General features: G+C 50.3%; 91 protein-coding genes and 1 pseudogene (1 of these 92 running past the window's edge). 66 read left to right on the forward strand and 26 right to left on the reverse strand.

Going from position 1 to position 115,343, the window contains the following annotated elements; translation table 11 throughout:
* From B0I18_RS02920 to lpxB, 38 genes and pseudogenes are all read left to right on the forward strand, one after another.
* Positions 1-622: the 3' end of an SLBB domain-containing protein gene (locus B0I18_RS02920; protein WP_106521139.1), read on the forward strand. Its footprint begins 1,844 nt before the window's first position; the window shows 622 of its 2,466 coding nt (coding positions 1,845-2,466); the start codon falls outside the window, past its left edge; the stop codon is at positions 620-622.
* Between the two features lie 41 nt (positions 623-663).
* Positions 664-1,947, forward strand: a complete 1,284-nt coding sequence (locus B0I18_RS02925) for a nucleotide sugar dehydrogenase (RefSeq protein ID WP_106521140.1) — start codon at positions 664-666, stop codon at positions 1,945-1,947.
* Between the two features lie 78 nt (positions 1,948-2,025).
* A complete protein-coding gene (gene rfbB, locus B0I18_RS02930; RefSeq protein WP_106521141.1) occupies positions 2,026-3,081 on the forward strand; it encodes a dTDP-glucose 4,6-dehydratase in 1,056 nt (351 codons plus the stop codon).
* Between the two features lie 45 nt (positions 3,082-3,126).
* Positions 3,127-3,675: a dTDP-4-dehydrorhamnose 3,5-epimerase gene (gene rfbC / locus B0I18_RS02935; RefSeq protein ID WP_106521142.1), complete on the forward strand. Its 549-nt coding sequence runs from the start codon at positions 3,127-3,129 to the stop codon at positions 3,673-3,675.
* Positions 3,676-3,707: 32 nt separating this feature from the next.
* Positions 3,708-4,568, forward strand: coding sequence for a glucose-1-phosphate thymidylyltransferase RfbA (rfbA, locus tag B0I18_RS02940; RefSeq protein WP_106521143.1), 861 nt, complete (start codon positions 3,708-3,710; stop codon positions 4,566-4,568).
* 39 nt (positions 4,569-4,607) lie between these two features.
* Positions 4,608-5,732, forward strand: coding sequence for a GumC domain-containing protein (locus B0I18_RS02945; RefSeq protein WP_146146641.1), 1,125 nt, complete (start codon positions 4,608-4,610; stop codon positions 5,730-5,732).
* 18 nt (positions 5,733-5,750) lie between these two features.
* Positions 5,751-6,749 (forward strand): NAD-dependent 4,6-dehydratase LegB, encoded by a 999-nt coding sequence (locus B0I18_RS02950; protein ID WP_106521145.1) that lies wholly within the window; start codon positions 5,751-5,753, stop codon positions 6,747-6,749.
* A gap of 1 nt (position 6,750) precedes the next feature.
* Positions 6,751-7,923 carry a LegC family aminotransferase gene (locus B0I18_RS02955; RefSeq protein WP_106521146.1) on the forward strand — a complete coding sequence of 391 codons (1,173 nt, stop codon included), beginning with the start codon at positions 6,751-6,753 and terminating at the stop codon, positions 7,921-7,923.
* The gene (locus tag B0I18_RS02960; protein WP_106521147.1) at positions 7,923-8,561 is read left to right on the forward strand and encodes an acetyltransferase; all 639 of its coding nucleotides are present in this window, start codon (positions 7,923-7,925) and stop codon (positions 8,559-8,561) included. Before B0I18_RS02955 ends, B0I18_RS02960 begins: the two co-directional genes overlap by 1 nt.
* Positions 8,561-9,577 (forward strand): N-acetylneuraminate synthase, encoded by a 1,017-nt coding sequence (gene neuB, locus B0I18_RS02965; RefSeq protein WP_106521148.1) that lies wholly within the window; start codon positions 8,561-8,563, stop codon positions 9,575-9,577. Before B0I18_RS02960 ends, neuB begins: the two co-directional genes overlap by 1 nt.
* Before the next feature lie 2 nt (positions 9,578-9,579).
* Positions 9,580-10,740, forward strand: coding sequence for a UDP-N-acetylglucosamine 2-epimerase (neuC, locus tag B0I18_RS02970; RefSeq protein WP_106521149.1), 1,161 nt, complete (start codon positions 9,580-9,582; stop codon positions 10,738-10,740).
* The gene (locus B0I18_RS02975) at positions 10,733-11,785 is read left to right on the forward strand and encodes a nucleotidyltransferase family protein (protein ID WP_106521150.1); all 1,053 of its coding nucleotides are present in this window, start codon (positions 10,733-10,735) and stop codon (positions 11,783-11,785) included. Before neuC ends, B0I18_RS02975 begins: the two co-directional genes overlap by 8 nt.
* 2 nt (positions 11,786-11,787) lie before the next feature.
* A complete protein-coding gene (locus tag B0I18_RS02980) occupies positions 11,788-12,483 on the forward strand; it encodes an acylneuraminate cytidylyltransferase family protein (RefSeq protein WP_106521151.1) in 696 nt (231 codons plus the stop codon).
* Entirely contained in the window at positions 12,476-13,330 is an 855-nt protein-coding gene (gene hisF / locus B0I18_RS02985; RefSeq protein ID WP_106521152.1) for an imidazole glycerol phosphate synthase subunit HisF, read from the forward strand. The genes B0I18_RS02980 and hisF overlap by 8 nt, the downstream gene beginning before the upstream one ends.
* On the forward strand, positions 13,315-13,965 hold the full coding sequence (gene hisH, locus B0I18_RS02990; RefSeq protein ID WP_106521153.1) for an imidazole glycerol phosphate synthase subunit HisH: 651 nt from the start codon (positions 13,315-13,317) through the stop codon (positions 13,963-13,965). Before hisF ends, hisH begins: the two co-directional genes overlap by 16 nt.
* 3 nt (positions 13,966-13,968) lie before the next feature.
* The gene (locus B0I18_RS02995; protein WP_106521154.1) at positions 13,969-15,189 is read left to right on the forward strand and encodes an N-acetyl sugar amidotransferase; all 1,221 of its coding nucleotides are present in this window, start codon (positions 13,969-13,971) and stop codon (positions 15,187-15,189) included.
* Positions 15,190-15,365: 176 nt separating this feature from the next.
* Complete coding sequence (locus B0I18_RS03000; protein ID WP_106521155.1) at positions 15,366-16,859, forward strand: capsular polysaccharide export protein, LipB/KpsS family; 1,494 nt, start codon at positions 15,366-15,368, stop codon at positions 16,857-16,859.
* Positions 16,856-18,130 (forward strand): lipopolysaccharide biosynthesis protein, encoded by a 1,275-nt coding sequence (locus tag B0I18_RS03005; RefSeq protein ID WP_106521156.1) that lies wholly within the window; start codon positions 16,856-16,858, stop codon positions 18,128-18,130. The genes B0I18_RS03000 and B0I18_RS03005 overlap by 4 nt, the downstream gene beginning before the upstream one ends.
* An 11-nt stretch (positions 18,131-18,141) precedes the next feature.
* Entirely contained in the window at positions 18,142-19,029 is an 888-nt protein-coding gene (locus B0I18_RS03010; protein WP_106521157.1) for a phytanoyl-CoA dioxygenase family protein, read from the forward strand.
* A gap of 22 nt (positions 19,030-19,051) precedes the next feature.
* Positions 19,052-19,660 carry an acyltransferase gene (locus B0I18_RS03015; protein ID WP_106521158.1) on the forward strand — a complete coding sequence of 203 codons (609 nt, stop codon included), beginning with the start codon at positions 19,052-19,054 and terminating at the stop codon, positions 19,658-19,660.
* 419 nt (positions 19,661-20,079) lie between these two features.
* Positions 20,080-20,361 (forward strand): annotated as a pseudogene (locus B0I18_RS25480) (CatB-related O-acetyltransferase); the annotation flags it as partial.
* Positions 20,362-20,450: 89 nt separating this feature from the next.
* Positions 20,451-21,854, forward strand: coding sequence for an MBOAT family O-acyltransferase (locus B0I18_RS03025; protein ID WP_245882039.1), 1,404 nt, complete (start codon positions 20,451-20,453; stop codon positions 21,852-21,854).
* Positions 21,855-21,856: 2 nt separating this feature from the next.
* Positions 21,857-22,981 (forward strand): hypothetical protein, encoded by a 1,125-nt coding sequence (locus tag B0I18_RS03030; protein ID WP_106521161.1) that lies wholly within the window; start codon positions 21,857-21,859, stop codon positions 22,979-22,981.
* A gap of 57 nt (positions 22,982-23,038) precedes the next feature.
* Complete coding sequence (locus B0I18_RS03035) at positions 23,039-24,187, forward strand: NAD-dependent epimerase/dehydratase family protein (RefSeq protein ID WP_106521162.1); 1,149 nt, start codon at positions 23,039-23,041, stop codon at positions 24,185-24,187.
* Positions 24,188-24,191: 4 nt separating this feature from the next.
* The gene (locus B0I18_RS03040; RefSeq protein WP_106521163.1) at positions 24,192-25,208 is read left to right on the forward strand and encodes a WaaS/CpsH family glycosyltransferase; all 1,017 of its coding nucleotides are present in this window, start codon (positions 24,192-24,194) and stop codon (positions 25,206-25,208) included.
* A gap of 27 nt (positions 25,209-25,235) precedes the next feature.
* Positions 25,236-26,654, forward strand: a complete 1,419-nt coding sequence (locus tag B0I18_RS03045) for a hypothetical protein (protein ID WP_106521164.1) — start codon at positions 25,236-25,238, stop codon at positions 26,652-26,654.
* Between the two features lie 23 nt (positions 26,655-26,677).
* A complete protein-coding gene (locus B0I18_RS03050; RefSeq protein ID WP_106521165.1) occupies positions 26,678-28,303 on the forward strand; it encodes a right-handed parallel beta-helix repeat-containing protein in 1,626 nt (541 codons plus the stop codon).
* A gap of 105 nt (positions 28,304-28,408) precedes the next feature.
* Entirely contained in the window at positions 28,409-29,416 is a 1,008-nt protein-coding gene (locus tag B0I18_RS03055) for a glycosyltransferase family 2 protein (RefSeq protein ID WP_106521166.1), read from the forward strand.
* A gap of 36 nt (positions 29,417-29,452) precedes the next feature.
* Positions 29,453-30,595 carry a glycosyltransferase gene (locus B0I18_RS03060; protein ID WP_106521167.1) on the forward strand — a complete coding sequence of 381 codons (1,143 nt, stop codon included), beginning with the start codon at positions 29,453-29,455 and terminating at the stop codon, positions 30,593-30,595.
* A 9-nt stretch (positions 30,596-30,604) separates the two neighbouring features.
* Positions 30,605-31,648 carry a polysaccharide biosynthesis protein gene (locus B0I18_RS03065; protein ID WP_181358317.1) on the forward strand — a complete coding sequence of 348 codons (1,044 nt, stop codon included), beginning with the start codon at positions 30,605-30,607 and terminating at the stop codon, positions 31,646-31,648.
* Between the two features lie 28 nt (positions 31,649-31,676).
* Positions 31,677-32,096, forward strand: coding sequence for a cupin domain-containing protein (locus tag B0I18_RS03070; protein WP_106521169.1), 420 nt, complete (start codon positions 31,677-31,679; stop codon positions 32,094-32,096).
* A 44-nt stretch (positions 32,097-32,140) separates the two neighbouring features.
* On the forward strand, positions 32,141-33,265 hold the full coding sequence (wecB, locus tag B0I18_RS03075; protein WP_106521170.1) for a non-hydrolyzing UDP-N-acetylglucosamine 2-epimerase: 1,125 nt from the start codon (positions 32,141-32,143) through the stop codon (positions 33,263-33,265).
* Positions 33,266-33,268: 3 nt separating this feature from the next.
* On the forward strand, positions 33,269-34,135 hold the full coding sequence (locus tag B0I18_RS03080) for an SDR family oxidoreductase (protein WP_106521171.1): 867 nt from the start codon (positions 33,269-33,271) through the stop codon (positions 34,133-34,135).
* Complete coding sequence (locus tag B0I18_RS03085) at positions 34,132-35,349, forward strand: glycosyltransferase family 4 protein (protein WP_106521172.1); 1,218 nt, start codon at positions 34,132-34,134, stop codon at positions 35,347-35,349. The genes B0I18_RS03080 and B0I18_RS03085 overlap by 4 nt, the downstream gene beginning before the upstream one ends.
* Before the next feature lie 25 nt (positions 35,350-35,374).
* Positions 35,375-36,277: an NAD-dependent epimerase/dehydratase family protein gene (locus B0I18_RS03090; RefSeq protein WP_106521173.1), complete on the forward strand. Its 903-nt coding sequence runs from the start codon at positions 35,375-35,377 to the stop codon at positions 36,275-36,277.
* Positions 36,278-36,295: 18 nt separating this feature from the next.
* Positions 36,296-37,258 (forward strand): MraY family glycosyltransferase, encoded by a 963-nt coding sequence (locus B0I18_RS03095; RefSeq protein ID WP_106521174.1) that lies wholly within the window; start codon positions 36,296-36,298, stop codon positions 37,256-37,258.
* Positions 37,259-37,270: 12 nt separating this feature from the next.
* Complete coding sequence (locus B0I18_RS03100) at positions 37,271-37,792, forward strand: PglD-related sugar-binding protein (protein ID WP_106521175.1); 522 nt, start codon at positions 37,271-37,273, stop codon at positions 37,790-37,792.
* Positions 37,793-37,891: 99 nt separating this feature from the next.
* Positions 37,892-38,986: a lipid-A-disaccharide synthase gene (lpxB, locus tag B0I18_RS03105; protein ID WP_106521176.1), complete on the forward strand. Its 1,095-nt coding sequence runs from the start codon at positions 37,892-37,894 to the stop codon at positions 38,984-38,986.
* Between the two features lie 88 nt (positions 38,987-39,074).
* Here lpxB and B0I18_RS03110 read toward each other — a convergent pair whose 3' ends face one another.
* Positions 39,075-40,019, reverse strand: coding sequence for a UDP-3-O-(3-hydroxymyristoyl)glucosamine N-acyltransferase (locus tag B0I18_RS03110; RefSeq protein ID WP_106521177.1), 945 nt, complete (start codon positions 40,017-40,019; stop codon positions 39,075-39,077).
* 334 nt (positions 40,020-40,353) lie between these two features.
* Between B0I18_RS03110 and B0I18_RS03115 the strand changes: the two genes are divergently transcribed.
* The 5 genes from B0I18_RS03115 (at position 40,354) to B0I18_RS03135 (ending at position 43,969) form a co-directional block, all read left to right on the forward strand.
* Positions 40,354-40,959, forward strand: coding sequence for a pseudouridine synthase (locus tag B0I18_RS03115; RefSeq protein ID WP_106521178.1), 606 nt, complete (start codon positions 40,354-40,356; stop codon positions 40,957-40,959).
* A 51-nt stretch (positions 40,960-41,010) separates the two neighbouring features.
* Positions 41,011-41,604, forward strand: coding sequence for a thioredoxin family protein (locus tag B0I18_RS03120; RefSeq protein ID WP_106521179.1), 594 nt, complete (start codon positions 41,011-41,013; stop codon positions 41,602-41,604).
* Positions 41,605-41,676: 72 nt separating this feature from the next.
* Positions 41,677-42,258 (forward strand): adenylate kinase, encoded by a 582-nt coding sequence (locus B0I18_RS03125; protein ID WP_106521180.1) that lies wholly within the window; start codon positions 41,677-41,679, stop codon positions 42,256-42,258.
* A gap of 233 nt (positions 42,259-42,491) precedes the next feature.
* Positions 42,492-43,514: a GTPase ObgE gene (obgE, locus tag B0I18_RS03130; RefSeq protein ID WP_106522034.1), complete on the forward strand. Its 1,023-nt coding sequence runs from the start codon at positions 42,492-42,494 to the stop codon at positions 43,512-43,514.
* 65 nt (positions 43,515-43,579) lie between these two features.
* Positions 43,580-43,969, forward strand: coding sequence for a hypothetical protein (locus B0I18_RS03135; RefSeq protein ID WP_106521181.1), 390 nt, complete (start codon positions 43,580-43,582; stop codon positions 43,967-43,969).
* Here the strand turns inward: B0I18_RS03135 and recO are convergent.
* Positions 43,956-44,690, reverse strand: coding sequence for a DNA repair protein RecO (gene recO / locus B0I18_RS03140; RefSeq protein ID WP_106521182.1), 735 nt, complete (start codon positions 44,688-44,690; stop codon positions 43,956-43,958). The genes B0I18_RS03135 and recO overlap by 14 nt on opposite strands.
* Positions 44,691-44,938: 248 nt before the next feature.
* Here recO and B0I18_RS03145 point away from each other — a divergent pair, with 248 nt between their 5' ends.
* Entirely contained in the window at positions 44,939-46,561 is a 1,623-nt protein-coding gene (locus tag B0I18_RS03145; RefSeq protein ID WP_106521183.1) for a DUF4139 domain-containing protein, read from the forward strand.
* A 69-nt stretch (positions 46,562-46,630) separates the two neighbouring features.
* On the opposite strand, the gene truB is transcribed toward B0I18_RS03145, so the two are convergent.
* Positions 46,631-47,434 (reverse strand): tRNA pseudouridine(55) synthase TruB, encoded by an 804-nt coding sequence (gene truB / locus B0I18_RS03150; protein ID WP_106522035.1) that lies wholly within the window; start codon positions 47,432-47,434, stop codon positions 46,631-46,633.
* A 60-nt stretch (positions 47,435-47,494) separates the two neighbouring features.
* Positions 47,495-47,953, reverse strand: coding sequence for a rhodanese-like domain-containing protein (locus tag B0I18_RS03155; protein ID WP_106521184.1), 459 nt, complete (start codon positions 47,951-47,953; stop codon positions 47,495-47,497).
* A gap of 155 nt (positions 47,954-48,108) precedes the next feature.
* On the opposite strand from B0I18_RS03155, the gene dxs reads away from it, so the two are divergent.
* Both dxs and B0I18_RS03165 read left to right on the forward strand, forming a co-directional pair.
* Positions 48,109-50,043, forward strand: a complete 1,935-nt coding sequence (dxs, locus tag B0I18_RS03160) for a 1-deoxy-D-xylulose-5-phosphate synthase (protein WP_219905900.1) — start codon at positions 48,109-48,111, stop codon at positions 50,041-50,043.
* A 27-nt stretch (positions 50,044-50,070) separates the two neighbouring features.
* Complete coding sequence (locus B0I18_RS03165; protein ID WP_106521186.1) at positions 50,071-50,628, forward strand: GNAT family N-acetyltransferase; 558 nt, start codon at positions 50,071-50,073, stop codon at positions 50,626-50,628.
* 49 nt (positions 50,629-50,677) lie between these two features.
* Here the strand turns inward: B0I18_RS03165 and blaOXA are convergent, their stop codons facing one another.
* Both blaOXA and B0I18_RS03175 read right to left on the reverse strand, forming a co-directional pair.
* Positions 50,678-51,523 carry a class D beta-lactamase gene (gene blaOXA / locus B0I18_RS03170; protein WP_106521187.1) on the reverse strand — a complete coding sequence of 282 codons (846 nt, stop codon included), beginning with the start codon at positions 51,521-51,523 and terminating at the stop codon, positions 50,678-50,680.
* 101 nt (positions 51,524-51,624) lie between these two features.
* Entirely contained in the window at positions 51,625-54,699 is a 3,075-nt protein-coding gene (locus B0I18_RS03175) for a glycosyltransferase family 117 protein (protein ID WP_106521188.1), read from the reverse strand.
* Positions 54,700-54,878: 179 nt separating this feature from the next.
* Between B0I18_RS03175 and B0I18_RS03180 the strand changes: the two genes are divergently transcribed.
* From B0I18_RS03180 to B0I18_RS03195, 4 genes are all read left to right on the forward strand, one after another.
* Positions 54,879-55,523, forward strand: a complete 645-nt coding sequence (locus tag B0I18_RS03180; protein WP_106521189.1) for an outer membrane beta-barrel protein — start codon at positions 54,879-54,881, stop codon at positions 55,521-55,523.
* A 217-nt stretch (positions 55,524-55,740) separates the two neighbouring features.
* Positions 55,741-57,561, forward strand: a complete 1,821-nt coding sequence (gene yidC / locus B0I18_RS03185; RefSeq protein WP_106521190.1) for a membrane protein insertase YidC — start codon at positions 55,741-55,743, stop codon at positions 57,559-57,561.
* Positions 57,562-57,731: 170 nt separating this feature from the next.
* Positions 57,732-58,187, forward strand: a complete 456-nt coding sequence (locus B0I18_RS03190) for a nucleoside deaminase (RefSeq protein ID WP_106521191.1) — start codon at positions 57,732-57,734, stop codon at positions 58,185-58,187.
* 36 nt (positions 58,188-58,223) lie between these two features.
* On the forward strand, positions 58,224-58,532 hold the full coding sequence (locus B0I18_RS03195; RefSeq protein WP_106521192.1) for a hypothetical protein: 309 nt from the start codon (positions 58,224-58,226) through the stop codon (positions 58,530-58,532).
* A gap of 5 nt (positions 58,533-58,537) precedes the next feature.
* Here the strand turns inward: B0I18_RS03195 and B0I18_RS03200 are convergent, their stop codons facing one another.
* From B0I18_RS03200 to B0I18_RS03210, 3 genes are all read right to left on the reverse strand, one after another.
* Positions 58,538-59,560, reverse strand: a complete 1,023-nt coding sequence (locus tag B0I18_RS03200) for a GHMP family kinase ATP-binding protein (RefSeq protein ID WP_106521193.1) — start codon at positions 59,558-59,560, stop codon at positions 58,538-58,540.
* 62 nt (positions 59,561-59,622) lie between these two features.
* Positions 59,623-60,534, reverse strand: a complete 912-nt coding sequence (locus B0I18_RS03205) for a DUF4349 domain-containing protein (protein ID WP_106521194.1) — start codon at positions 60,532-60,534, stop codon at positions 59,623-59,625.
* Between the two features lie 156 nt (positions 60,535-60,690).
* Entirely contained in the window at positions 60,691-60,948 is a 258-nt protein-coding gene (locus tag B0I18_RS03210) for a hypothetical protein (RefSeq protein WP_106521195.1), read from the reverse strand.
* Positions 60,949-61,042: 94 nt separating this feature from the next.
* Here B0I18_RS03210 and B0I18_RS03215 point away from each other — a divergent pair, with 94 nt between their 5' ends.
* Both B0I18_RS03215 and B0I18_RS03220 read left to right on the forward strand, forming a co-directional pair.
* Entirely contained in the window at positions 61,043-61,630 is a 588-nt protein-coding gene (locus B0I18_RS03215) for an RNA polymerase sigma factor (protein WP_106521196.1), read from the forward strand.
* A 41-nt stretch (positions 61,631-61,671) separates the two neighbouring features.
* Positions 61,672-62,772, forward strand: coding sequence for a S1 family peptidase (locus B0I18_RS03220; protein WP_106521197.1), 1,101 nt, complete (start codon positions 61,672-61,674; stop codon positions 62,770-62,772).
* 203 nt (positions 62,773-62,975) lie between these two features.
* Here B0I18_RS03220 and B0I18_RS03225 read toward each other — a convergent pair whose 3' ends face one another.
* Both B0I18_RS03225 and B0I18_RS03230 read right to left on the reverse strand, forming a co-directional pair.
* Positions 62,976-64,397: a tetratricopeptide repeat protein gene (locus tag B0I18_RS03225; RefSeq protein ID WP_106521198.1), complete on the reverse strand. Its 1,422-nt coding sequence runs from the start codon at positions 64,395-64,397 to the stop codon at positions 62,976-62,978.
* A gap of 173 nt (positions 64,398-64,570) precedes the next feature.
* On the reverse strand, positions 64,571-67,108 hold the full coding sequence (locus tag B0I18_RS03230) for a YfhO family protein (RefSeq protein ID WP_106521199.1): 2,538 nt from the start codon (positions 67,106-67,108) through the stop codon (positions 64,571-64,573).
* Between the two features lie 121 nt (positions 67,109-67,229).
* Here B0I18_RS03230 and B0I18_RS03235 point away from each other — a divergent pair, with 121 nt between their 5' ends.
* The 8 genes from B0I18_RS03235 (at position 67,230) to B0I18_RS03270 (ending at position 90,721) form a co-directional block, all read left to right on the forward strand.
* A complete protein-coding gene (locus tag B0I18_RS03235) occupies positions 67,230-67,541 on the forward strand; it encodes a tetratricopeptide repeat protein (protein ID WP_106521200.1) in 312 nt (103 codons plus the stop codon).
* Positions 67,542-67,785: 244 nt separating this feature from the next.
* Positions 67,786-71,802 (forward strand): Ig-like domain-containing protein, encoded by a 4,017-nt coding sequence (locus B0I18_RS03240; protein WP_106521201.1) that lies wholly within the window; start codon positions 67,786-67,788, stop codon positions 71,800-71,802.
* A 75-nt stretch (positions 71,803-71,877) separates the two neighbouring features.
* Positions 71,878-73,698: a T9SS type A sorting domain-containing protein gene (locus B0I18_RS03245; RefSeq protein WP_106521202.1), complete on the forward strand. Its 1,821-nt coding sequence runs from the start codon at positions 71,878-71,880 to the stop codon at positions 73,696-73,698.
* 239 nt (positions 73,699-73,937) lie between these two features.
* Complete coding sequence (locus tag B0I18_RS03250) at positions 73,938-78,107, forward strand: Ig-like domain-containing protein (RefSeq protein ID WP_106521203.1); 4,170 nt, start codon at positions 73,938-73,940, stop codon at positions 78,105-78,107.
* A 95-nt stretch (positions 78,108-78,202) separates the two neighbouring features.
* Positions 78,203-79,936 (forward strand): T9SS type A sorting domain-containing protein, encoded by a 1,734-nt coding sequence (locus B0I18_RS03255; RefSeq protein WP_181358318.1) that lies wholly within the window; start codon positions 78,203-78,205, stop codon positions 79,934-79,936.
* A gap of 418 nt (positions 79,937-80,354) precedes the next feature.
* Positions 80,355-84,395, forward strand: coding sequence for an Ig-like domain-containing protein (locus tag B0I18_RS03260; protein ID WP_106521205.1), 4,041 nt, complete (start codon positions 80,355-80,357; stop codon positions 84,393-84,395).
* 117 nt (positions 84,396-84,512) lie between these two features.
* The gene (locus B0I18_RS03265) at positions 84,513-86,348 is read left to right on the forward strand and encodes a T9SS type A sorting domain-containing protein (protein ID WP_106521206.1); all 1,836 of its coding nucleotides are present in this window, start codon (positions 84,513-84,515) and stop codon (positions 86,346-86,348) included.
* Positions 86,349-86,602: 254 nt separating this feature from the next.
* A complete protein-coding gene (locus B0I18_RS03270) occupies positions 86,603-90,721 on the forward strand; it encodes an Ig-like domain-containing protein (protein WP_106521207.1) in 4,119 nt (1,372 codons plus the stop codon).
* An 87-nt stretch (positions 90,722-90,808) separates the two neighbouring features.
* On the opposite strand, the gene ispE is transcribed toward B0I18_RS03270, so the two are convergent.
* Complete coding sequence (gene ispE, locus B0I18_RS03275) at positions 90,809-91,627, reverse strand: 4-(cytidine 5'-diphospho)-2-C-methyl-D-erythritol kinase (protein WP_106521208.1); 819 nt, start codon at positions 91,625-91,627, stop codon at positions 90,809-90,811.
* A gap of 138 nt (positions 91,628-91,765) precedes the next feature.
* On the opposite strand from ispE, the gene B0I18_RS03280 reads away from it, so the two are divergent.
* Positions 91,766-92,473 carry an ABC transporter ATP-binding protein gene (locus B0I18_RS03280; RefSeq protein ID WP_106521209.1) on the forward strand — a complete coding sequence of 236 codons (708 nt, stop codon included), beginning with the start codon at positions 91,766-91,768 and terminating at the stop codon, positions 92,471-92,473.
* A gap of 7 nt (positions 92,474-92,480) precedes the next feature.
* Positions 92,481-93,044: a cob(I)yrinic acid a,c-diamide adenosyltransferase gene (locus tag B0I18_RS03285; RefSeq protein ID WP_106521210.1), complete on the forward strand. Its 564-nt coding sequence runs from the start codon at positions 92,481-92,483 to the stop codon at positions 93,042-93,044.
* 84 nt (positions 93,045-93,128) lie between these two features.
* On the opposite strand, the gene B0I18_RS03290 is transcribed toward B0I18_RS03285, so the two are convergent.
* On the reverse strand, positions 93,129-93,782 hold the full coding sequence (locus tag B0I18_RS03290) for an outer membrane beta-barrel protein (protein ID WP_106521211.1): 654 nt from the start codon (positions 93,780-93,782) through the stop codon (positions 93,129-93,131).
* A 221-nt stretch (positions 93,783-94,003) separates the two neighbouring features.
* Positions 94,004-95,128 (reverse strand): histidine decarboxylase, encoded by a 1,125-nt coding sequence (locus B0I18_RS03295; RefSeq protein ID WP_106522036.1) that lies wholly within the window; start codon positions 95,126-95,128, stop codon positions 94,004-94,006.
* Positions 95,129-95,300: 172 nt separating this feature from the next.
* Here B0I18_RS03295 and B0I18_RS03300 point away from each other — a divergent pair, with 172 nt between their 5' ends.
* Positions 95,301-95,768, forward strand: coding sequence for an Lrp/AsnC family transcriptional regulator (locus B0I18_RS03300; RefSeq protein WP_106521212.1), 468 nt, complete (start codon positions 95,301-95,303; stop codon positions 95,766-95,768).
* Between the two features lie 52 nt (positions 95,769-95,820).
* Positions 95,821-96,744 (forward strand): carboxypeptidase-like regulatory domain-containing protein, encoded by a 924-nt coding sequence (locus B0I18_RS03305; RefSeq protein WP_106521213.1) that lies wholly within the window; start codon positions 95,821-95,823, stop codon positions 96,742-96,744.
* A 53-nt stretch (positions 96,745-96,797) separates the two neighbouring features.
* Here B0I18_RS03305 and metH read toward each other — a convergent pair whose 3' ends face one another.
* The 4 genes from metH to glmM all read right to left on the reverse strand — a co-directional run bounded on the left by metH (position 96,798) and on the right by glmM (position 102,544).
* Positions 96,798-99,491: a methionine synthase gene (gene metH / locus B0I18_RS03310; protein WP_106521214.1), complete on the reverse strand. Its 2,694-nt coding sequence runs from the start codon at positions 99,489-99,491 to the stop codon at positions 96,798-96,800.
* A gap of 183 nt (positions 99,492-99,674) precedes the next feature.
* Positions 99,675-100,019, reverse strand: coding sequence for a VOC family protein (locus B0I18_RS03315; protein ID WP_106521215.1), 345 nt, complete (start codon positions 100,017-100,019; stop codon positions 99,675-99,677).
* Positions 100,020-100,045: 26 nt separating this feature from the next.
* Complete coding sequence (locus B0I18_RS03320) at positions 100,046-101,038, reverse strand: aspartate-semialdehyde dehydrogenase (protein WP_106521216.1); 993 nt, start codon at positions 101,036-101,038, stop codon at positions 100,046-100,048.
* 114 nt (positions 101,039-101,152) lie between these two features.
* Positions 101,153-102,544 (reverse strand): phosphoglucosamine mutase, encoded by a 1,392-nt coding sequence (glmM, locus tag B0I18_RS03325; RefSeq protein ID WP_106521217.1) that lies wholly within the window; start codon positions 102,542-102,544, stop codon positions 101,153-101,155.
* 182 nt (positions 102,545-102,726) lie between these two features.
* Between glmM and B0I18_RS03330 the strand changes: the two genes are divergently transcribed.
* A complete protein-coding gene (locus B0I18_RS03330; protein ID WP_106521218.1) occupies positions 102,727-103,464 on the forward strand; it encodes a class I SAM-dependent methyltransferase in 738 nt (245 codons plus the stop codon).
* Between the two features lie 156 nt (positions 103,465-103,620).
* On the opposite strand, the gene B0I18_RS03335 is transcribed toward B0I18_RS03330, so the two are convergent.
* From B0I18_RS03335 to B0I18_RS03355, 5 genes are all read right to left on the reverse strand, one after another.
* Positions 103,621-104,820 carry a zinc-dependent metalloprotease gene (locus tag B0I18_RS03335; RefSeq protein ID WP_106521219.1) on the reverse strand — a complete coding sequence of 400 codons (1,200 nt, stop codon included), beginning with the start codon at positions 104,818-104,820 and terminating at the stop codon, positions 103,621-103,623.
* Between the two features lie 153 nt (positions 104,821-104,973).
* A complete protein-coding gene (locus tag B0I18_RS03340; protein WP_106521220.1) occupies positions 104,974-106,080 on the reverse strand; it encodes a T9SS type A sorting domain-containing protein in 1,107 nt (368 codons plus the stop codon).
* 344 nt (positions 106,081-106,424) lie between these two features.
* Positions 106,425-107,240: a hypothetical protein gene (locus B0I18_RS03345; protein WP_106521221.1), complete on the reverse strand. Its 816-nt coding sequence runs from the start codon at positions 107,238-107,240 to the stop codon at positions 106,425-106,427.
* 66 nt (positions 107,241-107,306) lie between these two features.
* On the reverse strand, positions 107,307-108,029 hold the full coding sequence (locus B0I18_RS03350; protein ID WP_106521222.1) for a hypothetical protein: 723 nt from the start codon (positions 108,027-108,029) through the stop codon (positions 107,307-107,309).
* Positions 108,030-108,099: 70 nt separating this feature from the next.
* Complete coding sequence (locus B0I18_RS03355) at positions 108,100-108,750, reverse strand: phosphatase PAP2 family protein (protein WP_106521223.1); 651 nt, start codon at positions 108,748-108,750, stop codon at positions 108,100-108,102.
* Between the two features lie 74 nt (positions 108,751-108,824).
* On the opposite strand from B0I18_RS03355, the gene B0I18_RS03360 reads away from it, so the two are divergent.
* Positions 108,825-110,813: an LTA synthase family protein gene (locus B0I18_RS03360; RefSeq protein ID WP_106521224.1), complete on the forward strand. Its 1,989-nt coding sequence runs from the start codon at positions 108,825-108,827 to the stop codon at positions 110,811-110,813.
* Positions 110,814-110,835: 22 nt separating this feature from the next.
* Here the strand turns inward: B0I18_RS03360 and B0I18_RS03365 are convergent, their stop codons facing one another.
* The 3 genes from B0I18_RS03365 to B0I18_RS03375 all read right to left on the reverse strand — a co-directional run bounded on the left by B0I18_RS03365 (position 110,836) and on the right by B0I18_RS03375 (position 115,134).
* Positions 110,836-112,512, reverse strand: coding sequence for an ArnT family glycosyltransferase (locus B0I18_RS03365; protein WP_106521225.1), 1,677 nt, complete (start codon positions 112,510-112,512; stop codon positions 110,836-110,838).
* Between the two features lie 126 nt (positions 112,513-112,638).
* On the reverse strand, positions 112,639-113,409 hold the full coding sequence (locus B0I18_RS03370; RefSeq protein WP_106521226.1) for a proline and serine-rich protein 1 family protein: 771 nt from the start codon (positions 113,407-113,409) through the stop codon (positions 112,639-112,641).
* Positions 113,410-113,538: 129 nt separating this feature from the next.
* A complete protein-coding gene (locus B0I18_RS03375) occupies positions 113,539-115,134 on the reverse strand; it encodes a DUF6029 family protein (protein WP_106521227.1) in 1,596 nt (531 codons plus the stop codon).
* Positions 115,135-115,343 lie beyond the last annotated feature (209 nt).

Raw genomic sequence — 115,343 nt, forward strand, 5'->3', positions numbered from 1 at the left:
GTTTACGGCCTATGCCTATCTTAAAGGCGCGTCGCTGAAGCGGGGCGATGTGATCGAAACGCAGAGCGATGCGGAAAAAAGAGATCTGAAGCTGGCACAGTTCCGCCAGAAACAAACAGAGGCGACAAAAGGTGCGGTAGACGCCAACCTGGAGAACCCTACAAAGCGGAACAACTTCGTAGGCATCGACCTCGAATATATCATACAGCACCCGAAAGGAAGAAAGGATGCGATCCTGCTTAACGGCGACGTGATCAATGTACCACGGGTGCTGCAAACGGTGAAGATCAGTGGTGAAGTGTTTTCTCCCATCACTACCATGTACACGCCCAACCAGGGGCTTAACGAATACGTGCTCAACAGTGGCGGTTTTACGGAAGATGCGTTCAAGCGTAAATCCTATGTAGTATACGCCAACGGGAGCATTAAGGGCACCCGGCATTTCCTGTTCTTCAGGAACTATCCCAATATCGAGCCGGGAGCCGAGATCTTTATCCCGAAAAGAAAACAAAGAGAGAAAGCTGCAAATACCGCGCAGATGTGGATCGGCCTTGGCACCAGCATGGCCTCCCTCGCTGCCGTTATCTTTGGTATTATTACGGTAGCCAATAACAATAAATAGTAACAGGGCTTCCGCAACCGATTTCCTTTTATAACACTTGTATGATGCAGTTTAATTCCATAGCGGTTATTGGTTTGGGTTATGTAGGCCTGCCCCTCGCGGTGGAATTTGCAAAGCAATACGAGGTTAAGGGCTTTGATATCAGCGAAAAAAGAATTGCCGGTCTGGCGTCTTTTATCGACAGCACGGGCGAGATACCGGGCCCTGTCCTGGAATCCGTGCTCAGGCAATCTCCCGGTATAGGACTACAGGTTACAGCTTCGCCCGATGCGCTGGAAGGCGCTTCGGTGTATATTGTAACTGTACCCACACCGATCAACGAACAGAAGCAACCCGATCTTAATGCCTTATTGGAAGCTACCGCACTTGTAGGCCGTGTTATGCGTCCGGGAGCTGTGGTTATCTTCGAATCTACGGTGTATCCCGGTTGTACCGAAGAGGATTGTGTGCCGGTGCTGGAGCAGGTTTCCGGGCTGCGTTATAATATCGACTTCTTTTGTGGTTATTCGCCGGAGCGTATCAATACCGGAGATAAGATCAATACCCTTACCCGGATCATTAAAGTAACCTCGGGATCGACACCCGAGGTAGCGCTTGCCGTAGACGACCTGTACCGGTCGATCATTACAGCAGGCACGCACAGGGCGCCCAGTATAAAAGTGGCCGAAGCGGCCAAGGCTATCGAAAATGCACAGCGCGATCTCAATATTTCCTTCGTCAATGAACTGGCGCTTATTTTCGATCGCATTGGTATCGATACCCACGACGTGCTTGAAGCTGCCGGAACTAAATGGAACTTTCTTAAATACAAACCAGGCCTGGTAGGCGGCCATTGCATCGGTGTAGATCCTTACTACCTGGTACATAAAGCAGAAGCGCTGGGTTATGTGCCGGAGGTTATCCTCTCCGGGCGCAAGGTAAATGAAGAGATGGGTGCTTTTGTTGCCGATAAGGTTACCCGGCTGCTGGAAGGCAGGGGTAAAACCACGGCAGGAGCGCATATTTTAATATTGGGCTTTACTTTTAAGGAAAACTGCCCGGACACCCGTAATTCACGGGTAATCGACCTGCTGAGGCATCTCGACGCCCAGGGGGCATCGGTGTACGTATACGATCCCTGGGCCGCACCCGATATAGTACAAAAAGAATATAATGTATCTTTGCTGCCGGAAATTGCAGCAGATGCCAGGTACGACGCGGTTGTACTGGCAGTAGCGCACACGCAATTCGCCGGTCTTGATTTTGACCGTTTCAAATCAGGCGGAGCAATAATTTATGATGTAAAGGCCTTTATCGACCGCAGCCTGGTTGATGGAAGGCTATAGTTGCAGATTATATACAGGCCCGTGGCGGATATTACAGATTTTGAACCTTCGGCTATAAAATAGTTGTAATTTTTAAAAATGGACTTTAAAAAAACGATAGTTATTACGGGAGGTGCGGGCTTTATCGGTTCGCATGTAGTAAGACGCTTTGTACTTAACTACCCCGAATACCGGATCATAAACCTGGATAAACTCACCTATGCCGGTAACCTCGCCAACCTGAAAGATATCGATCAGCGTGCGAACTACACCTTTGTAAAAGGCGATATTGTAGATAGCGGGTTTATCGACCAGTTGTTTGCCGATTTCCGGCCGGATGCCGTAATTCATCTTGCCGCCGAATCGCATGTTGACCGTTCGATTACGAATCCTACAGAATTTGTAATGACCAATGTAGTAGGCACCGTAAACCTGCTGAACGCGGCCCGCAAGCAATGGAAAGGCGCATATGATACCCACCGTTTTTACCATGTCTCTACCGACGAGGTGTATGGCGCATTGGGGGAGAGCGGCATGTTTACAGAAGCAACGGCTTACGATCCGCATAGTCCCTATTCCGCATCGAAGGCGAGCTCCGACCATTTTGTACGCGCCTATCACGATACCTATGGCCTGGATACGGTTATATCCAACTGTTCCAATAACTACGGTTCTTTCCATTTCCCGGAAAAGCTGATCCCCCTTGCGATCAACAATATCAAAAACAACAAACCCGTACCGGTATATGGCAAGGGCGAGAATGTAAGGGACTGGCTTTGGGTGGAAGACCATGCCCGCGCTATCGATGTTATATTCCACAAAGCTGCGGCAGGTACCACCTACAATATCGGCGGGCATAACGAATGGAAAAACATAGACCTGATCCAATTGCTTTGCCGCATCATGGACGGGAAGCTGAACCGGGCAGAAGGCGAATCGGCTAAGCTCATTACGTTTGTTACCGATCGCGCCGGGCACGACCTGCGTTACGCCATCGACTCTGCCAAACTGCAACAGGAACTGGGCTGGGTGCCAAGTCTACAGTTTGAAGAAGGCCTGGAAAAAACGGTAGCATGGTACCTGGATAATGAAGAATGGCTGGAAAATGTGACCAGCGGCGATTACCAGAATTATTACAAACAACAATATACTTAAATTATTTTCCGGGAACAGATCCAGGTCTGGCCCGCAGGCTTTATTATGCAAGTACAGGAAACCAAGCTTAAAGGCTGCTTTATTATAGAGCCGCAGATTTTTAAGGACAACAGGGGCTATTTTTTCGAAAGCTTTAATGAGCAGAAATTCGAAGCTGCCACCGGTCATAACGGCCATTTCGTACAGGACAACCAATCGGCCTCGTCCTATGGTGTGATCCGCGGCCTGCACCTGCAGAAGGGCGAACATGCACAGGCCAAGCTGGTACGCGTGCTGGAAGGTAAAGTGCTGGATGTGGCTGTGGATCTGAGACCGGGGTCGCCTACCTACGGCGAATGGGTGGCGGTAGAGCTGAGTGCGGAGAACAACAGGCAACTGTACGTTCCCAGGGGCTTTGGTCATGGCTTTTCGGTGCTTAGCGAAACGGCTGTGTTTGCTTACAAATGCGATAATGGTTATAATAAGGAAGCAGAAGGTGGTGTACAATACAATGACCCGACGTTAAAGATCGACTGGCAGATTCCTGCCGGTAAAGAGGTGATATCCGAAAAGGATGCGCTGCTGCGGCCTTTTTCCGAATTCAATCCCGAATAAACCCAGATAATTATCCTATTACTCTTATCCCAATGAAAGGAATCGTTTTAGCCGGAGGCTCTGGAACACGGTTGTACCCCATTACCATGGCGATCAGCAAGCAGCTGATGCCTATATATGATAAGCCGATGATCTATTATCCGCTCTCAGTGCTGATGATGGCCGGCATCAAGGAAATTCTCATTATTACGACACCGGAAGACCAATCCGGGTTCAAACGCCTGCTGGGCGACGGCAGCCAATGGGGCTGCGTATTCGAATACGTGGTACAGGAAGTGCCCAACGGCCTCGCACAGGCTTTTGTTTTAGGCGCCGACTTTATAGGCGACGATAAGGTAGCCCTGGTATTAGGCGATAACATTTTCTACGGCAGCGGCCTCGCTAAACTGCTGCAAGCCAATAACGATCCGGAAGGCGGTGTGATCTATGCTTACCAGGTAAGCGATCCCGAGCGTTACGGCGTAGTCGAGTTCGACGATAACTTACAGGCTATATCCATCGAAGAGAAGCCGGTACAACCCAAGTCGCACTATGCAGTTCCGGGCCTTTATTTCTACGACAACTCGGTAGTGGAGATTGCTAAAAACATTAAACCATCGGCCCGTGGCGAGTATGAAATAACAGATGTAAACCGTGTTTACCTCGAGCAGGGCCGGCTCAAAGTAGGCGTGCTGAGCCGCGGTACGGCATGGCTGGACACCGGTACCCACGATTCGCTGATGCAGGCGAGCCAGTTTGTACAGGTTATCGAAAACAGGCAGGGTTTAAAAATAGGCTGTCCCGAAGAGATTGCCTACCGTATGGGTTTTATCGATAAAGAAAGGCTGGCCGAACTGGCCGAACCTTTGAAGAAAAGTGGTTATGGCGCCTACCTGCTTAACCTGATTGCCTAGCAGTGCCGACAACAGAATATTAAAACTAAAATAACTAACGTGAAGCAGAGTTTAGTTAATGCAACCTTACCTCCGGGAGAGAAGGAAATGACCATGAAGGAGCTGATCCTTAACCTGAAGGACTGGCTGGCCTACCTTCTGAGGAAATGGTTCATCATTTTACCGGTAATCATCATCGGGGCCATATGCGGCTTTTTCTACAGCAAGAACGCTACCATAAAGTACCAGGCCAACTGTACGTTTGTACTGGATCTGGGCAATAACGGCGGCGGTTCTGCAGGAGGCCTGGCTTCGCTTGTGGGTATGGGCGATAAGACCGCCGACCTTTTTAACGATGTCAAAAATATCGTATGGCTGTATACCACGAGGCGTATGATCGAGAACACCTTGTTCACCGCGGTTAAAGACGGTAAGGGCAAGAACCGTTTGCTGATCGACTGGTTTATGGAAGAAAGTAAGATCCTCAAGACTACGTTTAAGAAATATCCTGAATTTGCCAACATCAAGTTTGTACCGGGTGTAAACTACGACTCGCTCAACCTGGTGCAAAGCACCCTGGTAGGAGCCTGCGTTGGTACCGTAAGCGGCGCCAAGTATCTGCAGGTATCCGAAACCAAAAAGACGCAGAACATTGTAAGTGTTTCGTTCACCTCGAAGGATGAGCTCTTTTCCAAAGCATTTACCGAAACCCTGGTTGCTACGGTTAATAAGTTTTATATCGAAACCAAAACAAAAAAGGCCCGGGAAGAGCTTGCTGTACTGCAGGCTAAAGCCGATAGCTTCCGTAACCAAATGGATGCTTCTATCTACCAGACAGCATCGGCGGTGGATTATACCCCCAATCCCAACCCGATGCATTCGGTATTACGGGTAGAACCCCAAAAGAAGCAGATCGACGTCCAGGTGTCGTCGACGATCTATACCCAGTTGATGCAAAACCTGGAACTGAGTAAGGTTTCCCTGGCTAAAGCCACACCGCTGATCCAGGTGGTAGACAGTCCGAGCCTGCCGCTTAATATTATAACCATAGGCCTGGTAAAGGGCCTGGCATTGGGCATCCTGATCTCCGCATTTTTGGTTATCGGCACATTGGTTGCCATGCGGTATTACAAAATAATCATGACTGAGGCTGCGCTTAAAGCGCAGGACAAACCGGCAGCATAAGAAAAATCCTATTTAGCAATGAACCTGGAAAATAAAAAAGTATTAGTAACCGGGGCCGACGGATTTATCGGCAGTCACCTTGTAGAACGCTTACTGGACGAAGGCTGCCAGGTAAAAGCTTTTTGCTATTACAACTCCTTCAACAGCTGGGGCTGGCTGGATAGCCTGCCAGCTGAAAAATTAAAACAGATAGAAGTCTTTACCGGCGATATCAGGGATCCGAATGGTGTGGCTACGGCAATGAAAGGTGTGGATGTTGTATTCCACCTGGCAGCTTTGATCGCGATCCCATTCAGTTACCACTCGCCCGATTCTTATATCGATACCAATGTGAAAGGCACGCTTAACATTGTACAGGCCGCCAAGAACCTGGATATCGAAAGGGTACTGGTTACCTCTACCTCCGAGGTATACGGTACTGCACAATATGTACCCATAGACGAACTGCATCCAAGGCAGCCGCAATCGCCTTATTCTGCATCTAAAATAGGCGCCGACTGTATTGCCGATTCCTTCTACCGGAGTTTTGACCTGCCGCTTACTATCGTAAGGCCATTCAATACCTATGGCCCGCGGCAGTCGGCCAGGGCGGTTATTCCCACCATTATTACCCAATTGCTCAACGGGAAAACGGAAATCAAGCTGGGCGATATCACACCTACACGCGATTTGCTGTTTGTAAAAGATACGGTGAATGGTTTTGTGGAAATCGCCAAAAGCGAAAAGCTGATCGGGCACGATTGTAATATCGCCACCCAGTCTGAAATAGCAGTGGGCGAGCTGGCAGCAGAACTGATCCGCCAGATCAACCCGGAAGCCAGGATCATAGCGGAAGAGCAGAGGATGCGCCCCGAAAAATCGGAAGTGTTCCGCTTGTTCGGCTCTAACCAGAAAATTAAAGAAAATACCAACTGGCAGTTGAAATATACGCTGCAGGAAGGCCTGGCCGAAACCATCGAATGGTTCCGCCAGAAAGAAAACCTGAAACAATACAAAGCGGACATATACAATATTTAAAATGGAACAGAGCTTCGAAGCGGTCACCGGTTTTATTAAAGAGCAATTTCCCGGGCAGGATTTTATCCCATTGCATGCGCCGCATTTTATCGGTAATGAAAAGAAATACCTGCTCGATACCATCGACTCTACCTTCGTATCGTCTGTAGGGGCTTATGTGAACAGGTTTGAAGAGATGATGGCGGAGATAACCGGCGCTAAACACGCAATTGCTATCGTAAATGGTACCAATGCCCTGCATATGGCCATGATCGTTTGCGGTGTTGCAGCCGGCGACGAGGTGCTTACCCAGGCGCTCACCTTTATCGCAACGGCCAATGCCATAAGTTATATCGGCGCTCAATCTGTATTTATCGATGTGGACCGGGATACGATGGGCATGTCGCCGGTTGCGCTTGCCGCATTCCTGGAGCAGTATGCGGAAAAACGTGCGGATGGCTTTACCTATAATAAAACTACCGGCAAAAAGATCGCGGCCTGTATACCCATGCATACCTTCGGCTTTCCCCTGCGTATCGGGGAGATTGCAGCCCTCTGTGCCCAATGGAACATTGTCCTGATCGAAGATGCGGCAGAATCGCTGGGAAGTTATATCGGCGACAAACATACCGGCACCACGGGCAGAGTAGGCACCTTCAGTTTTAACGGCAACAAAACTGTTACCTGTGGCGGTGGCGGAGCCCTGGTTACCGACGACGATGCCCTGGCCAAAAAAGCCAAACACCTGACTACCCAGGCCAAAGTACCGCATCGCTGGGAGTTTGTGCACGACGATATCGGTTATAACTACCGTATGCCCAACCTCAATGCGGCCCTGGCCTGTGCACAATTGGAGCAACTGCCTGCTTTCCTCGACAATAAACGGGAGCTTGCCGAAAACTATAAGACTTTCTTTGCAGGTATTGGCATGTCTTTTGTGGTAGAGACCCCGGGTACAAAAGCGAACTACTGGCTCAATGCCATCCTGCTGGATGACCTGGAACAGAGAAATGCTTTCCTGGAATACAGCAACGGCAATGGCGTAATGACAAGGCCGGTATGGGAACTGATGAACCGGCTGCCGATGTTCCGCCATTACCAGCACGATAGCCTCGAAAACAGTATCTGGCTGGCCGACAGGCTGGTAAATATACCGAGCAGCGTAAGGCTGCCACTCAAAAACAACAAGGATTAATGGCCGGTAAACGCATTATACTCATTGGCGGAGGCGGTCACTGCAAATCGGTAATCGATATTATCGAAGCGGGCGGCGTATATGAAGTAGCGGGTATACTGGATGTGCCGGAAAATAAAGGCAAAACCCTACTGGGATATCCCGTTACCGGTACAGATGAGGATATAGAAAGCCTGGCTGCTGCCGGGCACACTTTTATCATAACACTTGGCCAGATCAGGAGCAGTGTGCTGCGGACTAAAATCTATGAGCGGCTCAAAGCCTGCGGGGCCACCCTCGCTACCCTGGCCGCACCAACGGCTTATGTGTCGAAACATGCAACGGTAGGTGCGGGTACGGTCATCATGCACCATGCAACCGTAAATGCGGGCGCAGTAATCGGGTTGAACAACATTATCAATACGGGCGCTAATATAGAACACGATGCCCATACCGGTAGCCATTGCCATATCGCCACGCATGCGGTCCTCAACGGGGATTGCCATTTGGGCGAAGGCGTTTTTATCGGCAGCAACAGTGTGCTGGCACAAGGTGTACATGTACCCGACCAGGTCGTGGTAGGCGCCGGCGCAGTCGTTTATAAAAATATACAGGAACAAGGAACCTATGCAGGCAACCCTGCCAAAAAAATAGCCTGATGCACAGAACTATTATCATAGCCGAAGCCGGAGTAAATCATAACGGAAGCCTGGAAAATGCTTTCCGGCTTGTAGATGCGGCCAGTGAAGCCGGGGTGGACTATGTAAAATTTCAAACCTTTAAAGCCGAAAACCTGGTATCGAAGTCTGCAAAAAAAGCAGAATACCAGATCAGCAATACCGGCAATGCCGTGGAGAGCCAGTTACAGATGCTTAAAAAGCTGGAACTGAGCCATGAAGATCATGAAAAGCTGATCGCCTATTGTAAACAAAAGGGTGTTCAGTTCTTTTCTACAGGCTTTGACCTGGATTCGCTGGATTACCTGGCCAGCCTGGGGCTTGGCTTTGTAAAAATACCTTCGGGAGAAATCACGAACCTGCCTTATTTGCGTAAGGCTGCATCGCTTTTCCGTAAGATCATTATCTCTACGGGTATGGCTACGCTGGAGGAAATCAAAGCGGCTGTAGCCGTATTTACCGTTGCCGGCGCATCATTGGCCGACATCACCATTTTACATTGTAATACCGAATACCCAACGCCCATGCAGGATGTGAACCTGAAATCCATGCTGCATATACAGCGGGAGTTCGGCACGCCCATAGGGTATTCGGATCATACCCTGGGTATCGAAGTGCCTGTGGCCGCAGTGGCCCTGGGTGCAACCATTATCGAAAAACACTTTACCCTGGACCAGAATATGGAAGGCCCCGATCATAAAGCATCGCTGGAGCCGCAGGGCCTTAAGGATATGGTCGCTGCTATCCGCAATGTAGAAGCGGCCGTTGCGGGTTCGGGTTATAAAGAGCCTTCCCCCTCTGAAATGAAGAATATCGGTATCGCGAGAAAAAGCATCGTAGCCAAAACAGGTATAAAACAAGGCGAACGCTTTACCGAAGAGAATATAACGACAAAGAGACCGGGTACGGGCATTTCGCCCATGCGCTGGGATGAGGTGATCGGGCAGGTGGCCGCGCAGGATTTTAACAGCGACGACCTGATCGAATTAAAAGCATAAACATGAAAATCTGTATCGCCACAGGTACCCGCGCAGAATATGGTTTACTAAAGCCTTTGATTGAACGTATTCAGTCTGAGGCTTTATGGCAGTTACAGTTGCTGGTTACCGGGGCGCACCTGTCGCCGGAGTTCGGGCTTACCTATAAGCAAATCGAGGCAGACGGTTATACGATCGATGCAAAGGTAGAAATGCTGCTTTCTTCGGATACAGCCGAAGGCATCGTAAAGTCAATGGGCCTGGGTACGATCGGTTATGCCGACGCCTTTAAAACCCTGCAGCCCGACCTGCTGGTGATACTCGGCGACCGTTATGAAATGCTTGCCGTAGCTTCTGCCGCATTGATCTTTAAAATACCCATTGCCCATATACATGGCGGCGAGATTACGGAAGGCGCCTTTGACGATGCCATCCGGCACGCCATTACGAAAATGAGCCATATCCATTTTGCCGCTACGGAAACTTACCGCAACCGCATTATCCAATTGGGCGAAAACCCGGAAAGGGTATTTAATGTAGGCGCCATAGGTCTGGACAATATACATGACCTGCCCCTGTTAAACAGGCAGGAGCTGGAACAGCAGCTCGGTATCACTTTCCTTGAACGGAACTACCTGGTTACTTTTCATCCGGCTACCATGGCTTCCGTTTCCGCAGGCCTGCAATTCGAAGCGTTGTTAAAAGCCGTAGACCGCCAGGAAAACAGCTTCTTTATATTTACCAAGGCAAATTCAGATACCGAAGGCCGGACCATCAATAAAATGATCGATGAATATGTGGCGCAACGCCCGGGTAAGGCCGTAGCTTATACCTCTATGGGGCAGCTGCGCTACCTCTCGGCCATGCAGCTTGTCGATGCCGTTGTGGGCAATAGTTCCAGCGGAATCATCGAAGCGCCTTCGTTTCATAAAGCCACGATCAATATCGGCGACCGCCAGAAGGGACGCATACAGGCCGAAACCACGATTAACACCGGCGTATCGGCCGACGAGATCGATGCTGCCTTCCGAACGCTTACAACGCCCTCCTTTGCCGGTAAGTTAGCTGCGGCTACCAACCCTTACGGCGAAGGGCACAGCGCCGGGAAAATAATCGATGCCCTGAAGCTGGCGGATTGGGGCAGCTTGATTCATAAAACCTTTTACAATATAGACAATGTTTAATTACAGGGACCATATCATATCTTCCGCGCTGACGATCAAGGATGCTTTATCGATCATCGATCAGCAGGGCCTTATTGCCAATGTGCTGTTCGTGGTGGACGGCGATGGCAAACTGGTGGGATCTATCTCCGACGGGGATATCCGCAGGGGGCTGCTGAAAGATATCGGGATCAATGATGCGGTATCGCAGGTAATGCGTACAGAGTTCAAATTCCTGTATAAAGACAATATTACCCCTGCAGCACTGGCTGCCTTTCGCGAAAACGGTATTTTCTTTGTGCCCGTAGTGGATGCAACGCAACACGTTACCGATATCCTGAACCTTCATACCTACCGTATTGCTTTGCCCGTAGATGCCATTATGATGGCCGGGGGCAAAGGACAGCGGTTATTACCCCTTACCAAGGATACCCCGAAGCCCTTGCTGCCGGTAGGCGATAAGCCCATCATCGAACACAATATCGACCGGTTGGCCATGCATGGTATCAGTAATATTTACCTGAGCGTTAATTACCTTGCCGATCAGTTGGTCCGCTACTTTGGCGATGGAGCGGCAAAGCAGCTCAATATCGGGTACATCAGGGAAAACGAACCCCTGGGTACCATCGGTTCTGTAAAAATGGTGGAGACCTATGAACATGATACCCTGCTCGTCATGAACTCCGACCTGCTTACCAATATCGATTTCCACGAATTCTATACCGAGTTCAAAAACCAGGATGCGGATATGGCCATCGCAGCTACCAGCTATCATGTGGATATCCCGTATGCAGTACTGGAGGCAGATGGCGATAACGTGATCCATTCCCTTAAAGAGAAACCCCGTTACACGTACTATTCCAATGCGGGTATATACCTGATGAAGAAGAGTGTAATCGACCATATACCCGATGCGCAGTTCTATAACGTTACCGACCTGATCGAAGCCCTGGTGGGTATGAAAAAGAAGGTGGTCAGCTTCCCGATATTGGGTTACTGGCTCGACATCGGCAAACACGAAGATTACCGGAAAGCGCAGGAGGATATCAAACATTTAAAATTATAAAGTTGAAGTTACTGTTCATTATACCGGCAAGGGGCGGTTCGAAGGGCATTCCGGGCAAGAATATAAAATTGCTGAACGGGAAACCTCTGATCCACTATAGCATTGAATACGCGCGTTTGTTTGCGCCGGACAGTGATATATGTGTAACCACCGATGATGTAAAGATTGCTGATTGTGCCCGCCAGATCGGTTACGAAGTGCCCTTTATGCGGCCCGATGCCCTGGCTACCGATCATGCCGGCAGCTACGAAGTAGTACAGCATGCACTCGCCTTCTATAAGGACCGGGGCCTGGAATACGATGCGGTAGTGCTGCTCCAGGCAACCTCGCCCTTCCGGGAAAAAAAGCATCTCGAAGAGGCGCTTCCTTTATTTGATAAAACGGTGGACATGGTGGTGTCGGTAACGGAAACGGCTTTTAACCCGTATTACAACCTTTTTGAAGAAAACGAAAACGGCTTACTGCGGATATCAAAGGGAGCGGGCAAATATACACGCAGGCAGGATGTGCCGCCGGTGTACGCTTACAACGGATCGATTTACATCATCAACAGCGGCAGCCTGGCAGCTTACCAGGGCTTCAGCGGCTTCAGGGCTATAAAGAAATATGCCATGGAAGCCCGTTATGCCCTGGACCTGGATACGCCCGCCGATTGGGAATACGCAGAATACATTTGTAAAAATTACGTACATGAATAATATCAGAGTAATCGCCAGGCTGGATATCAAAGGCCCCAACCTGGTAAAAGGCATACACCTCGAAGGACTCAGGGTGCTGGGTAACCCCGAAGATTTTGCGAAGTACTATTACGAACAGGGCGCCGATGAGCTTATTTACCAGGATGTGGTAGCCAGCTTATTTGAAAGGAACAGCCTGAGTGACATTATCACGCAGACTGCCAAGAATATCTTTATCCCGCTTACGGTAGGCGGCGGTATCCGTACGATAGAGGACATCACGAAAGTGCTGCGTGCAGGGGCTGATAAAGTAGCCATCAATACGGCTGCAGTACGCAATCCCGATTTTATCCGCCAGGCTTCGAAAAAGTTCGGATCGTCTACGATCGTTGCGGCCATCGAATGCATCAAACAACCCGATGGCAAATACCTGGCCTTTGTGGATAACGGCAGGGAGGAAACGGGTATCGAGGCCCTGAGCTGGGCGCAGCGCGTAGAAGAACTGGGTGCCGGAGAGATACTGCTGACCAGTGTAGATCGCGATGGTACCGGCCTGGGTTATGACGTAGCGCTTACCCGCATGATTGCCGCACAGGTATCGGTACCGGTAATCGCCCATGGCGGCGCCGGCTCGATCAATCATTTTTCCGATGTGGTCAGCGAAGGCAAGGCCGATGCGATCGCGGTAGCTTCCGTAATCCATTATGATGCGCTCAACAACAATGTCGCCAACAACGGGAAGACTGCCGAAGGCAACAAATCCTTTATCAACAGCGGAAGAACATCATTCAATAAAATAAGCGGCGCCAGCATCGGGCAGATCAAAGCGCAGTTAACCGAAAATAATATAGCATGCAGGACATTGTAAAGAAAATAGCTATCGTCGATTACCAGTTGGGTAACCTGTACAGCGTAGAACAGGCCTTTAAACATTTGGGTGTGGAAGCGGTCGTTACCAACGACAAAGATATCATTGCCAACGCCGATGCCCTGGTGCTTCCCGGAGTCGGAGCCTTTGCCGATGCTATGGAAAATATGAAAAAACTGGACCTGGTAGCACCGGTTAAAGATTTTGTGGCTACCGGCAAGGCTTTTATGGGGGTGTGCCTGGGCCTGCAGATTCTGTTTACGGAAAGTGAAGAGTTTGGCAGCAGCAAAGGATTGGGTATCGTGGACGGACAGATCCGGAAGTTCAGCAACAACCTGCCCGACAACAGCAATGCAAAAGTGCCGCAAATAGCCTGGAACCGGTTATTGGAGCAGCAGATCGCCTGGAAGGATACGCCACTGAAGGAGCTACCCGAGGGTGGGTTCCAGTACTTCGTACACTCCTACTATGCCGTGCCTGAAGACCAGAATGTGATCCTGTCTACCACCCGGTATGAAGGTTTTGAATATTGTTCTTCTATCATTAAAAAGAATATCTTTGCCTGCCAGTTTCACCCGGAAAAAAGCGGGGAACAAGGCTTATCTATCTATAAAAACTGGATCCAAAAAATATAATCGATGAGTGAACTCGAAGTAAAATACGGACTTCCCCGCGAGGTTAAATTCTGTAAAAAGTGTGTTATGTCCAACCAGCGGCCGGTATCCGAGGTGGAATTCAAGCACAATATCAATACCAAGAAAAAAACGCTTGTATTCGACGAAGAAGGTATTTGCGACGCCTGCCGTGCCAACGAAAAGAAAGAAGCGATCGATTGGGCAAAAAGAGAAGAAGAACTGGTAGCCCTGCTGGACAAATACCGCAGCAAAGATGGTTCCTACGATTGTATCGTACCCGGCAGCGGTGGTAAAGACAGCGCTTACCAGGCACACGTGCTGAAATATAAATACGGCATGAACCCGCTTACCATTACCTGGCCGCCTATTTTATACACCGACTACGGTTACAAAAACTGGAAAAACTGGATCGATACCGGTTTCGATAACCTGAGCTTTAACCGCAATGGTAAGATCATGAAACTGCTGACCAAGCTTTCGATCGAAAACCTGATGCACCCCTTCCAGACCTTTATGCTGGGACAGAAGAACCTGGCTCCTAAGATCGCGCTTAAATACGGTATTCCCCTGATCTTCTACGGTGAAAACGAAGCAGAATACGGTAACCCGATAGCAGATAACACGACTTCCCTGCGCGATAAATCTTACTTCAGCTTCAACAACCTGGATGAGATCTACCTGGGTGGCGTATCTATTGCCGAACTGAAAGAAAAATACGACGTAAAAGAAGCCGACCTGATGTCGTTCCTGCCGCCACCGGTTTCCGAACTGGAAAAAACAGATATCCAGGTACACTACCTGGGCTACTACCTGCGCTGGACACCCCAGGAAGTATACTATTACGCCGTTGAAAACACCGGCTTCCAGGCCCGTCCTTTCCGTACGCAGGGTACCTATAGCAAATACAACAGTATCGACGACAAGATCGACGATCTGCACTACTATACCACCTATATCAAGTTCGGTATCGGGCGTTGCACGTACGATGCATCGCAGGAGATCCGCAACCAGCACATTACCCGTGAAGAGGCGCAGGCCCTGGTGAAGAAGTTCGATGGCGAATTCCCGGATCGCTACTTCAACGAGATCATGGACTATATCGGCTTGAAGCCCGAGCGTTTCCACGAGCTTTGCGAAGAGTTCCGCTCCCCGCACCTCTGGACCAAGCAAAATGGTGAATGGAAACTGCGCCATACCGTAAATGGCGATGGTGCAGACGACTAAATTTTATTGAACGTATCTTTTTAATTTGTCCGTTATAGCAGCCGGGATAAACTTGCAGCGCAGATCAATAACTGCACCTTCTTGTTTTACCGGCGGCTATCGCGGATAACTTTTAATAGCGGAGGCCCTGTCTTAAGACCAGGCAACCTCCCGGATTGCCTCCTACCCGAGTCCCTATGAACAGGAAAACCCTATTATTCTACAGCAGAAGCGAGCTTACCTACCTGTATGGCAGCCTCCACGAATATCTGAAAGATGACTTCGAGATCGTACACGTCGCCTATGCCCGGGAAGAAGCGGATATCCTGAAAAACCAGTTTGGCATAGAAAACGTGATCGTTTTCAAAGAGCTGGCGGCGGGCTTCACTGCTGAAAAGATAACTGCGGAACGCCTGGAAGAAATGGACCAGTTGCTGATGAGCCAGAGTGACGGCAACTTTAACCTGAACAGCGCTTTGCAGAGCAACCGCACCTCCCGCTATATCGGTTACGAGAAATCGCTGTCGGTGGCGCTGATGTATTACGAAACCTGGAATCGCATATTTGCCGGGCGGAAAATAGATTTCTTCATCCACGAACCGGTATCGCTGCTGATGAACCAGGTTGCCGCGGCGGTATGCCGCCGCCAGGGTGGCATCTACAGCACGCATATCCTGGTGCAGGGCGACAAAGATCCCTATAACTTTATTATGGTAGACCAGTACAATGGTTTACCGGTGGAGGTAAGCTACCGCTACGCACACCTCGACAGTGCCGCTATACAGCGGGCAACCCCGCGTGTACAGGCCTTTCTCGACAAATTCCGGTCCTCCTATAACGTTTTTTTCAGTGCATTGGGCGCAGGTACCGCAGGATTCAAGTTTCGCAACGACCTGCGTAAAGCGGTATTACGGCAAAAGCTGAAAGCCCGTTTCAGACCGGCACACTTCGATCCCATACTGGATAATATCGAGCTGTTCATCACCGAAGATAACCTTAACGAACGCCGCCTCAGGAATGTAAAAGCCTATGGCGATATCGTATATGACCAGCCTGCTGCGGAAGACACTTTCTACTTCTACCCGCTGCACCTCGAGCCGGAGGCTGTGGTGCTGTACTGGGCCGATGGCCTCTATACCAACCAGGTTAAACTAATAGAAAATATTGCGGCGCAGCTGCCTGCCGGTGTTTTGCTTTATGTAAAAGACCACCCGCACCTTTACGGATACCGCGACCGGGCAGATTATGAGCGGATCCAGAGTATTCCCAACGTAAAATTACTGGCGCCCTCTATCCCGGGCAAACAGATCATCAAAGATTGCAAGGGCGTAATCACGATCAATGGCACCGGCGGCCTGGAGGCCCTGTTGATGAATAAACATGTGGTGACCTTCGGCTCTGCATTTTATAATGCCTGCGAGCGGGTAAAACAGGTAAGGGATATCCGCGATCTGCGGGAGGCTTTGTACGCCCTCAAAGATGTGGTGTACCAGGACAATGAAGAACTGTATCGTTTCGTACTGGCATTGCTTACGAGCGAAAAGACCGGCTTTACCGATTTTTACGGGGGCATGCATCGCGCACTCAAGACCGATCTCCGCGAAAATGCCGCAACCGTAGCCGCGGGCCTGAAAGAATTTTTTAATCATTACGGAAATTTTAAATCCGCCAACCAGGAGGAAGTACAGTGAGTAAAGTTGCCAAAATAAAGAGCCTGCTTAGCGGGCAAAAGCAAAAGCTCTCCTATGTGGTAATCAATATCGTGATGGCCCTTATGGGATTCGTGAAATCCTATATCACGATGAAATACCTGGGCTTTTACGAAGTGGGTCTGATTGCCATGATACAGTCTGTAATGGAGTTTGTCAGCATGCTCCAGATGGGCCTGCTCAGCGGCGGTTTCCGGATGTATTTCGTGAATACAAAAACAGTGAATAAGCGGATCAACAGTATGTTGTTCTCTTACTTCGGTTTACTTTCCTTCCTTTTTGTACTGGTGCTGGCGATATATATCGTAGTTACCGGGAAGCTTACACTACAATCCGGGCTGTTACTGTTAGGCGGCATCGTTGGCGTGTTTACCCTGGCCAAAACCTGGTTGAGCAACCTGCTTATTGCCGCGCAGAAGCTGTCGGAGCTGAACCGGCTGAATGTATCCTCTACGGTTATTTCCTTCCTGTTCCTGTTGCTGGTGCCTTTTTACGGCCTGGTGGGCTGTATCCTGCTCATTGCCTCGCAGCCGGTATTGTTTATCATTTTCGCTTTATGGAAGCATCCCGATTTCAGACCGGCAGGCCTCGTGTTCCGCAGGTCGTTGCTGCGTAAAATGTGGTTATTCGGTTTTATTCCGTTCCTGGCAGGTATCCTTATTAAAGTGGACGACCAGGTAGAGCGCTGGGGTATTATCAATACCCTGGGCCTCGAAGAGTTGGGCAAGTACAACCTGGTATTGATCTATTGCTCCGTATTCATGCTGGTGCCGGCATCCATCAACCCGATCTTTTTTCCCAAAACCATTTTGCAGTATAAGGAAAACGATGTGGCAGGGGTAAAGAACACGATGAAAAAATACGTGCTTATCCTCTTTGGTTATGCTTTGTTCGCTTTTGCCATGACAGCGCTGTTCCTGCCTTATTTCGTTAATTTGCTTTTGCCTAAATATAATGTCGGTGTACCGTATCTTTGGTATATATTTCCTTATCTGCTGGCACAGATACTGATTATGCCACTTGATTTTATCTATACGCTTACGGCCAAATACCGGATCATGTTCTTTTCCTACAGCTTCGGCGTATTACTTTTTGTTGGCCTGGTCGTCTGGATCAGCCGTCTGCCGGTTATCCGGCTGGAGTATTTCCCCATAGCTAAAAGTATGGACGGCGCCTGCTTCCTGGTGGTCAGTTATATCGGTTATTATCTCTTTTTCGGCAGGAAGAACAGGAAATCTATTTTTAAACAATAAAAAACAATCATATGTCCGTTTTAAAGAAAGCAGCTAACAGGTTACTATTTGAATGGCAGAGAAATGTCACCAGCATTCCCAAGCGTAATTTTTCCATTAATCTGGTGACTGCGTTTTTAAAGAATAAGAAAGCGATAGGGACCAAACGTCTCGGGAACATAAATATTGATAAGCATGCCGAAGACCTTAAGGAAAACGGATATACTAAATTCGGCATTGTGCTGAACGAACAGGAAATAAACGGACTTAAACAGTATTTGAAAGACCTGCCCGTTTACAATACTTATAAACCCCAGGACCGGTTTACGATGGACAGCGTTCCGGAAGACTGTCATGTAGCCAGCTTCGATGAGCAGAACCTGGTTAAAAACGAACTTATTCTTGATCTCGTAAACGACGAATCTTTGTTGGAAATTGCACGGAGAACGTTGGGTGCTACGCCTACCGTTTCCGAAGTCGGTGGCTGGTGGTCCTTTGCGGGTAAGAAAAAAGCAAAGGATGCACAGCTCTTTCACCGCGATGTGGATGATTTCAAATTCCTAAAATTATTCATTTACCTCACCGATGTGACAAAGGATACGGGACCGCATATCTATGTTGCCAAATCGCACAATAAGAATCTCGCCACGAAGCTGAAACGCTATACTGATGAGGAGGTCGATACGCTTTTGGGCAAAGAGAACGTGCTTTCATTTGAAGAACCCAAGGGAAGTGTCTTTTTGGTTAATACTTACGGAATGCACAAAGGGCTGCTCCCGGTTACCGATAACCGGCTGCTCATCCAGATCGAATATTCAACATTACCGCTTTATGTACGCAAATATGCTCCCGTTAAATTAAACCGGGATGTCAGCAAACTTGATCCTTATGTAAACCGGCTGATCGTTGATTTTAAGTAACCTGTAAAATGAGCTGCCCCGGATGAATATTTTCAGAAGAATAAGTATAAAACTATCGGTTTTATACTATAGTAAAATTATTAATAAGAAGTTTAAGTTCTTTGGGCGCAACGTTATTATGGTAAACCCGCTGCGTGTAGACGGTCCCGGATATATTGCACTGAAGGACAATGTACAGGTCAATTACAAAACCTGGTTGGCTGCACAGCCACTGACCGGTATGCCGGATTGTTTACTGGAGATCGGTGAGGGGACTGTTATCGGTAACTTTAACCATATCTATGCCACACATCGGGTAATTATCGGCAAAAAAGTGCTGACTGCAGATAAGGTATATATTTCTGATAACCTGCATGGCTACGAACAGGTAGATATCCCGATTATGGACCAGCCGATAAAACAGAACAAAACCGTGGAAATAGGCGATGGTACCTGGCTGGGCGAGCACGTAGCCGTAATGGGAAGTAAAATAGGAAAGAATTGTGTAATAGCAGCCAATGCTGTTGTTACAAAAGATATACCGGATTATTGTGTGGCTGCCGGTATCCCGGCCGTAATTATTAAGCGGTACCATACCGGGAAGAAAGCCTGGCTGCGGACCCGGAAGGATGGCACTTTTCTGGAAGATTAACCCTGTGGCCACTATTTCACCATCGATCAATATGTATGTAACTTATGATGTCTATCAAAACCCTGATCTATAAAGTCTACCTTGAAATTTACTGGAGACTGTATAACCTGAAGCACAATACCCGTATCTATAATCACCAGATTCCCAAAAATATTAAGATCGGGAAGAAGGTGATGATCAGAAGCAATACGACGATCGGCAGCGATTTTTCGATCGGCGACTATTCACATATAAGCGGCCCGATCAATTATATCGAGGCGGCACATATCGGAAAGCATTGTTCCATAGCAAGGCAATGCGTGATTGGGGTTAGCGGACATCCGTATGATTGGGCTACAACCTGCCCTATTATCCATATTCCCTATTACGGCTTTATCGATGAAAATGTGCACCAGCCGCAAAAAGACGCCGTAGTCGTCGGCCATGATGTATGGGTTGGAATTAACGCTATTATTTCCCGGGGCGTAAAAATCGGGAACGGGGCGGTTATCGCTGCCGGCGCCGTGGTTACCAAAGATGTGGAGCCTTACGCGATCGTGGGTGGTACCCCGGCTAAGCTTATCAAATACAGGTTTAGAAAAGAGATCATCGATGCGCTTCAGAAAATGCAGTGGTGGGATTGGGACGATGCCAAACTGAAGCAAGAAGCAAAATATATGTATGATATTGAAGAGTTTGTAAGAAGAAATGCAGTGGAGTAGTCACGGGTATCCAAAATATGATGATTAAAATATAAAATCAACAATATTCCTTTAGCATGCTGTTCAATACCTTTCAATATGCAATTTTTTTGCTTATTGTTTTCCTGCTCTATTGGTTCCCTTTAAAAAAGTCGCTGAAGGGACAAAATGTATTGCTGCTGGTTGCCAGCTACTATTTTTATAGTTGCTGGGATTGGCGTTTTCTTTTTCTCCTGGTATTCTCTACACTGCTGGACTATTATTCCGGTATTAAGATCGACCGGAGCGAAGGGAAGCGGGCCAAGAAATTCTGGCTTGTCATCAGTATCGCTATCAATCTCTCGTTCCTGGGCTTGTTCAAATATTATAATTTTTTTGCGGATTCATTTGTGACCTTACTCCAGTCCATAGGCTTTAAAGCAAGTTATACTACGTTGAACGTTATTCTGCCTGTCGGTATCTCTTTTTATACCTTCCATGGCCTCTCTTATGTGCTTGATGTTTACAATCAGAAAATCCGCCCCAGAACTAATTTTGTGGATTATTCGCTGTTCGTTAGCTTCTTTCCCTTGTTGGTTGCCGGTCCTATAGAAAGGGCTACACACCTGTTGCCGCAAGTGGAAAAGGAACGGAGTTTCGATTATAGTAAAGCGATCGACGGATTGCGGCAAATGCTTTGGGGCCTGTTTAAAAAAGTGGTGATTGCCGATGGCTGTGCTGAGTATGCCAATATGATTTTTAATCATTCGGGAGATTATAATGGCAGTACATTGGTGCTCGGCGCGTTTTTCTTTACGATACAGATCTACTGCGACTTTTCCGGCTATTCCGATATTGCATTAGGTACGGCAAGGCTCTTCGGTTTCGAGTTGCTGCGCAATTTTGCATTTCCCTATTTCTCACGCGATATCGCTGAATTTTGGAGAAGATGGCATATTTCCCTTTCCTCGTGGTTCAGGGATTACCTCTATTTTCCACTGGGTGGAAGCAAAGGGGGCCTCTGGATGAAAATCCGGAACACTTTTATCATTTTCCTCGTCAGCGGATTTTGGCACGGGGCCAATTGGACGTTCGTTTTCTGGGGTGCGCTGAATGCTATTTATTTTTTACCCCTGTTGTTGCTGAATCGTAACCGGAATAACCTGGAAACGGTTGCCCAGGGAAAGGTTTTTCCGACAGTTCGCGAAACCTGGGGAATATGCAGCACTTTTCTTCTGGCCATGTTCGCGTGGATATTTTTCAGAGCCGAGAGCCTGTCTCATGCTTTCAGCTATATCGGCACCATTTTTTCCGGTTCTCTTTTCAAAATGCCGCAGGTTGTTCCCGTTAAAATGTTCGTGCTCATTTTCCTGTTTATGATCGTGGAATGGTTCGGCCGGGAGCAGCAACATGCATTAGCCAGATTTGGCACCCGATGGCCTTCGCTGGTCCGGTACGGTGCCTACTACTGTATTATATTGCTCATATTGGCATTTTTCGGCAAAGAACAGCAATTTATTTACTTTCAATTTTAAATATGAAAAAATTAATTGTCAAATTCCTGGTGTTTGTATTGCCGGTGCTGGTCGTTCTTTTAATACCGACTATCATATTAAGGGCTACTGGTGAAAATTTCAAGCCCATCGATCAACTGTCTTTAAGTGGAGCAAAATATATAATCGGCTATTCCAACAACGAAAACAACTACTCCTATCTTAAATGGCATGTGGCTGCCGATGGTCCTAAAAATACTGTTATGGCTCTGGGTTCATCCAGGGTGATGGAGTTCCGGGCAAAAATGTTTGACGTTCCCTTTTATAATCTGGGGTGGGCAGCAACAAGCCTTACACATTTCCAGCCTTTCCTGGAAAGCCTCCCTGAAGAGAAATACCCCCAATACCTGATCATCGGCCTGGATCAATGGTATTTCAACAAAAATACCGACAGCCTTAGGGATATTCCGTCAAAAGAGAAATGGAAAAACAGTTTTACCTATTTTAGTCAGGCATCCATTTACCGGGGTATTTACAGCAACTTGCTTCACCGCAAGCTGAAGCTCTCGATGCTGAAACAGAGAGATGGCGTGCAAAGGATAGGCTTAAACGCCGTTATGAATAACGTTGGTTTTCTGAACGATGGCAGTATGTATTACGGCGACGAACTTACCAAATTGCTCAACGGAGATCCTGCTTCTTTTGATTATAAATTTCATTTAACCTACGACAGGATTAACAGCGGCAACCGTAAGTTTGAATACGGATCAACATTAAACCCGGAGGCCTTTGTCATTTTGGAACGTTTATTGTCGTATTGTAAAGCACATAACATAAAGGTAATTGCTTTCCTGGCTCCTTTTTCAGACGAGATCTACCATTACATGGAGCAATCCGGTAATTATAGTTATATCCCCAAAATTTACCCGGCAATTAAGCCGGTCTTTGAACGGTATAATAGTGAACTATATGATTTTACGACGGTATCATCCGTAAACTCAAATGACCAGGAAGTGGTAGACGGCTTGCATGGCGGCGAACTGACCTATCTGAAGCTTGTTATAAAAATGCTCGAAAAGGGGTCGGAACTTAATAAGGTTACGAATCTCGACCGTTTAAGACAAGACGCAACAAAACCTATTAACAGGTATACCGTTTATGGTATCTAGTGTAAAACAATCCTGTATAATCCTTATTGAAAATAAACTCTGGATAATCCTATATAAATGGCAAGTACAATTCTGATTACCGGTGGCATGGGCTTTATCGGTTCCCACCTGATAAGAACACTGAATGAAAAAGGCTACGGCGACATCGTGGTATTGGATAACCTCACCGAACAGATCCATGGAAAAAATCCGGAACAGACGGAGGCATTCAAAACTACGGCAGCCAAAGTGCGTTTTATCAAAGGTTGCGTAACCGACCGCGAGCTGCTGTTGCAGGCTTTACAAGGTGTGGACACAGTGGTACACCTGGCTGCAGAGACCGGTACCGGACAAAGCATGTATGAGATCAAACGTTATGCCGATGTCAATATTGGCGGTACGGCCTTGCTGCTCGACCTGCTCGCCAACGAAAAAGGACTTAAAGTAAAAAAGGTGGTGGTTGCTTCATCGCGCTCTATTTATGGCGAAGGGCGCTACCAGGTACCGGCAACCGGCGCCTATGTTTACCCGGCACACCGGCAGGATGCCGAAATGCGTGCAGGCAACTTTGAAGTAACGTATCCTGGTGTGGAAGAGCCGCTCCGCCTGGTGCCTACTGACGAGCAGTCGCAGATCCACCCTTCCTCGGTATATGGTATTACCAAGCAAAATCAGGAGCAGATGGTCATGACGGTATGCCCAGCCATTGGTATTGCGCCGGTAGCCTTTCGCTACCAGAACGTGTATGGTCCGGGCCAGTCCTTATCCAATCCTTATACCGGCATACTTTCCATATTTTCTACCCTGATCCGTAATGGCAAGGGCATTAATATTTTTGAAGACGGGCTGGAAAGCCGCGACTTCGTATATGTGCAGGATGTAGTAGATGCAACCATCGCGGGCATAGAGCAGGAAGCAGCCAACGGACAGGTATTCAATGTGGGCTCGGGTGTAGGTACTACCGTGATGCAGGTTGCCCAGACCTTAAAAAAAGCATACGGTATCGATGTGCCTTTAACGATATCCGGCAACTATCGTATCGGCGATATCCGGCACAACATAGCCGACCTTGGTAAAATAGGAAAAATGCTGGCCTTCCAGCCGAAAGTCAGTTTCGAGCAAGGCATCGCGCATTTTTGTACCTGGGTAATGCAGCAGGATGTCGAAAAGAACAACCTGTACGATCAGTCAATCAATGAAATGAAAGAGAAAGGTCTTTTAAAATAACGATATGGAAGTTAATAAGTTAAATAATAAAAAGATCCTTTTTGTTACGACCAAATATTTTGAATATTACAAGGACATGGAAACGGTCCTGCGCGATAAGGGCGCTTCGGTAACCACGTTTATCGACGACCCTTACCAGAAGTACAATGCAGAGTTCCTGTCGCTGCGCGCAGGGCGCAAGCTCAAGCCCTGGGTAATCCGTAAGTATGAGCAGGGTATCCTGAAGAAAATAAAGGGGCAAGACTTCGATTATATCTTTTTTGTAAGGGGAAGCGCACTGCTTTCCCATAGTTTTTTATCTGCCCTTAAGGCACTGTACCCACAGACGCCTTTTCTGCTTTATGAATGGGATAGTATTAATAATTTCAATTATCTGCCATTTACCCATTATTTCGATAGCGTACTCACCTTCGATTATAAGGATAGTACAGATCACCGGTTTCACTATCTGCCCCTGTTTGCCTTAATGCACTTTTTCGAAACGAAGGACAAGCCGATGTCTGAACGGAAAATCGATTTTACCATTTTGGGCTATGGGCGCAAACACCGGCTGATTACGGGTACGGAAATTGTAAGACAGTGTGAAGCGCAGCAGCGATCCTACCTGTTCAAGCTTTATGAGCCCTGGGTATGGTTTTTCGTAAGCAATTTCCTGGCGGAGAAATTGAGTTTTGTAAAAAAGGTAATGCGCTGGTCTAACAATTTCAAGGGTATCACCTTCGTCTCGATCCCCAAAAATAAATGGAAGGAAATCCTGGCCGACACCCGGATCGTCGTAGATCTGCCGCACCCGGCCCAGACCGGTCTTACGATCAGGACCTTCGAGGCTCTGGCTTCCGGTTGCCACCTGTGGACCACAAATGTTAATATCAAAAACGAGTCGTTTTACAATCCTGAGAATATAACGATCTTTGATGCGGAGCAATTCGTGTTGCCACCGGTGCCTGAAGATAATAAGCAGTCATTTTCGGGCTTTTCGCTTTCTTCCTGGATCGACAATATTTTTAAAACCGTCAAATAGTTCATTCCCAGTAAACCGACAACGTTTGTGAATTATTATACCAAGTATATAGAACAATATAATGCTAACCCGGGTTTATATGGGAGTGTGCCCTTATGGAAAAAGGTGTGGTTGATCATTATTATATTTCTATATTTTTACAATATACCCTTAAATGGTTTCGGGATCCCGTTTTCTTCCTCGAAAGTGGTGATGATGATCAGTATCGTCAACCTGTTTCTTCATCCGCACTACATCCCGCAGCTATTTACCAACCGCTATTACCGGCATTACAACAAGGTAATCTTCCTGCTGCTGGCGTATATTCTGCTTTATAGCTTTTTCGTACATTTTACTTTTTTCGAAGGTTATAACTACCCTTATGTTATTATCCTGTTTACGTTCGATTGCTTTTTAGGCGGGTTTTATATCGTAAAGTGCCTGTCCAATTACAATGTGCGCACCCTTATCAACCTGGCCATCGTCGTTGTGGTCATACAGGCGATGATCATGATCGTCGCTATTGTGTATAACCCGCTGCGTTTATTCATATTCGAGACGCTGAAAAGCTGGGATGGCAATATGGGCCAGGATCTTAACCTCAACGCCATGAAGTTCAGGGGACTGGCACTGGCTTCGGACCGTAAACTGGGTATCGCCGTTTTAAACGGTATCATCTGTAACCTGATCATCTACCTGTCGCTTACCTTAAAACAAAAAGGATCGCGCAGGGCGCTTTCCTATACACTTTACGGGGTAGCCTTTATCCTGACTTTTATTTCCGGCATGCTTGCCGCACGTACCTTCTACGTTGTATTTAGTTTCGTGTTTGTAGGTTTGATGCTCAGATCGAAATACAATATCGTAAAGGTTGCCAAATTCCTGCTGTTCTCGCTCCTGATCGTCTTTACCCTAGGCGCCGGGGTATTGGGCAGTGTAGCCGACAACGATACCATGGAGAAAGTGGAAGCCTTTGCGGACTGGACTTTCGAGGCTTACAACAAATATGAAGAAACCGGCGAACTGAAAACCGGTTCGTCGGACGACCTTCTGGACAACCACTGGCAATTTACGCCACAGGATACCTACTCCTGGTGGTTTGGTGGTCCAGATCGCACCTCGAGGGGAGGAGAAGTGGTGCTTACCGAATTTTCGGATTCCGGTTACCTGTTGATGTTGTACTATGGCGGCATATTAGGTTGCCTTGCTATTTATGCGTTCTGGCCCTTTATCGCCTGGAGGGCAAGCAAACTGTATCTGAAAAAAGAACGTTTGAGTACATTGATCGTTGTGGTTGTCATACTTTTTTACCTGCTTGAAATTAAATACCAGGCAATACTGGGAAGTTATACGGTAGTAAAAATGCTGCTCCTGCTTTATATTCTCGGAGCAGAAAGGCTTACTTTTTTCAAAAACCTGTACCTTAACGATGAGGCCAATAAAGAGGCCGGTAAAGTGGCAGCATAATCATTAGAAACAAACGCAAAACAATGAAACGCAGACTATATCACCTATTGATGCTGTTATTGTTGGCTGCCTGTGCCGGGCAGGCGCAGGGGCAAAAAAATGTGCTTGTTTACAGTGCGGCCAATCGCACACATACCGACAAGAGCCGTATACTAACCCTCGATCTTAAAAAAGATTTCGGGGCAATTGGTAATGGCGCTGCCGACGATCAGCCCGCTTTTGATGCAGCCGCTGCCTTTATCAATGCCAGGAAAGGCAATTGCAAACTGGTTATTCCGCAGGGTACTTACAGGGTAGGCCGGCAGGTGGCTAATAAAGAAGGCCGTTACATGACGGGGAGCAATGTAATGAATATCGGGGGCGAAGACGTCGGCTACCAAAGCAATATCGAAATTGCAGGAGCCGGGCAGGCCATCTTAAAGTACAAAGACAATATGCAGTACGGCTATTTTACCATGGCCGGCATGCCCCAGAATATCCAGGCCGCCAAGGGTGTGGACGTACATAAAGAAGCGGCTACACTTGGAAAATGTATCAATATATTTAACTGTGGTAATGTCCGTATCTCCAACCTGGTGCTCGACGGTAACTTCTACCCGGGCAAAATGAAGGTGGGGGGCAGGCACCTGGCGGCTTCGCAGGGTATCCAGCAGGAACACTACGGTATCTTTATCAACTATTCGGAAAACGTAAGCATCAGCAATGTAACGGCTAAACGTTTCGGGCTGGATGGTTTCCTGATCTTTAATGCATCGACTGTTAAGAAGAATATACGCTTCGATAATTGTGTGGCCGACTATAACGGCCGGCAGGGCATGAGCATCCTTTTTGCCGACGGGGTGCAGGTAAATAACTGTAAGTTTACCAATACCGGCATGGGAGAGCTCCAGTACAGCGGCTTGCAGGCCGGGGTAGACCTGGAGCCGGAACAGTCCGATTACGTGATCCAGAATGTAACTTTTAATAACTGTACTTTCGAGAACAGCCGTAATACTTCTGTTGCTGTTTCCTCCGGGGCAGGTAAAGTACGTAATATATCCTTTACGAAATGTAATATCATCAACGTGAATACCGTGGGCAACAGCATTGCACTCGACATCGGCAGGCACAAAGCGCTGCAGTTTACAGATTGCAATATTTACGGTTATGTGCTCATCGCGCAAAGCAATGCCGCTACGGCAAGTGAAGGTTATAGCTTTAAACGGTGTTTGTTCTCCGACTGCTACTATGGGAAATCCCGGCAGTCGCTGGTGCCCACCAGTACGATATTAATATATCCACCCGGGGGCAACCAGAACTGGGATTATGTAACGATGGATAATTGTACGTTTGACGTATACACCAAACGGCCCTGGCATTACCTGAAATCGGCTCCGGGCAGGATGTCGCGGATTTCCAATTCGATAATTTATGCCAACGGGGGTAAGGAAATAACAGGTAACGACAATACTATCCTCCAGGATGACAATATCAGCCTGGAAAATAATACCTTTTATTTACGCAGTGAAAGCGCTTATATACACGGTGGCAAGACCATCGCGCCGGCCAACAGCACCGCCGAAGTAAAGTGGAACGGCAATACGATCAGGCGTTGGGGCGGCCGCACACCGGCACGCCAGTGTACTGCCGGTACCTCCAGGCCCCGGTAATGCCGGTTATACCTGCTTCGCTTCCGGTAAGCCCGGAGTCTATTGCTTATAAATACTAAAGACAGGCTAAAGACCTGCAGCAACATAAATAGTGCCCGCATAAAAATGGATAACCTAAAGACGCCACAGATCAGTATCATTATTCCTGTTTATAATGTAGCGCCCTATATTGAAGCTTGCCTGGAGTCGATTTGCAGCCAGACTTTCCGTGATTTCGAAATTCTGCTTGTAGACGATAAAGGCAATGACGATTCGGTAAGCGTTGCCGATAATTTTCTGAAGCGTAAGGGCACCATACCATACAGGATCCTGGAGTACGGGTTCAACGGCGGTCTGTCTGTGGCGAGAAACTGTGGCCTCGAAGCGGCAAAAGGGGAATTCGTTATTTTCCTGGATGGCGACGATACGATCGAGTTACACATGCTGGAACGGCTGTACCAACTGCTCACGCCCGGGATGGATCTGAGCGCCTGTGGTATCCGGTTGGTCTTCCCCGAGAGCGAAACTACCGAAGCATTGCCCCAGCCGGACTACAAGGAGGCTATTACCGGCACCGAATTGCTGATCGACATGCTGGCAGGCAAGTACCAGGCGCAAATTGTAAAACACCTCTTCCGCAAGTCAGTATTCGGAGCGGTAAGGTTTCCCGCAAAAATGCTTTACGAGGACATGTTAACCTTGCCTAACCTGCTCCTCAATACGCGAAAAGCAAGGGTGGTACCGGATCCGCTATACAATTACATACAGCGCACCAGTTCGCTGAGCCGGAGGTTTAACCCCGAGCTGCCGGGAATATTTAAGTTCCTGGATCAAACCATCGGTAATGTAAAGGCAAACAGCACGTCGACAGCCGCCTTGCGCGGAGCCCTTAAAATCTATGAGCTCAATGCCCTGTTCAATATCAGTACCAATACTGTTTTTGCAACCGATAAGGCACAGATAGCGCCGGTTTTAAAAGAATGCCGTAAAAGACTGAAAATCGGCAGCCTGCGGGTAATGGCTGCTAAAATGAATAAAAGAGAGGTGTTTAAGGCCGGATTATTATCCGTATTGCTGGTCAGCCCGGCCCTTTTCCTGAAAATAGGGAGAAAATTCTTAGGTTCGAAAAAATAAAACAGGACAATTTTTAGATAAAATAAAATACGACCATTGGCAGACAATATGTTACTGATCAACTGTGCCAACCTGCGTTTCGGCGGGGGCAAAACAGTGGGTATGAATATCATCAACTACTTCAAAAGCAGGCAGGAGCAGTTGCCTTACCGTATTGTCGTTATCGCGCCGTTTAATTGCGGGTACGAGGCTTTCGAAGGGGGCCGGATCCAGGTAGAAGTTATACCCGAAAAGTACAATAAGCCCTGGTTTAAATATTACCTGAACAATAAGGTATTGCCCGGTCTTGCCCAAAAATACAAGGCCGGTTATATCCTGAGCCTGGGCAACATTGCGTTCCCGGCACGGGTACCACAATCCCTGCTGATCCACCTGGCCTATATCGTATACCCCGAAAGCCCGGTATGGAAGCGGCTTTCGTTGAAACACCGGCTGCTGCTGCGTACCATGGTCGGGTTTATAAAACGGAACCTGAAAAATGCCGATCACGTGTTGCTCCAGACCCAAACAATGGTGTCGCGCTTTTTAAAACTATACCCGTTTACAGGAAGCCAGGTAGGGATCATGCCCAACGGCGTATCCTTTACCAGTATAAGCGATGTAGCGCCGCTGGACCTCTCTACGCCGCTTAAAGAGGTAAAGCTGCTGTTCTTCAGCAAGCACTATCCGCATAAGAATTTCGATATCCTGATCCCGCTGGCGCAGCTGATCAAAAGCAAAGATGTCGCTATTAAATTCACGGTTACGCTGGACCGCAGCGAAAGCAGCGCGGCGGCACAGTTCCTGGACGAAGTGCAGCGGCTGGGGCTCGACACCGTGATCCACAATGCCGGGCATATCAACTTCGACCAGATCCCTGCGTTGTATGAGGCGCACCAGGGGCTTTTCCTGCCTACGCTCCTTGAATCCTTTTCGGGTACCTATATAGAAGCCATGCATTTTGGCCGTCCCGTCTTTACCAGTAATATGGATTTCGCTACGGAGGTCTGCAAAGAAGCGGCTTATTATTTTAATCCTACAGATGTGAATGATATCTTTGCAGCGATAACGCATGCTTTCGCCGAAAGGGGCGCTATGGCGGACAAAATAGAAAAGGCACGATTATTGTGCAATGAATTGAAATCCTGGGAACAGATCGGCCAAGAACTGGAAGCCTTCCTGGAAACTAAAGTCAAGTAACAAATTACTATGGAATTTACAAATAAAACCCTGCTGATCACCGGCGGTACCGGTTCCTTCGGAAGTGCGGTGCTGTACCGGTTCCTGCATACCGACCACTTCAAAGAGATCCGTATTTTTTCCCGGGATGAGAAAAAGCAGCATGATATGCGGGTTGCCCTCAATCATCCCAAGCTCAAGTTCTATATCGGCGATGTACGGGATTATAATAGCGTGGAAAGGGCAATGCGTGGTGTAGATTACGTATTTCATGCCGCAGCGTTGAAGCAGGTGCCTTCCTGCGAATTCTTCCCCATCGAAGCCACGAAAACCAATGTATTCGGTACGCAGAACACTATCGATGCGGCCGTTGCCAATAAAGTAAAGAAGGTAATATGCCTGAGCACCGATAAAGCGGCCTACCCGATCAATGCCATGGGTATATCCAAGGCGCTTATGGAAAAGGTAGCCGTCGCTGCTTCGCGCAATATTATCGACAATATTACCACCGTATGCCTTACCCGTTATGGCAATGTAATGGGCTCGAGGGGGTCGGTAATACCCCTGTTTATCAACCAGATCAAAGAAGGTAAACCGATTACCATCACCGATCCGCAAATGACGCGTTTCCTGATGTCGCTCGAAGAGGCCGTAGACCTGGTCTTATTCGCATTCGAACATGGTAACCAGGGCGACCTGTTTGTCAACAAAGCCCCCGCCGGTACCATCGGCGACCTGGCCCAGGCGCTGCTCGAAATGAGCCAAGCCAATAACGAGATCAAGATCATCGGTACCCGCCATGGCGAAAAGCTTTACGAAACCCTGTGTACCCGCGAAGAGATGCTGAAAGCCGAAGACATGGGCGACTTTTACCGGATCCCGGCCGATAACCGCGACCTGAATTATAACCAGTACTTCTTCGAAGGCGAGCAGGACATAGCCAAAGTAGAGGATTACCACTCGCATAACGCAGAACAGCAGGATGTGGCGGGTATGAAGACCCTGTTGGCCAAACTGCCGCTGATCCGCAAGGAGATCTTTAAAGAAGAGGGTTTGCTGCAATACCCCGATTAATAATCGCTGATCGCTAAAAAAGAGAAACATGCCGCAGATAATACAGGGTGGAAGACATACGGACGCAAGAGGTACGATCTCGTTCGTAAACGACTTTGTGATGGAGGAAGTAAAACGCTTCTATGTGATCGAGCATCCCGATACCGATATCGTAAGGGCCTGGCAGGGACACCGTAAAGAACAGAAATGGTTTTATGTGGTATCCGGGAGCTTCCGGCTCGTACTTGTCGCACCCGACAACTGGGAGGCGCCCTCCCCCGACCTGGAAACGGCCGAATTCCTGCTCCATGCCGGCGATAGCCAGGTGCTGCATGTACCGGGCGGTTATGCTTCCGGTTTCAAAGCCCTGGAGCCCAATTCTAAAATGATCATCTATTCGGATGCTTCCGTAAAAGAATCGTCTGCCGACGACTTCCGCTACGACAAAGGCAAATGGTATACCTGGTAAAACCCTGACTCAAAAAAAACGGCTATCCAAGATAGCTTTACCCTATGAAGAAATTAAAAGTAGCTACGATATTAGGCACCCGGCCAGAAATCATACGGCTGGCAGAATGTATTAAGAAGTGCGATCAGTATTTTGATCATATCCTGATCCATACCGGCCAGAATTACGACCATGCGCTCAACGAGATCTTCTTCGAAGACCTGGAGTTGCGTAAACCCGATTTTTTCCTGAACGTAGCCGGCGATAACCTGGGGCAGACCATCGGTAATGTAATTGCCCGGTCCTACGAAATCCTGGTTGCAGAGCAGCCCGATGCCCTGCTGGTGCTGGGCGATACCAACAGCGTATTGTGTACGATTGCAGCCAAGCGGCTTAAAATACCGATCTTCCATATGGAAGCGGGCAACCGTTGCTTCGACCAGAACGTACCGGAAGAGATCAATCGTAAAATCTCCGATCATATCAGCGATATCAACCTTACCTATACCGAACACAGCCGCCGTTACCTGCTGAGCGAAGGGTACCGTAAGGACCACGTATTCGTTACAGGCTCTCCACTGCGGGAAGTACTGAGCAAATACAGCCATAAGATCGAACAAAGCGACGTAGTGACGCGGCTTGGCCTCGAAGCCGGTAAATACTTCGTGGTGAGTGCGCACCGCGAGGAGAACATAGATATCAAGAACCATTTCGAAATCCTGGTGGATGGTCTTAACGCCGTTGCCGAAAAGTACCAGTATCCCATCATCTTCTCTACCCATCCGCGTACCCAAAAGCGGATCGAAGCCAATGGAACGAAATTTCATCCCCTGATCAAAAACATTATCCCGCTCGGCTTCTTCGATTATGTACAACTGCAGAAGCAGGCCTATGTAGTACTGTCGGATAGCGGCACCATCAGCGAAGAGTCGGCAATGATGGGCTTCCCGGCGGTAAGCATCAGGACCAGTACCGAACGTCCCGAAGCTGTTGATGCCGGTACGATCGTGCTCGGCGGCATTACCCGCGACCAGATCCTGAATTCGATTGAGATCACGAAGGGGCTGGCAATCGACGAAAACACGCGCCTGCCCTGGGAGTATACCGTCGAGAATACTTCCGAAAGGGTGATTAAAATTATACAGAGCTATACCCCCATTGTCAATAAAGTGATCTGGGATAAAAACTGATTTATGAAAAACATATTGGTATTGGGTGCTAAAGGTATGGCCGGTCATGTAATCACCGCGTATCTCGGTAGCATGGATGCTTACACGGTTACCGGCATTGCAAGAGGCGGTGATGAAAACGACGGCCTGGTCAACCTGGATGTGTCGGATGTTCAGGCGCTGGAGCAGTTTATTGCCGGCCGTAAATTCGATGTGGTGATCAATTGTATCGGTATCCTCAATAAAGATGCCGAAGACCATTCCTATAAAGCGGTATGGTACAATAGCTACCTGCCGCACCTGCTGGAGCACTGGGGCAGCCGCTATGGTTTCAGGCTGATTCATATCAGCACCGACTGTGTGTTTTCCGGCAAATCGACCGGTGGGTACACCGAGCAGGCTCCGAAAGATGGTATCGGCTACTATGCCCAATCCAAAGCGCTGGGCGAAGTGGTCAACGGAAAAGACCTGACCTTCCGCACTTCCATTATCGGTCCAGAGCTGAAAGCCGGTGGTATCGGCCTGTTTCACTGGTTTATGGGGCAGGGCAGCGATGCCACGCTTAAAGGTTTTACCCGTGCATACTGGACCGGCGTAACCACGATGGTGCTGGCCAGGGCCATACACGAGGCCATAAAACAGGATCTGAAAGGCCTTTATCAATTGGTATACCCGGAGAAGATATCGAAATACGACCTGGTCGGGCTGTTCAATACCACCTTCCGCGATGGTAAGATGAATATACAGCCCGACGATCATTATAAAATTGACAAGAGCCTGGTGAATACGCGAACGGATTTCGACTTCGCCGTACCTGCTTATGAAGATATGATTACGGAAATGCGGCAGTGGATGTTGCAGCACCCGGAACTTTATTCCAGTTATTCATGAAGATCCTGATTGTTACCCAGTATTTCTGGCCAGAACGCTTTAAGATAAACGACCTTGTGCTGGGCCTCAAGGAGCGGGGCTTTGAAATTGTCGTGCTTACCGGCAAGCCCAATTATCCCCAGGGCACCTTCGAGCAGGGCTATTCGTTTTTTAAAAAGGGCCGGGAGCAATGGGAAGGCATCAATATTTACAGGAGTCCCCTGTTGCCTAGGGGGAAAGGCGGCGGTATGCGGCTCATGGCCAATTATCTTTCCTTCGCATTTTTCGCTACTCTGAAAGCATTGTTTATCAAGGAACGCTTCGATAAGATATTTGTGTATGAACCTTCGCCCGTTACCGTAGGTATACCTGCCGTAATGCTGGGCAGGAAGCTGAAGATACCGGTTTATTTCTGGGTACAGGACCTGTGGCCCGAAAGCGTTTCTGCTGCGGGACAGATCCGCAATAAAACGATCCTGAATAGCCTGAACCGGCTTACCAAATGGATTTACCGCAACTGCGAAAAGATCCTGATCCAGTCGGAAGGTTTTGCCAACTATATCCTGAACCAGGGAGTGCCCCGGGAAAAACTGATCTATTATCCCAACTCTACAGAGGCCTTTTACCGCGAGGTAGTGCCGCAGGAGCATATCCGGGCTAAGGTGCCGCAGGAGGGCTACCGGATCATGTTTGCCGGCAATATCGGTGAGTCGCAGGATTTCGAAACCATACTGGAAGCCGCGCGGATCGCGATCGGTCGCCAGCCCGATATCCATTTCGTTATCCTGGGCGACGGCAGGAAAAAAGAGTTTGTTGAGCAGAAGGTGCAGGAGTTTGGTATCGGGGCTAATTTCCATTTGCTGGGTTCTTTTCCCGGCAGCGATATGCCCGACTTTTTTGCCTGTGCCGACGCCCTGCTCGTATGCCTGAAAAACAACCCGGCCTTCGATCTTACGATCCCTTCCAAAGTGCAATCCTACCTGGCCTGTGCGCGACCTATTATCGGGTCTTTAAATGGCGAAGGGGCACGAATCATCGATGAGGCCAAAGCCGGCGTAGTGGCCCCCGCAGGGCAGCCCGAACTGCTGGCCGAAAAGATACTGACCCTCTACGCTGCCGGAGCAGAAGCCTCGCAGGTTATGGGCCGGAATGCCAAACATTATTTCGATCAGAATTTCGAACGCGAGTTATTGCTCGATAAACTGATTGCCATTTTAGAAGATAAAAAAAGCTGATTCATCTCTTTTAATTTCCCGACCTATGCAGACGGTTATAACCGGCGCTACCGGATTTGTTGGCCAGAACCTGGTGCCTTATCTAAAGCAGGCAGGCCATGATATTACCCCATTAAGTGTTCGCGGCAACTGGCAACAGCAGTTGCCTGCGCATTACGATGCCATCATTCACCTGGCGGGCAAAGCGCATGATGTAAAAAATACCAGCGAGGCTTCGGAATATTTTAAGATCAATACGGAACTTACGCAACAACTGTTCGATCGCTTCCTGCAAAGCGATGCCCGCGACTTTATTTATTTCAGCAGTGTAAAAGCCGCGGCCGATAGTGTACCCGATGTGCTTACGGAGGAGGTGGTGCCCGCACCGGCCACGCCCTACGGCCAGTCCAAGCAGCAGGCCGAAGCTTACCTGCTGGCCCGGCCCCTGCCTGCCGGTAAACGGCTGTTTATTATCAGGCCCTGTATGATACACGGGCCCGGTAACAAAGGCAACCTGAACCTGCTCTATAAATTTGTGACCAAAGGTATCCCGTATCCGCTGGCGGCGTTTAAAAATAAACGCTCTTACCTGAGCGTAGATAACCTGAGCTTTGTCGTAAAGGAACTGCTGGCAAGGCCATCGGTGCCTTCGGGCATTTATAACCTGGCCGATGATGCCGTATTGTCTACCAACGAACTGGTTACCATCATCGGCAATGTACTGGGCCGTAAGCAGCGCCTCATGGCCATTCCGCAAGGTCTGCTGAAGGCGATGGCCAGGGTAGGCGATGTGCTGCACCTGCCCCTGAGTACCGAAAAGCTGAAAAAGCTGACGGAGAACTATGTCGTATCCAACCGGAAAATAAAAAAGGCCCTGAACCTGGAGCAATTGCCGGTATCGGCGGCCGAGGGGCTGAAGAAAACCATCGAAAGCTTTCGCGCTGCATAATATAATTTAATCTATCCTATGACGCTGACCTATATTATCATTACTGTACTACTGTTCCTGGCCATGCTGGTTTACTTCCGCATTGCCGATAAGTACAACATTATTGATAAGCCCAACCAGCGCAGTTCGCATACGACCATTACCCTGCGGGGTGGCGGTGTGATCTTCCCGGTGGCTATGGTGCTTTATGGCCTGTTCTTCCAGCTGGCGCATCCCGTAGCCTCTTTCGGTTATTTATTGGCCGGTATGCTGGCCATAGGTATCGTTAGCTTTTGGGACGACGTAAGCAGCCTGCCCAACAAAGTAAGGATACTGGTACATCTCTTATCCGTTACGGCTATGCTCTATGCCGTGCATGCCTTTGCCCTGCTACCGGTATGGGCCGTAGTACTCAGTTACGTCATGATCATAGGTACGATCAATGCCTACAACTTTATGGATGGCATCAATGGTATTACCGGGGTATACAGCCTGGCCATCCTGCTTTCCTGTCTTTACTTCAACGAGTCGGTACAGCAGGTGACCGACAGTCCTTTTATTGTCGCTGCTATCCTGGCTTGTATCGTTTTCCTGTTTTTTAATTTCCGTAAAAAGGCGAAGTGTTTTGCCGGCGATGTGGGCAGTGTCAGCATCGGCTTCTGGATCATCTCCATCCTGCTGCTGATCATCCTTGCAACCGGCGATCCCAAATATGTTTTCTTCCTGGCCGTGTATGGCGTCGATGCCGTACTCACCATTATACACCGGCTTATCCTGAAGCAGAATATTTTTGAGGCGCACCGGCTTCACTTTTACCAGATCCTGGCCAACGAGCGCAAAGTGTCACACCTGGTTGTTTCTTCGGCCTATGGCTTGCTGCAGCTGCTTGTTAACGCGGTCATTATCTTTACCGGCTTTAATTTCGTGATCACCGGCCTGCTGGTCTGCCTGCCGCTTGCACTCATTTATATCGTGGTCAAACCGGTACTGATGCGTAAATAAAACAAGGTTGTTATGAACAATTGCCTGATATACGGGGCGGGCGGACATGCCCGTGTTATTGCCGACCTGCTGCGTGCGCAGGGCAGTAAGCCACTTGCTTTTATTGACGACAACGCAACAGCAACAATTCTCGACGGTATACCGGTACAAGGTTACGATACCGCCGCTTTCCCGGGTGCTACGATCGTGATCGGTATCGGTAATAACGAAATAAGACGCAGGATCGCATCGGCCCTGCAACACGAGCCTGCGGTACTCATTCATCCTACTGCCGTGGTAGCTGCCGATGTGCAACCCGGCGCGGGTACCATAATCCTGGCCAATGCCGTGGTGCAGACCGGTGCACGCATCGGCAAACATGTGATCATCAATGCGGGGGTATGTGTCGATCATGACGCCGTTATCGAAGATTACGTACACCTTTATCCCCAGGTATATATCGGCGGCGCGGCACATGTAAAAGCAGGCCTTACCCTGGCTCCCGGCACCCGTATTGCCCGCAATACCCTGGTCGATGGCAGCACTGCCGGCTAAGGCTACAATTTTTATGCAGGCCTGCCGTTAAACTTTTATAAATTGCACACGTTATCAACTACGCTCCGCCATGGAGCTTGTGCGCTTTCAATTCATAGTATGCGGTATTACATCATAGCAGGAGAGGCCAGCGGCGATCTTCACGGGAGCAATCTCATCAAAGCCTTACATGTACACGATGCCCGGGCAACCGTACGTTGCTGGGGGGGCGACAAAATGGAGGAGGCCGGGGCTACCCTGGTCAAACACTACCGGGACCTGGCTTTCATGGGTTTCGTGGAAGTGCTGTTACACCTGCGTACCATTATGCGCAACCTGAAATTCTGTAAGGAAGATATACTGGCCTTTAAACCCGATGTGCTCGTACTGATCGACTATCCCGGCTTTAACCTCCGTATCGTGGAATGGGCGAAGAAAGAAGGCATCAAAATATGTTATTACATTTCGCCCCAGGTATGGGCCTGGAAAGAAGGACGCGTGGAGCAGATCCGGAAATATGTAGACAAGATGCTGGTCATCCTGCCTTTTGAAAAAGGATTTTACAAAAAACATAATTACGAGGTTACCTATGTAGGCCACCCGCTTACCGAAGTAGTGGAAGCCGAATTACAGAAACCCGTTACGCAACCTTTAAGCGACCGTAAGATCATTGCTTTACTGCCCGGCAGCCGCAGCCAGGAGATCCGTAAAAAGCTGCCTGTGATGCTGAGCATGGTGCGTCACTTTCCGCAATACCAGTTCGTAATAGCGCAGGCGCCGGGCCAGGAGCGCGCTATATACGACGAGATGATCGGCGGGCACAACGTACTGCTCGCAGCAGGTAAAACGTATGAGCTGCTGAAGCAAGCCTCCTTTGCGCTCGTCACCAGTGGCACCGCAACCCTGGAGACCGCATTGTTCGGTGTGCCCGAAATTGTTTGTTATAAAGGTAATCCGCTCTCGTACTGGCTTGCCCGTAAGCTGGTCAAAGTAAAATACATTTCCCTGGTCAACCTTATTCTCAATAAACCCGCGGTTACGGAACTGATACAGGACGACCTCAACGAACAGCGCCTGCTTGCCGAATTAACGGCATTGGTCGACGATACCGAACGCCGGGAAACCCTGCAGAGCGACTATACCGGGCTTTGGGAATTGCTTGGCGCAGGCAGGGCTTCTGACGCTGCCGCACGCGAGATCATCGCCATGTTTTAACGGGTTGCAACTGCTTTACCGTTTTAATAAAACAGCGCCTTGTATACCGGATACAAGGCGCTGTTGCTATAGATGGGTCGATACATTTTTATGGTTTGGTCACACGTTCCCATAATTCCGGGATACGTTTAATCCAGTTCAGCTCGCGCATTTTGGTCTTCGCTTCTTCTACCGGCGAACCGAAATAAGTTTTACCGCCTTCGATGGAAGAGGCCACACCACTTTGCGCGTATACCACTGCGCCTTTGCCGATGGTCAGGTCTTTGCTTACGCCTACCTGTCCCCAGAGGATCACCTCATCTTCGATAATGGCTTTGCCGCCAATGCCCACCTGCGCGGCAAACAGGCAGTTCTTACCGATCACAGCGCCATGGCCTATGTGCACATGGTTATCGATCTTAGTGCCTTCGCCGATAATGGTATCGCCGCTTACGCCTTTATCGATCGTTGTACCGGCGCCTATCTCCACATCGTTATGAATAATTACGCGGCCGCAACTTTCCAGTTTATCATACTGTACCTGCCGTTCCTTCCTGCGCTTGTAGTAGTAGGCATCTGCGCCGATTACCGCACCGGCATGTATGATCACATTGTCGCCGATTACGGAATGGTCGTATATCGTTACGTTGGGATGGATCAGGCAATCCTTGCCGATCGTAACATGGTTGCCGACAAATACACCGGGCTGTACCTGCGTACCACTGCCGATGCTGGCGCTTGCACTGATCATTTGTGTAGCGGGTTCGAAAGGGCGGAAGCGCTTTACGATTTTTACATACGCTGCAAAAGGATCGTCGCATACAAACAGCACCTTGCCTTCAGGCCGCGGCACTTCTTTATTGATGATAATGAATGTAGCCGCAGAATGCAGGCTTTTGTTATAATACTTTTCAAAGTCGACGAACGAGATATCGCCGGGCACTACCTTATGGATCTCATTGATTCCCGTGGCTTCCAGGCTTTCATCGCCAACAAGTTTAGCATCGATATAACTGGCAATCCACGCTGCCGCTACCGGGGTTTCAAAACGCATACACCGTGTTTATTTTAGAGTGTAAAGATAGCACTGTGTACATTAGCGCTGCAATTTTTTTGTGCTGCAAGTTGCCTGCATGCATTAAAAATGATACTGCTCGTCGCTGATGCCCGCAGGGAACAAGATTCAGGTTATCCACATTTTTGTTTCTTTTGTGAATATTTTTTTTGAAAAAATTTCTCAAACCACGAAATACTTATTAATATTGTGTTACAAAAGTACTTACTAACCCCTCCTTATAAAAACCCCGTTCCTCAAAAAGCGGGGTTTTTTATTTTAATCAATCCTGAAACCCGCTTCCTGTAAGGATTTTATTATACATAATTTAATTATGCATGCTGCCTTCGAGTACTATTTATTTTATAAACCCTTCCAAACGCTAACGCAGTTTTCTCCGGAAGAAGGGAAGAAAACACTCGCGGATTACCTGAAGGGATTAAAAAAAGATGTTTATCCTGTTGGCCGGCTCGACTACGATAGCGAAGGGCTGTTGCTGCTTACCAACGATAAGCAACTGAACCACCGTTTGCTTAACCCGCTTTTTCTTCACGAACGCGAATACTGGGCACAGGTAGAAGGATTGGTTACCGATACCGCATTACAACAACTCAGCAAAGGTGTACGTATCCAGGTAGCAGGCAAAGCCTACCAGACCAGGAAAGCATATGCCGGCTTATTGCCGGATACGCCGGTAGTTCCCGATCGTAATCCTCCCATCAGGGTGCGGCAACATATACCTACATCCTGGTTATCGCTTTGCCTGGTCGAAGGCAAGAACAGGCAGGTGCGTAAAATGACGGCAGCCGTGGGACTGCCTACCCTGCGCCTGATCCGGTACCGCATAGGCAGCATTACTATGGAAGGCATGCAACCCGGCGACCTGGTTGCCGCCGGACCGGAAATGATCAGCCGGCTTTTTTCGAGGAAATATAAGTAACCTTGCAAACGAAACGTTTCTCTTTTACGACACGCTAAACAAGATCCTATTATGTCCGTTTTTGCTACAGCTACAAAAAGCTATACCTACGACCAGTTCCTGGAACTGCTCGATAACCTGCTGACCGAAGGCAGGACCACCGGTACCAACCAGAGCGAAGAATACCTGCACTATGCAAAGCTGAACCTGCAACGCATGCGCCGCTGGAATAAAACGTACGAGATCGGTAAGGAGCTGCAGGACAAAATAAAAAAACAAAAACCCCAGGACTGGTGGGTGATTACCGAAGGTTGGTGTGGCGACAGTGCACAGAACCTGCCCGCGATTGCAAAAATGGCTGCGGCCGCAGCCGGTAAGATCAACCTGCGCATTGTACTGCGCGACGAAAACCCGGGCATCATGGATCAGTACCTGACCAATGGCACTTCCCGCAGCATACCGATACTGGTAGCCTTCGACCGCGAAGACCGCCAGCTGTTTAAATGGGGGCCGCGCCCTGAGCCTGCACATGCCCTGTTGCTGGCGTGGAAGCAAAAGGCAAACCCCGAGCCCTTCGACGAATTTGAAAAGCAGATGCATACCTGGTACACACAGGATAAAGGGCATACCCTGGAGGCAGAGTTCAGTGCACTTTTGGAAAATTGATATATATCACCCTTTACCTTTGTCGCTGATTGCTTACATTTGTGCCGTCATTTAAAAAAATTCTGGAAGCCTATGTTCAATTTAATTTTATTCGGACCTCCCGGTAGTGGTAAAGGCACACAATCTGCCAATATCATCACCACCTACAAATTAAATCACATCTCCACCGGTGATCTGCTGCGCGATGAAATAGACCGTAAAACTGCTTTAGGCCTCGAAGCCAAAAAATTCATGGACCAGGGACAACTGGTACCGGATGCGGTAGTGATCGGAATGATAGGCTCCAAGCTCGACGAGAACCCGGATGCCCGTGGCTTTATCTTTGATGGTTTTCCCCGTACTACGGCACAGGCAGAAGCCCTGGATAAATTGCTGCAGTTGAAAAATACAGCCGTTAACGCCCTGTTGTCGCTCGAAGTACCGGAAGACGAACTGAAGCGCCGGCTTATTGCCCGCGGCGCCGACTCCGGCCGTTCCGACGACCAGGAAGATGTGATCGAAAAACGCATCATTGAATACAAAAGCAAAACGGAACCCGTGTCCGAGCACTATGCCCGCCAGGGTAAACATACCCGCATCAAGGGCGATGGTTCTATCGACGAAACATTTGTGCTGCTGCGCAAAGAGATCGATAAGCACCTGCAGCCGGCCTGATCTGTGCTCTGAAATAACTGTAACTACTATTTGGAAAGCGTACCGGCAACGGTGCGCTTTCGGCATTCCGGGCCCCGGCCCCGGCAACTTATCGGCAAATAGACAAGATAAAGCAGGGGAAAAGAAAAAATCAACGCATCTTTGCAGCTGGAAATTGAGGACCACTGATCGCCCGGCGCTGCTCGTAGCAGTATATATCCGCCACAGCAATGCACCGGGCCTATACGGTAATTATGGAAAACTTTGTCGACTACATCAGGATATTCTGTCGCTCCGGTAAAGGAGGGGCGGGCAGTATGCACTTTGCACAAACCAAATATAATGACCATGCTGGCCCCGATGGCGGCGATGGCGGCCGTGGCGGCCATATCATCCTGAGGGGGAACACCCAGCTCTGGACGCTGCTGCATTTGCGGTATTATAAACACGTACATGCCGAAGACGGCGAAAGAGGCTCGGGCAGCAATTGCACCGGCCGCAGTGGTAAGGATGTGATTATCGAAGTGCCCCTGGGTACCATCGCCAAAGATGCCGAAACCGGCGAAGTAGAAGCCGAAATACTGCAAGACGGCCAGGAAGTGATCTGGATTCCGGGCGGTCGCGGCGGCCTGGGCAATACCTATTTCAAATCGGCCACCAACCAGGCGCCCGAATATGCACAGCCCGGCGAGATGGGTATCGAAGGCTACAAATACCTCGAGCTGAAAGTGCTGGCCGATGTGGGCCTGGTAGGGTTTCCGAATGCGGGTAAGTCTACACTGCTCTCCGTGATCTCTGCGGCCAAACCCAAAATAGCCAATTACGCTTTTACCACGTTAACCCCGCAACTGGGCATCGTACCGTACCGCGGCGACCGCTCCTTCTGCGTGGCCGATCTGCCGGGTATTATCGAAGGTGCCGCCGAAGGCAAGGGCCTGGGCCACCGGTTCCTGCGTCATATCGAACGCAACTCGGTACTGCTCTTCCTGATCCCCGCCGACAGCGACGACCATGCCCGCGAATTCGAAGTGTTGTACAGCGAACTGGAACAGTATAACCCCGAACTGCTGCATAAGAAAATGATCATTGCCATCAGTAAAGGCGATATGCTGGACGAAGAGCTGCGGGATGCCATCAGTGCAGAACTGCCCGAAGAGATCCCACACCTGTATATTTCGGCGGTAACCAATACGGGCATCGTCGAACTGAAGGACGCGCTCTGGGAAGCTTTGAATACGAAAGAGCAACCGGTAAAGTTTCCTGATCCCGGCAACTAAATTTTCCCGATTTTGAAAGTGCACGATAACAGAAACCTATATATTTGCCCCTATTCCGTTCAGATATGAAGAGTTGCTGCAAAGAAGTAAATGATAATTGGGAAGAACAAGAAGACCGTTCTGAAGCGCCCGGCCAGCAGCCGGAAAAGAAGGGATGGCTGACGAAGTTGAAAGGAAAATGGCAGGTAAAAAATATCTTCCAGGTAGTACTTATTCTTTGCACCTTCGCCCTGGGCGGCAGCTTATGCGCCTACCTCGGACGTCATATCAAAAGTGAGCTTGGTCTGCCCGGCGGTGTAGCAGGCGTATTTATCTCTATCCTGCTGGCCACTATCCTCTGGCCATTATGCGTACTGCTGATCAGCATCCCGCTGGGGCAGTTCCGTTTTTTCCGCAAATACCTGGTAAAGCTGGGCAACCGTATGTTCCGGCGCAAGGCGGCTAATAAAGAATAGCCGTAAGTACCGGCAGCGATTTCAATTCGCGGAAATGGGCAACATGTAACTGCAGGAACGTAATAAAATGATCCAGCGCTTGTCGCCGTTCTGTATTGCTGAGCCGTATACCCACAATAGTATCGAGATCGGGTGCGGCATTGAGCCTGCTTATCGTGTCGGCTTCGGCGCCTTCAATAAAGGGCGGCAGTATCGATAGCGAAGCCGTATACCGGCCTTCGTGGAGATCGGCATAGGGCGTATCGGGCGTGTAATTGCCCGATAGATGATAACCCGCCAGCCTGCCCGCCTGTATCAGGAAAAATAGGGGAAAGTTGGCAATATCCTGTACGGGACGTGCATCCAGTTGTTTCAGGAATCCCTCTGTAAAGGCAAATAACTCCGGCGCAGGATCATGGTCGGCGATCAGCTGCATCAGGATCTCCATGGCAAATACCGCTACCCCGTTTTTGGCCACATGCTCCTGCATGGTGCGGTACAGGTAGGCGGCCTGGAATTCTTTTACAAGCTGCAGGTTCTTCTGCGGCTGCAGGTACACGACCATATCCAGCATAGAAGAGGAGAAGAGCAAATTAGCCTTGCTGGTCCTGCTTTTGGTGGTACGAACACCTTTGATCATATACGACTGCAGGCCCAGCAGCTCCGTAAATACAGAACAGATCACACTGGTTTCTCCATATTTGATCGTACGCAGTACGATACCTTTTGTTTTGTGCAGCATAGGGGTATTGGTTCCGGCAGGCCGGTAAAATTAAAGTAAATTGTGCAGCACAGGATTGCCGGCAACAATTCGGCGAGGATGCATAAGCCAGGATGCCCTGCCCGCAAGCATTTGCAGCCGTTTATTTATTCGGGGCGAAAAAAATATTTTGTTATACGCGCTATTTTTTTTGTGCAATCCGTTTACAACCTGCATCCTGCTTATACCATCCTTTAAGTATGATCCGAAACAAAATAATCATATCCGCTATGAAATCTTTTTTATGTGGCCTTACCCTGCTGCTGGCCGGGCAGGCATGGGCGCAGGGCCCCGTTATCACCCAGGCCAACCTGGAATCGGTAACCGTATACAGCACCGGCGTGGAAATGAACCACAAGGCCAAAATCGCAGTACCGGCAGGCAGCAGCGAGATCCTGATCAACAATGTGGCCAATGTGCTGGATGAAAACAGTATCCGTATCGGCGCCGGCGCCAATGTTACCATTATGTCGGTAAGCTTTACCCGCGATTACCTGAAACAGGAAAACCGTACACCGGCTTACCTGCGGGTCGAAGATAGCCTGAAGTCTGCGCGGCGCGGGTTAAGCAGGCTGGAAGCCGCCTACAACGCAGAACAGAACGCGCTCAAAATACTGGAAAAGAACCAGGCTATCGGCGGCGCCAATACCGGGGTTAACGTGGCCGAGCTGGCCAAAATGGTAGACTACAATAAAGCCAAACAGGTAGAGCTCAGCAACAATATGATCGCGATCGCCGAAAAGCAGGCAGAGCAACAAAAAATAGTAGCACGCCTCGAGCAACAACTTGCCGAGGAAAGCCGCGATCGCAGCGGCGCCGGCGGCCAGCTGCTGGTGCAGGTTATGGCCGGCAGTGCGGCCAGCTCTGAATTCAATATCTCCTATATCAGTCCCAATGCCGGCTGGACGGCCTTTTACGACCTGCGGGCAGAGAACACCAACAGCAACCTGAAGATCCTCTATAAAGCAAACCTGGTGCAGAATACAGGGCTCGACTGGAAAAAAGTAAAACTGACCTTGTCTACCGGCAACCCTGCACAAAGCGGCAATGCACCGCAGTTGCAGGCCTGGATGCTGCGTTACGGGTCGCCCGCCTATTATGCCAACCAGAGCGCCTACCAGAACCGGATACAAGCCAAAAGCTCCGTTACACGGGCTATTGAAGGCGCTGCTCCCGGTATTCAGGTGGAAACGAGTGCCGCGGAAGACAGGAGCCTGAGCAATTATACCGCATTGGTCGAAAACCAGCTGAGCACTACTTTCGATGTGGAACTGCCTTACGATATCGCCTCGAACGATAAGCCGCACAGCGTGTCGCTGAAGGAATACAGCCTGCCTGTGCGTTACAAGTATTATGCCGTACCTAAAGCCGATCCCGATGCCTTCCTGATGGCCGAGGTATCGCAATACGAAAAGCTGAACCTCTTGCCCGGCGAGGCCAATATCATCCTGGAAAATATGTATGTGGGCAAATCGTACCTGAACCCCTATGCTACTACAGATACCCTGAACCTGAGTATGGGCCGCGATAAAAAGATCACGATCAAAAGAGAGAAGGTTATGGAACAGTCGGGTGTGAAATTGCTGGGCAGTACGAAAAAACAAACCTTCACTTACGAGATCCGGCTGCGCAATGGCAAGCGGGAAGCGGTTTCCCTGCTGTTGAAAGACCAGTACCCGGTAGCTACCGACAACAATATGGAAGTGGAACTGCTGGAAGCTTCGGGTGCGGAGATCAATAAAGAAACCGGGGTGCTGACCTGGAAGCTGGACCTGGCGCCAGGCGCCACGCAAACGGTACGGATCAGTTACTCTGTAAAATATCCCAAAGACAAAGTGATCAGCAACCTGTAACCCTTGCTGGTTCGATAAAAGGGCGGAACCGTATTGGTTCCGCCCTTTTATATGTAATGCGATAAAGGGTTATAACGAGTCTTCCTGTTGTGCCGTGTTATTGCCACCGGTGCCGGGTGTGGCCGGCCGGCCGGTTGTCTTGGCGGTAATGCTGCGGTGCTCGCGTTGCTTTTTCTGTCCTTCGTGTTCGGCGGCATCCGGGTTAAGCAGTTTGATCCACTCGGCTACGGTAAGTGCATCGGCCACATCGAAGTCGCCGATTTTGGTACGGCGCAACTCCTGCAGGTAACCGCCGCAACCCAGGGCCGCACCGAAGTCGTGGGCCAGCGAGCGGATATAGGTACCCGTGCTGCAGGCTACCCTGAAATGTACTTCGGGTAACGCTATTTTCGTGATTTCAAATTCCGTTATGGTTACGGCCCTCGGTTCCAGTTTTACTTCCTTGCCTTCGCGCGCCAGTTCGTAGGCCCGTTTGCCGTCTTTCTGTATGGCAGAGTGGGCGGGCGGTACCTGGAAAATGGCGCCGGTAAAAGGTTCCGTTGCCTTGCGGATCTCCGCTTCGGTCAGTTGTTCGAATGGCCGGAAGTTTTCGGGATGCGATTCGAGGTCGTAGGTTGGGGTAGTGGCGCCCAGGTGGATAATGCCGGTATACTCCTTCGCCTGTTTCTGGTATTCGGTAATGCTTTTGGTCATTTTGCCGGTACAGCAGATCAGCAGGCCGGTGGCCAGCGGATCGAGTGTGCCGCAATGCCCGATCTTGGCTTTCATCTGCCTGCGCAATTTATTCAGGGCATCAAACGAGGTCCAGGTAAGGGGCTTATCTACCAGCAACACATAACCTGCCTGTAACTGTTCGGGGGTGGGAGCTATCATGGCTGCAAATTGCAAAGTTGTGGTACAACAGACAAATCTTTTTTCATGCCGGGCCGTTCTTTACTTTTTAGCAGGCATGGGATAACCTTTGTCGATCCAGTCTTCCTGCAGGTCCTGGGGCATGTTCAGGATTTTGAAATTGGTAAATTTCATTTGTGCCAGCTTTTTATAGGCCGGTTCGATATTGGGGCAGCCGGACAGGGGGCAGCAACCGCAATAGATCACGATCTCCTTGTCGCGGGGCTGGTCATCCAGGAAGCGGGCCAGTTTTTTTACATTGGCCGATTTTTCTACTTCACCGATATGGACCGCGCCGGGAATGTCTTCTACGGGGCCGGTATTGAGGATAAGCATATTGGCGGCTTCGCCCGATTGGATGCGGGCAGCCAGTATTTCCGGGCTGATCAGCTGTTCGGCCTTCCATTTACCCGTTCCTTTCGCGCTTTGCGCGGTTGCCTGTATGCCTGTAGTCAACAGCAACAACAGCAGGTAGCAGCCTGTATTTCTTAAAATCCGCATAGTCTTGTTTTGCAACACAAAGGTAGCACTAATCCCGGCAAGGCCTCTACAGCCTTTTTACAAAGGCTTTAAGACAATAATCAGGAGATAAAATCAGTTAATAACCCGTAATATTTCGTATTTTTGCCTATTGTCTTAAAATATATTGAATGCTAATGGGAGAGATTCCTGCCGGTCCTTTGCTCAGCCAGATTGAATTGCCATCCGATTTGAGGAAATTGGATAAAATGCAACTGCAGCAGGTATGTAATGAATTGCGCCAGTTTATTATCGACAGCGTAAGTGTGAATGGCGGCCATTTCGGCGCAAGCCTTGGTGTGGTAGAGCTTTCCGTAGCTTTGCATTATGTAATGAATACCCCTTACGACCAGCTGGTATGGGACGTAGGCCACCAGGCTTACGGGCATAAGATCCTTACCGGGCGGCGCAAGGTATTTCATACCAACCGAAAGCTGAATGGTATCAGCGGTTTCCCCAAAAGAGACGAGAGCGAGTACGATACCTTCGGCGTTGGCCACTCTTCCACCTCGATCTCTGCAGCATTGGGTATGGCTATTGCCTCCAAGCTGAAGGGCGAAACAGACCGCCAGCATATTGCCGTTATCGGCGATGGCGCCATGACCGCCGGTCTGCCTTTCGAAGCCATGAACCATGCCGGTGTCAGCAATGCCAATATCCTCATTATCCTCAACGATAACAATATGAGTATTGATGCCAATGTGGGTGCACTCAAAGAGTACCTCACCGACATCACTACTTCGCATACTTATAACAAACTGCGCGACGATATCTGGAGCCTGCTGGGCAAATTGCCTTACCCGGAATTCCAGCGTGATATGGCCTCTAAACTGAAAGAGAGCCTGAAGGGCGCCATCTCCAAGTCCAGTAATCTTTTTGAAGCGCTGGGCCTGCGTTATTTCGGTCCTATAGACGGGCATAACGTAACCAAACTGGTGGAGACGCTTAGAGACCTGAGAGATATCCAGGGACCCAAGATCCTGCATATCAAAACCGTTAAGGGCAAAGGCTATAAGCTGGCCGAAGAAGACCAGACCCTCTGGCATGCCCCCGGTATTTTCGATAAGATTACCGGTAAGATCAATAAGAAAGTATTCGACATGCCACAGGCGCCCAAATACCAGGATGTATTCGGGTATTCCATTATCGAACTGGCCAAAGCCAACCCGAAGATCATGGGTATTACACCCGCCATGCCTTCCGGTTGCTCGCTGAAGTATATGATGGAAGAAATGCCGGATCGTGCGCTGGATGTGGGTATTGCCGAACAGCATGCCGTTACGCTCAGCGCAGGCCTCGCTACGCAGGGCATGAAGGTGTATTGCAATATTTACAGCTCCTTTATGCAAAGGGCTTACGATATGGTGGTGCACGATGTGGCGATCCAGAACCTGCCGGTTATCTTCTGCCTTGACCGTGCCGGCCTGGTAGGCGACGACGGCGGTACGCACCACGGGGCCTATGACCTGGCGTATATGCGTTGCATTCCGAACATGATCGTGAGCGCACCCATGAACGAACAGGAATTGCGTAACCTGATGTATACCGCACAGCTCGACGAAACGGTAAACCCCTTCGTGATCCGCTACCCGCGCGGGCAGGGCGTGATGCCGGAATGGAAAACGCCGTTCGAAAAAATAACGATAGGGCAGGGCCGTAAGATTAAAGACGGCAAGGACCTGGCCATACTTACTATTGGTCACCCGGGCAACTTTGCCGTAAAGGCCTGTACCGAACTGGCTACCGAGGGTATCGATGCTGCGCATTATGATATGCGTTTCGTAAAGCCACTCGACGAAGCCATGCTGCACGAGATCGGCCGCAAATTCTCCAGGGTGATCACTGTTGAAGACGGTACCGTGGTCGGTGGTTTTGGCAGCGCCGTACTCGAGTTTTTCAATGCCCATAATTACAAACCACAGGTCGAGATCCTGGGTATTCCTGATCGTATTATCGAACATGGCAAACCCGAAGAGCAACATGCAGAATGCGGTTTTGATACGCCGGCCATCGTGGCCGCATCGAAACTGATGATGCAGACCAAAGCCGGGCTGGACGTGGTACACGCCTGATTATTACTCAAACTTTAATAACATCCTATGTTTCCCATCACTACCGGCAGGCTTCGACTCAGAGACCTGTCGGTAGCTGACCTGGAAGCCGTGCACCAACTCAATTCCCTGCCCGAAACAGACCGGTATAATACACTGGGTATCCCGGAAAGTATAGCGGTAACACAGGCCGTGCTGGACGGCTGGTTGCAGGCCAAAGAGCAGCAACCCCGCATCAGTTATATCCTCGCTATCGAAAGCCTGGACGACGATACCTTTATCGGCGTAGCGGCAATGATCGGCGGAAAGCCCAAACGCCTGTCGGCCGAGCTGTGGTACAACCTGCGTGTAGAACACTGGAATAAAGGTTACGGTACCGAAGTGGTAAAAGCCTTGCTGCAGCTGGGTTTCGAAAGCCTGAAGCTGCACCGCATCGAAGCCGGTTGCGCGGTCGGTAACCTGGGCTCAGCCCGCGTTATGGAAAAAGCAGGACTGCTCCGAGAAGGCTACCGGCGCAAAGCCCTGCCCCTCAAAACCGGTTGGTCGGATGCTTACATCTATGCCATACTCGAAGAAGATTATTTCGGCTCCATAGAGCAAGCATAAAAAAGGCCCGCATTCGTAAGAACGCGGGCCTTTTTGTCAGGTGTGATCATTAATGACCGATATCGTTGGCGTCAAGCAGTTTTTGCAACAGCTCCAACCGGATCGCTTTCAGGTCTTTGGTAGTATCAGCGGTGCTGAAGTTCAGGGCAAAGAAATAAGGATGCGGGATCGCTTCTTCTTTCTTGGTCTCTACATGTTTCATCCGTTCAAATTTCTCTACATACCCCACCACCCAGAGGTTATTGGTATTGTGTTTATCGTCCCAGCCGGTTTTGTAATACAGTTTATAATCGGGCGCTTCTTTTTGCAGCATCATACCTCTTACGATACGCTGGGTGCGTTCGCTGAAGGGCAGTTCGCCATGGTACAGCCTTTTGATAAAGCCCACCTGTTCGTCGGGGGTGATCAGCAGGGTATCGTTCAGCCAGAACTGGTCGATCTGGTCGCCGATACGTTTATTGCCGTATTGTACGGTATCCAGGTAGTGTTGCATCTGTTGCTTGCCGATGCGTCTTGCCAACTCCTGGTAGTAAGGTACAGCGCTTACTTTAAAGGCCTGGGCCATGGTCAGGTCCTGGTTCCAGTCTTTATTCCAGCGGGTTACGCCATCCCATTTGATCACCAGTTGCTCGTCGGGGGCTACTCCGGTTTCGAGTCCTACCAGCGAATTGAAGATCTTAAAGGTCGATGCCGGGCACATTCTCCGGTTGGTTCTTTCCTTATCAAAATAGTGTGCGGTCTCCTTGTTGTTGTCGTACACTTCAAAGCAACCCGTTACGCCATACTGGTCAAAATATTGTTTCCATTCGTTATGCTCTTTGATGCGGACACCGGAGCAGGAGGAAATACCCAGGATAGCCATTACCAGGCCGCACAGCAGGGAGATCTTTTTCATACTACGTTTTTTAATTTTCGCTGCGAAATTAGGCTATCTGTACAAAAAAACCGGTCTTCATTTTTAAAAATGAAGACCGGTTGCCAGATAGGAAAGAATCATTATTTGTTTAGCGGAACGCCAAACTGCTGGGCCATGGCCTGGAGACTCTGCGCCCAGCGTTGTGCTGTAGCGGTATCGCCATGCTCGCCCGCCGTTTGTGCCAGGAATTGCATGGAGCCCAGGCAGGACTTGGCGTCCACCTCGGCTGCCAGCTCCTTAACGCCTTCGGGCAGGTTAAGGATATAGTTCAGCATTTTGGTATTGTCCCGTACGATAATGTCGCCAATTTTACGGGCCTTGTCGGGTGCACCGGCCTTATAATAGGCATCGGCAATGCTCCACATACTCTGGTCGTAAGGGTAGGCTTCGTAGGTAATGTTATTGGTGATTTTATCCAGCAGGGTAATGGCGTCTGCCTTGCGGTTCTCGCGGATAAGTGCATCGGCCACCTTGCTGCCGCTAAAGCGGTAGGTCATCATCATATAGCGGTTCTTCTCATCGAAGTAAACATCCTTACGCTCGGCGCCGCCCCACAGGAACTTTTTGGTATAGAGGTCGAGGCTCTTGTTCAGGTTTACGCGCTGTGGCGCACCGATCTGGGGCGAGGAGCCGGCAGTACGGATCGGCACCAGTTTGTTGGCCAGGCCATCCATCTGTACATACTCGTCGAGACCCTGGTAGTCGCCGCCGCCTGCAAAGCCGCAGCTGAAGTAGATCGGGCGTTTAAAGCCTTCTTTAGCCACACCTGCAAGGATATTGAGGAAGGCCAGGTCGCCTTTGGTCAGTGTGTTGCCGCTCAGGGTAAACAGCATCTGGCTGTCTACAAGCGCTGCATCGGCAGGGCTTACCAGGCCATTGCGGATCACCGCATCCTTATCCACTTTTACGGAGATGTTCTTAGTCGGCAGCATATTTACATACTCGCCCGTTACGATCTGGGCCTGTGCACGCCTGTCGTCGGAGGTTACAAACTGTAATACCTGTTCGATATCGAAATAGCGGTCTTTGGGCACCGAGGGATCTTCGCGGTAAAATACCACGTCGCGCTTATTGGCTTGGTAGTCCTGGGGTTTCCAGAGCATCGGCACGGCATCAGCATCATTGATCTTATTGCGCAACTGGTCGATATACCAATCGATGGCGATAAGGCTGGTATTGATGATCCTTACATCCTTACGGTAACCTTCGATTTCCTGCATATACCAGAGCGGGTAAGTATCGTTATCGCCTATGGTAAACAGGATCGCATTGCTGTCGCAGCTGCTCAGCACATTGTACGCGGTAGAGCGTGCAAGCGTTTTCTGCGAGCGGTCGTGGTCATCCCATTCCTGGGCAGCCATCAGTACGGGTACGGCCAGCAGGCATATAGCGGTGGCTGCCGTTGCCGCGCTTGCTCCTTGTTTCAGGGCCTTGCGGAACCAGTCGGTAACCATCAGCACGCCCAGGCCGATCCACACGGCAAAGGCATAGGTGGCGCCGGCATAGGCATAGTCCCTTTCGCGGGGCTGCTGCGGGGTATTGTTCAGGTACAGCACAATGGCAATACCGGTAAAGAAGAAGAGCAGGCTTATGATCACACCATCCCGCTTATCGCGGTTAAACTGGTACACCATACCCAGTATACCGAGTATAAAGGGCAGGAAGTACAGCTGGTTATGGGCCCGGTTGTTTTTATACGAATCCGGCATCTGGTCGATATCGCCACGGCCAAAGAATTTATCCACGGGCTTGATACCGGTGAACCAGTTACCGTTCTGGGCTTCGCCATAGCTGGTGCCCTGGTAGTCGTTCTGGCGGCCGGCATAGTTCCAGAGGAAATAACGCCACCACATCCAGTTCAGCTGGTACTTGAAGAAGAATTTATAGTTATCGGCGCCAGTAGGGGCTTCAGTACCCTGTATATTCAGGAACTGCCGGTAGAAGTTTTCGTGCGAAGGATCGCTGCTGTAGATACGCGGGAAGAAACGCGTCTGGTCGCCGGCATACACCGGTTCCGACTGACGGTTACCCACCTGTTCGTAATACACCTTGCCATCTTTTTTGGTTTCGGCATATACCGGCTTGCCGGGTTTATATTCCGAAGGTTTAGAGTCGAAGTCGGGCCCGGTCACGATAGGTTGTGCACCGTACTGGTCCCTTTGCAGGTAAGAGATCAGGCTCAGCATATCGTCCGGGTTGGTCATGTCGATGGGTACATCGGCACGCGAACGGATAATGATACTTACATAACTGGAGTAACCGATCAGGGCAAACACCACGCAGATCATACTCATATGCAGGATATACTTACCCTTTTTCTTGGCCCAGATAAGCAGGAATGCAAACAGGGCTACCAGCAGCAGCATAAAGAAGATGGCGCCGGAGTCGAGCGGCAGGCCAAAACTATTGACAAACAGGAGTTCGAACTTGGAAGCCAGGATAGGCACGCCCTGGATCAGGCCTACCTGTACGGTGCCCAGCAATACGCAACCCAGTATAAAGGCAAGGATACCGCCTTTTAACGTAGGGGTAAACCTGCGGAAATAATAAACCATGGCCAGTGCCGGGATGGTAAGCAGGTTGAGCAGGTGGACGCCGATCGACAGGCCCATCAGGTACGAGATCAGTACCAGCCAGCGGTCGGCATGCGGCGCATCGGCATTATGTTCCCATTTCAGGATGGCCCAGAATACGATGGCCGTGAAGAAAGAGGAGGTGGCATACACCTCGGCTTCTACCGCCGAGAACCAGAAGGTGTCGGAAAAGGTATACGCCAGGGCACCTACGGCGCCTGCGCCCATTATCGCTACCATTTTACCCGTGGTCCAGTCGTCCTCGTGTTGTACGAGCAGTTTGCGGGCAAAGTGGGTAATGGTCCAGAACAGGAACAATATGGTAAGGCCGCTCATCAGGGCCGACAGGGAGTTGATGTATAAAGCTACGTTCTGGGGATCGGCAAACATACCGAAGAGCCGGCCCAGGAGCATAAAAAGCGGGGCGCCCGGCGAGTGGCCTACTTCGAGGCGGTAAGCGGTGGAGAGAAACTCGCCGCAATCCCAGAAGCTGACGGTGCGCTCCATGGTTGCCAGGTAGACAATATAGGAAACAGCAAAAACAATCCAGCCGGTTAAGTTGTTTATTTTCCTGAAATTCATAATCTTTGGACAGTGATGTTGTGGTATGTTTTTTGATAATTGGGTGTAAAGCTAAAGAAATGTGCTTAGAGTAAAAACAAAACGTGAAAACATCGGAAATATAATGTGAATATTATATAAAAGCGAACTTTATGGCATAGTATTTGTAAATTGAATTACTAAACAAAAACATACAACTTATGAAAAAAATCAGCGCACTAATCATTGCAGGTATGGCTATTTTCGGAACACATCAAGCCTCTGCACAAATTCAGAAGGGTAACCTGATGGTCGGAGCAAGTCTTGCCGATATGAACATCAAACTGCAAAAAGGGAACACTGATCTTTCCTTAAGTATTAATCCCAAGATCGGCTACTTCATCCAGGACAATGTTGCCATTGGTGCAGAAGTAAAACTCGGTTTCGCTACCAACTCTGCCCAGAACTCCATTAATTATGGTATTGGCGCGTTTGGCCGTTACTATGTAAGCAGCAAACAACTCGAACTGCTGAAGCATGCCCGCTTCTTCGGTGAAGTAAATGCCGGCCTGGTTGGCGATAACATCAAGCCAAAAGGCATGTCTTCCGTTTCTACCAATGGCCTGGGTATAGGTTTTGGTCCTGGTGTGGCTTACTTCATTACCCCAAACATTGGTCTTGAAGCCCTGTTGAAGTATAACCTCGGTGTAGGTTTCGGTTCTTCTACCACTACCAACAACTTCTCGATCGGTTTTGGCTTCCAGATCTACCTGCCTACCAAAAAAGCCCGTGCTATCTATAACGAGGCTTCCGGCGAAGTAAGGAGCAAAATGAAAAAAAGCAATAAAGAAGACGACGAAGACTAAGATATATACATGATAGGATGGAAAACGCTGCCCGGAACGGGCGGCGTTTTTTTATACCGGTGTAAAGTCCCGGTCTACAGGCGGCTAGCCATAGCCGCCGCCTGAAAAAAGGCCCCGGGACCGTTTTACCGCGTTGCGGCGTACAATAACCGAAAATTGCGGTATTCCAATTGAATATTGCCTACCTTTGCGCACAAATTTTTTAGTATATCTATTCATGGATCGTAATTCAATAATTGGCTTTGTGCTATTGCTTGCCCTGGGTGCAGGTTATATCTTCTGGAGCAACCACGAACAAAAACTGTATCAGGAACAGAAATATGCCGACTCTATGGCACTGGCCGCTACCCGTAAACCGGTAACGCCACAGCAACAGATCGCCGGTACGCCAGCCGATAGCCTCCGGGCCATCGATACTACCCTGCCTCCTGCTTACCGCGGTGCTGCAACGCTCGTAAACCTGAGTAACGGCGAACTGAACCTGCAATTCAGCACCAAAGGCGGTTATCCCGTACAGGCCAATTTCGACAGCTTTAAAACTTCGGCAGGTGCGCCGCTGGCCTACTTTAAAGGCAATGGCAACAAACTGTCCTTTAATATACCGGTTAACGGTAAAACGGTAGCTACCGACCAGCTTTATTTTACCCCCGAGATCACGGCGTTGCCCGATGGCGGCAAACAGCTGCGTATGACCGCAACCGTAGCCCCCGGTCAAAATATCGTACTGGATTATGCCCTGCCCCGCAGGGGATATATGATGACGGCCAGCCTGCGCCTGCAGGGCCTTCAGAAAGATCTGGGCGCCATCCAGTCGATCCCGATGAGCTGGAACACCGAAGCGCTGCATACGGAAAAAGACCTGAAGAACGAAAGGATGAATATGCAGGTGCACTACCGCCATATGGACGGAGAGCACGATTACTTCACCATTTCCCGCACCGGGCAGAAGTCTATGGACAAGCCCCTGCAATGGCTGAGCGTACGCAGTCACTTTTTCAACTCTACTATTATCGCGGATAAAGGATTCAAGACCGGCAATTTCGACGGTAAAGAACCGGCCGACAGCAATATCGTAGCTACCAACAGCAGCGTGTTCGCTATCCCGGTAACGGCATCCAACGATTACGCCTTCGACTTTAAATGGTATATGGGCCCCAACGATTATAAGGTATTGAAATCTTATAACGTAGGCCTCGAAGAGATGATTCCGCTTGGTTTCGGTTTGTTCTTCTTCGTAAAATACATCAGCAAGTGGATGATCATTCCGCTGTTCGACTTCCTGAGCCAGTATATCAGCAGCTTTGGCCTGATCATTATCTGCCTTACCCTGCTGATCCGTTTGCTGCTTTCGTTCTTTACGTACAAGAGCTACCTGTCCTCTGCGAAAATGAGGGTGCTTAAACCCGAACTCGACGAGCTGCGTGCCAAATATGGCGATAACCAGCAGCAGATGGGTATGGAGCAAATGAAATTATACCGCACGGCCGGTGTAAACCCGCTGGGTGGCTGTTTGCCGATGTTGCTGCAGATGCCGTTCCTGCTGGCTGTATATTACTTTATTCCTACCGCTATCCAGTTGCGCCAGTCCAAGTTCCTGTGGTCCAATGACCTTTCTACTTACGATTCGGTGCTGAACCTGGGTTTCAATATCCCGTTCTATGGCGACCACGTGAGCTTGTTTACCCTGCTGATGACGGCATCGAGCCTGTTCCTGGCAATTTATAACAAGAACATGACGGCCGGCGCAGGTGGCGATATGGGCAACAATGCCATGCTGAAATACATGCCTTACATTATGCCGATCATGTTCCTGGGCTGGTTCAACAGTATGGCTGCGGGTCTTACCTTCTACTATACCTTCTCCAACCTGATCAGTATCTTACAGCAGTTCATTATCCAGAAATTCTTCATCAACGAAGAAGCGATACACCGTAAGATCCAGGAAAACAGGAATAAGCCGGCCGGCACCTCCAAATGGCAGCAACGCCTGGAGCAGATGCAGAAAGCGCAGGCCGATAAAACCAAAACAAAAAAATAGGGCGGACCTGCTTCCGCGTTTTGCATAATAAAGTGACCATAAAATGCCCCGGCAGCTTATGGTCACTTTTCTTTTCAGACCTGCCGGGGAAAAGGTACCTTCGTTTTGTGAACGCGGTGTTGCCTGCGACGTGTCCGAAGGAGCGCAGTTATTTTAAAAATACGATTGCCATGAACGACGAGTATTATATGAAAATGGCGCTGAGAGAGGCGCAGAAAGCCTACGATATAGGAGAGGTGCCGGTAGGCGCTATCGTAGTCTGGAATGATAAAGTGCTGGCCCGAGGCCACAACCAGGTAGAGTTATTAAAAGATGCCACGGCGCATGCCGAAATGATTGCGCTTACCGCCGCCTTTAGCGAACTGGGCAGCAAATACCTGCCCGAAGGCACCCTGTACGTAACCGTAGAGCCCTGCCTGATGTGTTGTGGCGCGCTGCACTGGAGCAAGATAGGCCGGATTGTATATGGCGCCCGGGACGATAAAAATGGTTACCGCCGGTATGTAAAGGAAAACGGCGATCATAGCCCCATGCATGTATTTCACCCCAAAACGAAACTGAACTTTGGTATACTGGCCGAAGAATGCAGCCAGTTGATGAAAGATTTCTTCCGGGAGCGGCGTTGACAAACCGTTATGATCCTTATTCCGTAAATTCGAAGTATGAAAAAAGTCCTGTTGCTGCTGATCGTATTGCTGCCGGCCCTTACCCCTTGCTGGTCGCAGCAGGATAGCCTGCACCTGCCGCCTGTAGCGAAGTTTGTATTACCTGCAGCGGTACCCGCCGGCACGCATACTCCCGCTTTACAAAAGCCGGCGCCGGTCCGGTACAATTATTACAATAGTCTTGGGGCTGCCTGTAAAGCAGAGTTTAAACTGGAAAAGGCAACGCGGGTGCCCCTGCGCATCCGGCTGGGCTCGCTGGCACAAACCGATTACATGGAGCAGAAACCCCATGCCACGCGGCCTTAGTATCTTTATTTGCTCCAGGTAAACAGGCCCTGCTCCGTAAAGCGGTAGGGATGGAACGAGCCGCCGAACTGTTGCAAGGCATCAATTACGGCATAACGGCTGGTGCCCGGGCAATAAAAAGTCATAAAGCCACCACCGCCGGCCCCGCTTATCTTACCGCCGGTAGCGCCCGCTGCAAGGGCTTTTTCGTAGATATCATCGATCAGGGAGTTACTGATGCCGCTTGCCATCTGCTTTTTATGCTGGAAACCAAAATCCAGTATCCTGCCGATCTCGTCGATATTCCCCTTCAGTAAGGCTTCCTTCATCATCTGGGCCTGTTCCTTCAGGTTGTGCATCGCCTCTATCGAATTCGATTTTTTATCCTGTACATTTTTGCTTTGTGCCTCGATAATCGTTGCCGAATTGCGGCTGGTCGCCGTATAGAACAGCAGCAGGTTATTTTCGAGTTCATACAGGTATTCGGGTCTTATACGCAGCGGGTTTACGATTACTTTGTCGTTGGCATAAAACTCCATAAAATTAACGCCGCCAAAGGTTGCGGCATACTGGTCCTGCTTGCCGCCGGCCATTTTCAGGTCTTCGCGCTCGATCTGGTAAGAAAGGTGCGCGGCATCGTACTCGCCCAGGGGCAGGTTCATCCACTCGGCAAATGCGCCCAGGATGGCTACTACCAGGGTGGAGGAGGTACCCAGTCCCGAACCGGCAGGAGCATCTACCTGGGTGGTCAGTTTAAAACCTGATGGGGTATTACCATAGTTACGTACTACCCGGTTATAAATGCCTTTGGCCAGGTCGAGGTTGCCGTCTATAGGCAGGGTATCGGCCAGGTCATACTCCTGCAGCTCGTTCCGGTCTACGGCATGGATAATGATGCGGGGTTCGGTAAGCGGTTCGATGGTGGCATGAGCATAGAGCGAAATGGTTACATTCAGGATTGCGCCGCCGTACAGGTCGCTGTACGGGCTTACATCGGTACCGCCACCGGCCAGGCCGATGCGTAGCGGAGCTTTACTGCGTATGATCATTGTTAATGCGGATAAAAAATTACCCTGCAAATTAAACGTAAATTAGCTGAAGGAGGAACTTTTTATTCGCCGCTTACAGAAACGTTGCGCTTACCCGGCGCTTGTGTTTTCAAGGCTTCCCTGCCTTTGTAACGTTTATACAGGAAAAAGGCGGCCAGGCCTGCCAGGAAGAGCAGCCAGAAGCGGGTGAGCTGTACCACCAGTTCTTCGACCAAGCGCCAGCCCCAGGTTACCGAGTTCCATAACCGGGCGCCTATGCCCGGTTCATAAGCGGCAATGCCTTTATCGTTGGCAACCAGCCAATGTTTTACCTGGGTACGCTGGTAGAGCGAGAGGGTAACGGTGCTGTAGCTAACCTGGTCCAGCAGCGACAGGTTGGCGATCGCTGCGGCATCGGCCTCTTTCTGCAGGTCGAGGGCCTGCTGGCTGAGCTTTGGGTATTTCGTATGCCTGTTTGCGGCAAATAGCTGCGTGCGTGCGGTGGTACGGTCGTTGGCCATAAGTTGCAGGGCTACATCATCGGCGTCGATATTACGCTGGTCGAGGTACTCGGTCAGTGCGGCAATCGCCTTAAGCGTGGTGTCGAGCCGCGTGGAGGGCACCCTGATGGTAATATCGTTGGTTACGGTAAAGCGGAGGCTTTCTACAGACGAGTCCCGGCTTACGGGCTTCAGCTCCCGGCTTTCGGTAATGCTGTTGAGCGCGCTATGTGTTACAAAACCGCCTGCGGCGCGGGTTAGCGCTTCAATTTCGTAGGTGGCCTGCTCTACCTGCTCTACACGGAATTTTAGTGTTGCTGTGCGTACAAACTGTCGCCCCGAGTCGCGGGTGGCGGCTGTAGCGGCATCGGTATCCACGGTTTCGGCCATAACGGCTTCGGCATTCTGGTCGCCGGTATGGGGTTGGTTGGCACAGGATAAAAGGAAACAAACCGGGATAAGGCCGGCAAAGAACAAACGGGATGCGGATTTCATGTTTAGAAAATTTTAGGATTTAATAAAAAAGAAATAAACAGACCCGGAAACGGAAGAGGGGGAGGGGCGGGGAAATGCAAAGGCCACCCATATATAGGAAAAATGAAACAGGCCACCCTAAGGTGGCCTGCATTAAAACTTAATTGGCTGTTTTAATTATTTTTTAACTGGAGTGTCAACTGCAGGAGCAGCAGCAGGAGCTTCAGTTTTAGGAGAATCGGTAACAGGAGCTGCAGGAGCTACTTCTGGCTGAGCTTCAGGAGCTGGAGCTGCAGTTGTATCAACAGGAGTAGATTCAGCTTCTTTGTTACCACCGCAAGATGCAGCGAAAATACCGAAAGCCAGAGCGAAAGCAGCTAATTTTAAAGATTTCATTTTTTGTCTTTTAAAGTTTTTTAAAAAGTTATTTGACATTTATACGGGAAGGGAAAAAAGGTAACCCACTTTTTTTAAAAAAATTTTTTTGTTGCAACTTTGGGTTACTTTTCATGAATAACCGGATTAATAAGTGAATAAAGTTTTCTATACGGACACGGAATTATTACAGGGGCTGGCGGCAGGAGACCGTACCGTTGTGGCATCGCTTTACAAGCTTTACCTACCGGTACTGACTAAGTGGATTATAAGCCGTAGCGGCCTCGACAGTGATGCGGACGACGTATTCCAGGAGGCGCTCCTCGTGGTTTATGAAAAAGCCAAGTCGCCCGAGTTTTGCCTGACCTGTAAACTAAGCACCTATCTTTTTGCAGTAAGCAAAAGGATCTGGTACAAAAAGCTGGAGCAATCTGCACATCTTTATAACCTCGATACGGAAGAGGGGGAGGGAGAACAGTTATTTGGCGCCGCTTACGACGAAGACGTACAGGAACACTGGGAGAAAGAAGCGCAGTTTGCGCAGCTTAACCAGTCCCTGGACCAATTGGGAGAGCCCTGTGCAGCATTGCTGAAGGCTTTCTATATAGAGAAAAAGAATATGCAGGAAATAGCAACGGTATTTAAATATACCAATGCCGAAAATGCGAAAACACAAAAATACAAGTGCCTTACCCGGTTGAAGAAGATCTTTTTTACTTCGGCCATTAAGGCCGGAAACTGATCGATAAAGAAACTGCCAGGCAGGTTCAAGTATACCTTATTATGATAACAGTTAACAACATCAGCGAATGGGCCGAACGCTACCTCAACCAGGAGTTGAGCGGGCAGGAGCAGGCGCAGCTGATGCAGGCAGTAAAGGCTGATCCCGATCTGAACCTGCATTTCAAACAAGCGATTACCATTATTAAAGCATTCCATTCCGGGGCGGAACGGAATGCCGTTAAAGATATGATCCGTTCGGTAGGCGCCGAAGTAAAAACGGCTGCCGCGGGCAATGACGGGCAGGAGCCGGTAACAGCACCGGCACGTATCCTGCCTTTCCGCAAATACTTGCGCACCATATCGGCAGCCGCAGCCCTTATCCTGGTCTCCTCACTGGTTACCATGACCCTGGTCAGCAAAAAAAGCGGCAAGGTGGATGCTACACAGTATACCCTGCTGCGCCGCGAGATCGAAACCATCAAGCATTCCCAGTCGAAAATAATAGACAGCCTCAATAAGGAGAAAAAAGAAGCTACTAACGCGGAGGACCCGGTATCTTATGGCGGTACCGGCTTCGCGCTCACCAATGATGGTTATATCGCCACCAATTACCATGTGGTAAAAGATGCTAATGCCATCTATATCCAGACCAATAAGGGCGAGAACCTGAAGGCCTATATCTTTGCCATGGAGCCCTCTACCGATGTGGCCATCCTGAAAGTGGAAGACAAAAGCTTCCGCTTTGGCAAAACGCCGCTGCCTTACAACATTGCCAAAGCCCAGTCGGGCTTAGGTCAGCGGGTATTTACCATCGGGTATCCCAAAGACGATGTGGTATATAACGAAGGTTATGTAAGCAGCGAAAACGGCTACCAGGGCGATACCAACTCCTACCAGCTCGAAATTACAGCCAATCCCGGCCAGAGCGGTGCACCGGTACTCGATAAGTACGGCACCGTAATCGCCCTGATCACCGGCAAACAAAGCAATACCACGGGCACTACCTACGCCATCCATTCGGGAGCGCTGCTGGAGCTGATCCACAGCCTGCCTAAGGCGGCCAACATACGCCTGAACGAAGGCAACAAGCTCAATAAGCTGGAGCGTACCGAACAGGTTAAGAAAGTAAGAGATTATATCTGCTCCGTAAAAGTGAATTAAGCATACCCAACGATATCGAAAGCCGGCTAACCAGCCGGCTTTTTGTTTTATGGTTACAGGAGGCGCTTTTCCCGCGTAGCGGGATCATCGTGACGTTCAGGTAATATGGGATGTTTAAAACCGGCGACAGGCAATGCTGTAGCCGGTGGCAAAGCAAAAGCCGGAACCTTTTAAAGTTCCGGCTTTCACAATTTTAAGTCTTCTTATTTTTTTCGTTTGCTGCGGGCTACCAGTTCGGCCACGGCTTTACGTTGCAGTATTTCGGGGTTGATCTCCGTAAGCAGCTTCATACGCTGCGGCGCTTCCGACATGGCTTTTTCCAGGTAGAGCAGGGCCTCTTTAGACTTGCCGAGGGCGAACAATATGCCGGAGTGGTAAAAGTCGAAATCGGGTTTGTCGCCAATGCTCTCTTTAGCCAGCAGCACCTGGGCCAGGGCCTCGTCGTAGTTGGCATTCTGGTACAGGCCCTTGATCAGGGCCATCCAGGTCGATTTGTTGTTGGGCTTCAGGCGTACGGCATTGGTATAACATACCAGCGCTTCGTTGCCTGCCCCCAGTTCCATAAGGCAATTGCCGATGGCCAGGCAGTAGGCCGCATTATCCTTGTTGAGGTGCAGGGCAACGGAATAAGCCTTCATGGCTTTTTCCCATTCCTGCTCGCGGGTATAGGTCTCGCCAATCCGATAAAAAATACCATCGTCGGCGGGGTTAAGCTGTACGGCCTGGCGATAATAATACCGGGCCCGGTTAAAGTCTTTTTGTTTTTCGAAACAATGGCCCATGGCCTCGAAGATCACATCTTCGGGTTTGCCCAGTTCCAGGTTTTTCTGCAGCGATTCTATCGCCTTGTCGTACCAATGCAGGCGCATATAGGCGTCGGCCATATTGCGGTAAGCGAATTCGAATTTTTCGTCGATCGCCACGCAATACTCATAGGCGTCAATCGCCTTTTCGTGTTGTTTGAGTCCCTGGTAGGCAGCGCCGAGGTTGAACCAGGCCAGTGCGTTGTAGGGGTCTTTTTCAATAATATCAAGGTGGAGCGCTATGCTCTCCTCGTGCATTTCTGCAAAGTCGGCCCAGAAGCTGATCTTGTGCAGGGCCTCTTCGTTGCGGTAGTCCAGCTCAAGCACCCTTTTCAGGGTATCGAACACGGCCTCGAAGTCTTCGCATTCGTCGTACACATCCGAAAGTTCGAGCATCAGCTCGGTTTTCTCGCGGCCTTCGAACTGCAATATTTTTTCTTCGAGCAAAAGGGCGGCCTGGTCGTATTTGAACTGCGCCAGGTATACATCCGAGCGCAATAATACGGCCTCGATCAGGCTGCCATCCATATCGTCCAGCAGATCCAGAGTCTGGATCGCCTGTCCGTATTTCTGAGCCTGGAATAAGATTTCTGCTTTGAGCAGCAGGATCGCCGAAGAGTAAGGGTAGTAAGTTTGTGCTATTTCGCAGGCCTGGATGGCTTCTGCTTCCTGATTATTCTGAAAAAAATACTCGATGATATACTCGTAATCTTCTTCATCCAGAAACCTGGACTTATTGCCTTTTTTTATGTTTTCATAATCTTGCAGCAAATCCTCTATAGAACCGCCGTTGTCTTCATCATCCCAATCATCGTTAAACATAAGCGTGCTGTTTTTACAAATTTAGGGGAATAAACCTGAAAAAAAACAGCAAATTTTTGAATACAGGTATAGATAATATTAGGATAATCTTTAGCTTATAAAAACAACAGAAAGGCCGCCGGGATTGCATTCCGGCGGCCTTTCGATCTTTATACTCTTATTTTTCCAGGAAATTATTTTACCTGTGGCGCATTTTTATCCACAGGAAATGCAGGTTGCCCTGATTTGCGGAAGGTAAGGTACAGCGCGCCCACGATCAGCAGGGCCAGCAGGATATTGCCGATCAGGGCGGTCCTTTCGGCGCTGGCAAACAGCGGCGGGTCGAAATAGAATTCGATGGCGTGTTTACCGGCAGGAACTTTAATAGCCCGCAGTACATAATCCGTACGCATGATCGGGGTTTCCTTACCGTCGATCGTAGCATGCCAGCCGGCAGGGTAGTAGATATCGGAGAAAACGGCCAGGCCGTTCTGGCTGTTATTCGATTCGAAGCTCATGCGGCGCGGGCCGTATTTCGTCAAAGCAATATGCGCCGTTGCATCTTTTCCGAAGGTATAATTACCCATTTCGTTTTTAAAGGTATTGCGCAATACCGCGGTCTGTACCGGGTTAAAGGCGTCCTTTATCGCGGTATCGGCCGGGTTGCCCAGCGATGGTGCGTTGAGCGCGTCCATCTCTTCGCGGGCCGTATTTACCCATTTTACCTCCGATACGAACCAGGCGTTGCCCAGTGCCCCGGGGTTGGCTTGTACCATAGGCGCGCCTTTGTCGCCGGGCACGATAAAGTACTTCGTGTTCAGCATATTCAGCACCGCGGAGTTGTACCTGCCGATCTGGTTCTCGATCAGGTCCTGGTAGATCTGCATTTTGGCGCCGTGGTAACCACCGATGGATTTGTGGAAATAACTCGCCCTTGAATCGTTGAAGGGGCTGGAGGTAAGGTCATACACGCGGTAGTAGAGATCTTTGTCCTGTTTGATCTGCAGGTCGGCCGCGTTGGGCTCGAATTGCATGGCGTAAGTATCGTTGTCGACGAAGTTTTTTTCGTTGAGATAACGGTGTGCCACCGGGATCAGGTCGGCTGCGATCAGCAGGCCCAGGGCGCCTATCGCCATTTGTTTGTTCAGTTTGTTCTTGGCATAAGCCCAGAGTACGGCGCCGCCGAGCAATACAAACACCAGGCTGCGCAGGGCATCGGAAGATGCTGCCGATGCACGGTCCTGGATAAGCGCTTTGAACAGTTCTGGTCCGGCCTGTCCGAATTGCTGGGCCAGCTGTCCGTCGAGTACGCCTTTGTACTCCATCGAAGTCTGCGTGGCAATGAGGATCAGCAGGCAGAGGCCGCCGGTGATCATCACCGACAGGCGTACTTTTTTCCATAGCTCTTCGCGGCTGATCTTGTCGGTAAAAATATCGCGCAGCGCCCATATGGCCAGGATCGGGAAAATGATCGAAGGTATGGCCAGCGCCATACTTGGCGTACGGAACTTATTATAATACGGGAAATGATCGAACATGAAGTAGTTGAATGCCGGGAAATTCTTGCCCATAGCCAGGAAGAAGAAGAAGGCACAGGCGCCGGTAAGCCACCATTTAAGCGGGTTGCGGATAACGAGCAGGGCCAGTACGAACAGCAGGCAGATGACGGCACCAAAGTATACGGAGCCGGACATATTACCGGTTTCCTGTTGCGGGCCCCAGTACAAAGGAGCGTGCTGGGTGATCTGTGCTACCTGTTGCTGGGGCGCGCCTAACTGCGACAGCTTCTGGCCGAAGTGGGAATCTTCGCCGATATCTTCGCTCATCGAACCGCCATAAAGATCGGGCACCAGGGTACACAGGGCCTCGCCCATACCGATGCTCCAGCGGAACGCGTATTCGCGGTCGAGACCGCCGCTGCCTTTCTGCGGGCCGTTAAGCTCGCTGCCGCCGCGGGAAGAGTATTTATTGTATTCCGATATCTGTATAAAACGTGCCGAGCTTGCTGCAAAGGCGAAACCCGCACTTAAGGCCAGCACTATGGAAGCGATGAACCATTGTTTGAGCTTACCCTGCCTGATGGCATTTACGAGGATACCCACAACCAGGATCACGATCAGCAACAGGCCGTAGTAAACGATCTGGTAGTGCCCGGTATCGATAAAGAAGGCCAGGAAAAGGCCGGAGAGCGCAGCGCCCTGCAGGTATTTACCCCGGTAAGCGATCAGCACGCCCGCGATGATGGCGGGCAGGTAGGCAATATCCAGCATTTTGGTGGTATGCCCGGCAGATACGATAATGGGGTTATAGGAAGAGAATGCGAAAGCAATAGCGCCGATAGCACCCAGCCAGCGGTTAACCCGCATGGTGCACATCAGGATATAAAAGCTAACCATGGCCAGGAAGAAAAAAGTAGCCGGGTTAGGTACCTGTCCGTGGGTATAGAACTGGATGATCTGGTTGAGCTTATTGACCCAACTGGTCTGCGGGTAATAATCGATCAGGATCTGGGGCATGCCGCCAAACATATTGTTGGCCCACATAGCGTTTTCGCCGGTCTGTTTATAAAACTCCCGGCTTTCCTGGGAAGCATAAAGCCAGGTGAACATATCGTGCTGACTGATGGTATTGCCCTGGAAGGCCGGATAACAAAAAGCACAGCTCAACACCGCGAAAATGATGAGGACAAGGAGATGAGGCAGGTATTTCTTAAAGCCTTCCTGTTGTTGCATAGCGCAGAATTTTTTTAATGCGGACAAAAATAGTTTTTTTTAGCATTGCTCGGCTTTTATGTTTTGATGTAGCCGGGTTTTGCGGCCCGCGCGTATGCGGTAAATGAATTATTTTTGAAGCATGAGCAAAATAGAACAACTGGAACAGTTCCTGAAGGAGTCGCCTGATGATTGTTTCCTGAAACATGCCCTGGCCCTCGAATGTATAAAAGCCGGCGACGACGAACGGGCGCGTAAGCTTTTTGAAGAGAACCGTGCCTTCGATCCCTCGTATATAGCTACTTATTACCACCTGGGTAAACTACTCGAACGCGGGGGGCTGCAGGAAGCGGCGATTGCGGTATACGAACAGGGTATGGAACAGGCCCGTGCGGCGGGCGACAACCATGCATACAGCGAACTGCGGAGTGTGCATGAAGACCTGATTTACTGATCCGGCGGTTAAAGTACAGGAGGGGTAGCATTTTTTTTGAGCGACTTATTGTATTTATTTGTTAGTCATGGTATTCTTCATATCACTAACCAGGACCTGATCAGGGCGCAGCGGGAGCAATGGGTTTTAACAAACTTTTTCTTTTAACAACTTGTTAACCAACCGTAACCCTTTTGCATATTGTCTTTTGTTAATTACTGTTAAGTGTCGAAATCAATCCGTTATCCACTTGAAACTTTAATCTATGAAAGGAAACTTTATGCTTTCTACCAGGGTGAAAACTATGGCGGCCCTCATGCTGTTGGTGATCCTTGGTCTACCTTTAAGACGGGCGTTTGCGCAGATACCGGCGTCGTCTTATGGTTTTACTGCCGTTGCAGGTACCTTTACGGAAATTACGGGTACCGCCGTGACGAGTATTCTTGGCGACGACCAGTCGAGCGCATCGATCAACCTGGGGTTTACGTTTAATTATTGCGGTGTAGACTACACTTCAATTATCGCGAACTCGAACGGCTGGATTACCTTTGGCCCCGGTACGACCGACCTGGGCGCGATGCGCGACAACAGTACGACCAACTTGGCTAACCTGAAGCCCCTGCTTATGCCGCTTTGGGATGATATGGACGGCATCACAGGTTCTGCCGCCTATACCGTTAGCGGTACAGCGCCCAACCGGGTGTTTACCTTCCAATGGAAAAACTGGGAATGGAACTGGAATGCGACAGGCCCCAATATTACCTTCCAGGTAAAACTTTACGAAGGCACTAATATAATCGAATATGTATATCGCCCCGAATCGGCTGCGGGTAGTCCCGGCGGATCGGGCGGCGCTACGATCGGTATCGGCGACAATGCCACTGTGCCTACTTACCTTTCGCTCAACAACGGTACCGGAACAGCAACCGCATCGGCTACCGTATTTACAACAAGTATCAGCACCAAACCTGTCAGCGGACAGGTATTTCGCTTTACACCGCCACCCAATTGCTCCACCGTTACCGGTTTCCCTACCGCCGCTACGACCAATGTTAGCCCGGCGAGCATTTGCGTGTCGCAAAATCTTACCATCTCCATCACACCGGCTACTGCCATGCCTGCTACCACGGGTGTTACCTACCGGTGGGAAAGCGGTACCAGCGCTACCGGCCCCTGGACTACCCTGGGCACGACCACGGTAGCTACGTATACCACCTCCACGCCGATTACCGCAGCGCTCTTTTACCGTTGCGTGGTCTTGTGTAACGGCACCACCACTTTATTTACTTCTACCGCATCGGCCCAGGTACCGGTTTCCAACCCGGGTTTACCGACCATCACCAATGGTACGCGTTGCGGCCCCGGTACGGTTAACCTCAACGCCACCGTTAGCGGCACGGGTTTGTCGGTACGCTGGTACCAGAATGCGACAGGAGGTTTCCCGGTTTCGACCGCCAATACCTATACTACGCCTTACCTGACCCAAAATGCAACTTATTATGCAGCTTCGGTAAGCAATGCCGCGTCGCAGATGTATAATGTAGGTCTGCCCGCCTTTGTGCAAACCAATAACTTTATTACCGCATCAGCCGGCTGGGGACTTCGCTTCACGGTAACGGCCAACTGTAACATCGACTCCGTAGCCGTATACCCGATCGGCAGCGGTACCATCAGCTTCCGGATCTGGGATGCCACTACACAGGCGGTAATCTATACATCGCCCGTATCCGGCAATATTACCGGTACAGGTGCGGAGAAAGTAATGCTGCCCGTAGGTGCGCTCAATATCCCACCGGGTAACTATGTAATGGGTATTGCCAGCTTTACCGGGCTTACCAACCTGCATAACGAAGGCTTTAATCCCGTAGCTTATCCCTTTACCTCGCCGGTGCTGAATATTACCGCGGGTTCCCAGGGTTTTGGCGGTACCGGTTCTTCTACCGTGTATTACTTCTGTTACGACTGGCGGGTAAGCACCCTTACCGGTTGCGAAGGCGTACGCGTACCGGTTACAGCTACCCTTACACCGCCGCCGGCGTTTACCAAATCGGCTCCTGCCGTTTTGTGTAACAATGGTATCGGTACCATCAATGTTACTTCGCCCGTGGGCAACTATACCAACTATGCCTGGAGCCCGGTAGCTAACCTGTACACCGATGCCGGCGCTACGGTACCCTATACCGGCGGCAATGCTTCCACACTCTATTTCAAATCCAACATTGTTGGTCCGCAACAGCGGTTTATGTACGCCACCAATTCAGCAGCCCCTAACTGCGCCTATGCCGACACCTTCAGGGTATGGGTGCAACCCGATTCCGTGAAAATCAATGCTGCCCCCGATACCATTTGTGTAAGCGGCAACACCTCCCTGTTCCTGTCGCCCAATACCGGCTATGCAGCCAACACCATACAGTGGCAGGAGTCTGTAAACGGTACGGCCTATACCGACATTGCCGGCGCTACCGGGGTGAGTTATACTACGCCGGTACTGAGCACCAACCGTTACTACAAGGCGGTGATCAAAGCCGGTACCAACGATTGCCAGACACCCAGCCGCTATATCGTAGTGGCATCCCCGATCCTTAACTCCTGGACCGACAGCTCCAACTGCGGACCCGGTACCGTAACGTTACAGGCCTCTGTGGGCGGCAATGCCAATGTAAGGTGGTATACATCACCTACTGCAGCTTTGCCTGTAGGTTCGGGCAGCCCGTTTGTAACACCTTTCCTGGGCGCTACTACCGACTACTACGTTGCAGCAAGCACCGGCACACCGCAGCCGCCACCGGTCTTTATCGGTACGGGTACGCTTACCACAACGGGTGCTGCCAACCCTTACTACCTGGGCAACTGGGCGAATAAGGTACAGTACATCATTACTGCGAATGAAATGACCGCAGCCGGTTTCTCGCCGGGTTATGTAGCCTCTATCGGTTTCGATGTAACCACCGGCGGCGGCGCCCTGCAGAACTTCACGATCAAAATGTCGAACTCGACCGTAACCGGCCTGGGCCTGACCTTCGAACCGAATATGCAGGATGTGTACTCCATTGCCAGTTATACGCCTGTGGCCAACAGTGTGAATACCCACGTATTCCAGACACCATTCTACTGGAACGGATCGAATATTATCGTAGAAGTATGCCACAACAATACAGCTACCGGTACCACGGCTACGGTAAAATACAATACCGGTAATACGCACTACTATTACAACAATGCGGCCAACCACTGTAACGTGCAGACCGGCACCAATAACTTTACCTCTACCACCCGTCCTAATATGCGGATCGGTATGAGAGGCGCATGCGAAAGCCCCCGCCAGCTGGTTAAGGCCTCCATCTTCCCCAAGCCGGCCGTGAACCTCGGTGCGGATATCAACAAATGTGTGGATGATGGCGCCATACAGGTACTGGATGCAGGCGTACAGCCCAATACACCACAGTTCCTCTGGGACGACAACAGCACCAGCCAGGTGCGCGCCGTATCGGAAAGCGGTACTTACCGTGTACAGGTAACCAATAGCTTTAATTGTAAAAATTCGGATACCATACAGGTAACCCTGCGTGATAATCCCGTAGTACAGCTGGGTAATGATACCACGGTATGTAACGGTGTAGTGCTGCACCTGGATGCGGGCAACGACGGCATCTCCTACTTCTGGAACACCGGTCAAACCTCCAATACCATCAATATCAGCAATGCAGGCACCTATATTGCTTTTGTAACCAACAGCGACGGCTGTATGAAATCGGATACGATAAAGGTAACCATGCAGGGCCAGTTGCCAACGATCCAGGGTATCAATGTGACCAACAACGGCGCTTATACCTTCCACTATACGGCGGTTAACCCGCAGAATGTGATCGGTTACGACTGGGACTTCGGTGATGGTACCCCCCATAGTTACCAGGCTTCGCCCATGCATACCTTTGCTACTGCGGGTAACTACATCGTGACACTGAAACTGAGCAGCACCTGCGGTTTCCGTACAGATTCCACTTCTGCACAGATCGTAGGCATCCACCAGATTACGGTTGATAACAACGAACTGATGGTATACCCGAACCCTGCAAGCGGCGCCACAACACTGCTGAGCAAAAACCTGAAAATGCAGGAAGTATCGGTATACAATGTGCTGGGCCAGGTGGTACAACGCAGCAAAGCCGACACCCCCAACAAGCATACGGTACAACTCGGCGTACTTGCCCCCGGGGTATACACCATACAGGTGCTTACCGACAAAGGCAATGTAGCACGTAAACTGGAAGTTCTTAAATAACAGGTACCGGGGATAGGGCATAGCCTTATCCCCGGTTTACATTTTATCTTAACCCGCCTTCAAATCAATATTTCTATGAGCAGTATATTTACCCGTTTGAAGTTTCCGGCAATGCCTGTTTTAGCGGGCATATTTGCGTTTTTATCCCATAAGGCAGATGCTCAGCTGGCTGCCAATACTTACCAGTTCAGCGCCCTGAGCGGTACCTTTACCGAGATTACAGGCGGTACGGTGCTGTCGGCGATACAAACCGACGATGCCTTGTCGGGCAATGTACCCATCGGCTTTACGTTCAACTTCTGTGGTACCGATTATACGCAGCTCAAGGCTTCGTCTAACGGATGGGTCTCCTTCAGCAGCACCCTGGGTACCTTCGACTATTTCGCCGATAACTCGACGACCAACTTCCCTACCATGAAGCCCTGCCTGTTTCCCCTCTGGGAAGATATAGACGGCTCGACCACCTACGGCGGCGCTGCCATGTATGCCACAACAGGCACGGCGCCCAACCGGGTGTTTACCTTGCAGTGCAAAAACTGGCAATGGAATTACAGCGCTACCACGGCTACTATTTCCTTCCAGGTAAAACTGTATGAAGGTTCTAACCTGATCCAGTTTGTATACCGCCCCGAATCCGGTACGATCAGTACAGGGTCCGGCGGTGCTTCGATCGGCATATCGGACAATAACACACCGACTACCGGTTACCTGTCGCTTAACAATGCCTCGGCCTCGCCCACGGCATCCGGCACGACCTTTACCACCAATATACTGACCAAGCCGGCCAGTGGACAGATCTACCAGTTCAAACCATTGCCGGCTATCGATATGCGCGCCGACAGTATTGTAGTGGCAACACCTTTTTGTTCCAATTCGACGCAGCCTGTAGCAGCGAGGGTCAGGAACCTGGGTACCGCCGCCATCGATTCGGTTAAGGTATACTGGTCGGTAGACGGTGTAGCGCAACCACCGGTAACTTATAACGCTGCAACAATCGGTAACGTGGTAAGCGGCAGCAATACTGCCGTGGTGGCCCTGGGGCAGGTATACTTTGCTACGGCAGCGGCCAGGCAGATCAAAGCCTGGACTTACCAGCCCAACGGCCTGCCCGATGAGGTGCCTGCCAACGATACGGTAACCGCTGCTATCGCTGCCGGCCTGGAAGGCGTACAGGCGCATATCCTGCAGGGCGACACTACGATCTGCCAGGGCGCCAACCTCTTGCTTGACGCGGGATCGTATCCTAAAAACCCGATCTATATCTGGAATACCGGCAGCCTGAGCCAGACGATAACCGTTACGGGCGCCGGCGTATACTCCGTGAAGGTGCAGAATACAGACGGCTGCTTCGACCGGGATACGGTGGTGATTGGCGTACATCCCAATCCACTGGTCAATTCTATTGCCGTGATGGAAAATGGCGGTGGAATGTTTACCTTTAATGTGATCGGTGCGCAGCATGTCAATGAATACTATTGGGATTTTGGCGATGGCACAACAGCGGTTGGTCCGGGTCCGCAGGTCCATATCTATACGGCTCCGGGCGAATACACGGTAGTGCTTCGGGTGAAGAATGATTGTGCTGAAGTAACGACCTCGCGGCTTGTAGCTATTGGCAATGGAACGAGTATACACGACCTGTCTGCCCTGCAGCAGGAGATTAAAATGTATCCCAATCCATCGACCAAAGGTGTAGTAACGGTAATGCACAATACGCAACTGAAAATAAAAGCAATTACCGTGTATAACCTCTTGGGACAACGCGTGCAGCACCTGGAAACGGTGAGTGCAACGCAGAATCAACTGAACACGGCCGACCTTGCTGCGGGCATTTATAACGTAGTCGTAGCAACCGACCGGGGCACTGTAGTTAAGAAACTGGAAGTGTTGCCGTAGATAACGAGTTTTTAACATCTTGCAAAAAAGGAGGGCTGACCGGATCAGTCCTCCTTTTTTGTTAAAGAAAAATAAAAGAAAAGTTAATCAGTACGGGCTTTTCGGGGAATATGCATGAAGAATAAATCATATTATTAATTAGATTTCTTACAGAAAAAAACACGGATTAACAAACGGATTACTTCGTTTTAACAAAAAGATATTTTAAATTCGTTTCAACGTTAAAATCTATTCCAGGTATGAAATTAAATTTTACCCCTCATTCTTTACTCCGGTCATTTACGGTTATGGTGTTGCTCGCCGTGCTGGGATTGGCTCCGGGCATGGTTGTATATGCCCAGGTACCCGCCTCTTCCTACAGCTATGCTGCGTCTTCGGGCACCTATACCGATCTTGTCGGCGGTACCAGCGTCTCCGCTATCCATACGGACGATGCTACATCCGGCGTATTGCCCATCGGCTTTACGTTTAACTTCTGTGGCGTGGACTACACCCAGTTTGTAGTCAATTCGAACGGTTTCCTGTCTTTTAAAACAACCCCCGCGATTTCCGGCAGTACGTACAACAGCCTGGGTAACATGGGTACCATCAAACCCGCTGTATTCCCTTTATGGGCAGACCAGACCGGTTCTGGTTCGGCCGCCAGCTACGGCGTTACCGGCACCGCCGGTAACCGCGTATTCACGATGGAATTTAAAAACTGGAAATGGAACTACAATGCTTCTGCTGCGGTTATTTCCTACCAGATCAAATTATTTGAGACCACCAATGTTATCCAGTTCGTGTACCGTCCTGAGGCCGGGTCTATTACCGGTTCCAGCACGGCGTCTATCGGTATCTGCGATAACGCAGCCACACCGACTTATCTTTCGCTGAACAATTCCACGGCTACGGCTACTGTATCATCTACCACGTTTACCACTTCGATCAATACGAAGCCGGTAGCAGGCCAGATCTACCAGTTTACGCCACCGCCCAACTGTGCTACGGCTACCTTCCCTACCGCGGCTACCACTACGGTAACCCCGGGTACGATCTGTATTTCCGGCAACGTGACGCTTAATGTGACTACCGCTACTGCAATGCCCAATGTTACCGGTGTTACCTACAAATGGCAGTCCTCTACCAATGGTACCACCTGGGTGGATATTGCCGGTGCGGTAACCACCGTACCTACCTATACCACTACCACACCGATAAGCACCCCCCTGTATTTCCGTGCGGTGCTGCTGTGTAACGGTACAACGACCATTCTGAATGCGGGCGCTACCGCCCAGGTGGTTGTGAACAACCCCGGCACTCCTGTAGGCACCGGCGGTACCCGTTGCGGTCCGGGATCAGTAACCCTGAGCTCTACCACACCTTCGGGCGCTACCCTGAGTTGGTACCAGAACGCGACCGGCGGTTTGCCTTTAGGTACCGGTAGTCCGTTTACCACGCCTTATATCCCCGGTACCACTACATTCTATGTATCGGCCGGTTCGGGCACCGCACCAGCTTCGCAATGGGTTGGTACAGGTACAACTACCTTCAGCAGTTATAACACCCCTTACTACGATTATTACTGGGGTACCAAAGTGCAATACCTGATCAAAGCCTCAGAGCTGAATGCTGCAGGTCTTACCGCCGGTACCATCAACTCGATGGGCTTCGACGTTACCTCGGTAACTTCTGTATTCCCGTTGAATAACTTCTACATTTCCATTAAATCGACCAGTACTACCGCCCTGGCGGCCAATACCTGGGAGACCGGTCTTACGCAGGTGTTCAGTTCTGCAACGTACTCGCCTGTTGCCAATACCATCAACAACCATACCCTCAGCACGCCTTTTGTATGGGATGGCAGCTCCAATATCGTAATCGAGGTTTGTCATAACAACCCGAACTACAATACGAGCGGTCCGGCAACATCGGTAAAATACTCGACCTATACTTACAATACTACCCACGCCAACTATGGCGATAATGCCACCCAGTGTACCAATCCTGCGTCCAACGATGCGGTGAGCATGACCCGCCCCAATATCCTGTTTGGCATGACACTGGGTTGCCAGGGTACGCGCGTACCTGTAGTGGCTACCGTTACTGCACCGCCTGCGCTTACCAAAACAGCACCGGCAATCATATGTAACGGTGCCGTAGCTACCTTCTCCGAGACGCCCAACAATACTTATACCAATTACTCCTGGACACCGGTAACCGACCTGTATTCCAATACAGCCGGCACTACCGCCTATACAGCCGGCGCCAATGCGCCTACGGTTTATTTCAAATCCACAACAGTGGGTGCGCAGGAACGTTACCTGTATGCTACCAACAGCACTACCGGTTGCGCCTTTGCCGATACGGTGCGTACCTGGGTACAGCCGGACACTGTAGTGATCAAGGCTGCCCCGGACACCATCTGTAATGCCGGTACCGCTTCCCTGTGGCTGGTGCCTACTACCGGTTATGCGCCGAACAGCATCCAGTGGCAGGAATCTACAGACGGTACTACCTATACCAATATCGCAGGTCAGACCGGTACTACCTATACTACTGCCAGTCTTACGGCTAACCGTTACTACCGTGTCCAGATCAAATCGGCCGGTGCAACACCTTGCCTGATGCCGGTAAAATATATCGTAGTGGCACACCCTGCGCTGCAGAGCAAAAAAGACAGCTTCAATTGCGGACCGGGTACCGTTACCCTAGAGGCCGCAGTGGCTGCTGGTTCTAACTCAGCAGTTAAGTGGTATGCTACACCTACTTCCAGTCAACCTATCGGTGTGGGTTCTCCATGGACTACGCCATTCCTGGGTGTAACAGATACCTATTACGTAGCAGCAAGTACCGGTACACCGCAACCCGATCCGGCAAACGTTGTCGTTGCGGGTTCCTTGTCCACCACTTACTCTACCGACCTGCCGTTCTACTACAGCTACTCCGGTCAGCGCGTACAGTGGATGATCACTGCAGCCGAGATGACGGCACAGGGCTTCACCCCGGGTCTTGTTAAATCTATCGGTTTCGATATTGCCCAGGCTAATATGAGCTTCTCCAATGTAACCCTGCAGATGGGACTTACTACGGCCACTTCTTTCGGCAACGGTACTACACCGGGCACTACCTATACTACGGGGCTGCAGCAGGTGTTCAGCGCAGCAAGCTTTACGCCGGTTGCCAACCAGGTCAATACCCTTACGCTCCAGACGCCGTTCTATTGGGATGGCACTTCCAATATCATTATCAACTACTGTCACAGTGGTATTACCAACGGAAGCTTTTCCAATGCCGTATACATGAAGTACCGGTACAACTATACGTATCCGAACAACATGAACATCTACAGCTATGGTAGTGTTACCAATATCTGCGGTACGCCATCGGGTACAGTAAACGGTCCTTACTCCTCTTATTATCGTCCGCATACCATTATCGGCATGATGGGCGCTTGTGAAAGCACACGCCAGCCGGTAATCGCATATATTCATCCTAAGCCTGTGGTTAACCTCGGCGCGGACATTAACAGGTGCGTGGACAACGGCGCCGTACAGGTACTCGATGCCGGTGTACAACCCAATACCCCACAGTTCCTCTGGGACGACAACAGCACCAGCCAGGTGCGTGCCGTAACGCAGAGCGGTACTTACCGTGTAACGGTTACCAACAGCTATACCTGTAAGAACTCAGATACCATCCAGGTAACCCTGAGGAAGAACCCGGTAGTAAACCTGGGTAACGATACCACCGTATGTAATGGCGTAGTATTGAACCTGAATGCCGGCAACGACGGTATCTCCTACTTCTGGAGCACCGGCCAGACTACCAATACCATCAACATCAGCAATGCCGGTACCTATATCGCCTTTGTAACCAACAGCGACGGCTGTATGAAATCGGATACGATCCAGGTAATCATGCAGGGCCAGCTGCCAACGATCCAGGGTATCAGCGTTACCAACAACGGCGCCTATACCTTCCATTACACGGCGGTTAACCCGCAGAACGTGATCGGTTACGACTGGAACTTCGGCGACGGTAGTCCGCATAGCTACCAGGCCTCGCCTACGCACACCTTTGCTACTGCCGGTAACTATATCGTGACGCTGCAACTGAGCAGCACCTGCGGTTTCCGTACCGACTCTTCTTCTGCGCAGATCGTAGGCATCCACCAGATTACGGTTGATAACAACGAACTGATGGTGTACCCCAACCCTGCAAGCGGCATCGCTACCCTGCAGAGTAAGAACCTGAAAATGGAAGAAGTAACGGTGTACAATGTACTGGGCCAGGCCGTGCAGAGCAGCAAGGCTGACAGTCCGAACAAACATACCCTGAAACTTGAAGTGCTTGCGGCCGGCGTATACACCATACAGGTGCGTACCGACAAAGGCAACGTAGCGCGTAAACTGGAAATTCTCAAATAAGAAGCCTACTCCCAAGTACAATGCAGACATCAGCCGTTGAGGCGGATGTCTGCATTATTTCCTGCATTCAAAATAATCTAAAACGATCAAGCTCAATGACAAGATTTACACTCGCCAAGCGTTTAGGAAACGCATTCCTGCTGCTGGTTGCAGGGCTTTCCCTGGGCAATACTTCCTATGCTCAACCTACCTCTACCGTAACGGTAGGTACCGGTACCACAAATGGTTCCCTGGTGCCGATCAACTCCTGCTACGGATATAGCTATACCCAGCAGATCTATACTGCGGCACAGATTACCGCCGGCAATGGCGGTGTTATGCCACCAACCAATACCATTACCAAAATAAGGTTTTACGTAACGGCGCTGCCTACCTCCACGACAAGCAGCAACGACTGGACCGTATACATCGGCAATACGACCACCGGTACCTTTGCCTCCTCTACCAGCTGGATACCGGTAGCTTCGCTTACCCAGATCTTTACCGGTACGGTTACCTTCCCCACCACAGTCAACAACTGGATGGAGATAACCCTGGCTACGCCTTTCGTATGGGATGGCACCAGCAACCTGGTAGTAGCAGTAGATGAAAACATGGCCGGTTATAACTGTACCGTAAACTGGGCCAGTACCGTAATGAGTGGTAACCAGTCCATTTACTACTACAGCGATCTTACCAATCCTAACCCTGCTTCGCCACCCAGCGGAACAACTTCATCCACCCGGGCTAATGCGCAGTTCGAATTCCTGGTACCACCTAATAACGCGGGTGTAGATAGCGTATTCGTACCTGCTTATCCCTTCTGTTCCGGTCCGGCTACCGTATCGGCCAGGGTACATAACTACGGTTCCAATATCATCAATACCGTTAGCGTAAACTGGAGCGTGGATGGCGTGCTGCAAACACCGGTAAACATTACTAGCCCCATCGATATGGAAAACTCTACCGCGGGCCCTAATGCCACGGTACAGCTGGGTACCATTAATTTTGACTACAATGTACCCAAGCTGATCAAGGCCTGGACCAAACTGCCTAACGGTGTAGCCGATACCAAACCTGTTAACGACTCTACTACGAAAACGATTACGGCAACACAACAGGGTATCGATTTCAAAATGACGCCGCAGGATACCACCATCTGCGCCGGCGCATCCCTGACGCTCGATGCCGGTACGCAACCGTTTAACCCGATCTATATCTGGAATACCGGCGCGCTTACCCAAACGATCAATGTATCGCAGGCAGGCACTTACAGCGTTAAGGTGCAGAATACCTTCGGCTGTTTCGATACCGACACCATCCAGGTGAGCGTACACCCCAGCCCGCTGGTTAACTCTATCGCTATTATCGACAACGGCGGCGGTTCGTTTACTTTCAATATTATCGGTGCACAGAACATCCTGAACTATCTCTGGGACTTCGGCGACGGAACAACCGCTACAGGCCCCGGTCCTAAAACACATACCTATACCACTCCGGGAGAGTATACCACCACCGTTACCCTGAGCAACGACTGTGGTACCATAACTACTACCCGCCTGATTGCCATAGGCGGCGGTACGGGTATCTACGATCTTTCCGCTTTGCAGAAAGAGATGAAAGTATTCCCTAACCCGGCTAAAGGTAGTGTAACCATTACCCACAACGGCGGTATCAAAATGAAGAACATTGCTTTCTTCAATATCCTGGGACAGCAGGTATACCACGCTGAAACTGTAAATGCAGATAAGCACCAGGTAAATACTTCAGGTTTTGCTGCCGGCATCTATACCGTTACCATCGATACGGATAAAGGTAAAGTGAGCAAAAAACTGGAAATCGTACAATAAGCCTGTTTTTAAATGCTTTAGGAAGCGCGCAACCTGTTATGCAGGTTGCGCGTTTTTTTTATCAGAGCCCAGGGGAAGTGCTCGTTCTGATTACAAATAATTTTATTTACAATTTTGTTTATTTTTTAATTAATAAAATTGTATTTTTAACACTGCTCCATTGACTTCTACGCGCCCAGGAGCACGATTTGCAGGGATAAAATGATAAACTTTGTTATGTATGGCTCAAATAAACATTTATTAACAGAAATATTGCAAATTAGTGTTATTGCATTGATATTTATCGATTAATACATTCATATTGAATAAAATTAATATTTTTTCAACCAACCGCTACAGGTTTTTACCTGTCTTTTAAGGTGTTTTTTGATAAATTGCAAGTTCAGCATGTTTATTAACTAATCGTTTAACTGAAAATATGAGAGGGAAAATTACATTTCAGAAAGGCATTTCGAACTGGGGCAAGATCATGGCGATATTGATGGTCATGTTGCTACCCGGCCTGGTAAAAGGGCAGACTGCAGGCAGTTACACTTTTACACAAACATCCGGTACCTATACGCCCATTACCGGCGGTACCGTGATCAATACGACAATCCCCGACAGTTGGGAGTCCAGCGCGATAGCCTTGTCGCCGGGCTTTTATTTCTGTGGTACCATGTACAATACTATCTATGTTACCTCCAACGGGGCTATGAGCCTGGGTGGCACTACAGGTCCCGGCTCAACCCAATACAACGGTATCCTCAATAACGGCAGCGGTTCCGGTATCAACCTCTGTCCTTTTAACGCCGACCTGGTAGGCTCTTCCGTTACCGGTGCAACCCCCGAGATCCGTTATCAGATCGTAGGTAACGAGCATGTCTTCCAATGGCAGGACATCTCCCGCTGGGCGGCAGGAGAGCGTTTCAGTTTCCAGGCCCGCCTCAATTTTATGACCGGCGAGGTGAAATATGTTTATTCCGTTACCTCTGTAGGTACAGCAACCAACTACCAGCCTGTAATCGGTATCCGTACGGCTACTACCGCAGGTAACTGGCAGAACCGGAAAGTTACCGATGTAGGCGCTGAGTTGTGGGCCACTTCGTTGCTGGGCACGACCACTTCGGATAACCTGCGGTTTACTACTGCCACCACCAATCCTAAACAACCGGCTACCGGTCTTACCTATTCCTACGTACCGCCAACAGCGCCTCCGGGCTGTAGCGGCGCTACGCTGCCTGCGGTTTCCGCAGCGGTGGCTGCACCTGCCAACATTTGTGTAACCGGCAGCGTAAACCTTAGCCTCGGCACTACCGTAATGCCTCCCGTGGTTGGTTTTACCTACCAATGGGAATGGAGCACCAGTGCTACCGGCCCCTGGACGGTGCTGGCAACCACACCTTCCAATACCTATACCGCGACTGGTGTAAACAGCAGCCGTTATTTCAAATGCAGTGTGATCTGTAATGGTAATACGGCAAGCCCGGTATGGTCTTCTACCGTTTCTAACCAGGTAGTGGTGAGCAATCCCGGATCGCCTACCGCCATCAACGGAACCCGTTGCGGTCCCGGTACCGTATCGCTTGGTGTAACACCACCCGCGGGTACCACTGTTAACTGGTATGCTGCAGCTACCGGCGGAGCACCCGTAGGCACCGGCAATACCTATACTACGCCGTTCCTTACTGCCAATACTACTTTTTATGCTACTGCAGGTAGCGGCGCCACATCGTCCTACACCGGTAAGCCAACCCCGGTATCTACTTCGGGCAATAGCGGCTTCAGCGACGTAGGCCTTATGTTCGATGCAATATCTTCGTTTACCCTTACCAGTGTAGACGTTTACCCGATGAGTCCGACCAACACTTCCGGTACGATCACGATCGACCTGAAAAATGCTACCGGTACCACTTTGCAAACAACCACCGCTAACGTAACCATATCGGCAGCCGGCGCACTCAATACTGTACCGCTTAACTTCACCATACCTGCGGGTACAGGCTATCGCCTGGTAGTAAGCGCTGTAACCAATATCAGCAACCTCCTCCGCGAGAGCGTTGCTGCCAATATCAACTTCCCGTATACGTTGCCGGGTGTATGCTCGATCACATCGGCTTATACCGGCGGAGCTTCAGCCTCCTTTTATTATTACTTCTACAACTGGCTGGTAAGCGCCGGTTGCGAAGGTCCGCGCGTACCGGTACAGGCCACACTGACCACGCCGCCTACCTTTACCAAGAGCGCACCTGCCGTATTGTGCAGCAATGCTATCGGTACCATAGCGGTAACTTCGCCGGTGGGCAACTATGCCAACTATGCCTGGAGCCCGGTAGCCGACCTGTATACCAATGCCACCGCGACCACCGCTTACACCGGCGGTAACGCGTCTACCCTTTACTTCAAGTCGCCGGTAGCCGGCATGCATACCTATGCCGTATATGCGACCAATACTACCGGTGCACAATGTGCCTATGCCGATACGGTGCGCATCTGGGTACAACCCGATTCTATCGTAATCAAGGCAGCACCCGATACCATCTGTAACAGCGGCACAAGCACGCTCCGCCTGGTTCCGGGCGCCGACTATTTTGCCGGAAGTATCCAGTGGCAGGAGTCGGCCAACGGTAGTGCCTATAACGACATTCCCGGAGCTACCGGTGTAAGTTATACCACGCCGGTGCTTACCGATAACCATTATTACCGCGTACAGATCAAGGCCGGTACCGGCGTAACCTGCGAGATGCCGGTTAAGTATATCGTTGTGGCGCATCCAGCACTGCATTCCTGGGCCGATAGCTTTAACTGCGGACCAGGTACCGTAACGCTTAAAGCAGAAGTAGGCGGCAATGCCAATGTACGCTGGTATGCTAACCCGGGCGATGCGCTGCCCATAGGAGCAGGCAGCCCCTGGGCAACGCCTTATCTCGGTACTACCGATACCTTCTATGTAACGGCCAGTACCGGTACACCGCAGCCGGCTCCGACCTTTATCGGCACGGGTACATCGACCACCACCGGCGCGGCCAGTCCTTATTACCGTGGTAACTGGGCCAATAAGGTGCAATACCTGATTACTTCGAACGAGATGACTGCGGCCGGTTTCACGCCGGGCCTCATCAGCTCCCTGGGCTTTGACGTTACTACTGCAGGTACCGCCTTGCAGAACATGAATATCAAAATGAAGAATACAACGGTTACGACACTGACCACAACTTTCGAGAATAATATGGAAGATGTGTATTCGATAGCCAGTTATACCCCGGTTGCCAATACGGTTAATACCCACGTATTCCAGACACCGTTCTATTGGGACGGATCCAATATCGTAGTGGAAGTATGTTATAACAACGGCGCTACGGGTACCACCTCTGCTGTGAAATATAACAGCGGTAACACGCACTACCATTATAACAACGCCGCCAACCATTGTACGGTACAGGCGGGTACCAGCAACTTTACTTCGACCACCCGTCCGAATATGCGGATCGGCATGATCGGCGCCTGCGAAAGCGCACGCCAGCCGGTGATTGCCCATATCTATCCGAAGCCTGCGGTTAACCTGGGCCAGGACATCAACAGGTGTGTGGACGCCGGTGCCGTAGTGGTACTGGATGCAGGCGTGCAGCCCAATACACCCCATTATCTCTGGGACGATAACAGCACCAGCCAGGTGCGTGCCGTAACGCAAAGCGGTACCTACCGCGTAACGGTTACCAATAGCTATACCTGTCAAAACTCGGACACGATACAGGTGACCCTGCGCAATAACCCGGTAGTAAACCTGGGTAACGATACCACGGTATGTAACGGCGTAGTGCTGAACCTGAATGCAGGTAACGACGGTGTTTCTTACTTCTGGAATACAGGGCAAACCACCAACACGATCAATATCAATAACGCCGGTGTATACATCGCTTTTGTAACCAATGGCGACGGCTGTATGAAATCGGATACGATCAGGGTTACGATGGACGGCCTGCTGCCTACCATCCAGGGTATCAGCGTAACCAACAACGGTGCTTATACCTTCCACTATACAGCGGTTAACCCGCAGAACGTGATCGGCTACGACTGGGACTTCGGCGATGGCAGCCCTCATAGTTACCTGTCTGCGCCTACGCATACTTATGCTGCCGCCGGCAACTATATCGTAGTGCTGAAGCTGAGCAGTACCTGTGGTTTCTATGCCGACTCTTCTTCGGCTAATATTGTAGGCATCCACCAGGTTACGGTAGATAACAATGAGCTGATGGTGTACCCGAACCCAACAAGCGGTACGGCTACCCTGCAAAGCAAAAACCTGAAGATGGAAGAGGTGACCGTGTACAATGTGTTGGGCCAGGTGGTACAACGCAGCAAAACCGATAGCCCGAATAAACACACGCTTAAGCTCGAAGTGCTTGCCCCGGGTATGTACACCATCCAGGTGCTTACCGACAAAGGCAATGTGGCGCGTAAGCTAGAAATTGTCAAATAATTTTATTTTCTTGCAACACCGCTCCCCTCAACCGATGGGAGCGGTGTTTACCCTTATCCTTTCAGGCAAAACAAACACTATTAAAACTATAACCATTTTAAATTTACTAAACCGATTATGCATTTTAATTCCTTTACAAAAAACATAAAAGGCATACTGGCGGTGGCCTTTGCTGCGGGTATGGCCATGTTGCCCGGCCGTGCGGCAGCCCAGCCGGTAAGCTCGTACCTGTTTTCTTCTACCAGCGGTACTTATACCGCGATTACCGGCGGAACAGTAGTAAACGCCGGTATCCCGGATAGCTGGCAGTCTACGGCCATTACCCTTACGCCTGGCTTTAGCTTTTGCGGTACGTTATACACTACTGCCTATATGACTTCCAACGGTGTTATGAGCCTTGGTGGTACGGCCGGTCCGGGTACGGGCCAGTACAACGGTATTGCTAACAATGGTTCCGGTTCCGGGATCAATCTTTGTCCTTTCAATGCCGACCTGGTAGCCTCTTCTGCTACAGGCGCAGCGCCCGAAATGCGTTACCAGCTGGTGGGCGATGAGCACGTATTCCAATGGAAAGATATTTCGCGCTGGGCCACAACCTCTACCGAGCGTTTCAGTTTCCAGGTAAGGCTGAACAGTGTTACCGGCATCATCCGTTTTGTATACACCGTTACTTCGGTAGGTACTTCTACCGATTACCAGCCTGTAGTCGGTATCCGTACTGCAGCCACAGCGGGCGACTGGCAGAGCCGTAAGGTGACTACTGTTGAATCATGGGCTACTTCGCTGAATGCAGCCACATCTTCCGATGTGATGCGTTTTACCAGCTCTACACCTAATCCCAAGCAACCAGGCAATGGCCTTATCTACCAATACAAGCCCCTGCCGCCTAACGATATGGGCGTAGACAGCATCCTGTTCCCCGCTGCCTTCTGTTCTAATTCCACGCAGGTAATCACTGCCAGGGTGCGCAACTACGGCCTCAACACCGTTAATCCTGTTGCCGTACATTGGTCTATAGACGGTGTGATGCAAACACCCGTTTCCTACAACAATATCGTGTTGAATGCGATGTCTGCTCCCGGCAACATGGCCCTGGTGCCGCTGGGTAATGTGTTCTTCGCCGATAATACCGGCAAAACAATTAAAGCCTGGACCTACCAGCCCAATAACGTGCCCGACGAGGACAACAGCAATGATACCATAAAAGCAGTAGCTACGCCTTCGCTGCAGGGTGTAGACTTCGCTATAACACCGGGCGATACCATTATCTGCTCCGGTCAGTCTGTAACCTACGATGCCGGCATACATCCGCTTAACCCGTTCTATGTATGGAGCACGGGAGCGCTTAGCCAAACCATTACCGTAGACCAGAGTGGCTCCTACTGGGTAAAGGTGCAGAACACATTGGGTTGTTTTGATATCGATACCGTAAACGTAACCTTCCATCCGGATCCGTTGGTCAACTCTATCGCTATTATCGACAATGGCGCCAATTCCTTTACGTTTAACCTGATTGGTGCACAATACGCCAATACTTACGCCTGGGACTTCGGCGACGGTACCACCACAACCGGCCCCGGACCGAAGAGCCATACTTATGCTACTGCAGGCGAGTATACCGTAACCGTAACGCTGACCAACGATTGCGGCCAGGTAACTACCACCCGGCTTGTGGCTACCGGAAGCACCGGTGTGGACGATATTACGGCACTGCAGAAGGAGATGAAGGTCTATCCTAATCCTGCAAGGGGTATGGTAACCGTAACCAACAACAGCGCGATCAAAATGAAAGCCGTAACGGTGTTCAATATCATGGGACAAAAAGTGTTCAGCACACAGCCGAACGCTGAAAAATATATGCTGGATGTATCGGGCTTTGCCGCTGGCATTTACAATATCGTGATCGATACCGATAAAGGTATGGTCACTAAAAAGCTGGATGTGAAGCAATAAACATTCCGGATTACCCAAGTATAAGGGATAAAGCGACAGTGCTTTATCCCTTTTTTAACCCGCAATTACCGTTAAAAAACATTAACAAATATTTGTTTCTAGTAATAGTCCTTTATTACCTACACAAACATGTGATTTAAAGTGAATTAAGAAGGTCTTTGGCTTTATTGTCATATGAGTGTCAGTTGAGTTAACAAAAGGAATATATAAATTCGTTATGCCTAAGATAACCAGATAGGTAAAACATCCATCCAATGAAAAAACACTACATGTTTACGCGGCGGCTTAAAGGCGTCGCAACAGCCCTTGTTTTAAGTCTGCTTTTCCTCTGTGAGGGTAAGTTAGCTTATGCCCAGATCCCTGCTTCCAGTTACTCCTATGCACCGGCATCGGGTACCTTTACGGAAATAACCGGGGGAACGAATGTAACCGATATTGAAAGCGATGAGGATTATTCCGGGGCTTTACCTATCGGCTTTACGTTTAACTATTGCGGCGTGGATTACACGGATGTCGTTGCCAGCTCCAACGGCTGGTTGAGCTTTGGCTCCCCGACTACCTCCGCTTCTTACAACGATATCGGCACACTGCCTGATATCAAGCCCGTACTGCTTCCGCTCTGGGCCGATCTTGCCGGCGATATGGGCGAGGCCCGCTACGAGGTTTCGGGTACCGCGCCCAACCGGGTATTTACCTTCCAGTTTAAGAACTGGTTGTGGAACTACAATGCATCCGGCGCGGTAATCTCCTTCCAGGTAAAGTTGTACGAAACCACCAATGTGATCGAGTACATTTACCGGCCGGAGTCCTCGTCGATATATGGTTTCTCCACCGCTGTGATCGGTATTGTCGACGACGCGGGTACGCCAAACTACCTGTCGCTTAATAACTCCTCGGCTACGGCTACCGCTTCGTCTACAACGTATACGAACAGTATTGCCACCAAGCCTGCCAACGGCCAGATCTACCGCTTTACGCCACCGCCAAACTGTGCAGGTGCCACCTTCCCGGCGCCGGCAGCTGCGAGCGTATTCCCCGCTTCGGTATGTGTTACGGGCAACGTAACCCTGAGCATCACCACGGCTATGCCTATTGTTACCAATCTTAAATACCAATGGCAGTCGTCGCCTACCGGTGCTGCGCCCTGGACCAGTCTTAGCGCCCCGGTTAACCAATCTACCTATTCTGCTGCAGTATCGACCCCGATGTATTTCCGTTGCCGGGCGATCTGTAACGGCGATACCGTAGCCCCGGCATGGACTTCTACAGCTACACCGCAGGTTACAGTCGATAACCCGGGCAGCGCTACGGCTTCCAACGTCAGCCGTTGTGGTCCGGGTACCCTGGTGCTTACCGCCAACGGTACCGCAAGCGGCCCCGTGCTGAAATGGTATACCGAGCCTACGGGTGGTGCACCTATCGGTACCGGAAGTCCTTTTACCACGCCTTATGTACCCTCGACCGATACATTCTATGTAACGGCCGGTACAACGGTAGTACCGGGTAGCCAAACGCTCGGCGCCGGCGCCCTGACAACGCTTTACAACGAGGTAACGCCGTTCTACGGCTCTTATGGCGGTTATAAACACCAGTTCCTGATCAGGGCAAGCGAACTTATCGCATTGGGTATCGCCCCGGGTTCCACGCTCACCTCGATTGCCTTCGATGTGACCACCACTACCGGCAATACTTTCGACAGCTTTGCGGTAAGCCTGAAAAATACAACCACAAATGCCTACGACGATTACCCTACCGCCCTGGAGACCGGTGCAGTACAGGTAAAAACACCGGCAAACCATACCACATCTGCGGGTATCAATACCTTTGCCTTTACAACGCCGTTCGTTTGGGATGGTAATAACCTGATCGTTCAGACCTGCTGGAGCAACGCTACAACCTCCAATCCTACCAGCGAGATCAAGTTTGATAACCTGACCTTTAATGCCACGCAATACGGTATGCAGGACAATGCAGCTGCTGCAACAGTTTGCGATAACCCAAGTGTTATCGGTTATTCCTCGCTGAAGCGCAGGCCTAAAATTGTATTTGGTTACGAGGCATCCTGCCAGGGGCCGCGTATCCCGGTTATCGCAACCATTACGCCATCGCCTGCCCTGGTAACCACAGCGCCGGATGTTGTTTGTAACAATGCGGTAGGTAATATTACTGTAACTCCTTCGGGCACACCGTATACCACCTACAGCTGGACGCCTGCGGCCGACCTGTATACCAATGCAACCGGCACCACAGCTTATGTTGCCGGCAGCAGCGCTACACAACTGTATTTTAAAGCAACCGGTGCGGGCGAACATGTACACTACCTGTTTGCCAGCAACACCACTACCGGCTGTAATTTTGCAGATACGGTAAGGATCTGGAATCAACCGGGTAATGTAACGATCCATGCGATACCGGATACGATCTGTAACGGTGGTACCTCGCAAATGTCGCTGGTACCTGCAACGAATTATTATCCCGGCAGCATCCAGTGGGATGAGTCGGCAGACGGCGTGACCTTTACACCGATTCCGGGCGCTACCGGTACCGGTTATACCACACCGGTAATCACGACCAACCATTTTTACCGTGCCAGGATCAAAGCCGGTACTACCGATTGCCAGGTGCCTGAACAACTGATCGTTGTTTCGCATCCTGCATTGGTTTCCACTAAAGACAGCTTTAACTGTGGCGTGGGTACCGTGGTGCTCGAAGCCGAAACCGGTGGTTTCAGCGTTGCCCGCTGGTATACGTCGCCTACGGCTATTTTCCCGATAGGCAGCGGCAGTCCGTTCACTACGCCTTACCTGGGTGCAACCACGACCTATTATGTAGCAGCCTCCAGCGGTACGCCGCAGCCTGGCCCGACCATGATCGGCAGCGGTACCAACTACAGCGATTATACCGATGTTCCGTATAACCTGGTTTATTCCGGAAGTAAAGTGCAGTACCTGCTTACAGGTTCTTCACTGCAGGCCGCAGGTTTTAGCGCGGGTTATATTACTGCTCTTGGCTTTGATGTAATAACGGCCGGCGACGAAGTAGAAAACATGTCTATCAGCATGAAGCCTACTTCGCTTACCACCCTTACCGCACCTAACCTGGAAACAGGACTGCAAACCGTATTTACTGCAGCTACTTACCAGCCGGTAAGCAATACCGTTAACGTACATACCTTCCAGACACCTTTCTATTGGGACGGATCAACGAATATCGTTGTAGAAGAATGTCATAATAACGAGTACTCCGGAACCAGTTCCGAAGTAAAAGTGATCTATAACGGTTCGGGCCTTACCAATACCAAGGACGAAGCGGACCACTGTACCATGCCTACGGCGACTACCTACTCTACGTACGGTACACAGCCTAATATACAGATCACCATGCAGGGGCCTTGCGAAAGCGCTCGCCAGCCTGTAGTAGCTACGATCCATCCTAAACCTGTCGTGAACCTCGGACAAGACATCAACAAGTGTGTGGATCTTGGCCAGGAAGCAACGGTACTGGATGCCGGCGTACAGCCCAATAGCCCGCAATTCCTTTGGGACGACAACACCACCAGCCAGGTACGTGCAGTAACCCAATCCGGTACCTACAGCGTACGCGTTACCAACTCCTTTACCTGTGTTGGCGGCGATACCATCAACGTTACCCTGCGTAAAAACCCGGTTGTAAACCTGGGCGCCGATACCAGCGTATGTAATGGCGCTACCCTGACGCTCAATGCCGGTAATGACGGCGTTGCCTACTTCTGGAATACCGGCGAAAACACGAATACCATCGATGTGAATACACCGGGTACTTATATCGCTTTCGTGACCAATGCCGAAGCTTGTATGAAGAGCGACAGCATTACCGTGAACATGCAGGGCGAACTGCCTACCATCCAGGGTATCAGCGTAACCAACAACGGTGGCTACTCTTTCTTCTATACCGCGGTTAACCCGATGAATGTAATCGGTTACGACTGGGACTTCGGCGACGGCAGCCCGCACGTATACACACCTACGGCCAACCATACCTATGCCGCCGCAGGTAACTATATGGTTATACTGAAACTGAGCAGCAGTTGTGGTTTCTATTCCGATTCCTCTTCTGCAAACATTGTCGGTATCCGCCAGGTTGTTGTCGGTAACGATGTATTGTCGGTATATCCGAACCCCGCTACCGGTTCCGCAACGATCCTGAATAAAGGTGATCTGAAAATGGAGCAGGTATTGGTATACAATGTACTGGGCCAGGTCGTTTACCGTGCCAAAGCAGATGGCAACGACAAGCATACGCTTTCCTTAAGCGGTATTGCCGCCGGTGTATACACGATACAGGTACAAACCGACAAAGGAATGGTAGCCAGGAAACTGGAAATACTAAGATAAGTCGATAGCATAAACGAAAGGCGGTCTGTAAAGACCGCCTTTTTTAATGTTATGAATGGAGCATGAAGCAATATGATAAATGGGGCATTAAGCGCAGTAATGTTCGCTGCATACGATGGGCAGGTCCAGTACTGCCCGCTGGCCCTTGGGAAAGATGCCATAAAGTGAAGAGCCGCTACCGCTCATTGATGCGTATACGGCGCCACCGGCGTATAACTGGTCCTTGATGGTTTGCAACACGGGATGCAGCTTGAATACCGGTACCTCGAAATCGTTGGCGATCCGGCCCCGCCAATCTTCCGGCCGGAGCGTGGCCAGTTGGCGCAGGTCGAAGCCTGCAGGCGCAGGTACGATATTGCGGAACGCATCGGCCGTGCCCACGTGGATAGAGGGACAAACGATCTGTATACTGTAGGCCGAAAGGTCCAGGGCTACGGGCTCCAGGCGTTCGCCCCGCCCGCCGGCAAAGGCAGGCTTGTTGAGTAAAAAGAACGGACAGTCGCTGCCCAGTTCCAGCGCATAGGCGCCCAACGTTTCCTTATCGATGCCCAGGCCGAAATGCGTGTTCATCATATCCAGCATAAAAGCGGCATCGGCCGATCCGCCGCCCATGCCCGCACCCATAGGGATCACTTTATGCAGGTGTATGTCCAGCGGCTTTACCTGGCCGGGGTATTCGCGCAGCAGCAGTTGATAGGCTTTCCACACCAGGTTCTTTTCCGTATCGCCTGCTACGGGCAGGCCGGTCAGCGCCATCGTTCCCCCGGAATTGCCGGCAGGCAGTATTTCCAGGGCGTCGCAGTAGGGTACGGGGTAAAAGAAGGTCTCCAGGTCATGATAACCGTCGTCGCGTTTGCGGGTTACATAAAGTCCGAAGTTGATTTTTGCATTGGGGAAAGACAGCATGTTCTTGAATTACGAAAATGATACGGAAGCTAATTATATTTCGGCCGGCTGCAAATTATCAATAAATTTGAACTTTATTTCTTTACCCTAACAATCATAACCATCCCGGCCTACCGGAAATCCGTCCAAAACCTATCCATGCAGGAGATCATAAGTTTAAGCGATATCAGGAAGAACTATTATTTAGGTAAAGAACCGGTGCCGGTATTGAAAGGCATCGAGCTGTCTATTCTAAAAAACGAATACGTAGCGCTTATGGGTCCTTCGGGTTCCGGCAAATCTACGCTGATGAATATTCTCGGTTGTCTCGATTCGCCTACATCCGGCTCCTACATCCTTAACGGCAAAAACGTGAGCGGTATGCAGGACGATGAGCTGGCCAAGGTGCGCAACGAGGAGATCGGTTTCGTATTCCAGCAGTTTAACCTGTTGCCGCGGCTTACCGCCTGGGAAAATGTGGCGGTACCCTTGATCTATGCGGGTGTGGGTAAAAAGGAACGCACCGAACGCGCGCATGAAATGCTGAAGCAGGTAGGGCTGGGCGAGCGGGCACACCATAAGCCCAATGAAATGTCGGGTGGCCAATGCCAGCGTGTCGCCATTGCCCGTGCGCTGATCAATACGCCATCGCTTATCCTCGCCGATGAACCTACGGGTAACCTCGACTCCAAAACCTCGATCGAGATCATGGAACTGTTCGGAAGTATCCAGGCGGCGGGTAATACGGTTATCCTCGTAACTCACGAAGAAGATATCGCCGAACACGCCAAACGTATCGTCCGTATTAAAGACGGTGTGGTAGAACGCGATGAACGCACTGCTGACCGGGTATTAAAAACACAATAAAAACATTATGGCATTCAGAGTATATACCAAAACGGGAGATAAGGGCAGCACCGGCCTCATAGGCGGTACCCGTGTACCCAAAGATCATATCCGTATCGAAGCCTATGGTACGGTAGACGAGCTGAACTCCGTACTGGGCGTGGTTACCGATCAGCTCGGCGATAAGACCATCAACGAATGGATACTGGAGATCCAGGACCGCCTGTTTACCGTGGGCTCTTCGCTGGCCACCGATCCCGATAAGGCGCCGAAAATGAAGCTGCCCGACCTGCACGAGAGCGATATTAACTGGCTGGAGCAGCGCATCGACGAAATGGACGACCAGTTGCCCCAGATGAAATCCTTTATCCTGCCGGGCGGTCATGTAGCGGCCAGTCATGCGCATGTGGCGCGTTGTGTTTGCCGCAGGGCCGAGCGCCTTTGTGTACATATGCAGAGCAATGGCGAATTTGTGGCCGACGAGGTATTGAAGTACCTGAACCGGCTCTCCGACTTCCTGTTCGTGCTGGCCCGTTTTATCGTTCACCAGAATGGCGGGGTAGAAATTCCCTGGCGCCCGCGGATCCAGTAACTACCAGATTCTTACTTTACCTATAAAAAATAAACCACCTGCAGGCCATTGCAGGTGGTTATTTTTATGATGGGATGGATAGGATTAAAATTTGTAACCTACACCCAGCTGGATAGCGCTGAGGCGATAAGAAGGATCGTTGTTTTTGATTTCTTTGAACATGCTGCCGAAATAGTAATTATACCGGGCATCGACGAAAAAGCCTTTGTGAATGTAATAGGTAGCTCCTACCAGCGCTCCTACCTGTACGGTTTGCAGGCGGTCTATATCGCTTTTGTTGTTGATGGTAGTGGTTACGGTATTGCCTTCAGAAACGCTTTCCGTTTTGGTCCGGCTGGCCACATTGAAGTTTACAGAGCCGCCCGCGTTAAAGCTAAGCTGCGGAATCACGAAGTACTTGATCATGATGGGGACGGAGATCTGCGCGAGGTCTGTTTTTGCCGTCATCTTCACCAGGTTGCTGTTGGTGTACTTCTGCTTGGCATTATGATAGGAAAACAACGCTTCCACCTGGCCTTTAAATTTAGAGCCTGCAGGTCCTGAGATCTCCAGCAAACCACCGCCGTATGCACCGAAGCCGAATGCATTTTTATTGCCGGGGAAAGCGCTGTTGTCTGAGAGGCCGATATGCGATAGGTTACCACCTGCTTTTACGCCGAAGCGCAGCGGTGACCGTTCCTGGGCATAAGTAAGCGCGGAAGAGGACAGGGCGAGTAAAAGAACCGGGAATTTTTTCATAACGTTTTTGTTTTATTCGGGAATTTAACCGCAAAGTAAACGTATGGTTTATTGCTCCTGAGCTGTTTATCATTATTTTATGATTTCTATGGGAAACCATTAATTCGCTGTAAATGGCTACAGGTAAGCGATTTAGCGCATCCTCCCGGAACAAACATTACGAATGTTTTCACATTTTTTAAGGCCTTTTATGCAGGAAGCAATGATCTCTTATGCAGGTTTTATCCTGCCTCGGTCTCCATCACGGCGGCAATCTCCGCCACCACTTCGTCGATCTGTGCCCGGGTAACATTGGGCATACAGATAATATGGCTGAAGCCCTGCTCTGAAGCCAGCTGCCACTTCTGCCGTATGGGTTCCGGCGGCTCGGGGAATACTACCGTTATTGCATTGGGATTGCGCCAGGCATCCAGGCCCAGTTCCCGCAGGCGCTGCTCGGCATAGGCAGCCGTTTCCAGGCTATGCATGGCGCGGGCCTTAAGGCCTTCGATACCATGTTTGCTGATGGCGTACCAGAGAAACAGCGGGCTATGCCCATTGCGCGATCCTGTAATCGTAGTATCCATACTGCCGATATAAGCCACCGAACGGGCTATACGGTCGCGGTTCGACTTCTTGGCCACTACTACGCCGCAAGGCATAGGCGAGCCTACAAATTTATGACCGCTTACGGCAATACTGTCTACGCCGTCTGCAAAGTCGAAAGCCGGCCTGGGATCGATAAACGCACTGTAGGTGCCTGACAGGGCGCCATCGGCATGGATATAATGGTTCTTAACCGCCATATCCTTCAGGATCTGTCTAATGCGGCGTACATCGTCGCGGGCCTCGGTCATAGTGGTGCCGATATTGGCCAGGATGATCACCGGTTTATCGCGGTTCAGCTGTATGGTATTGCGCAGGTCTTCGTAATCGATCTCCCCGTTTTCCTGGGCGCGGATCACGATCGAAGGCATATGAAGCAGGTGCAGGTTCTTGTGTACGCTGTAGTGCGTGGCTTCCGAATAATAGACCATAGCATTGGGATACAGCTCGCGGGCCAGGTACAGGCCGTACAGGTTGCCTTCCGAACCGCCATTGGTTACATAACCCCACCAGTTATCGGCCGGTGCGCGGAATAGTTCTGCAAAGAACTGTACTACTTCTTTTTCCGCATCCCGGGTATCTACTGCATAGGTAGAGTCGACAAAGGGATCGCCGAGGTTATTGAGCGGGTACTGCAGGAAAGGCAGCAGTTCCGAATAATCAAAATCTTTGGACACCGGGTAGCCCAGGAAGTTGGCGGTACGCTCGCGCAATTGTTTGCCCAGGGTTTCAAGTGTGGTACTGAGTTCGGATGACTGCATGGATTTCATATGCTTAAAAAAGTATAAATATGCTACAAAATTAAAATTATCGCATGTATTATGCTGTATTTTGGTCTGTTATAGTAAATAAACACCTATTTTTGATAAATAACAGTGTTTTTATACTGTTTTGTGTATAACGACTATCCCCAACAGTAAAAAAGAACTCCGTATGCCTTACCGTCCCGATGCTACCGACAAACGTATCCTTAAACTGCTGCAGGCCAACGGCAGGCTCAGCGCCAAGGAGATCGCAGATAAGATAGGGCTCACGGTCACACCCACCTACGAGCGCATCCGTAAGATCGAGCAATCCGGCATTATCCGGTCGGTAGTGGCTTTGCTCGACCGCGAGCAGCTCGACCTGAAAACGGTGGTATACTGTAATGTATCGCTGCAGGTGCACGCCCTGCGGGTATTACAGCAGTTCGAAAAAGCGGTGCGTAAAATGGAAGAGGTGATGGAATGTTACCACATTACCGGCAATTTTGACTACCTGCTTAAAGTAGCGGTACCGGATATGAATGCCTATCAGAAATTCCTGACGCAGAAACTGGCGGCCCTCGATCATATCGCGCAGGTGCACAGTAATTTCGTAATGACCGATGTGAAATATACTACTGCTTATGAAATAGCCTGAGCCCGGGCAATAAGTAAAACCAGGCCCCGTTATTTACGGACTATACTATGTTATGAAAATACCTGCCTGTAAACAACTGTCATGCCTTATACTCCTGGTGCTGTGCTGCACCCTGGTAACAGCACCTGCCGGCGCGCAGGTAAGCGGCACTGTTAAAGACGATGCAAGCGGCGAAGCATTGCCCTATGCCAATATCCAGGTACTCGACCGGGAGGGTGGCACATCGGCCGATGAGCAGGGACGCTTTACGCTTACCGTTGCAGACAGTGCGGCAACATTGGTAATCAGTGCCACGGGTTACCAGCCGTTATACATACGGGCCGGCGATGGCAACAGGTTCAGGTTGCATAAAGCGCCGGTGCAATTGCAGGAAGTAACGGTAAGGAGTAGCCGCAAAGGGCTGGTACAAAAGATCGGCATGTTTAAGAAATCGGATATCCGGCATCATTTTGCTGCGCATAGAACACCCTGGGTACTGGCACGTTATTTTCCGTATGCAGACAGTTACAGCAGAACGCCTTTTCTGAAATCAGTAATGTTAGCGACCTATAGCGATGTAAAAGACGGGGTCTTTAACCTGCGGTTGTACCGTATGGGCAAGGATGGGCAACCCGGTGCATACCTCTATGGCGACCCTATAATCGGGCATGCCAAAAAGGGAAAACGGAATACCGTGGTCGACCTTTCGGCATTACAGATCCCTTTCCCGGAAGAAGGCATTTTTATCGGGGTAGAATTTATGCTGACGGCGCAAAACGCGTATACCATCAGTGTTGCAGAAGAAGGCAAAAAGACAGTAAAAACGGTCACTTATGCACCCCGGATCGGTGCTTTGCTGGCCGATACCGATAACGGTATGCTTACGTTTACCAGGGGGGAATGGGAAAAAAAATTACGCAATAATGATCCGTATGCGCCCCCGGCTTTCCGGGACAAATACAGCATCCTTGCTGTAGAACTTACCCTGGCGGATTAAACATCAGCAAACAGCCCGGAACCTGTGTTCCGGGCTGTTTGTTTTCTTCTGTTTTATTCCATGTTCGGTTGCAGCCATTTGCGCAGCACCGCTTCGTCCATATCTTTCCGGTTGTGGTAGTCGGTAAACTGGTCTTCGGTAATATGCCCCACGCCGAAGTAAATACTCTGTGGATGGGAGAAGTACCAGCCGCAGACCGATGCAGCAGGGTACATGGCCAGGTGCTCGGTAAGCGAGATGCCCGTGTTTTCCGGCACATTCATCAGGGCAAACAACTTGTTTTTTTCCGTATGGTCGGGGCAGGCCGGGTAACCCGGTGCAGGGCGTATACCCTGGTAGGTTTCTTTAATGATCTCTTCCTGCGACAGGCTCTCGTTGCTTACATAACCCCAGTACTCCTTACGGACCCGCATGTGCAGGCATTCGGCAAAGGCTTCTACCAGGCGGTCGGCAAGGGCCTGCAGCATAATTTTATTATAATCGTCGAGCTCTTCGTTAAAGCGTTTGATATGCGGTTCGATACCGGCAATGCTTACGGCAAAGGCTCCCATATAATCTTCGGGCGCCTGTGCGGGTTTTACGAAATCGGCCAGCGAGCAGTTGGGTTGTCCTGCTGCTTTCTTGATCTGCTGGCGCAGCATTTCGAGATGCTCGCGCGGACTGCCATCTTCGTTATACAGGGTGATCGTATCGGCTGCGGTGGCTGCCGCGGGCCAGAAGCCTACGGTACCGTGGGCCTGCAGCCAGTTTTCGGCGATCACCTTGTCGAGCATGGCGTTCACATCGTTGTACAACTTGGTCGCTTCTTTACCGGCATATTCATCTTCGAGTATCGCCGGGAATTTGCCTTTCATCTCCCAGGAAATAAAGAAGGGGGTCCAGTCGATGAACTTCCGGATCTCGCTGAGGTCGAAGTCGCGGAATACGCGGGTACCGGCAAACTGCGGTTTTACGGGTTTGAAGTTGTCCCAGTCGATGGCCATACGGTTGGCCGCAGCGGCTTCGTATGGGATGTATTGTTTTACGGCGCGTTTATTGCCGAAGTCTTCTCTTAATTTATCGTACTCGGTTTTGATGCCCTTCAGGAATTCGGGTTTCGTATCGCCGTTCAGCAACTGGCCGGCCACCGTTACGCTGCGCGAGGCATCGAGCACATGCACCACGCCATGGTCGTAGCCCGGCGCGATCTTTACCGCGGTATGCATACGGGATGTTGTAGCGCCACCGATCAGCAGGGGCTGTTGCATGCCCCGCCGTTGCATTTCTGCGGCCACGTGCACCATCTCATCCAGCGATGGGGTAATGAGCCCGCTTAAGCCGATAATGTCGGCTTTCTGTTTTACTGCTTCATCGAGTATCTTATCGGCCGGTACCATTACGCCCAGGTCGATAATATCGTAACCGTTACAGCCCAGTACCACGCCCACGATATTCTTACCGATATCGTGCACATCGCCCTTAACCGTTGCCAGCAACACTTTGGCGGCGCCGCCTTCCTGTGCCTGCGGGTTGTTCAGCTTTTCCTCCTCGATAAAGGGAAAGAGGTAGGCCACACTTTTCTTCATTACCCGGGCGCTTTTCACCACCTGGGGCAGGAACATTTTGCCACTGCCAAACAGGTCGCCTACTACATTCATACCATCCATCAGCGGCCCCTCGATCACGTGCAGGGGTTTGGGATATTGCAGGCGGGCCTCTTCGGTATCTGCGTCGATATAATCGGTAATGCCGTTTACCAGCGCATGTTTCAGCCTTTCTTCCACCGTGGTCTTACGCCAGGTTTCATCCTTTACCGTTTCTTTGCCTTTGGCCTTTACGGTTTCGGCAAAGCTGATCAGGGCTTCGGTGGCTTCGTTGTTTTCGTTATTGCGGTTCAGCAACACATCTTCGCACAGCTGGCGCAGCCTGGGTTCTATCTCATCGTAGATCACCAGCTGGCCGGCGTTGACGATGCCCATATCCATACCTGCTTTAATAGCATAGAACAGGAATACACTATGGATCGCTTCGCGTACGTGGTCGTTGCCGCGGAACGAGAAGGATACATTACTTACCCCGCCGCTGATCTTGGCCAGGGGCATCAGGGTTTTGATCTCGCGTGTGGCTTCGATAAAGTCTACGGCATAGTTGTTATGCTCTTCGATACCGGTAGCTACGGCAAATATATTGGGGTCGAAAATGATGTCTTCGGGTGGGAAACCAACCTGTCCGGTAAGAATTTTATAAGCGCGGTGACAGATCTCTACTTTACGGGCTTTGGTATCGGCCTGGCCTACTTCGTCGAAGGCCATTACAATGACTGCTGCGCCGAAAGCCTTACAGATCCTGGCCTGCTGGATAAATTTTTCTTCGCCCTCCTTCATGGAGATGGAGTTGACGATACACTTGCCCTGGATACATTTGAGCCCCGCTTCGATAATCTCGAACTTGGAAGAGTCGAGCATGATGGGGATACGGGCAATGTCGGGCTCGCTCTGCACGAGGTTTACAAAGGTGGTCATGGCCTGGACCCCGTCGAGCAGGGCATCGTCCATATTGATATCCAGTACCTGGGCGCCGCTCTCCACCTGCTGGCGGGCCACGCTCAGGGCCTCTTCATACTTTTCCTCCCGTATCAGGCGGGCAAATTTCTTGGAACCGGTTACATTGGTTCTTTCCCCTACGTTGACGAAATTGGTTTCGGGGCGGACCACCAAAGGCTCCAGCCCGCTCAGCCGCAGGAATGGTTTAATTGTTACTGTACTCATCAGTTTGTTGTCAAATTAGATACATGGCGTATCTCAAAATTGTTAAGTGTTGTCTTTACTCCGACAGGAGGAAGGTACAAAGTTAATAAGTTTAAGGCGTAATCTGCCGCAGTAACCAGGGCATAATACGAAAGCGCGGCGTCCGTACCCGGCGCCGCGCTTTCCCCGTATAACCGGGTATCGTTATTCGCTCCAGACCGCCAGGATATTGCCATCGGGATCGGCAAAGTGGAACCTGCGGCCACCGGGGAAGGCAAAGATCTCCTGGGTAATCGTGCCGCCTGCATCCCGCACCTGTTGCTGCATGGCTTCGAGGTCGGCGCTGTACAGCACGACCAGCGGGTTGCCGGCGGGTGTCCAGCCTGCGCCGGCATGGTAAAAACCACCTTCGGTCTTGCCATCGTTAAAGGCGGCATAGTCGGGACCATAGTCGGTGAATACCCATCCGAAAGCCTTGCTGTAAAAGGCTTTGATGGCTGGTATATCTTTACAGGCAAATTCGATGTAATTGATCGCGGTTTGTTGCATAGTTGTTTATTTAAAGTAAGCAGGGATTATTTAACCCAGTTCTGACCGGCGATGTATTCGGCAATCTGTACGGCATTGGTCGCCGCGCCTTTTTTCAGGTTGTCGGCTACGATCCAGCAGTTCAGGGTATTGTCCTGTGAGGGATCGCGGCGCAGGCGGCCTACGAATACCTCGTCCTTACCAAAGGCGTGTAGCGGCATGGGATATACGTTATTGGCCGGGTCGTCCTGTACAATAATGCCGGGCGCTTCGGTCAGCAGTTTGCGTACAGCGTCGAGGTCGTATGTTTTTTCAAATTCGATATTCACGCTTTCGCTATGCCCGCCCATTACCGGCACGCGCACCGTAGTGGCCGATACCCGGATCTGGTCGTCGCCCATGATCTTCTGGGTTTCCAGGATCATTTTCATCTCTTCCTTGGTATACCCGTTGTCCTGGAATACATCGATATGCGGCAATACATTCAGGTCGATGGGATGCGGGTAAAAGGCTTTATGTTCGGTATTGTTCCTTTCTGAAAGCAGGTGGTCTACGCCCTTCTGGCCGCTGCCGGTAACGCTTTGATAGGTGCTTACCACCACGCGTTTTATCCTGTACTGGTCGTGCAGGGGTTTCAGCACCACGACCATCTGTATGGTCGAGCAGTTGGGGTTGGCGATCACACGGTCCTCGGGTGTAAGTACCGATGCATTTACTTCCGGTACCACCAGTTTCTTGGAGGGATCCATGCGCCAGGCCGAAGAGTTGTCGATCACATAACAGCCGGTTGCGGCAAAGGGTTCCGCCCATTCGAGCGAAGTACTGCCACCGGCCGAAAATAGTGCAATCTGCGGATGCATGGCCACCGCCTCCTGTAAGGTTACAACGGCATATTCCTTACCCTTGAAAGCCACCTTCTTTCCCTTCGAACGCTCGGAGGCTACAGGGATCAGTTCCGTTACCGGAAAGTTTCTTTCTTCAAGGGTACGCAACATGGTACTGCCTACAAGGCCCGTTGCACCTACTACTGCTACTTTCATTTTGGATTTGTTATTAATTAAAAGTGATTAAATGGCTGATGTTACTGCTGTGTTTTTGTATTAAAAAAGCCGGTGCACCACAGGGTGCACCGGCCGGCAATCCCTTATACTGGTTTATACGCTTTCCTGCATCATTTCCTTGATGTCTTCCATAATACGCTTGGCGATATTATTGGCCGTAGTTTCGGTATTGCTTTCGGAATAGATGCGGATAATGGGTTCTGTATTGGAGGTACGCAGGTGTACCCAGTCTTTGTCGAATTCGATCTTGATGCCGTCTTCGGTATTGATCGGTTGCTTGCTGTACTTCGTCTTTATCTTTTCAAAGATAGCCTTTACATCGACAGATTCGTCGAGCTCGATCTTGTTTTTGGAAATAAAATAGTTGGGATAAGTCTGGCGCAGCGCACCGATACCTTTACCGGATTGGGCAAGGTGGGTGAGGAACAGGGCGATACCTACCAGGGCGTCGCGGCCGTAGTGCAGTTGCGGATCGATAATGCCGCCGTTGCCTTCGCCGCCGATCACGGCATTCACTTCTTTCATCTTGCTTACCACGTTCACTTCGCCTACGGCACTGCCGAAGTACTGGCCGCCGTGCAGCTCGGTTACATCACGCAGGGCGCGGGTAGAGGAGAGGTTGGAAACGGTATTGCCTTTCTGTTTGCTCAATACATAGTCGGCCACGGCCACCAGGGTATATTCTTCTCCGAACGGTGTACCGTCTTCGCATACAAAGCACAGGCGATCTACGTCGGGGTCTACGGCGATACCGAGATCCGCATTTTTGCGGGCTACCTCGTTGCACAGTTCGCGCAGGTTCTCGGGCAGGGGTTCCGGGTTATGAGCAAAGTTGCCGGTCACTTCTCCGTTCAGCACGGATACCTCTTCCACGCCCAGGGCTTTAAGCAGGGCGGGTACGAAGGTGGCGCCGGTAGAGTTTACGGCATCTACAATTACTTTATATTTTTTGGCTTTAACGGCCTCCGCATTTACCAGGGGATGAGCCAGGATGGCGTCGATATGCCGTTGCATAAAGGAATCATCTTCGGTGATGGTACCCAGTTTGTTGATTTCGGCAAACGTGATATCTTCCTGTTCGGCCAGCTCCAATACACGGGCGCCGGTCTCGGCACTGATAAATTCGCCGTCTTTGTTGAGCAGCTTCAGGGCATTCCATTCTTTGGGGTTATGGCTTGCAGTAAGGATAATACCGCCCGCAGCACCTTCCATTTTAACCGCCATTTCTACGGTCGGCGTGGTGCTCAGTCCCAGGTCGATCACCTCCAGTCCCAGTCCCTGCAGGGTGGCCACAACGAGGCTGCGCACCATGGCGCCTGAAATACGGCCGTCGCGCCCGACGATTACTTTTTTACCGGCGTCCTGCTGCAGTACGATTACGCCGTAGGCAGCGGTGAATTTTACAACGTCTATCGGTGTAAGCCCGGTGCCGGGTTTGCCGCCGATTGTGCCCCGTATACCGGAGATCGATTTGATTAATGCCATTGCTGGGTGTGTATTTTATGCGCTGCGAAATTAAATGAATTTCAGGGTACAACAGTGCTAAATACTTTTAAAATTTATATGACCGGCATACGGGGCTTCCCGGCGCTTCTCTATAGGCCGATCAGGTCCTGCTATTGACAATTTGTGTTATTGCGGTAACTTTGCGGCCAATTGTATCGTTTATGACAGCGCAAAAGGAATGGTTTGAGAACTGGTTTGACTCCCGCTTTTACCCCATCTTGTACGATAACCGGGATGTGGAAGAGGCCAGCAGCTTTGTGGCGCACCTGGTTGATCGCCTGCAGCCCCCGCAGGGCAGCAAGATCGTGGATATAGCCTGCGGCGAAGGCCGCTTTGCCATGCAGCTGGAAAGCTACGGGCACGAGGTTACGGGCATCGATCTTTCGGAGCAACGTATCGCAAAGGCGAAAGAACTGGAAAACGAACACCTGCATTTTTACGTGCATGATATGCGTTTCCCTTTTTATATCAACTATTTCGACTACGCGTTCAACTTCTTTACCAGCTTCGGCTATTTCGCAACCCACCGCGATAATCATATGGCTGCCCGCTCTTTTGGCGCGGCGCTGAAACATGGCGGCATCCTGGTGGTCGACTATTTTAATAAATACGTGACCGAAAGTAACCTGGTACCCGAAGAGGTGATCAGCCGCGGCGGTTACGACTTTCATATCAAGCGCTTTACCGACCAGGGTAAGATCGTAAAAGAGATTACCGTTACCGACGAGGACGGCGAACATCATTACCAGGAGCGGGTTTCAGCCTTCGGCCTGGAGGACTTCGTGAGCCTGTTCCAGGAAGGAGGTATGGAGCTGCAGCATCATTTCGGCGACTACCAGCTCCATGATTTCGACCGCGAAACATCGCCAAGACTGATCATGATTTTTAAAAAGAAATAAGCGTAACCTTATAATAAAAATGCCTGCTTTACAAAGCAGGCATTTTTGTACTCATTAATGCCGTGCGCTTTTGCGGCTCCCGTATGCCCGTCAGGAAATCATGCTGCCGGAAGAATACAGATCATTACTGCTTTACTGTTTAACGGCGGGGCATACTTATTTTTTTATGAGTTTCCGGCTTACCCCGCCGACCCGGACAAGGTACAGACCGGATGAAAGCCCGGAAAGGTCCAACTGGTGCCGGTCCTGGGTACGGACAGGTGTAACGCCCAGTTTCCTGCCGGTAATATCATATACCTGGATCTCCAGTTCTGTATAATCACCATAGGGATATGCAATATTTACTATACCGGAGGCCGGATTGGGATATAGTGTAAAATCAAGGCCCGGCGTTGCGGCACGCTGCGCACAGGTAATGACATCGGCGCCCAGCCCCGGCCGGTACAGCGATAAACATGCCTTTACTCTTTTTTGCTGTCCCCGGGTAAAGAACAGAAGTCCCGCGTCATCGGTATAGTCGAGGTAATTCATGTACATATTGGAGGTATTACAGGAGTATTGCGGGTAAACCGGCATGCCCATGTAGCTGTTGGCCTGGGGCGGAGTGTCGTCTACCTGGTCGTTATCGGTAGTACAGCCGCCATTATCCCAAAGATGAAATAAGCCCAGGTAATGCCCGGTTTCATGTACCAGGGTTTTGCCCTGGTTATAGCGTTTACTTTTTTCGTTCGGACCGAAGTAGCGGGTATTGATGACTATGCCATCCGTAGCCCTGTTGTCTGTCCAGGGATAACTGGAAAAACCAAGTAACTGATCGCCGAGATTGGTGACCCAGATATTCAGGTAACGTGCCGGGTCCCAGGCATCGCTGCCGCCGGTGTGGGTATAGTAGATAGCCGAGTCGAAGCCCGGGTGCGATGGCGCGAATGCTTTACGGACAATACCGTCTGTTGGTTGTCCCTGAGGATCGGTGCCTGCGAGACAAAACTTTAAATCCATATCTGCGGCAAATGACTGAAATTCCTGGGGAATAGCCGCCAGCTGCGGCTTGCCGTTATATGCCTGGTTCAATACATCCAACTGGGCCAGTATTTTTTCATCCGGTATATTTTCTGATTCATTGGTAAAGAGTATATGTATGACTACAGGAATGATAACAGGATCGAGGCCTGTAGGACGTGAAGCTAATTGCTGGTAGGCGCTTATCCGCTGCTCGGCCATGGTAAGAACCTGCGATTGCCCGGCATTGTCGTTGCCGCAACGGAAGTCGGCATGTTGTGCATAAAGCCGGGGTATGCCGGTGCAAAGCAGCAGGAACATAATCCGGATCAGAAATGAAAGGGTACTGTGGGGCATAGGATTGGTTGGCTCTTTTTCCTTTTACCGGTATTCTGAAATAGTTTTTCCGTAATAATGAAAACCAGGCATTGACCTGGTACTGTTTTTCAGGATTGCCGGTACACAAAATATAAACGGGAGCAAGCTTTCAGCTGCTCCCGTTTAATTGTTCTACTTGACAAATTTTACAACGGCTTGTTGTTTGCCGTTGTGCACGATACGGGCAAGATACATGCCTTGTACCATACTGCTGATATCAAACTGCGTTTTACCATTGGTGGAGTAGGTCTGTAATCTGCGGCCATCCAGGCTGTTAATACTGATCTCGTAAGCGTTGTTATTGCTGAAGTCAAGATTAAATACAGAGAGGGTATTGCGGTCGGCATGCACACGGATCGGTTCCGTCATGATATCCTGCCCGAAACGGCAGCCGGTTACCCCTGCGGGGCAAATGAAGAAAGTCTCATTCTTTTCGTTCCATTGTGCACAGTTCTGTGTGGTTACTACGAATTGTACCTTGTAGGAGATGCCGGGCTCAAACTGGGCAGAGGAACCGTGGTTGGCTTTCCACAGGTTGGTAAGACTGTAATTGGAGGCACTGGGTATAGTGCCGAACTGCCAATAGGTAGAGCCATAGCGGTTGGCGCCGCCCTGTTCGAAAATGGAGATCTGGTACTGGTTGTAATTGTAACAGGAAGCGACATTGATCTTCACGTCCTGGCCAAAGTCATAAACATTAATACTTCCAGTTCCGTTGCTGACGAAGCTGTTTACATTGAATGTATTTTCTGCGGCAGTGGTCTGGCCTACCACGACGTCGTTCGTATAGGAATAAGGATTGAGGGTGCCGGTATTCGATGCCCAGATACCCCATAAGCCGATATAAGTTCCGGACAGGTTATAACAGTTGATGGTGCCGGTACAGGCAGAGCCGGGTACATTATAGGCAATTTGCGGATTTTCGATAGCAATACGGTAGGTACCGTGAGCGAGACCGGAAAAAGTAGCGTTGCCGTACTGCCAGGTACCTACGTTGGAATAACTGCTTCCCGATTTTGATTGCAATTGGTAACGCGGCTGCCAAACGGATCCGGAGGTTATAACGCGGTTACAGGAATTATTACCGTTTTTGTAGCCTACAGAGGCTCCCCAAAGGTTATTGGTGAAACCGGGGTTGGAGGTTACGGAAATACTGCTACAGTCGCCGCTGGCTGATTGTCCGTAAGAGGTGCCGAACGCAAAGGAAAGGAACAACAAGGGAATAAGATTTTTTTTCATAAGGTAATGTATTTGGTTTGGTGAGCGATAAAAATATACATTTCTATGAAAAATAAAAATTATTCTATTAAAAATGACTATGAAATAAAAATATCTAAAAGTGATTATGGTTATGTTTTGTATAGTGTATTATTTTTTTAACAGGTGCTAAAAGGTCTTTTGAAGTAAGGCAATATAGTAAAACATTGTATAAGGTTGTGCTTTTATTTTTAAAATTTTCAGCGCACAACATCCAGGGCACTTGCGATTAGCATGCCGTCGATAGAGGAAAAGGGCGCGTGGCCAGGCTGGCTTTGTTCTGCTTGTGTAAGAGGGCATTTTAGCCCTAACCATCATCACCAAGCCTATTGGCTTAGCGTTCTCCGGTATTCGCCTGTAAAGCGGGTTTCGTAGATATAGCGTTGTTCGTATACTTTTTTCGTAGTCCAGTCGCCCTGCTCATTAAACGTATACCCGAAAGTACGGACTACATCTTCGCTATTGCCGGAGCGGTTCTCGTACTCCCGGACCAGGTTACCCCGGTTGTCATAAACCGAAGCCTTGCTCAGCTTGGGTTTGCGTTTGGTGGCCGTGTACAGTTCCTTTACCTTTTTATGGTTGTTTTCATCGGTGCTGTACTCATACAGCCACCGGCTCGGATACCGGCTACGGTTGGAACTGCGGGTTTTTGTAAGCAAACGGCCCTGGTCGTCATAGGTATAGTTTTCGTGTATTTCCACACGTTTATCCATTTTGTCGAAAAAAGGACTGTAACGCACCTCCAGCAGCAGGCCCCCGGCGTTATAGGTGTAATACTTCGTTTGGGTCAGGCTTCCCTGGACGTTATATTCGGTTTCTGTCTTTTTTTGACGTTTATCGTTATAGGTATATTCGATGCAGTTCGACAGCTTTGAGCCTGTTACCGTACTATATTGCTGCATCTCGACCGGTAGCCCGTCGGTGTTGTAAAGCGTTAACTGCGAAAGCTGCGTGCCATTATATTCGCGGGTCTGCAGGGGGCGGCCGTCCTGTTGTATCGTCAGGGTGGTGCCGGATTGTTGCAACCGGTGCGAAAAAAAGTTTTTGGGTGTCCAGTAGGTAACCTCGGATGTGGTTTGGGTTTGCGCCGCAGCCTGCAGGTAAGCGGGCAGCAGGCAAGCCAGCAGGTATAGGGTTTTCATAAGATGATAACGTTAGCCGGTGCAGCGGTATTACGCCCGGTTCAGCAGGTGTTCGGCAGTGCTCATTTATTCGAGTCTTATTTTACGGTATTCGGCTAGCTGTTTGGATTGCCTGATCGATTGTCCTTCGTACATCTTTATCGTGGACCAGCCCATATTGTCATACGTATACTCATACGTAAAAGTAGCCAGGCCACCGCCGTCCGGCTTCTTCCTGAGTTCTTCCATAACCAGGTCGCGTTCATTAAAGGTCGATCGCGATTGGAGTTTCCGCTTATTTTTTACGGTGTTATAACAGCTCTTTACTTTATGCCCTTCGTCGTCGGTACTGTAGTCGAAGGTCAGGGTGCGGGTTTCCGGCAGGTCCGAAATGCGGGTCTCTGTTATTACCCGGCGTTGCTCGTCATAGTCAAACATTTCCTTTACGTGGATGACCGTATTATGCTTATCGGTATAGCTGTAGCTTATGCTTCGGAGCAGTGCGGCCTCGTCATAGCTATAGTCACGGGTTTGTTTATGTTCGCCTTTGTAGGTATAGGTGTTTTCGCTCAGCCGTTGCTTTTTCCCGTTATAAGTATAACGCTTCCTGGTGTCGAGCGTATTGCCGATATACTCTTCAATCTCGGTAACCAGGCTATCCTTGTCGGTTATTACGATTACATGACTGATCCTGTTCAGCTTGGAGGGCATGTTCCGTTCCGGCATCCAGGTCGAAATTTCCGTTTTGGTCTGCGCGGCGGCAAGCAGGCTGCAGCCCAGGAAGAGGGCTAAGAAGGGCAAGAGTTTCATTGTTTTTAGGATCGGTAGTTGGTTTTTATCCGGTATACAAGGGCCGCAGTTGGCGGAGCGTATATTACTTTTAAACGGTTGGTGACGCCGTGGTTAAGTCTCCCCGTTTCCTGTTGCCGAAATTGAAATATTTCTTGAATATCCAGGCTGTAAAACCGCCCAACAGTACGCCCAGTACAGCGCCGCAGCTTACATCGCCGGGATAGTGCACGCCTACATAAACCTGGGCATAACAGATAAAGGCAGCCCAGAAAAAGAACAGCAGCCCCCATTTCCCGAAGTAAGGCTTCAGCGTGATATAGATAAAAGTAGCCAGGCCGAAATGGTTGACAGCATGCGAAGAGGTAAAACTGCCGCTGCTTGGGCAGCGGTCCAGCAACAGGCGTGCCATGCCCCGCAGGGCCTCTTCGTTACAAGGGCGCACCCTGCCGAAGTAGTTTTTGAAAAAGGTGCTGCTTACCTGGTCGGTAAGCACTACGGTAAGACCGGCTATAATAATGAAGGGCAGGGCTTTCCAACGGAATTTATAGATCACGTAGATAAACAGGAAAGCATACAGGGGATACCAGGTACGCTGGTCGCGCAATATGGGCATCAGGAAATCGCCGAATGCCCCGGTCCATACGGTATTGATTTTGAGAAAAACGGCAAAGTCCCATTCTTTCAGTACGGCAAGCAGACGCTCCCAGGCGCCGGGAGCGGGTGCGGTTTGTAGTAGCATAGGGGATCAAAGTTACAATTGTGTGCAACGAAAGACTATTTTTGCAAAATTATTTTAATGAAAAATTAATACACTTGAGAAAACGTAGCGTTCCCGCACAGATCCAATGGCTTTTCCAGATCGGCATGTTGTTGCTGCTGATCATGACCGCCCTGAGGGTTGCTTTTTTGTTTGTATTCCCCGCGCCTTCGGGTGCAAGGCCCGTGCCTTATGCCCAATCGCTCTTCCTGGGCTTGCGTTACGACGCGCGTATGGTGGCGGTGGCCTGCCTGCTCCTGTTTGCAACCGGGCTTATCCCGGCCTTGCAGCCTTTCCGTAAACCCAAGGGCAAAAAGGTGGCCCTGGCACTTTGGTTCATCGTCTTTCTTACGTTCCTGCTTTTCTATTGCGTCGACTTTGCCAACTATGCCTACCTTACCGAGCGGCTTAACGGCGGTCTGCTCAATTATATGGCCGATGCCCGTACTTCGATGCAGATGATCTGGCAAACCTACCCGGTGCTCCGTATCGTGCTGATCATTATCGCCTCCATGTTCCTGATGATGTGGGTGGTTAAAAAACTTTATGCCCGTATCGCGGCCCGCCAGGCTGTGCTTACCGGGCCGCTCCGTATCGTCTACCCGGTCGGGTTCTTCCTGCTGCTGGCCTTCCTTATTTTTGGCCGCATCGGTCAGTACCCCCTGCGCTGGAGCGATGCTTTTACCCTGGGCAACGATTATGCTTCCAATGTAGCGCTCAATCCTTTCCAGTCTTTCTTTAGCTCGCTGAAGTTCCGGAATGCCACGTACAACATAGCCAAAGTAAAAAAAGCTTATCCCGAGATGGCCTATTACCTGGGGGTAAACCGGCCCGATAGCAATACGCTCAACTATACCCGGGCCATACAACCGGCAACGCCCGCAGCGAAGGCGCCCAATGTAGTGGTCGTGATCTGTGAGTCGTTTAGCGCCTACAAAAGCTCGATGGAGGACAACCCGCTCAATACAACGCCTTTCTTTGCTTCTTTATGTAAGGACGGCGTTTACTTTAGCCGTTGCTTTACGCCCAGTTATGGCACGGCACGCGGGGTATGGGCTACCATTACCGGCACGCCCGACGTAGGCCTCACCAAGACCTCGAGCCGCAATCCCAACGCGGTAAACCAGCATACGGTAATGAACGATTTTAAAGGTTATGAAAAACATTATTTCATCGGCGGAAGCCTGAGCTGGGCCAATATCCGCGGCCTGCTTACCAATAACATCAAAGACCTGCGCCTGCATGAGCAGGATGATTATGATGCCGAAAAGATCGATGTATGGGGCATCAGTGATAAGAACCTTTTCCTCGAAGCCAATAAAGCCCTGTCCAAACAAACAAAGCCCTTTATTGCCGTGATCCAGACGGCGGACAACCACCGGCCTTATACCATACCCGAAGAAGATAAAAAGACCTTTAAGCTGCAGCAGGTATCGAAAGACAGCCTGAAACGGTATGGCTTCGAATCGTTGGACGAGTACAATGCCTTCCGGTATACCGACTTCTGCTACCAGCAGTTTATCGAGGCAGCCCGCAAGGAAGCTTACTTCAGCAATACCATTTTTATATTCGTAGGCGACCATGGTATCGGTGGCGATGCGGGCGGTATGCTGCCCCTGGTATGGACACAGGACCTGACGGCCATGCATGTACCCCTGCTCTTTTACGCCCCGGGTCTTATTGCCCCGGCACGCTACGGTATGAATGTATCGCAGGTCGATGTATTGCCTACCGCCGCCGGCCTGGCCGGGATACCGTATACCAATACCACGCTGGGCCGCGATATCCTCAATCCTGCATTTCTCAATAACCCGGCCCTGCATGCCTCGTTTATCTACAACCCCGACAAGCAAAGGATCGGCGTGGTTAAGGATTCAGTGTTTTACAGTTACGGTATAGAACAAAGGGTGGGCGAACAGGCGGCCAGTATGCTGAATAATGATAAGCTGAACCTGACGCCGGCACAGCGCGATTATTATTACAACCTCACCGAGGCCTTCTACCAGACCTCGCGGTACATGCTGCTGAACAATAAAGCCAAATAACAGCCGGAGCCAGCCGTATGCGTCAGAAGGTAACGTTCCTGTAAATGATATAGTAGCGGCTGGTTTCGCCGGCACGGGTAGCCGGGTTCAGAAAGGGCAGGGTAAGCATGGTAATGTGCATGCTCTCCCCCTGGTACGCTACCCGGAAACCATCTTTGGGCAAGCTGTCCATCAGCGGTGCATTAACCAGGCAATATGCGCCCATAGGCAATTGCAGGGGCGTGGCTATCGTGTTTACCGTATAATCGTTACTAAAAGAGAGACTCCGGTTCTCTTCAAACTGGCAGGTATAAAAGTCGCTCATGCGGATGCCTTCCTTTTTGAGCCAGGCCGAAACCGGTACGCTGGGCTGGTACTGTAACAGCGCCGGGTACAGGAACAGGTTGACGAGCAGGTTAAGCCCGGCTGCATTCAACGCGCATAACCGGAGCAAGGGCGCAGCGCCCCTGGTGCTGCGGTAGAGCAACACACAGGCGCTGAGGGCCGCCAGCAGGCAAATGCCCGCCTTAAGCTTATCGATCCCGGGGAAAGAGTAATACAACAACACAATCAGCAAAAGCCACAGCAGGATAAAGATAACCAGGTGCACGATCCATAAGCCCCGGGCCAGGCGGGGCAAGGTCGTAGCCACGGTATACAGCCATCGGCCGGTAATGATGGCCGCCAGCGGGAACACCACGAAAATATAGTGGGGCAGCTGTGCCTGGCTCGAAGCCAGTGCGCAATAACTGATCACAAAACCCGCCGTGCTGATCGCCTCTTCATGATCCTGCAGCCGGAAGCGCCGGCGTACCAGGCCCCCTATGGCGCTGATCAGCGCCGGGATAAAAAACAGGATCCAGGGCATAAAACTCCAGAGCATATTCTCAAACAGGAAGCTGAACGAACTGAACTCGTGCCAGGTGCTTTCGCCCGTGATGCGGCCGAAGCTCTGTGTCCAGAGGAAAAAGCGTACGCCTGATATACCGCGCTGCCCGTACATCATTTTTTCGGGGTGCAGGTCGAATTGCCGGTAAAGCCCTACCAGCACGGGTGTGAGCAGCAGGGCGATCAAAACCAGCATCAGCAGGTATTCCCAGCGAAACAGGTTGCGCCATTGCCTGCGCAACAGGAAATGCGGTACAAATGCAAAAACAGGTATCATAAGGGCTATAGGCCCCTTGGTCATTATACCGCCTGCTATAGCCAGGGTAGCCAGCAGGAAGTTATGCCATTTACCCGACTGGTACCAGGCTGCCAGTTGCCAGAGCGACAGGGTTACCCAGCCCATCAGCATGGTGTCGGTGCGTACATCGTGGTTGACGAGGAAGAGGGCCTGGCTGGTAGCCAGCACCAGGGTGCTCATCCAGGCTATACTGCTGTTGTAATACATGCGGCAGAGCCGGTAGCAGCTGTACAGGGCTATAAGCGCAAAACAAAAGGAAGGTAAGCGGTAAGCGAAGGCCGATACGCCCAATAGCTTTATGGACAAGGCGCTCAGCCAGAAAAGCATCGGCGGCTTGTCGAGGTAGTCGGCGCCCGAGTCGTATACTTCGAGATAACTGCCTGTATGTGCCATGTCGCGGCTGATATTGGCATACTGCACCGCATCGACCTCCATAAGGGGGATACCCCAGCCACAGCCGTATACGATAATTACCGGTAACAGCAGCAGCAGGTACTGCCGGTATTGAATAAGAAGCCGGGGCAGGTGCGTCATGCAACGTTCGTTTAAGGGGTAAAGCCGGGAGGCTTAAGCTTTTGGCAAACTTAGCATAAAACAGGTTGCGCCCCGCAGCTCGGAAGCCGGGGGGCGCAGGTTAAACAAAAAGATAATAAACAAAGGTTAGCGGCCTTTCATAAAATCGTCGAACTCCTGCTGGCTGGAGGCCAGGGTAAATACGGTACCTACTTCCGATTTGAAGTTGGCCTTGTCGCTTACTTTAGCATAGGCCTGCTTTACAAAAGTCAGGCGGTTATCATCGAAGAAGATCCAGCCGGCAATACTGCTTACTTCAGCAGCGGTAACGCTGTTCTGTTCTATAAACTTACGCGCTTCGGCCAGTTTCTTACTATCGGCGTCGACCCTGTCCATGGCTGTTTTGAGGGTTTGCAGGCGACTGCTTACCTGCTCGCTGGGCGGCATGCCCAGGTCCGACCCCTGTTCTGCATTATCGGCGGTATAAGGCGCATCGTCGTTGTTGGCGTTACTGCCGATAGGCTGGTCGCGCCGCTGGTTGAAGGGCGGCCGGTTGTCGAGCGGGGGCAGGCTGCCTACCTCCTGCATCATAAAGCGGCGTTCGCGCACATCTACCACACAATCATAAGTCGATCCTTTATTGATCTTGACCCTGCCGCTGAACACCAGTTCGGCTTTGCCGCCACGGCCGTCGGCATAAGGCCTGAACCGGTAAATCTGCAGGTCCTGCCGTTTACGGGGTATATCGGCTATGGTAATGCTGCGTCCCGTTTTTTTAAAATCGCGGCCGTTAATCGTGAGCAACAGCGGAGTGCCATCGCTGAGGCGTATGCGCATCATGCTCCTGTCGCTGCGCTGGGCGCTGGCATTGCCCAGGAACAGGAAGAACGAAAGGATCAGAACCAGTATATTTTTCATTGTCGTACTATTTGCGGTTAGACTGGTAAAATTACGGAAAGTTACACGGGGCAGCGGTTACTGCTTTCCTAACGAAAAAGCCCCCGGGCTATTATGGCCGGGGGGCTTAAATTCTTGTTATTGCAGCTGCTAGAAGCTTGAAGTCACATTGAAACGGAGACCGCTGAAGGCTGGTTCGTAACGGCATACACCACCGGTACAGTTAATACCTTCTACCTGTTTCACATAGGCAAGCGAGAAGCGGTGGGCTCCCTGGGTGTGGGCAATAAACACATTGTAATAGTGTTTGCTGCTTTCGCCGGATTTGGCCGGTTTCACGTTATACATATCGGAAAGGGCAAAAGACCATTTGGGGGCAATCGCGTATTCGAGCGCCAGGAAAGCCCAGCTACCGAAGTCTTGTTTGGTTTCCATATACTGCGCCTGTACTTTCAGCGAGTTTTTGGCGTTGAATTTGTAGGTAACCTCCGCAAACGGCGTCAGGGCCTTGATCATAGGCACACCGGGTTTGAACTGGTAGTAGTCCTGGTTGTAGTGCATATAGTGCACCCCTACATCGATCTGGGTATTCTGTACGCTACGGATATTGGCTTCGGCATATACCTCGCGGTACAGCTTTACATTATCCAGGGTATTGATGTGCGTATAGCTCAGGTTAAAGTCGTAGTTGTCGCTGGGCGATAAGAGAATGTTACCGTTAAAGGCCATTTCGCTCAGATCCTGCGAGGCTGGCGAATAACGGGCAATAAGGCGTTGCGGGCGGATCTGCGCCACGATCGGCTGCCAGTTTACCATACCGTTCAGCAGGGTTTCGTTGGGCGAGGTCCGCATTACGAAGTTCTCGGTACGTTTACCGGTAAGGTTTACGGCTATACCTTTACGGGCATAGGTCAGGGTAGAGAAGAGGATATTACCGTCTTTATTGATCAGCTTGCCTTTGTAATCGTTGATGGCCTCGCGGGTTTTGTAGGCGCCTTCGATATACCAGGTAAAGTCGCCCGCCGAGAGGGTATTGTAGGCCGTAAAGGCATACATGTTGTATTTAGGGGTAAACTGGTCGGTAGCAGGCAGGGCTTTGATCGAGTTGTACACCGAGGTAAAGCTGCCGTTATCGAGGGTGCGGTTCAGCACGCCGAAGCCCGGGTTGAGCCGTACATTTTCACCAACACCGAAATCGCCTTCGGCATTGAAGCCTTTGATGATGGGGCTATAGCGTTCAAACACGTTTTTTTGCTGGCCGGTAAAGGCTTTGATCGTCAGGTGCTCTCCCAGCTGGTATTTCAGATGCAGACCTGCGAGGGCATTATCGATCAGCAGCCCCCTGTCCTCGTAAGCGCGGAACAGGATACCGCTACCGATCTGGTCGTAGATATAACCACCGGTAATGGTAAGGCCTTTAAACTCCTTGCTCAGGCTCCATGCGCCGATACCAAAACCGGACATGGCCTGGTTCGGGTTTTTGAGATTGGAGTTATTAAAAACATCTACGCGCAAGAAGCCGGTAAACCCGTAATTGGAATAACGCAGTCCCAACCAGCCCTCGCCACCGCTCAGGAAGTTGTCATATAACTGGTTATCCGACGCCTTGATCGCGGTGTCGCGCTGAAAGAAATTGGCATTCAGCATGAGGTCGCCCGAGAGGGTGCCCATACCTTGTGCATGTACCTCAGCAGCTCCCCCAGCTAACAGTAATGCGGTAGAAAGATGTAAAAATTTCTTTTTCATGTTTTAAACTAAAGATGAATTTTTCATTCTCATGAAATGTAAAAATTGTGCTAAGGTAATTTTTTTCCATAAAAAAAGAAAAATACCTTAGCCAGCTAATGTGACCTGAAATGCAAAAAAAAGTAAATCTTGTGTTAATCTGCAACTGGCGCAGTTATTAAGCCGGCAGAAGATTATATTTGTATGCGCTTTTTCTTACAAAAGGCGGT

It is taken from the genome of Taibaiella chishuiensis (assembly GCF_003014535.1).
GTDB lineage: Bacteria > Bacteroidota > Bacteroidia > Chitinophagales > Chitinophagaceae > Taibaiella > Taibaiella chishuiensis.

What these genes read in the sequence shown, in the direction of transcription:
- B0I18_RS03295 (WP_106522036.1), bottom strand. Translation starts at nt 95,128, where the DNA reads ATGCAGTCATCCGAACTCAGTACCACACTTGAAACCCTGGGCAAACAA.
- B0I18_RS03355 (WP_106521223.1), bottom strand. Translation starts at nt 108,750, where the DNA reads ATGCTACTACAAACCGCACCCGCTCCCGGCGCCTGGGAGCGTCTGCTT.
- B0I18_RS02995 (WP_106521154.1), top strand. Translation starts at nt 13,969, where the DNA reads ATGAGTGAACTCGAAGTAAAATACGGACTTCCCCGCGAGGTTAAATTC.
- B0I18_RS03090 (WP_106521173.1), top strand. Translation starts at nt 35,375, where the DNA reads ATGCAGACGGTTATAACCGGCGCTACCGGATTTGTTGGCCAGAACCTG.
- B0I18_RS03180 (WP_106521189.1), top strand. Translation starts at nt 54,879, where the DNA reads ATGAAAAAAATCAGCGCACTAATCATTGCAGGTATGGCTATTTTCGGA.
- obgE (WP_106522034.1), top strand. Translation starts at nt 42,492, where the DNA reads ATGGAAAACTTTGTCGACTACATCAGGATATTCTGTCGCTCCGGTAAA.
- B0I18_RS03095 (WP_106521174.1), top strand. Translation starts at nt 36,296, where the DNA reads ATGACGCTGACCTATATTATCATTACTGTACTACTGTTCCTGGCCATG.
- rfbC (WP_106521142.1), top strand. Translation starts at nt 3,127, where the DNA reads ATGCAAGTACAGGAAACCAAGCTTAAAGGCTGCTTTATTATAGAGCCG.
- B0I18_RS03370 (WP_106521226.1), bottom strand. Translation starts at nt 113,409, where the DNA reads ATGAAAAATATACTGGTTCTGATCCTTTCGTTCTTCCTGTTCCTGGGC.
- B0I18_RS03260 (WP_106521205.1), top strand. Translation starts at nt 80,355, where the DNA reads ATGAGAGGGAAAATTACATTTCAGAAAGGCATTTCGAACTGGGGCAAG.
- B0I18_RS02950 (WP_106521145.1), top strand. Translation starts at nt 5,751, where the DNA reads ATGAACCTGGAAAATAAAAAAGTATTAGTAACCGGGGCCGACGGATTT.
- B0I18_RS03290 (WP_106521211.1), bottom strand. Translation starts at nt 93,782, where the DNA reads ATGAAAAAATTCCCGGTTCTTTTACTCGCCCTGTCCTCTTCCGCGCTT.
- B0I18_RS03250 (WP_106521203.1), top strand. Translation starts at nt 73,938, where the DNA reads ATGAAATTAAATTTTACCCCTCATTCTTTACTCCGGTCATTTACGGTT.
- B0I18_RS03320 (WP_106521216.1), bottom strand. Translation starts at nt 101,038, where the DNA reads ATGAAAGTAGCAGTAGTAGGTGCAACGGGCCTTGTAGGCAGTACCATG.
- B0I18_RS03365 (WP_106521225.1), bottom strand. Translation starts at nt 112,512, where the DNA reads ATGACGCACCTGCCCCGGCTTCTTATTCAATACCGGCAGTACCTGCTG.
- B0I18_RS03235 (WP_106521200.1), top strand. Translation starts at nt 67,230, where the DNA reads ATGAGCAAAATAGAACAACTGGAACAGTTCCTGAAGGAGTCGCCTGAT.
- B0I18_RS02955 (WP_106521146.1), top strand. Translation starts at nt 6,751, where the DNA reads ATGGAACAGAGCTTCGAAGCGGTCACCGGTTTTATTAAAGAGCAATTT.
- B0I18_RS03375 (WP_106521227.1), bottom strand. Translation starts at nt 115,134, where the DNA reads ATGAAAAAGAAATTTTTACATCTTTCTACCGCATTACTGTTAGCTGGG.
- B0I18_RS03030 (WP_106521161.1), top strand. Translation starts at nt 21,857, where the DNA reads ATGAAAAAATTAATTGTCAAATTCCTGGTGTTTGTATTGCCGGTGCTG.
- hisH (WP_106521153.1), top strand. Translation starts at nt 13,315, where the DNA reads ATGCAGGACATTGTAAAGAAAATAGCTATCGTCGATTACCAGTTGGGT.
- blaOXA (WP_106521187.1), bottom strand. Translation starts at nt 51,523, where the DNA reads ATGAAAAAGATCTCCCTGCTGTGCGGCCTGGTAATGGCTATCCTGGGT.
- B0I18_RS03190 (WP_106521191.1), top strand. Translation starts at nt 57,732, where the DNA reads ATGAACGACGAGTATTATATGAAAATGGCGCTGAGAGAGGCGCAGAAA.
- B0I18_RS03135 (WP_106521181.1), top strand. Translation starts at nt 43,580, where the DNA reads ATGAAGAGTTGCTGCAAAGAAGTAAATGATAATTGGGAAGAACAAGAA.
- B0I18_RS03165 (WP_106521186.1), top strand. Translation starts at nt 50,071, where the DNA reads ATGTTTCCCATCACTACCGGCAGGCTTCGACTCAGAGACCTGTCGGTA.
- B0I18_RS03065 (WP_181358317.1), top strand. Translation starts at nt 30,605, where the DNA reads ATGGAATTTACAAATAAAACCCTGCTGATCACCGGCGGTACCGGTTCC.
- B0I18_RS03315 (WP_106521215.1), bottom strand. Translation starts at nt 100,019, where the DNA reads ATGCAACAAACCGCGATCAATTACATCGAATTTGCCTGTAAAGATATA.
- B0I18_RS03330 (WP_106521218.1), top strand. Translation starts at nt 102,727, where the DNA reads ATGACAGCGCAAAAGGAATGGTTTGAGAACTGGTTTGACTCCCGCTTT.
- B0I18_RS03335 (WP_106521219.1), bottom strand. Translation starts at nt 104,820, where the DNA reads ATGCCCCACAGTACCCTTTCATTTCTGATCCGGATTATGTTCCTGCTG.
- B0I18_RS03265 (WP_106521206.1), top strand. Translation starts at nt 84,513, where the DNA reads ATGCATTTTAATTCCTTTACAAAAAACATAAAAGGCATACTGGCGGTG.
- B0I18_RS03120 (WP_106521179.1), top strand. Translation starts at nt 41,011, where the DNA reads ATGTCCGTTTTTGCTACAGCTACAAAAAGCTATACCTACGACCAGTTC.
- B0I18_RS03205 (WP_106521194.1), bottom strand. Translation starts at nt 60,534, where the DNA reads ATGAAATCCGCATCCCGTTTGTTCTTTGCCGGCCTTATCCCGGTTTGT.
- lpxB (WP_106521176.1), top strand. Translation starts at nt 37,892, where the DNA reads ATGCGGTATTACATCATAGCAGGAGAGGCCAGCGGCGATCTTCACGGG.
- B0I18_RS03220 (WP_106521197.1), top strand. Translation starts at nt 61,672, where the DNA reads ATGATAACAGTTAACAACATCAGCGAATGGGCCGAACGCTACCTCAAC.
- B0I18_RS03245 (WP_106521202.1), top strand. Translation starts at nt 71,878, where the DNA reads ATGAGCAGTATATTTACCCGTTTGAAGTTTCCGGCAATGCCTGTTTTA.
- neuC (WP_106521149.1), top strand. Translation starts at nt 9,580, where the DNA reads ATGAAAATCTGTATCGCCACAGGTACCCGCGCAGAATATGGTTTACTA.
- yidC (WP_106521190.1), top strand. Translation starts at nt 55,741, where the DNA reads ATGGATCGTAATTCAATAATTGGCTTTGTGCTATTGCTTGCCCTGGGT.
- B0I18_RS03270 (WP_106521207.1), top strand. Translation starts at nt 86,603, where the DNA reads ATGAAAAAACACTACATGTTTACGCGGCGGCTTAAAGGCGTCGCAACA.
- B0I18_RS03080 (WP_106521171.1), top strand. Translation starts at nt 33,269, where the DNA reads ATGAAAAACATATTGGTATTGGGTGCTAAAGGTATGGCCGGTCATGTA.
- ispE (WP_106521208.1), bottom strand. Translation starts at nt 91,627, where the DNA reads ATGCTGTCTTTCCCCAATGCAAAAATCAACTTCGGACTTTATGTAACC.
- B0I18_RS03305 (WP_106521213.1), top strand. Translation starts at nt 95,821, where the DNA reads ATGAAAATACCTGCCTGTAAACAACTGTCATGCCTTATACTCCTGGTG.
- neuB (WP_106521148.1), top strand. Translation starts at nt 8,561, where the DNA reads ATGCACAGAACTATTATCATAGCCGAAGCCGGAGTAAATCATAACGGA.
- B0I18_RS03015 (WP_106521158.1), top strand. Translation starts at nt 19,052, where the DNA reads ATGAATATTTTCAGAAGAATAAGTATAAAACTATCGGTTTTATACTAT.
- B0I18_RS03010 (WP_106521157.1), top strand. Translation starts at nt 18,142, where the DNA reads ATGTCCGTTTTAAAGAAAGCAGCTAACAGGTTACTATTTGAATGGCAG.
- wecB (WP_106521170.1), top strand. Translation starts at nt 32,141, where the DNA reads ATGAAGAAATTAAAAGTAGCTACGATATTAGGCACCCGGCCAGAAATC.
- metH (WP_106521214.1), bottom strand. Translation starts at nt 99,491, where the DNA reads ATGAGTACAGTAACAATTAAACCATTCCTGCGGCTGAGCGGGCTGGAG.
- truB (WP_106522035.1), bottom strand. Translation starts at nt 47,434, where the DNA reads ATGATAGCTCCCACCCCCGAACAGTTACAGGCAGGTTATGTGTTGCTG.
- B0I18_RS03110 (WP_106521177.1), bottom strand. Translation starts at nt 40,019, where the DNA reads ATGCGTTTTGAAACCCCGGTAGCGGCAGCGTGGATTGCCAGTTATATC.
- B0I18_RS03195 (WP_106521192.1), top strand. Translation starts at nt 58,224, where the DNA reads ATGAAAAAAGTCCTGTTGCTGCTGATCGTATTGCTGCCGGCCCTTACC.
- B0I18_RS03240 (WP_106521201.1), top strand. Translation starts at nt 67,786, where the DNA reads ATGAAAGGAAACTTTATGCTTTCTACCAGGGTGAAAACTATGGCGGCC.
- B0I18_RS03035 (WP_106521162.1), top strand. Translation starts at nt 23,039, where the DNA reads ATGGCAAGTACAATTCTGATTACCGGTGGCATGGGCTTTATCGGTTCC.
- B0I18_RS03100 (WP_106521175.1), top strand. Translation starts at nt 37,271, where the DNA reads ATGAACAATTGCCTGATATACGGGGCGGGCGGACATGCCCGTGTTATT.
- B0I18_RS03085 (WP_106521172.1), top strand. Translation starts at nt 34,132, where the DNA reads ATGAAGATCCTGATTGTTACCCAGTATTTCTGGCCAGAACGCTTTAAG.
- recO (WP_106521182.1), bottom strand. Translation starts at nt 44,690, where the DNA reads ATGCTGCACAAAACAAAAGGTATCGTACTGCGTACGATCAAATATGGA.
- dxs (WP_219905900.1), top strand. Translation starts at nt 48,109, where the DNA reads ATGGGAGAGATTCCTGCCGGTCCTTTGCTCAGCCAGATTGAATTGCCA.
- B0I18_RS03115 (WP_106521178.1), top strand. Translation starts at nt 40,354, where the DNA reads ATGCATGCTGCCTTCGAGTACTATTTATTTTATAAACCCTTCCAAACG.
- B0I18_RS03280 (WP_106521209.1), top strand. Translation starts at nt 91,766, where the DNA reads ATGCAGGAGATCATAAGTTTAAGCGATATCAGGAAGAACTATTATTTA.
- B0I18_RS02975 (WP_106521150.1), top strand. Translation starts at nt 10,733, where the DNA reads ATGTTTAATTACAGGGACCATATCATATCTTCCGCGCTGACGATCAAG.
- hisF (WP_106521152.1), top strand. Translation starts at nt 12,476, where the DNA reads ATGAATAATATCAGAGTAATCGCCAGGCTGGATATCAAAGGCCCCAAC.
- B0I18_RS03300 (WP_106521212.1), top strand. Translation starts at nt 95,301, where the DNA reads ATGCCTTACCGTCCCGATGCTACCGACAAACGTATCCTTAAACTGCTG.
- B0I18_RS02960 (WP_106521147.1), top strand. Translation starts at nt 7,923, where the DNA reads ATGGCCGGTAAACGCATTATACTCATTGGCGGAGGCGGTCACTGCAAA.
- B0I18_RS03055 (WP_106521166.1), top strand. Translation starts at nt 28,409, where the DNA reads ATGGATAACCTAAAGACGCCACAGATCAGTATCATTATTCCTGTTTAT.
- B0I18_RS02925 (WP_106521140.1), top strand. Translation starts at nt 664, where the DNA reads ATGATGCAGTTTAATTCCATAGCGGTTATTGGTTTGGGTTATGTAGGC.
- B0I18_RS03230 (WP_106521199.1), bottom strand. Translation starts at nt 67,108, where the DNA reads ATGCAACAACAGGAAGGCTTTAAGAAATACCTGCCTCATCTCCTTGTC.
- B0I18_RS03145 (WP_106521183.1), top strand. Translation starts at nt 44,939, where the DNA reads ATGAAATCTTTTTTATGTGGCCTTACCCTGCTGCTGGCCGGGCAGGCA.
- rfbA (WP_106521143.1), top strand. Translation starts at nt 3,708, where the DNA reads ATGAAAGGAATCGTTTTAGCCGGAGGCTCTGGAACACGGTTGTACCCC.
- B0I18_RS03070 (WP_106521169.1), top strand. Translation starts at nt 31,677, where the DNA reads ATGCCGCAGATAATACAGGGTGGAAGACATACGGACGCAAGAGGTACG.
- B0I18_RS03200 (WP_106521193.1), bottom strand. Translation starts at nt 59,560, where the DNA reads ATGATCATACGCAGTAAAGCTCCGCTACGCATCGGCCTGGCCGGTGGC.
- rfbB (WP_106521141.1), top strand. Translation starts at nt 2,026, where the DNA reads ATGGACTTTAAAAAAACGATAGTTATTACGGGAGGTGCGGGCTTTATC.
- B0I18_RS03050 (WP_106521165.1), top strand. Translation starts at nt 26,678, where the DNA reads ATGAAACGCAGACTATATCACCTATTGATGCTGTTATTGTTGGCTGCC.
- B0I18_RS03155 (WP_106521184.1), bottom strand. Translation starts at nt 47,953, where the DNA reads ATGCGGATTTTAAGAAATACAGGCTGCTACCTGCTGTTGTTGCTGTTG.
- B0I18_RS03225 (WP_106521198.1), bottom strand. Translation starts at nt 64,397, where the DNA reads ATGTTTAACGATGATTGGGATGATGAAGACAACGGCGGTTCTATAGAG.
- B0I18_RS03040 (WP_106521163.1), top strand. Translation starts at nt 24,192, where the DNA reads ATGGAAGTTAATAAGTTAAATAATAAAAAGATCCTTTTTGTTACGACC.
- B0I18_RS03345 (WP_106521221.1), bottom strand. Translation starts at nt 107,240, where the DNA reads ATGAAAACCCTATACCTGCTGGCTTGCCTGCTGCCCGCTTACCTGCAG.
- B0I18_RS03175 (WP_106521188.1), bottom strand. Translation starts at nt 54,699, where the DNA reads ATGAATTTCAGGAAAATAAACAACTTAACCGGCTGGATTGTTTTTGCT.
- B0I18_RS03125 (WP_106521180.1), top strand. Translation starts at nt 41,677, where the DNA reads ATGTTCAATTTAATTTTATTCGGACCTCCCGGTAGTGGTAAAGGCACA.
- B0I18_RS03255 (WP_181358318.1), top strand. Translation starts at nt 78,203, where the DNA reads ATGACAAGATTTACACTCGCCAAGCGTTTAGGAAACGCATTCCTGCTG.
- B0I18_RS03210 (WP_106521195.1), bottom strand. Translation starts at nt 60,948, where the DNA reads ATGTCAAATAACTTTTTAAAAAACTTTAAAAGACAAAAAATGAAATCT.
- B0I18_RS03340 (WP_106521220.1), bottom strand. Translation starts at nt 106,080, where the DNA reads ATGAAAAAAAATCTTATTCCCTTGTTGTTCCTTTCCTTTGCGTTCGGC.
- B0I18_RS03285 (WP_106521210.1), top strand. Translation starts at nt 92,481, where the DNA reads ATGGCATTCAGAGTATATACCAAAACGGGAGATAAGGGCAGCACCGGC.
- B0I18_RS03000 (WP_106521155.1), top strand. Translation starts at nt 15,366, where the DNA reads ATGAACAGGAAAACCCTATTATTCTACAGCAGAAGCGAGCTTACCTAC.
- glmM (WP_106521217.1), bottom strand. Translation starts at nt 102,544, where the DNA reads ATGGCATTAATCAAATCGATCTCCGGTATACGGGGCACAATCGGCGGC.
- B0I18_RS03350 (WP_106521222.1), bottom strand. Translation starts at nt 108,029, where the DNA reads ATGAAACTCTTGCCCTTCTTAGCCCTCTTCCTGGGCTGCAGCCTGCTT.